Annotated in this window: 107 protein-coding genes, 3 tRNA genes and 3 pseudogenes; 51 read left to right on the forward strand and 62 right to left on the reverse strand. The window is 61.4% G+C overall.

The features are described 5' to 3' along the window. Positions 1–126 precede the first annotated feature (126 nt). The 4 genes from CIT31_RS13845 to CIT31_RS13860 all read right to left on the reverse strand — a co-directional run bounded on the left by CIT31_RS13845 (position 127) and on the right by CIT31_RS13860 (position 4,415). Positions 127–882, reverse strand: coding sequence for an ATP-binding cassette domain-containing protein (locus CIT31_RS13845; protein ID WP_095519375.1), 756 nt, complete (start codon positions 880–882; stop codon positions 127–129). Continuing rightward, entirely contained in the window at positions 875–1,927 is a 1,053-nt protein-coding gene (locus CIT31_RS13850) for an ABC transporter permease subunit (RefSeq protein ID WP_095519016.1), read from the reverse strand. Before CIT31_RS13850 ends, CIT31_RS13845 begins: the two co-directional genes overlap by 8 nt. A 96-nt stretch (positions 1,928–2,023) precedes the next feature. Further along, positions 2,024–3,004: an ABC transporter substrate-binding protein gene (locus tag CIT31_RS13855; protein WP_095519017.1), complete on the reverse strand. Its 981-nt coding sequence runs from the start codon at positions 3,002–3,004 to the stop codon at positions 2,024–2,026. A gap of 505 nt (positions 3,005–3,509) precedes the next feature. Then, complete coding sequence (locus tag CIT31_RS13860) at positions 3,510–4,415, reverse strand: sugar-binding transcriptional regulator (RefSeq protein WP_095519018.1); 906 nt, start codon at positions 4,413–4,415, stop codon at positions 3,510–3,512. Between the two features lie 281 nt (positions 4,416–4,696). Here CIT31_RS13860 and CIT31_RS13865 point away from each other — a divergent pair, with 281 nt between their 5' ends. The 3 genes from CIT31_RS13865 to CIT31_RS13875 all read left to right on the forward strand — a co-directional run bounded on the left by CIT31_RS13865 (position 4,697) and on the right by CIT31_RS13875 (position 7,959). Continuing rightward, positions 4,697–5,602, forward strand: coding sequence for a tagatose-bisphosphate aldolase (locus tag CIT31_RS13865; RefSeq protein WP_095519019.1), 906 nt, complete (start codon positions 4,697–4,699; stop codon positions 5,600–5,602). A gap of 129 nt (positions 5,603–5,731) precedes the next feature. After that, positions 5,732–7,192, forward strand: coding sequence for an ROK family protein (locus tag CIT31_RS13870; protein WP_095519020.1), 1,461 nt, complete (start codon positions 5,732–5,734; stop codon positions 7,190–7,192). A gap of 464 nt (positions 7,193–7,656) precedes the next feature. Further along, entirely contained in the window at positions 7,657–7,959 is a 303-nt protein-coding gene (locus tag CIT31_RS13875; protein ID WP_095519021.1) for a DUF1236 domain-containing protein, read from the forward strand. Positions 7,960–8,144: 185 nt separating this feature from the next. Here the strand turns inward: CIT31_RS13875 and CIT31_RS13880 are convergent, their stop codons facing one another. The 3 genes from CIT31_RS13880 to CIT31_RS13905 all read right to left on the reverse strand — a co-directional run bounded on the left by CIT31_RS13880 (position 8,145) and on the right by CIT31_RS13905 (position 10,505). Then, positions 8,145–8,567 carry a YidB family protein gene (locus tag CIT31_RS13880; RefSeq protein ID WP_095519022.1) on the reverse strand — a complete coding sequence of 141 codons (423 nt, stop codon included), beginning with the start codon at positions 8,565–8,567 and terminating at the stop codon, positions 8,145–8,147. Positions 8,568–9,522: 955 nt separating this feature from the next. After that, positions 9,523–9,599 (reverse strand) — tRNA-His (locus CIT31_RS13895). Between the two features lie 456 nt (positions 9,600–10,055). Continuing rightward, positions 10,056–10,505, reverse strand: a complete 450-nt coding sequence (locus CIT31_RS13905) for a phasin (protein WP_095519026.1) — start codon at positions 10,503–10,505, stop codon at positions 10,056–10,058. Between the two features lie 251 nt (positions 10,506–10,756). Here CIT31_RS13905 and CIT31_RS13910 point away from each other — a divergent pair, with 251 nt between their 5' ends. After that, positions 10,757–14,470, forward strand: a complete 3,714-nt coding sequence (locus CIT31_RS13910; RefSeq protein ID WP_095519027.1) for a PAS domain S-box protein — start codon at positions 10,757–10,759, stop codon at positions 14,468–14,470. Between the two features lie 365 nt (positions 14,471–14,835). Here CIT31_RS13910 and CIT31_RS13915 read toward each other — a convergent pair whose 3' ends face one another. Further along, a complete protein-coding gene (locus CIT31_RS13915) occupies positions 14,836–16,806 on the reverse strand; it encodes an acetoacetate--CoA ligase (protein WP_095519028.1) in 1,971 nt (656 codons plus the stop codon). 295 nt (positions 16,807–17,101) lie between these two features. On the opposite strand from CIT31_RS13915, the gene CIT31_RS13920 reads away from it, so the two are divergent. Further along, the gene (locus tag CIT31_RS13920) at positions 17,102–18,952 is read left to right on the forward strand and encodes an AsmA family protein (RefSeq protein WP_095519029.1); all 1,851 of its coding nucleotides are present in this window, start codon (positions 17,102–17,104) and stop codon (positions 18,950–18,952) included. A gap of 29 nt (positions 18,953–18,981) precedes the next feature. On the opposite strand, the gene CIT31_RS13925 is transcribed toward CIT31_RS13920, so the two are convergent. The 6 genes from CIT31_RS13925 to CIT31_RS13950 all read right to left on the reverse strand — a co-directional run bounded on the left by CIT31_RS13925 (position 18,982) and on the right by CIT31_RS13950 (position 25,997). Then, positions 18,982–19,800, reverse strand: a complete 819-nt coding sequence (locus tag CIT31_RS13925; RefSeq protein WP_095519030.1) for an ABC transporter permease — start codon at positions 19,798–19,800, stop codon at positions 18,982–18,984. Then, the gene (locus CIT31_RS13930; RefSeq protein ID WP_095519031.1) at positions 19,797–20,771 is read right to left on the reverse strand and encodes an ABC transporter permease subunit; all 975 of its coding nucleotides are present in this window, start codon (positions 20,769–20,771) and stop codon (positions 19,797–19,799) included. The genes CIT31_RS13925 and CIT31_RS13930 overlap by 4 nt, the downstream gene beginning before the upstream one ends. Before the next feature lie 8 nt (positions 20,772–20,779). Next, positions 20,780–21,919 (reverse strand): ABC transporter ATP-binding protein, encoded by a 1,140-nt coding sequence (locus CIT31_RS13935; RefSeq protein WP_095519032.1) that lies wholly within the window; start codon positions 21,917–21,919, stop codon positions 20,780–20,782. Positions 21,920–21,993: 74 nt separating this feature from the next. Then, positions 21,994–23,091, reverse strand: a complete 1,098-nt coding sequence (locus CIT31_RS13940; protein ID WP_029348419.1) for a polyamine ABC transporter substrate-binding protein — start codon at positions 23,089–23,091, stop codon at positions 21,994–21,996. Positions 23,092–23,447: 356 nt separating this feature from the next. After that, positions 23,448–24,401, reverse strand: a complete 954-nt coding sequence (locus CIT31_RS13945; protein ID WP_095519033.1) for a DMT family transporter — start codon at positions 24,399–24,401, stop codon at positions 23,448–23,450. Between the two features lie 141 nt (positions 24,402–24,542). Next, a complete protein-coding gene (locus CIT31_RS13950) occupies positions 24,543–25,997 on the reverse strand; it encodes a helix-turn-helix domain-containing protein (protein WP_095519376.1) in 1,455 nt (484 codons plus the stop codon). 249 nt (positions 25,998–26,246) lie between these two features. Here CIT31_RS13950 and aceA point away from each other — a divergent pair, with 249 nt between their 5' ends. The 4 genes from aceA to CIT31_RS13970 all read left to right on the forward strand — a co-directional run bounded on the left by aceA (position 26,247) and on the right by CIT31_RS13970 (position 29,189). After that, complete coding sequence (gene aceA, locus CIT31_RS13955; protein ID WP_095519034.1) at positions 26,247–27,536, forward strand: isocitrate lyase; 1,290 nt, start codon at positions 26,247–26,249, stop codon at positions 27,534–27,536. 53 nt (positions 27,537–27,589) lie between these two features. Beyond that, positions 27,590–27,832: an SMc00767 family acetate metabolism repressor gene (locus CIT31_RS13960; protein WP_029348426.1), complete on the forward strand. Its 243-nt coding sequence runs from the start codon at positions 27,590–27,592 to the stop codon at positions 27,830–27,832. Positions 27,833–28,144: 312 nt separating this feature from the next. Beyond that, entirely contained in the window at positions 28,145–28,534 is a 390-nt protein-coding gene (locus tag CIT31_RS13965) for a response regulator (RefSeq protein WP_287085972.1), read from the forward strand. A gap of 211 nt (positions 28,535–28,745) precedes the next feature. Further along, entirely contained in the window at positions 28,746–29,189 is a 444-nt protein-coding gene (locus CIT31_RS13970) for a Fur family transcriptional regulator (protein WP_095519036.1), read from the forward strand. Between the two features lie 10 nt (positions 29,190–29,199). Here the strand turns inward: CIT31_RS13970 and CIT31_RS13975 are convergent, their stop codons facing one another. The 5 genes from CIT31_RS13975 to CIT31_RS13995 all read right to left on the reverse strand — a co-directional run bounded on the left by CIT31_RS13975 (position 29,200) and on the right by CIT31_RS13995 (position 33,695). Beyond that, a complete protein-coding gene (locus tag CIT31_RS13975; protein WP_095519037.1) occupies positions 29,200–30,045 on the reverse strand; it encodes a metal ABC transporter permease in 846 nt (281 codons plus the stop codon). Further along, positions 30,042–30,899: an iron/manganese ABC transporter permease subunit SitC gene (gene sitC / locus CIT31_RS13980; RefSeq protein ID WP_095519038.1), complete on the reverse strand. Its 858-nt coding sequence runs from the start codon at positions 30,897–30,899 to the stop codon at positions 30,042–30,044. Before sitC ends, CIT31_RS13975 begins: the two co-directional genes overlap by 4 nt. Beyond that, complete coding sequence (locus CIT31_RS13985; protein ID WP_065010771.1) at positions 30,896–31,801, reverse strand: manganese/iron ABC transporter ATP-binding protein; 906 nt, start codon at positions 31,799–31,801, stop codon at positions 30,896–30,898. The genes sitC and CIT31_RS13985 overlap by 4 nt, the downstream gene beginning before the upstream one ends. After that, positions 31,798–32,679 (reverse strand): metal ABC transporter substrate-binding protein, encoded by an 882-nt coding sequence (locus CIT31_RS13990; RefSeq protein WP_245316293.1) that lies wholly within the window; start codon positions 32,677–32,679, stop codon positions 31,798–31,800. The genes CIT31_RS13985 and CIT31_RS13990 overlap by 4 nt, the downstream gene beginning before the upstream one ends. A 299-nt stretch (positions 32,680–32,978) precedes the next feature. Further along, positions 32,979–33,695, reverse strand: coding sequence for an HAD family hydrolase (locus CIT31_RS13995; RefSeq protein WP_095519039.1), 717 nt, complete (start codon positions 33,693–33,695; stop codon positions 32,979–32,981). A gap of 149 nt (positions 33,696–33,844) precedes the next feature. Between CIT31_RS13995 and CIT31_RS14000 the strand changes: the two genes are divergently transcribed. From CIT31_RS14000 to CIT31_RS14015, 4 genes and pseudogenes are all read left to right on the forward strand, one after another. Next, the gene (locus tag CIT31_RS14000; protein ID WP_165778434.1) at positions 33,845–35,281 is read left to right on the forward strand and encodes a glutamine synthetase family protein; all 1,437 of its coding nucleotides are present in this window, start codon (positions 33,845–33,847) and stop codon (positions 35,279–35,281) included. Positions 35,282–35,353: 72 nt separating this feature from the next. Then, positions 35,354–35,721 (forward strand): annotated as a pseudogene (locus CIT31_RS14005) (four helix bundle protein). Between the two features lie 37 nt (positions 35,722–35,758). Further along, the gene (locus CIT31_RS14010) at positions 35,759–37,045 is read left to right on the forward strand and encodes an NAD(P)/FAD-dependent oxidoreductase (protein ID WP_095519040.1); all 1,287 of its coding nucleotides are present in this window, start codon (positions 35,759–35,761) and stop codon (positions 37,043–37,045) included. 229 nt (positions 37,046–37,274) lie between these two features. Next, positions 37,275–38,093, forward strand: a complete 819-nt coding sequence (locus CIT31_RS14015) for an SH3 domain-containing protein (RefSeq protein ID WP_165778435.1) — start codon at positions 37,275–37,277, stop codon at positions 38,091–38,093. 226 nt (positions 38,094–38,319) lie between these two features. Here the strand turns inward: CIT31_RS14015 and CIT31_RS14020 are convergent, their stop codons facing one another. Further along, on the reverse strand, positions 38,320–39,066 hold the full coding sequence (locus CIT31_RS14020; protein ID WP_095519378.1) for an SDR family oxidoreductase: 747 nt from the start codon (positions 39,064–39,066) through the stop codon (positions 38,320–38,322). 306 nt (positions 39,067–39,372) lie between these two features. On the opposite strand from CIT31_RS14020, the gene zwf reads away from it, so the two are divergent. The 3 genes from zwf (at position 39,373) to edd (ending at position 43,458) form a co-directional block, all read left to right on the forward strand. Then, positions 39,373–40,842, forward strand: coding sequence for a glucose-6-phosphate dehydrogenase (zwf, locus tag CIT31_RS14025; protein WP_095519042.1), 1,470 nt, complete (start codon positions 39,373–39,375; stop codon positions 40,840–40,842). After that, a complete protein-coding gene (gene pgl, locus CIT31_RS14030) occupies positions 40,824–41,540 on the forward strand; it encodes a 6-phosphogluconolactonase (protein ID WP_095519043.1) in 717 nt (238 codons plus the stop codon). Before zwf ends, pgl begins: the two co-directional genes overlap by 19 nt. Before the next feature lie 73 nt (positions 41,541–41,613). Continuing rightward, positions 41,614–43,458, forward strand: coding sequence for a phosphogluconate dehydratase (gene edd / locus CIT31_RS14035; RefSeq protein WP_095519044.1), 1,845 nt, complete (start codon positions 41,614–41,616; stop codon positions 43,456–43,458). 609 nt (positions 43,459–44,067) lie between these two features. On the opposite strand, the gene CIT31_RS14040 is transcribed toward edd, so the two are convergent. Further along, positions 44,068–45,117, reverse strand: coding sequence for a hypothetical protein (locus tag CIT31_RS14040; RefSeq protein WP_095519045.1), 1,050 nt, complete (start codon positions 45,115–45,117; stop codon positions 44,068–44,070). A gap of 534 nt (positions 45,118–45,651) precedes the next feature. Further along, a complete protein-coding gene (locus CIT31_RS14045) occupies positions 45,652–46,446 on the reverse strand; it encodes an alpha/beta fold hydrolase (RefSeq protein WP_095519046.1) in 795 nt (264 codons plus the stop codon). Positions 46,447–46,588: 142 nt separating this feature from the next. Between CIT31_RS14045 and CIT31_RS14050 the strand changes: the two genes are divergently transcribed. Beyond that, a complete protein-coding gene (locus tag CIT31_RS14050; RefSeq protein WP_095519047.1) occupies positions 46,589–47,059 on the forward strand; it encodes a MarR family winged helix-turn-helix transcriptional regulator in 471 nt (156 codons plus the stop codon). Between the two features lie 23 nt (positions 47,060–47,082). On the opposite strand, the gene CIT31_RS14055 is transcribed toward CIT31_RS14050, so the two are convergent. Next, a complete protein-coding gene (locus tag CIT31_RS14055) occupies positions 47,083–47,862 on the reverse strand; it encodes an SDR family oxidoreductase (protein WP_095519048.1) in 780 nt (259 codons plus the stop codon). Beyond that, entirely contained in the window at positions 47,859–48,182 is a 324-nt protein-coding gene (locus CIT31_RS14060; RefSeq protein WP_095519049.1) for a nuclear transport factor 2 family protein, read from the reverse strand. The genes CIT31_RS14055 and CIT31_RS14060 overlap by 4 nt, the downstream gene beginning before the upstream one ends. Positions 48,183–48,282: 100 nt before the next feature. On the opposite strand from CIT31_RS14060, the gene CIT31_RS14065 reads away from it, so the two are divergent. Further along, positions 48,283–49,197, forward strand: coding sequence for a LysR family transcriptional regulator (locus tag CIT31_RS14065; RefSeq protein WP_095519050.1), 915 nt, complete (start codon positions 48,283–48,285; stop codon positions 49,195–49,197). Between the two features lie 196 nt (positions 49,198–49,393). Continuing rightward, entirely contained in the window at positions 49,394–50,032 is a 639-nt protein-coding gene (locus tag CIT31_RS14070) for a hypothetical protein (RefSeq protein ID WP_095519051.1), read from the forward strand. Between the two features lie 21 nt (positions 50,033–50,053). On the opposite strand, the gene CIT31_RS14075 is transcribed toward CIT31_RS14070, so the two are convergent. From CIT31_RS14075 to CIT31_RS14150, 17 genes and pseudogenes are all read right to left on the reverse strand, one after another. Next, entirely contained in the window at positions 50,054–51,715 is a 1,662-nt protein-coding gene (locus CIT31_RS14075) for a DNA polymerase/3'-5' exonuclease PolX (RefSeq protein ID WP_095519379.1), read from the reverse strand. A gap of 106 nt (positions 51,716–51,821) precedes the next feature. Then, on the reverse strand, positions 51,822–53,720 hold the full coding sequence (ligD, locus tag CIT31_RS14080) for a DNA ligase D (protein WP_280950332.1): 1,899 nt from the start codon (positions 53,718–53,720) through the stop codon (positions 51,822–51,824). Positions 53,721–53,777: 57 nt separating this feature from the next. Continuing rightward, a complete protein-coding gene (locus CIT31_RS14085; protein WP_133116149.1) occupies positions 53,778–53,990 on the reverse strand; it encodes a hypothetical protein in 213 nt (70 codons plus the stop codon). 231 nt (positions 53,991–54,221) lie between these two features. Beyond that, positions 54,222–55,451 (reverse strand): response regulator, encoded by a 1,230-nt coding sequence (locus CIT31_RS14090; RefSeq protein ID WP_425350609.1) that lies wholly within the window; start codon positions 55,449–55,451, stop codon positions 54,222–54,224. After that, positions 55,384–55,749: a response regulator gene (locus CIT31_RS14095; protein ID WP_095519054.1), complete on the reverse strand. Its 366-nt coding sequence runs from the start codon at positions 55,747–55,749 to the stop codon at positions 55,384–55,386. Before CIT31_RS14095 ends, CIT31_RS14090 begins: the two co-directional genes overlap by 68 nt. Beyond that, a complete protein-coding gene (locus CIT31_RS14100; protein ID WP_245316235.1) occupies positions 55,746–57,320 on the reverse strand; it encodes a sensor histidine kinase in 1,575 nt (524 codons plus the stop codon). The genes CIT31_RS14095 and CIT31_RS14100 overlap by 4 nt, the downstream gene beginning before the upstream one ends. A 45-nt stretch (positions 57,321–57,365) precedes the next feature. Then, positions 57,366–57,854: pseudogene (locus CIT31_RS36035) on the reverse strand (MCP four helix bundle domain-containing protein); the annotation flags it as partial. After that, the gene (locus CIT31_RS14105; RefSeq protein WP_133116150.1) at positions 57,820–58,314 is read right to left on the reverse strand and encodes an SCO family protein; all 495 of its coding nucleotides are present in this window, start codon (positions 58,312–58,314) and stop codon (positions 57,820–57,822) included. The gene CIT31_RS14105 and the pseudogene CIT31_RS36035, both read right to left, overlap by 35 nt. A gap of 89 nt (positions 58,315–58,403) precedes the next feature. Then, positions 58,404–59,414, reverse strand: a complete 1,011-nt coding sequence (locus CIT31_RS14110) for an ABC transporter substrate-binding protein (protein WP_095519057.1) — start codon at positions 59,412–59,414, stop codon at positions 58,404–58,406. A gap of 46 nt (positions 59,415–59,460) precedes the next feature. Further along, positions 59,461–60,477 carry an ABC transporter substrate-binding protein gene (locus tag CIT31_RS14115; RefSeq protein ID WP_095519058.1) on the reverse strand — a complete coding sequence of 339 codons (1,017 nt, stop codon included), beginning with the start codon at positions 60,475–60,477 and terminating at the stop codon, positions 59,461–59,463. A gap of 47 nt (positions 60,478–60,524) precedes the next feature. Next, positions 60,525–61,532, reverse strand: a complete 1,008-nt coding sequence (locus CIT31_RS14120) for an ABC transporter substrate-binding protein (protein WP_095519381.1) — start codon at positions 61,530–61,532, stop codon at positions 60,525–60,527. Positions 61,533–61,583: 51 nt separating this feature from the next. Further along, positions 61,584–61,985 carry a substrate-binding domain-containing protein gene (locus tag CIT31_RS14125; RefSeq protein WP_095519059.1) on the reverse strand — a complete coding sequence of 134 codons (402 nt, stop codon included), beginning with the start codon at positions 61,983–61,985 and terminating at the stop codon, positions 61,584–61,586. Positions 61,986–62,032: 47 nt separating this feature from the next. Further along, positions 62,033–63,097 (reverse strand): ABC transporter substrate-binding protein, encoded by a 1,065-nt coding sequence (locus CIT31_RS14130; RefSeq protein ID WP_133116151.1) that lies wholly within the window; start codon positions 63,095–63,097, stop codon positions 62,033–62,035. Between the two features lie 731 nt (positions 63,098–63,828). Next, a complete protein-coding gene (locus CIT31_RS14135; protein WP_095519061.1) occupies positions 63,829–65,490 on the reverse strand; it encodes a vWA domain-containing protein in 1,662 nt (553 codons plus the stop codon). Positions 65,491–65,607: 117 nt separating this feature from the next. Beyond that, positions 65,608–66,615, reverse strand: a complete 1,008-nt coding sequence (locus CIT31_RS14140; RefSeq protein WP_065009265.1) for a GlxA family transcriptional regulator — start codon at positions 66,613–66,615, stop codon at positions 65,608–65,610. Between the two features lie 110 nt (positions 66,616–66,725). After that, positions 66,726–67,625, reverse strand: a complete 900-nt coding sequence (folD, locus tag CIT31_RS14145) for a bifunctional methylenetetrahydrofolate dehydrogenase/methenyltetrahydrofolate cyclohydrolase FolD (RefSeq protein WP_095519382.1) — start codon at positions 67,623–67,625, stop codon at positions 66,726–66,728. A 122-nt stretch (positions 67,626–67,747) separates the two neighbouring features. Next, positions 67,748–69,640 carry a GumC family protein gene (locus tag CIT31_RS14150; protein ID WP_425350610.1) on the reverse strand — a complete coding sequence of 631 codons (1,893 nt, stop codon included), beginning with the start codon at positions 69,638–69,640 and terminating at the stop codon, positions 67,748–67,750. Between the two features lie 778 nt (positions 69,641–70,418). Between CIT31_RS14150 and CIT31_RS14155 the strand changes: the two genes are divergently transcribed. Next, a complete protein-coding gene (locus tag CIT31_RS14155; RefSeq protein WP_095519064.1) occupies positions 70,419–71,714 on the forward strand; it encodes a lipopolysaccharide biosynthesis protein in 1,296 nt (431 codons plus the stop codon). Positions 71,715–72,142: 428 nt separating this feature from the next. Beyond that, positions 72,143–73,210 carry a helix-turn-helix domain-containing protein gene (locus tag CIT31_RS14160; protein WP_095519065.1) on the forward strand — a complete coding sequence of 356 codons (1,068 nt, stop codon included), beginning with the start codon at positions 72,143–72,145 and terminating at the stop codon, positions 73,208–73,210. A gap of 50 nt (positions 73,211–73,260) precedes the next feature. Here CIT31_RS14160 and CIT31_RS14165 read toward each other — a convergent pair whose 3' ends face one another. From CIT31_RS14165 to CIT31_RS14175, 3 genes are all read right to left on the reverse strand, one after another. Continuing rightward, positions 73,261–73,650, reverse strand: a complete 390-nt coding sequence (locus CIT31_RS14165; RefSeq protein ID WP_095519066.1) for an META domain-containing protein — start codon at positions 73,648–73,650, stop codon at positions 73,261–73,263. Then, positions 73,560–73,967, reverse strand: a complete 408-nt coding sequence (locus tag CIT31_RS36040; protein ID WP_095519067.1) for a YbaY family lipoprotein — start codon at positions 73,965–73,967, stop codon at positions 73,560–73,562. Before CIT31_RS36040 ends, CIT31_RS14165 begins: the two co-directional genes overlap by 91 nt. A 68-nt stretch (positions 73,968–74,035) precedes the next feature. Then, positions 74,036–75,700, reverse strand: a complete 1,665-nt coding sequence (locus tag CIT31_RS14175) for an alpha/beta hydrolase (RefSeq protein ID WP_095519068.1) — start codon at positions 75,698–75,700, stop codon at positions 74,036–74,038. A gap of 146 nt (positions 75,701–75,846) precedes the next feature. Here CIT31_RS14175 and CIT31_RS34205 point away from each other — a divergent pair, with 146 nt between their 5' ends. Further along, the gene (locus tag CIT31_RS34205) at positions 75,847–76,164 is read left to right on the forward strand and encodes a hypothetical protein (RefSeq protein ID WP_165778437.1); all 318 of its coding nucleotides are present in this window, start codon (positions 75,847–75,849) and stop codon (positions 76,162–76,164) included. 194 nt (positions 76,165–76,358) lie between these two features. After that, positions 76,359–76,643, forward strand: coding sequence for a glycine zipper 2TM domain-containing protein (locus CIT31_RS14185; protein WP_095519070.1), 285 nt, complete (start codon positions 76,359–76,361; stop codon positions 76,641–76,643). Between the two features lie 63 nt (positions 76,644–76,706). Here CIT31_RS14185 and CIT31_RS14190 read toward each other — a convergent pair whose 3' ends face one another. Then, complete coding sequence (locus tag CIT31_RS14190; RefSeq protein WP_095519071.1) at positions 76,707–77,909, reverse strand: succinylglutamate desuccinylase/aspartoacylase family protein; 1,203 nt, start codon at positions 77,907–77,909, stop codon at positions 76,707–76,709. Between the two features lie 84 nt (positions 77,910–77,993). Then, positions 77,994–78,145: pseudogene (locus CIT31_RS35115) on the reverse strand (amidohydrolase family protein); the annotation flags it as partial. Positions 78,146–78,514: 369 nt separating this feature from the next. Here CIT31_RS35115 and CIT31_RS14200 point away from each other — a divergent pair. Continuing rightward, complete coding sequence (locus CIT31_RS14200) at positions 78,515–79,030, forward strand: DUF1269 domain-containing protein (RefSeq protein WP_095519072.1); 516 nt, start codon at positions 78,515–78,517, stop codon at positions 79,028–79,030. Between the two features lie 37 nt (positions 79,031–79,067). After that, positions 79,068–79,409, forward strand: coding sequence for a hypothetical protein (locus CIT31_RS14205; RefSeq protein ID WP_133116152.1), 342 nt, complete (start codon positions 79,068–79,070; stop codon positions 79,407–79,409). A 28-nt stretch (positions 79,410–79,437) separates the two neighbouring features. Here the strand turns inward: CIT31_RS14205 and CIT31_RS14210 are convergent, their stop codons facing one another. The 4 genes from CIT31_RS14210 to CIT31_RS14225 are packed head-to-tail and all read right to left on the reverse strand — an operon-like array spanning position 79,438 to position 85,174. Next, entirely contained in the window at positions 79,438–80,481 is a 1,044-nt protein-coding gene (locus CIT31_RS14210; RefSeq protein WP_095519074.1) for an AI-2E family transporter, read from the reverse strand. Positions 80,482–80,487: 6 nt separating this feature from the next. Beyond that, positions 80,488–82,323: an SLC13 family permease gene (locus tag CIT31_RS14215; RefSeq protein WP_095519075.1), complete on the reverse strand. Its 1,836-nt coding sequence runs from the start codon at positions 82,321–82,323 to the stop codon at positions 80,488–80,490. A gap of 46 nt (positions 82,324–82,369) precedes the next feature. After that, positions 82,370–83,572: a M20/M25/M40 family metallo-hydrolase gene (locus CIT31_RS14220; RefSeq protein WP_095519076.1), complete on the reverse strand. Its 1,203-nt coding sequence runs from the start codon at positions 83,570–83,572 to the stop codon at positions 82,370–82,372. A gap of 51 nt (positions 83,573–83,623) precedes the next feature. After that, positions 83,624–85,174, reverse strand: coding sequence for an AbgT family transporter (locus CIT31_RS14225; RefSeq protein WP_095519077.1), 1,551 nt, complete (start codon positions 85,172–85,174; stop codon positions 83,624–83,626). Between the two features lie 99 nt (positions 85,175–85,273). Between CIT31_RS14225 and CIT31_RS34210 the strand changes: the two genes are divergently transcribed. Beyond that, positions 85,274–85,426 carry a hypothetical protein gene (locus CIT31_RS34210; protein ID WP_165778438.1) on the forward strand — a complete coding sequence of 51 codons (153 nt, stop codon included), beginning with the start codon at positions 85,274–85,276 and terminating at the stop codon, positions 85,424–85,426. 117 nt (positions 85,427–85,543) lie between these two features. Here CIT31_RS34210 and CIT31_RS14230 read toward each other — a convergent pair whose 3' ends face one another. Genes CIT31_RS14230 through CIT31_RS14240 form a run of 3 tightly spaced genes read right to left on the reverse strand, consistent with a single transcriptional unit; the run spans position 85,544 to position 88,463 of the window. Next, positions 85,544–86,467 carry a DUF6492 family protein gene (locus CIT31_RS14230; protein ID WP_095519078.1) on the reverse strand — a complete coding sequence of 308 codons (924 nt, stop codon included), beginning with the start codon at positions 86,465–86,467 and terminating at the stop codon, positions 85,544–85,546. Beyond that, a complete protein-coding gene (locus CIT31_RS14235) occupies positions 86,464–87,294 on the reverse strand; it encodes a WecB/TagA/CpsF family glycosyltransferase (protein ID WP_095519079.1) in 831 nt (276 codons plus the stop codon). The genes CIT31_RS14230 and CIT31_RS14235 overlap by 4 nt, the downstream gene beginning before the upstream one ends. Beyond that, complete coding sequence (locus tag CIT31_RS14240; RefSeq protein WP_095519080.1) at positions 87,291–88,463, reverse strand: glycosyltransferase; 1,173 nt, start codon at positions 88,461–88,463, stop codon at positions 87,291–87,293. Before CIT31_RS14240 ends, CIT31_RS14235 begins: the two co-directional genes overlap by 4 nt. A gap of 172 nt (positions 88,464–88,635) precedes the next feature. Between CIT31_RS14240 and CIT31_RS14245 the strand changes: the two genes are divergently transcribed. The 3 genes from CIT31_RS14245 to proC all read left to right on the forward strand — a co-directional run bounded on the left by CIT31_RS14245 (position 88,636) and on the right by proC (position 91,867). Beyond that, on the forward strand, positions 88,636–89,634 hold the full coding sequence (locus CIT31_RS14245; RefSeq protein ID WP_095519081.1) for a glycosyltransferase family 2 protein: 999 nt from the start codon (positions 88,636–88,638) through the stop codon (positions 89,632–89,634). Further along, positions 89,603–90,922 (forward strand): O-antigen ligase family protein, encoded by a 1,320-nt coding sequence (locus CIT31_RS14250; RefSeq protein ID WP_095519082.1) that lies wholly within the window; start codon positions 89,603–89,605, stop codon positions 90,920–90,922. The genes CIT31_RS14245 and CIT31_RS14250 overlap by 32 nt, the downstream gene beginning before the upstream one ends. Positions 90,923–91,051: 129 nt before the next feature. After that, positions 91,052–91,867: a pyrroline-5-carboxylate reductase gene (gene proC / locus CIT31_RS14255; protein ID WP_095519083.1), complete on the forward strand. Its 816-nt coding sequence runs from the start codon at positions 91,052–91,054 to the stop codon at positions 91,865–91,867. A gap of 269 nt (positions 91,868–92,136) precedes the next feature. Here the strand turns inward: proC and CIT31_RS14265 are convergent, their stop codons facing one another. Then, positions 92,137–93,453 carry an NAD(P)H-dependent oxidoreductase gene (locus CIT31_RS14265; protein ID WP_095519084.1) on the reverse strand — a complete coding sequence of 439 codons (1,317 nt, stop codon included), beginning with the start codon at positions 93,451–93,453 and terminating at the stop codon, positions 92,137–92,139. A gap of 203 nt (positions 93,454–93,656) precedes the next feature. Here CIT31_RS14265 and CIT31_RS14270 point away from each other — a divergent pair, with 203 nt between their 5' ends. The 3 genes from CIT31_RS14270 (at position 93,657) to CIT31_RS14280 (ending at position 96,339) form a co-directional block, all read left to right on the forward strand. Next, positions 93,657–94,430: an SDR family NAD(P)-dependent oxidoreductase gene (locus CIT31_RS14270; protein WP_095519085.1), complete on the forward strand. Its 774-nt coding sequence runs from the start codon at positions 93,657–93,659 to the stop codon at positions 94,428–94,430. A gap of 158 nt (positions 94,431–94,588) precedes the next feature. After that, a complete protein-coding gene (locus CIT31_RS14275) occupies positions 94,589–95,323 on the forward strand; it encodes a hypothetical protein (RefSeq protein WP_095519086.1) in 735 nt (244 codons plus the stop codon). 95 nt (positions 95,324–95,418) lie between these two features. After that, the gene (locus CIT31_RS14280; protein WP_095519087.1) at positions 95,419–96,339 is read left to right on the forward strand and encodes a YihY/virulence factor BrkB family protein; all 921 of its coding nucleotides are present in this window, start codon (positions 95,419–95,421) and stop codon (positions 96,337–96,339) included. 37 nt (positions 96,340–96,376) lie between these two features. On the opposite strand, the gene CIT31_RS14285 is transcribed toward CIT31_RS14280, so the two are convergent. After that, positions 96,377–96,655, reverse strand: a complete 279-nt coding sequence (locus tag CIT31_RS14285; protein WP_095519088.1) for a DUF3606 domain-containing protein — start codon at positions 96,653–96,655, stop codon at positions 96,377–96,379. 218 nt (positions 96,656–96,873) lie between these two features. Here CIT31_RS14285 and CIT31_RS14290 point away from each other — a divergent pair, with 218 nt between their 5' ends. Beyond that, a complete protein-coding gene (locus CIT31_RS14290) occupies positions 96,874–97,137 on the forward strand; it encodes a hypothetical protein (RefSeq protein WP_029348484.1) in 264 nt (87 codons plus the stop codon). A 206-nt stretch (positions 97,138–97,343) separates the two neighbouring features. Next, on the forward strand, positions 97,344–97,544 hold the full coding sequence (locus tag CIT31_RS14295) for a CsbD family protein (RefSeq protein ID WP_095519089.1): 201 nt from the start codon (positions 97,344–97,346) through the stop codon (positions 97,542–97,544). Between the two features lie 245 nt (positions 97,545–97,789). On the opposite strand, the gene CIT31_RS14300 is transcribed toward CIT31_RS14295, so the two are convergent. Beyond that, positions 97,790–97,990, reverse strand: a complete 201-nt coding sequence (locus CIT31_RS14300) for a hypothetical protein (protein ID WP_095519090.1) — start codon at positions 97,988–97,990, stop codon at positions 97,790–97,792. 214 nt (positions 97,991–98,204) lie between these two features. Between CIT31_RS14300 and CIT31_RS14305 the strand changes: the two genes are divergently transcribed. Then, complete coding sequence (locus CIT31_RS14305; RefSeq protein WP_095519091.1) at positions 98,205–99,101, forward strand: transglutaminase family protein; 897 nt, start codon at positions 98,205–98,207, stop codon at positions 99,099–99,101. A 77-nt stretch (positions 99,102–99,178) separates the two neighbouring features. After that, positions 99,179–100,060, forward strand: a complete 882-nt coding sequence (locus tag CIT31_RS14310) for a transglutaminase-like domain-containing protein (protein WP_095519092.1) — start codon at positions 99,179–99,181, stop codon at positions 100,058–100,060. Here the strand turns inward: CIT31_RS14310 and CIT31_RS14315 are convergent. Both CIT31_RS14315 and CIT31_RS14325 read right to left on the reverse strand, forming a co-directional pair. Further along, positions 100,051–100,350, reverse strand: coding sequence for a DUF1236 domain-containing protein (locus tag CIT31_RS14315; RefSeq protein WP_065009244.1), 300 nt, complete (start codon positions 100,348–100,350; stop codon positions 100,051–100,053). The two genes, CIT31_RS14310 and CIT31_RS14315, sit on opposite strands and share 10 nt — an antisense overlap. 641 nt (positions 100,351–100,991) lie before the next feature. Further along, positions 100,992–101,066: transfer RNA gene (locus CIT31_RS14325), tRNA-Thr, on the reverse strand. 149 nt (positions 101,067–101,215) lie between these two features. On the opposite strand from CIT31_RS14325, the gene CIT31_RS14330 reads away from it, so the two are divergent. The 11 genes from CIT31_RS14330 to CIT31_RS14380 all read left to right on the forward strand — a co-directional run bounded on the left by CIT31_RS14330 (position 101,216) and on the right by CIT31_RS14380 (position 107,636). Continuing rightward, on the forward strand, positions 101,216–101,470 hold the full coding sequence (locus tag CIT31_RS14330) for a hypothetical protein (protein ID WP_095519094.1): 255 nt from the start codon (positions 101,216–101,218) through the stop codon (positions 101,468–101,470). Between the two features lie 131 nt (positions 101,471–101,601). Then, entirely contained in the window at positions 101,602–102,894 is a 1,293-nt protein-coding gene (gene murA, locus CIT31_RS14335; protein ID WP_065009242.1) for a UDP-N-acetylglucosamine 1-carboxyvinyltransferase, read from the forward strand. A 169-nt stretch (positions 102,895–103,063) separates the two neighbouring features. Continuing rightward, complete coding sequence (locus CIT31_RS14340) at positions 103,064–103,495, forward strand: DUF2948 family protein (protein WP_065009241.1); 432 nt, start codon at positions 103,064–103,066, stop codon at positions 103,493–103,495. A gap of 9 nt (positions 103,496–103,504) precedes the next feature. Then, the gene (gene hisD / locus CIT31_RS14345; protein ID WP_095519095.1) at positions 103,505–104,797 is read left to right on the forward strand and encodes a histidinol dehydrogenase; all 1,293 of its coding nucleotides are present in this window, start codon (positions 103,505–103,507) and stop codon (positions 104,795–104,797) included. 6 nt (positions 104,798–104,803) lie between these two features. Beyond that, on the forward strand, positions 104,804–105,289 hold the full coding sequence (locus CIT31_RS14350; protein ID WP_029348511.1) for a UPF0262 family protein: 486 nt from the start codon (positions 104,804–104,806) through the stop codon (positions 105,287–105,289). 1 nt (position 105,290) lies between these two features. Next, on the forward strand, positions 105,291–105,758 hold the full coding sequence (locus CIT31_RS14355; protein WP_277569143.1) for an arsenate-mycothiol transferase ArsC: 468 nt from the start codon (positions 105,291–105,293) through the stop codon (positions 105,756–105,758). A 90-nt stretch (positions 105,759–105,848) separates the two neighbouring features. Next, the gene (gene infA, locus CIT31_RS14360; protein WP_006200926.1) at positions 105,849–106,067 is read left to right on the forward strand and encodes a translation initiation factor IF-1; all 219 of its coding nucleotides are present in this window, start codon (positions 105,849–105,851) and stop codon (positions 106,065–106,067) included. Positions 106,068–106,094: 27 nt separating this feature from the next. Continuing rightward, positions 106,095–106,721 (forward strand): Maf-like protein, encoded by a 627-nt coding sequence (locus CIT31_RS14365; RefSeq protein WP_029348516.1) that lies wholly within the window; start codon positions 106,095–106,097, stop codon positions 106,719–106,721. Positions 106,722–106,734: 13 nt separating this feature from the next. Beyond that, positions 106,735–106,932: a DNA gyrase inhibitor YacG gene (yacG, locus tag CIT31_RS14370; protein ID WP_095519096.1), complete on the forward strand. Its 198-nt coding sequence runs from the start codon at positions 106,735–106,737 to the stop codon at positions 106,930–106,932. 197 nt (positions 106,933–107,129) lie between these two features. Further along, a tRNA-Phe gene (locus tag CIT31_RS14375) sits at positions 107,130–107,205 on the forward strand. Positions 107,206–107,354: 149 nt separating this feature from the next. Beyond that, positions 107,355–107,636 carry a hypothetical protein gene (locus tag CIT31_RS14380; RefSeq protein WP_133116153.1) on the forward strand — a complete coding sequence of 94 codons (282 nt, stop codon included), beginning with the start codon at positions 107,355–107,357 and terminating at the stop codon, positions 107,634–107,636. Between the two features lie 234 nt (positions 107,637–107,870). Here the strand turns inward: CIT31_RS14380 and CIT31_RS14385 are convergent, their stop codons facing one another. Together CIT31_RS14385 and CIT31_RS14390 are read right to left on the reverse strand one after the other, a co-directional pair. Next, entirely contained in the window at positions 107,871–108,164 is a 294-nt protein-coding gene (locus CIT31_RS14385; RefSeq protein WP_095519098.1) for a KH domain-containing protein, read from the reverse strand. Beyond that, entirely contained in the window at positions 108,161–108,445 is a 285-nt protein-coding gene (locus CIT31_RS14390) for a hypothetical protein (RefSeq protein WP_133116154.1), read from the reverse strand. Before CIT31_RS14390 ends, CIT31_RS14385 begins: the two co-directional genes overlap by 4 nt. 95 nt (positions 108,446–108,540) lie before the next feature. On the opposite strand from CIT31_RS14390, the gene CIT31_RS14395 reads away from it, so the two are divergent. Continuing rightward, positions 108,541–108,705: a type II toxin-antitoxin system antitoxin gene (locus CIT31_RS14395; RefSeq protein WP_095519383.1), complete on the forward strand. Its 165-nt coding sequence runs from the start codon at positions 108,541–108,543 to the stop codon at positions 108,703–108,705. A gap of 887 nt (positions 108,706–109,592) precedes the next feature. On the opposite strand, the gene CIT31_RS35120 is transcribed toward CIT31_RS14395, so the two are convergent. Beyond that, the gene (locus CIT31_RS35120) at positions 109,593–109,961 is read right to left on the reverse strand and encodes a hypothetical protein (RefSeq protein WP_245316240.1); all 369 of its coding nucleotides are present in this window, start codon (positions 109,959–109,961) and stop codon (positions 109,593–109,595) included. A gap of 443 nt (positions 109,962–110,404) precedes the next feature. Here CIT31_RS35120 and CIT31_RS14415 point away from each other — a divergent pair, with 443 nt between their 5' ends. After that, positions 110,405–110,635 carry a hypothetical protein gene (locus tag CIT31_RS14415; RefSeq protein WP_095519102.1) on the forward strand — a complete coding sequence of 77 codons (231 nt, stop codon included), beginning with the start codon at positions 110,405–110,407 and terminating at the stop codon, positions 110,633–110,635. Between the two features lie 171 nt (positions 110,636–110,806). Here the strand turns inward: CIT31_RS14415 and CIT31_RS14420 are convergent, their stop codons facing one another. Next, positions 110,807–111,028 carry a hypothetical protein gene (locus tag CIT31_RS14420; protein WP_095519103.1) on the reverse strand — a complete coding sequence of 74 codons (222 nt, stop codon included), beginning with the start codon at positions 111,026–111,028 and terminating at the stop codon, positions 110,807–110,809. A gap of 402 nt (positions 111,029–111,430) precedes the next feature. On the opposite strand from CIT31_RS14420, the gene CIT31_RS14425 reads away from it, so the two are divergent. Further along, entirely contained in the window at positions 111,431–111,817 is a 387-nt protein-coding gene (locus CIT31_RS14425; protein ID WP_133116155.1) for a hypothetical protein, read from the forward strand. Positions 111,818–111,891: 74 nt separating this feature from the next. Beyond that, a complete protein-coding gene (locus CIT31_RS14430; protein ID WP_095519105.1) occupies positions 111,892–113,121 on the forward strand; it encodes a tyrosine-type recombinase/integrase in 1,230 nt (409 codons plus the stop codon). Positions 113,122–113,405: the final 284 nt, after the last annotated feature.

Genomic DNA, 113,405 nt, shown 5'->3' on the forward strand with positions numbered 1-113,405 from the left:
TAGGCGCGATAGCCTATGCCGGCGATCTTGCCGCGGGTCGCTTCTCGCCAAAGAGTTGCCGGCTGGCGGCCCGGGAGGCTGATTTCCTCGGCAAGTGAGCTGTTTCAAATAATCGAAAAGTTCGGCTTATCCGCCAACCATGAGCTTGACGACTTCGTCATGGTTGGTTTCCGAGATCTTGCGCTCGCCAGCCTGAACGCCGCGGCGCAGCACGACGATGCGGTCGGAAACGGCGAAAATATCCTGCAGATTGTGCGAGATGAAGATCACGCCCCGCCCTTGTGCCTTGAGTTGGTGGATGAGCGAAATGACCTTGCGCTGCTCCGGTACGCCGAGGGCCGCGGTCGGTTCGTCCATGATCAGGATCTGCGCGTCCCAATAGACGGCCCGGCCGATGGCTACAGCCTGCCGTTGACCGCCGGAGAAATTGCTGACCGGGGCGTCGAGCCGGCTGACATGGAAGTCCAGCCGTCCCATGGTCTGCTTGGCGGCGACGGCCATGGCCTTGCGATCGAGCACCGGCAGGAAACCGAAGGCCTTGCGCATCGGTTCACGGCCGAGAAAAATATTGGCGCCAATGGACAAATTGTCGGCGAGAGCGAGATCCTGGTAAATGGTCTCGATGCCTTTTTCGCGCGCCTCCTGAGGCGTCGCGAACGTGACCGGCTGCCCTCTCAGCAGAATTTCACCGCCGGTCGGCTGAAAGACGCCCGATATCGCCTTGATCAGCGTCGTCTTGCCGGCGCCGTTGTCGCCCGCCAGCGCCACCACTTCACCCGGCCGCACGGCCATGGAGAAATCATTCAGCGCCTGCACCGCACCGAAATGCTTGGAAAGGTGTCGGACTTCGAGAAGAGGGGTGGTTTGTTCGGAACTATTCATCCTGGCGAGCTCCACTGAACCGGCGCTGCGCCTGGTCGATTAGGACGGAGATAATGATGACGAGGCCGACGGCGATGAACTGCCAGAACGGCTCGACATTGACGAAAACCAGCCCGTATTGAATGACCGCGATCACCAAGGCGCCGGCAACCGTCCCGAAGATGGTGCCGGAGCCACCGAACAGGCTGGCGCCGCCGATCACCACGGCTGCGACGCTGTCGAGCAGCAAGGGTTCGCCGGCCTGGGCGGCGCCAGCGGTGAAGCGCGCTGCATAGAGCGCGCCCCCGAGGCCGGCGCACATCGCCGAAAGCACGTACAGGCGCAGGATGTGGCCCCTGATGTCGATACCGGCGCGACGCGCCGCCTGCACATTGGCGCCGATAGCGTAGTTGTGCTGGCCGAACCGGGTCTGGCTCAGGATGTAGTGCATCACGACGACGAAAACGGCCGCGATGATGACGAGATAGGGCACACCGTAGAGCCTGCCGTTGCCAAGCAGCGCGAACCAGGAATTCTGGACCGGCACTGTCGTGCCGCCGGCCAGTAGGAACGCAGCGCCGCGCGCCACGCCGAACATGCCAAGCGTGCCGATGAAGGGTGGAATTCTGAGGCGCGAGATCAGCAAGCCGTTGATTAGGCCAGGCACGCCGGCGACAAGCACGGCCGCCAGAATGCCCAACATCATGGCCAGAGGCACCGGCATGGCGACGCCAGCCATATTCGTGGCGTGGGCCGCGACGACGGCCGCGAGACCCATGATGAAGCCCAGCGAGAGGTCGATGCCTCCCGAAATGATGACGAAGGTCTGCCCGGTCGCCAGCAGCAACGGCGCCACGGCAAATATCGCAATTGACTGCACGTTGAACGGGTTGAGCACGAAGGTCGCGCCGAAGGAGAGCCTCGACCAAACCTCGAAACAGATGATCAGGCCGGCGAGGAACAGCCAGGCGCGTCCCTCGGCGATGCGTGCGAGCCAGCTCCTGGCCGGGTCACCGTGATCCGCCTGAGGAGCGACATGCGTTTCGGTTGGTGATGTTGAAGTCATGAATGGTTCCGATCCGCAGCGCGGCCTCCGTCAAACAGGGCCAAAGAGACCCGGCGCAGGTCTCCTTCCGGCAGGCCGGAAGGAGACGGGCTGGACTTATTCGGAATAGAGGTACTTCGAGATGTTGGGGTCGGCGATATTGGCCTTGTCCATGATCGTAAAGCCGGTGCCGATCGCAACCGGGATCGACTGGCCGGTCAGATGGGCATAGGCCGACACGACGCCGAAATAGCCGATTTCCGCGGGATGCTGAGCAATCGCTACGTCGACAAGGCCAGTGTTGATGTTGTCGACAATGCTGGTCGGCGCGTCGAACGCCACGACCTTGACGGTGCCGGTCTGCCCGACCTGCTGGACGCCATTGGCCGCGCCGAGCGCCGAGAACAGATTTGCGCCGAACACGCCAACGAGATCGGGATTGCGCGCGAACACAGCCTGCAGTTGCGAGGCGGCCTTGTTGGCGTCGTTGTCGTTGAACTGGGTCTCGAGCACGGTGATGCCGGGATGGTTGGCCGCCATCTCCTTCTTGAAGCCCTCCTCACGCTGGACGGTGGTCGAAATGCCGGGCTTGACGTTCGAAACGTAAACCTTGCCCTTGTCGCCTATGGCCTTGGCCAATGCCCGCGCGGCGATCTCGCCGCCCAGAATGTTGTCCGAGGCAATATAGGACAGTGGGAAATCCGCCTCGCCGGCGCCGGTCTGGTAGACGCCGCTGCCGATGAAAGTGTCCACAGTGATCACCGGAATGCCGGCATCGTCGGCCTTGCGCAGCGGCTCGACCAATTGCACCTTGTCGGTCGGCGCGATCAGGATCGCGTCGGGCTTCTTGGCGATAACCGCGTCAAGCACGGGGACTTGCGTGACCGGATTGAAATCCGGGGCACCCTGGAAAACCAGGGTCACACCAAGAGCATCGGCTGCCGCCTGGGCTCCCTTGCGCATGGTAATGTAAAAGCCGTCGGTGGTGAGACCCGGAATGAGCGCAACGGTGAACTTCTTCTCCTGCGCCAAAGCGGGCGTGATCAGCGCCGTTGCGCAGATGGCGAGAGCCGCCAAGGCGGCAACAATCCTCTTCATAACATCCTCCTCATGGTGTGGGCAGATTTGCCGTTGCGATCGACATTGAAATGGCTGTCAATTCGTTCCGGCTATGTGAAGTGCTGGCGGCGAGAGACGGGTTTCGCCTGCTTGCTGTTATGGGCAGCTTTCCTCCCGAGCGCCCCCCCAGTCGTTAGATCAGCCAGTCGAAACCGACCGGCCTGATGCGCAGTCCCATTCCTGGCCTCCGCAAGATGCAGGGAACAGCGCCGCTCGACGCGCATGCGTGCCTAGCCGCAAGGTTGTAACACTTTGCTGAAAGAAATTGCAACAAGGTATTTCCGGGATCGAAACGCTTTCAAACCGGGCACCATCAGTCTGCTCCGCAGAGCCCCTCCCGCAGACTATTGCCCCAACGCTTTGACGACACAACTGATGATTTCGCGGCGATGATTCCGCGGAGGCGGGTTCGCTATCCGGGTTTGGTGTCGATCAGTCTGGGATCGATCCGCTGTGCCGATGTCACCCATCGGCGTGCCCACCATTATCGGGGCAAGAGAGCCTCGAGGATGGCCTGGGCCGTCTTCGTGTCCGTAACCAGCGCGTTGATAAGCCCGGCGCGGACGGCACCGATGATGGCCATCGCCTTCTCCGGCGAGGCGGCAACGCCGATCGACAGGGGGACGGCTCGAAGCTGGGCCGGCGACATTGCGATCATCCGGCCCTCCCCCTCCCACGGGATGAGCGTGCCTTCGGCGTCGAAGTAATGACGGATAACGTCTCCAGCCGCATGAAACAGGGCCTGTTCGCTCAGCGTGGCCGCACTCGCTTCGGGCGGATTGATGGCATGGGGCAGGCCGATGCCGACGATCGCAACGTCGGTCCGGTCCCAAAGCGCGACGCTGTCGCGGATGGCCGCATCGCCGAGGAAGACCTCACGCAATTCGGAGGACGGCAGATAGGGCGCATGAATGAAATGCGGCGTCCCGCCGAACTCTTCGGCGGCGAGCCGGACAAACTCGTTGATCTGAAAATGCGGCGCCTGCTGCTGCATGCCGCCGGTGGCAGCGACGGTAAGAACGCCGGGAATGCGCGGCAGGCCTGCCTGAATCACCTCGCGAATGGCTCGCCCCCAGCCAATGGCGACCACCGAGCCGGCCGTCAGTTCCGCTTGCTTGAGCAAGGCGCCGAGCGGCGCAGCGAGGGCCGTCAGCGTACCGGCCGCCGGCGTTTCGATGACCGCCGCGTCGCGAAGTTGGAGTGCCTCGACCAGTTGCGTGGTGATGCCCTCGGGCGTTGCATGATCGAGAACCTCGATCCGCACGATGCCCTCTGCTCTCGCCCGCTGCAGGAGACGCGATATGGTCGCGGTGGAGACACCAAGCCGCCGCGCGATATCGACCTGCGACATCTCAGCCTCATAGTGCAGTTTGGCGACCGTATGTAGCATCGTCCGCGATGCGGCTGCATCTTGTGCGGGAGGGACAGCCAACTTGCAATTCCTTTCAGCAATGTGTTACAGACCTCGACCGATGGCAGTTATCGCGCAAATTCGGCTGACTCGCAACGTGGGCTCGTCTCCAAGGCAAATTGCGGGCCAAGGTCAAATTTTCTCGGGTCGATAGTGCATCAAAGCGGCAAATTCTCCTGCCGACAGGCAGGTAAGAACCAAACCTTTCTTGTTCCACGGATTTGCGCCCTGGTGAATGGGCGCCAACATCGGAAAGACCCATGACAAAGATGACGACCGCAGAGTTGCGCGGGTACCAGCAGATATGCGGCCAAGACGGGGCCATCATGGCCATCGCCTGTGACCAGCGCGGCGGCATGCGAACCTTGCTTGCGGCGGACCCTGCAGAACAGGCCAAGATCACCAACGACATGCTCGGCGACACCAAGTCGGACATCACGCGATACCTCGCCAGCCAGGCGTCCTGCGTGCTGCTCGACCCGCTCTGCGCGGTGCCGCGGGTTGTCGATGAAGGGGTGCTGAACCGCGATACGGCTCTGCTCATCGGCCTCGATGCCTCGGGCTTCGACGTCTCGCCCGCCGGTTACCGCCTGTCGCGCCTCGCTCCCGGCATCGGCGCACGCCGCGTCCGCGAGCTCGGCGGCACCGGCGGCAAAATCATGGTCTATCTCAGGGCCGACAGGCCTGAGGCGAATGAGCACAATGTCGCTATTCTGCGCCAATGCATCGCCGACTTCGCGCAAGAGGACCTCCTGCTCGTCGTCGAGTTCCTGACCTATCAGCTCCAAGGGGAAAGCCTTGAAGACTATACGGCCAAAATCCCCTGGCTCGTCGAAGAGGGCACCCGGATTTCGCTGGAATGCGGGGCAAAGGTGCTCAAGCTTCCTTATTCCGGAACGCCGGAAGCCTGCGCCAGGATCAGCAGCATGGCTGGCGAGGTGCCATGGGCGGTCCTCTCCGCCGGCGTCAACCACGCAACATTCCTGGGCCAGGTCGAGATCGCGATGAGGAACGGCGCGTCAGGCGTGATCGCCGGCCGGTCGCTGTGGAAGGACTGCATCTCGCTTGACCGTGACATTCAGCGGGAAAGGCTTAAGACCATCGCAGTGTCGAGATTGCGCGAGCTTCAGGCGGTGATCGGAAACTACCGGCAGAAAGCCGCTTAGTCCATGACAGGACGTCATGCCTCTGACCATGATCCGAAAAGTGGGGACCGGTTTTCGGAGAAGATCATGGTCAAACAAAGAGATAGAGCCCCATTTCGAATTAGTCGAAATGGAACAGGCTCTAGTTCGATGGCTATAGGAATCGATATCGGCGGCACCAATCTGCGCGCCGCCCGTATTTCCGGCACGGGCGAAATCCTCGACCGCATTTCTGAGAAAAGCGCGCCGGACCCGGAGCTCGTGCTCTCGCGGATCGCCGAAATGGTGCGCCGGCTTGATTCCCCCGAAGTTGCCGCCATCGGCATCGGCGTCCCCGGACGCGTCGATGCGCGGCTTGGCGCGGTCTTGTCCGGAGGCTATGTCAACCTTGCCTCGATCTCCTTGGCGCAACGACTGGAAAGTCTGGCGGGCAAGCCGGTGGTGATCGACAATGATTGCAACATGGCACTGGTCGCGGAAATGGCTCTCGGCGCCGCCAGAGGCCATGAAAGCATCGCCATGTTCACGATCGGGACCGGCATTGGCGGCGCCGTGGTCCAGGACCGGCGGATCGTCCGCGGCAAGGGGACGGCGGGGCAGCTCGGCCATATCACGGTCGACATATCAGGCGAAGCGTGCGTCTGCGGCCGGCGCGGCTGCGTTGAAACCACCAGCTCAGGCACAGCGCTTGGCCGTCACATCGCGCGGGCAGGCCTCGGTCGGGATGTTTCGCTCGATCAGCTTTTTGCCCGGGATGCGGGCGGCGATCCCTTGGCGCGCGGCATACTGGAAGCCTGGGCCGGCCCGCTGCGTGCGGCAATCGATACGACGGTTGCCATGTTCGCCCCTGACCTTGTCCTGCTCGGCGGCGGACTTGGCCTGGCGGCCCATCGGGCGCTTGCCAGGGCTCCTGCCCTGGCTCCCTGGTACCAATGCCCGGTGGAACCGGCGCAACTGGGCGACGACGCCGGCGTCATCGGCGCCGGTCTGCAAGCGCTCGCGACGAAGGCGGCAGTCGCGACCGTGTCCTTGCCATCTGCCCGGCTCGACCCCGGCCGGCTTGTCGTGCCCGGCCAGCGCGCCGTGCTCGTCAACGGCATCCCCGCCAGCGGCAAAAGCACGGTCTCGCGCGGCATCGCCGAGCGCATGGGCTGGCCATTGCTCGCGCTCGATACCATCAAAAACCCGTTCCTCGAAGTGCTCGGCGGCGGCGATCGCGAATTCAACCGCACGCTCGGCCGCGCCAGTTACCAGGCCATCTGGTCGGTGGTCGGCGAGGCTCCGGCGAGCACCGTATTTGTTGTCGATGCATGGTTCGGCTTTCAGCCGCGCCAGGTGCTCGAGGATCACCTGCGAAGGGCTGGTGTCGAGCAGACCGCCGAGATCTGGTGTCATGCTCCCGGCGAGGTTCTTGCCGAGCGCTATCGCGCACGGCTCGACCAGCGTCCGGCCGGCCATCCCGGCGCAGCCTATATTCCCGAACTGATCGAACTGGCCAAGTGCGCCGAGCCGCTGCGGCGCGGACCGCTGTTTGACGTCGACACAACCAAACCGATCGCTTTCGATGCCATCACGCAATGGTTGCAGGCGACGATTGCGGCTGACATATAGGCAGCGCGGCCGCCTAACAAATTCAGTGCAAATAAACCGATGGCACCGTTGGCTGGGATCGAACCAGCGATCTCCGGACCCACAATCCGAGCCAATGATTATATTTGGCTTTTTTGCCATCATGTTGCGACGCGCGCCCTGCCCGTCCACAGTGTCCGATAGTGGTCGGCAAGCAGCTTCAACATGCCGATCGAGATTCGCATTTCGGCCTGTCTGGCGATCAGCACCGCGACGGTAGCCTCCCTGCGGGAAAATCGCCTATGGACTTCGATGCCTGCCCGCTCTGTCTCGACAATCGTTCCCGAAGTACCAGTCAGGATGGCTTGCCGCCTTGAGCGGGCGCGCGTTTGTGTAAACGGATTCGCTCACTGCCAGTGGAACAAGAATGGCTCCGCACCGTTCAAGCTAAGCGAACCCGTCGCGGCAGCAATGAAGCGCCGTAGCGGAGTTTGGTTGGAGGTAATATGAGAAAGCAATTTTCCTCGGCCGCGGCAGGAGTCCTTCTGCTCGTCGGTGTGAGCGCCGCCGCCGCCCAGGACGTCGTCGTCATTCAACCCGAGCAGGACACTGTGATCCGGGAATACGTGAAAAAGAAACCGATGGCATCCGTCAGCCTTCTCGGCGTGGAGCTCAACATCGGCACAGCTCTGCCCGATACAGTGGAGCTTTACGAGGTGCCGGACGTTCAGTACCGCTACGTAGTCGTCGATGGCCGAACCGTCCTGGTCGACCCGTCTACCCGCAAGATCGTGAAGGTCTACGACTGACACGAACTCTTCAGATTGACGCCCGCCGTGCCGAGAAGTGTGGCGGGCTTTTTTGTTTGGAACCAAGGCTTTACACGATGGTTTGGACTTTGCAGCATGCTCTCGCAGACCGATGCTGTGCGATCGGATCGCCCGATCAGGCCGCGCCCTCCGGGAGGTCGCGGGCTTTCATTTTCGGCCTGGCGCTAAGTGCGACCAGCTCCTGGTATCTCGTCGAGGAGATTTGGACTGTTGCTCACAGGCATCTGGCCGTCGGGAGTAAGCTTGTCCACCGCGTCGGGCAGTTCTCTTGTGAGCCGGTCGATAAGTTCGTCGCGGGACAATCCGGTTTGCTCCGCGAGATCGCTCAATGTTTGCGGGTCGATGGCTTTCTCAACTTGGTCACGCTGAACGGGACGATTTGATCCTGTACCGACCCAAGAATCAACCTGATCGCCCGCACCCGCATTCCTGAGACGGTCCAGGATATCGCCAAGACCGCCGGGGGAGCCAGTGCTTTTGGGATCTGTCGAGTTCCTACCAGCGATTAACTCGCCGATCTTGTCCCTATTCTTGTAGGCAAGCAGGCCAAGCAAGGCTATGGCGACTTTTCCTATGTCAAGGCTCATTTCGCGTCTCCTTCCATGAAGAAGGGACAAAGCCATGCGGCTTCGAAAGGTTCCACGGCAGTCGCTGCTGGTCTGTTGTCGAGAGCGTCTGGCGTCATCGGGGGCCGGACTCAAGTATCCAATGGTCTCATTCTGCCCTGGGGAAAGGGGCAGCGGTACAAAATAGCTGGCCGCGGCAAACGCCGCATAGCAACACAGGCGCGCTGTTCCATCAGCGGTCGTTTGCGGTCGAAGGCGTCCAGTCGGGATCAACAGCGGCCGACGCCGGACTCGCTTAACCGCGCGTTTTGGCTTTCGGGTCTGGCGCGCTTTCCGTCGGATTAGCGGCCAATTTGGCGGATCGCCGATCCGTTACCAACAGGGATTTCTTCTTTCTCGCCGGCAACTCATCGCGATCGCCTTCAGCGGTCGCTCGGCCATGCTTCGCTGCAATCGCATAGTCGGCTCTGTTCGTTCGATAGTCTTTTTTTGCACGGTTATCTCCCAATTTAGAAGATTAACGCGGCATAGCGCCAGGCAGTTCCGGAGGTTGCTAGTATGCGAGACAACGCGCTTTGCTCTGGTGGGGGGCGGCCCAGCGGCTTGGTTGCGTGGGGGGACTGGCAGCTAGAGGCCGCTGGGCCTGACCAGCGCGCGTTGGGGGGAGTGGTCGCCTGGCTAGCTAATACATGCGCTCAAGCTAATGAAATCGAAACATGCAAACGAAGTACGTGGCGGAGTACTTCGGCCGATGTCACAACGACGACGCGCTTTCCCCATCAAAGGCTTCAAGCAACAGCTCGAATCCCAGCGGTTCCCTCTTTGCCAGTCCCATGTTGCGTCCGTGTCGCATGGACCTGGCGGTAGTCGCCGGAAACCGTTGGAAACCAACGGCAGTTACAACATGACGCGACATGAAATCCTCAGACGCACACATTTGCGTTTGCATAAAGCTTTGAATTTACTTGGAAAATTCTGGTACCGTTGGCTGGGATCGAACCAGCGACCTCCGGATCCACAATCCGGCGCTCTAACCATCTGAGCTACAACGGCACGTTTGCCTGAGCGGGAGCGAGATGGAACGTTCATTCTCCCGACCCGCTCTGTCGTTCGGCGATGCGTCCATACGGGCTATCGGAGCTTAATTCAAGGCTTTTGGGCGCACATGACCCGAAAATCAGAATCGATTTTCGAAAGGAGGATGCGCAAAATCCAAGGTTCTACCAAGGTTCCTACAGCGTCCTTTGCGCGTCCGAGAGAACGGCGACGCTGTAGGCGAAGAGCGCTTTGGCATCGACCTCATATTTCGCCGGGCAAAGAAAAAGGCCGGCGGGAGGAGGTGCCGGCCTTTTCCTGTTACGAGCCAGCGGGAGGAGGTGCTGGCTGGTCACCCCGGAGAGCAGAGGGAGGAGGTTCCACCCGCCGGGTATTCGCTTGACCACTATATCTCACATAATCCTGTTCGAAGAAATGCGACCTTTTGTTGCATCTTCGAAATATGCGCAAATATTAGGCGGCCTTAATTTCGCTCATCGCCTTCTCGAAGGCGGACTTGATCGGCTTGGAGACGTCCTCGGCCGCCTTGGAGGCGACGGCCTGGAAATCCTTTGCGTGCTCGACGGTCATCTCGACGCGCTGGCGCAGGAATGCGGTCTGAAGCTCGACGACTTCCGACAGCGACTTGGCGCCGATCAGCGCTTCGAAATGCGAAAAGCCGGCTTCGGTATTGGCGCGCAGAGCGGCGATGGTCTTGAGCGACAGGTCGTTGGAAACGGTCTTGGCGGTCTCAAAGGTCGACTCCAGAGCCTTCTGGGTCTCTTCGGCGCCGGTCTTCAGCTTGGCATAGGCCTCTTTCGACTGCTCGACGCCCTTTTCGGCGAAAGCGCGGATCTGGTCGGTGGCCTTGGAAGCGTCGAAGCTCGGGAATTCGACGTTTTCAGCGGTCTTGGTCCTGGACATATTCCATCCTTTGCAGCGGCAGCGGCTTCGACAGAAAGCCGTCTCGTTCATGTATGATGGCAATATAAAGGCAAATTTTGTGCATTGCAATATCTTTGTTGCAGCGCACCATATAATTTCTCTCCCAGCGTTAACCACGAGCCCAGAGATTCCGGCGGTTGCACGCTATGGCTTGTGGACCTTCGCGCCGTCGGCTTTTATTAACAAAGCGTTAACCGCAAACTGCCGCTGTGTGAGGGCCCCCAAAGCGCATGCCGTCCGAAAACTACTCTTTCCTCGACGTCGCCGTGCTCGACGCGGTCCGCAATCGCTTTGCCGCCGGCGACGCGATCGCCCTTCTGTCGGCAGACCTCGAACAGGTGATCTGGGCAAACGGACCAGGGGCAGCGGTGTTCGGCTATCCCGACATCGAGGCCATCATCGGCGCCTCGACAGGCTTGCCGCTGATCGCCAGGCGCCAGATCATGGCAACAAGCGGTTTTCCACAGATCGGCCGCGACCGCGCCATCACGGTGCGGCTGGCAACCGGCCTGACCAGCCGCGCGGTTGGCTTTCTTGCCAGCGCGGTGACAATGCCTGACGGCGAGAACGCGATCATGCTGGCGGTGCCGGCGGCGCAGACCGGCTCGCGCAGCGCCGCCGAGATCGCCGCTCGGGCCATCAGCGGCTTTACCGAAGACGGTCATTACATCGCCTTCGTCGACGCCAGGGGCAACGTCGAGGCCGCTTCCGATGGTTTTTCGGAGCTCGGCATCTTGCCCGAAACGCTGGCAGCGCTTGTGGTCGATGTGGCGCACGAAAGCGACCGCATCGTCAAACGCCTCGTTCCAGGCGGCACCACTTCCTATCCGGCCGGCCTCGCCCGGCTGACGGACGAGCGGCACCTGCTGGTGGTGATCGACGAGGACCGGCTTGACTCCGAAGAAGCCTCTGCTGGCGAGCGCAGCGCGGGGATGGAAACCGCAACCGGTGCGGTGGCGGCCGATGCCGCAGTCCCGCCAAAAGCAGAGCAGGACAAAGCGCCCGCAACAGTCGCGAAGTTGGATGTGGCAGCGCAGACCGTCCCGGCAGCCGGCGGAGACGGTTCGGTGTCGGCGGAGCACGACGTTCCCGATTCGACCGGGCCAGATTCAACCGGACCTGATTCGACCAGACCTGATTCAACCGCGCCCGATTCGACCGAGCAGGGTCCGGAAGCGGCCGGCGGATCGCCTCCACAGCATGACCATTGGTATTTCAGCGCCAGCGAGGATGAGGCGCAAAAGCCGGGCCGACCGGATGCGTCCGGACATGTCGAGGCGGATGCTTCGGCCGAAAGTTCCGCACAGGATGCCATCGGGGCCGGCTACCCGACTGAGCGTGCCATCCCCTCGATCGACCGCGCGGCGCCGCCCCTGCGTTTCGTCTGGCGCACCGACGCCGAAGGCAGGTTCAGTGCGCTGTCGCCGGAATTCGCAGAACTCGTCGGCAAGCCTGCCGCCGATGTGATCGGCCGGCGTTTCAGGGACGTCGCGGCCACCTTCGACCTCGATGCGTCCGGCGAGATCGCCGGCCTGCTCGACCGTCGCGACACCTGGTCCGGCCGCTCGGTGCTGTGGCCGGTTGCCGGCACCGATTTCAAGATTCCCGTCGACCTGGCGGCGCTGCCCGTCTACGGCCGAAGCCGTGCCTTCGAAGGTTTTCGCGGCTTCGGCGTTGCCCGCACCGGCGATACAGTGGTTGATCCGGAAGCGATCGGTATGGCGCTTGTCCCTAATGCCGGGGCTCCCGCAGCCTTCCAGCCGGAAGTCGCCGAAACGCCTGACGAAACCGACCCGTTCCAGGGCGAGGTGCCGGCGCTGACCATCGTGCCGAAGCCGGAGCGGCGCTTTGCCGACAAGGTGATCCGGTTGGCGGAGCACAGGCAGCCGGCCAACGACAAAGGCCTGTCGACGCTGGAACGCAGTGCATTCCGTGAAATCGGCGAGCGGCTCAAGAAGGACAATCCCCCAACCGAACAGCCCGATGCTGCAATGTCGGCAGAACCGGCTGCGGCGGAACCGTCCGAAACCGATGTCGAAGACGAGAAGGATGTCGCGAGGCTCGACGCCGAGCAGCGGGAAGCAACCGTGTCCGGCATCTCAGGCTCGCTGCTCGACTACGCCGACCGGGACTATGTCGCCGACAATAGCGACGGCGCCCCGGTTTCGGAGCCGGACAAGGCGACGCAAGAGGTAGTCGAACCCACCGACACGGGCAGTCGATCGACCGCCGCCGAAGACGACGACAGCATGACGGACGCCGATTTCCGTGATGCAGAAGACAGCGAGGATTGGGCGCCGTCCGGTGACGACGAAACCCGTTCGTCAACCGATCACATCGGCGATGTCGGCGACGTGGAGGCGGCGCCGATTGAGCGGCCGCGCCTGCAGGTGCCGCCGCTCAAGCTCGAAGGGTTCGTGCCATCGGCTTTTTCGACCGCAGATGGCAGCAAGGCTCCGGACACTTCGATCCTCGGCAAACTGCCGGTGCCGCTGCTCATCCATTCCGGCGACGATCTCCACTATGCGAATGAGGAATTCCTCAGCCTGACCGGCTATGACACGCTCGACGATCTGGAGGATGCCGGTGGCCTCGGCGCGCTGTTTGCCGATCCTTACGACGACAGCGCCTCCGACGGAACCGATCACGCGCTCCGGTTGAAGACGCATGACGGTCAGGAGTTCCCGATCGAGGCCATTCTGCGTTCGGTTCCGTGGCGTGGCGGCAAGGCGCTGATGCTGGTCGTGCGCCGTTCCGGCGACGACGAGGCAGCAGCCATTCTGCATAGTACCGCCGACGACCAGACGCAGCCGGACACTTCCGAGCTCAAGGCACGCATCGCCGAGATGCGCACCATCATCGACACCGCGACCGACGGCGTCGTGCTGATCAGCCGAGACGGAACGATCCGCTCGATCAGCCGCCCGGCCGAAGCGCTTTTCGGTTTCGACAGCGACGAGGTGAGCGGCAAGCCCTTCGTCTCGCTGTTCGCGATCGAAAGCCAGCGCGCCGCGCGAGACTATCTCGACGGATTGTCCGAGCCCGGCGTGGCGAGCGTGCTCAACGACGGCCGCGAGGTGATTGGACGCGAGGCGCAGGGGCGCTTCATTCCGCTGTTCATGACCATCGGCAGCCTGCCCAACGATAGCGGCTTCTGCGCGGTGGTGCGCGACATCACCCAATGGAAGCGGGCCGAAGAGGATCTGACCCAGGCACGCGCCGTGGCCGAGCGCGCCTCCTCGCAAAAGACCGACTTCCTCGCCCGCATCAGCCACGAGATCCGCACGCCGCTCAATGCTATCATCGGGTTTTCCGAGCTGATGGTCGACGAGAAATTCGGGCCGGTCGCCAATGACCGTTACCGCGACTATCTACGCGACATTAACCGGTCGGGTAATCATGTGCTCGACCTGGTCAACGATCTGCTCGACATTTCGAAAATCGAGGCCGGCCAGCAGGAGATGGCATATGAGGCGGTGTCGCTTAACGACACGCTGTCCGAGACGGTGGCGATGATGCAGCCGCAAGCCAACCGCGAACGTGTCATCATCCGCTCCAGCTTCGCCTCTCGGCTGCCGGAAGTGGTGGCCGATCTGCGCAGCGTGCGCCAGATCGCACTGAACATCCTGTCGAATGCCATTCGCTACACGCAGGCCGGCGGCCAGGTCATCGTATCGACAGCTTACGAGATCTCCGGCGACGTGGTCATGCGCGTGCGCGACACCGGTATCGGCATGAGCCAGTCCGAGATCGAGCAGGCGCTCAAGCCGTTCAAGCAGATCAACGCGCTGAAGCGCGGGCGCGGCGACGGTACCGGTCTCGGGCTGCCGCTGACCAAGGCCATGGTCGAGGCGAACCGGGCCCGGTTCACCATCAACTCGACGCCCGGAGAGGGCACCCTGGTCGAAGTCGCTTTCCCGTCGACCCGCGTGCTCGCGGATTAGAGCGGCGGACTTTCAGTCGTCCGTGTCGCCGCTCTATCATTTTGTTTGAGCATCGGATTTTCCCAAAACCGGTCCCCACTTTTGGGTCCGATGCTCCAAAAGAAAAGGCGTCCACAGGACGCCTTGAATGATTGGATGCTGTTACACGGGGGCTTGAGCGAATTCAGATCCTCTGGAGAGGAACGGGATTTCTCCCTCAAGTTACGCACGACTATCGATGCCGGCCCTTAACAAAACCTTACCGGCGCCGCGAAAAATTTACCAATGTGTACCACTCATGAATTCTAGGTAAATTCAAGCGAGATATTTCGTTAACCATGCTCGGCCGGGCCTATTAAGTCGCATGGCACCGCCGGCCTGTTTGCTCAGTCGGCCAGTTCCGGCAGGTCGCGGAACAGCTCGAGCGCTTCGGGATTGGCCAGCGCCTCCTTGTTCTTGACGGCGCGGCCATGCACCACGTCGCGCACCGCAAGCTCGGTGATCTTGCCCGATTTGGTGCGTGGAATGTCGGCGACCGCGACGATTTTAGCCGGCACGTGGCGGGGGCTCGCGCCGCTGCGGATTTTCGCGCGGATGCGTTTCTCCAGCTCCGCGTCGAGTTGCATCCCCTCAGCCAGCCGCACGAACAGCACAACCCGCACGTCGTTGTCGAAATCCTGGCCGATGCACAGTGCTTCCAAGATTTCCGGCATCTGCTCGACCTGGTTGTAGATCTCCGCCGTGCCGATCCGCACCCCGCCCGGGTTGAGCGTCGCGTCGGAGCGGCCATGGATGATCAGGCCGCCATGAGCGGTCCATTCGGCGAAGTCCCCGTGGCACCAGACATTGTCGAAGCGCTCGAAATAGGCTGCGTGGTATTTCTTGCCTTCGGGATCGTTCCAGAAGCCGATCGGCATCGCCGGAAACGCCTTGGTGCAGACGAGCTCACCCTTTTCCTGCCTGAGCGTGTGGCCGTCGTCGTCCCAGACATCGACGGCGAGGCCGAGGCCAGGCCCCTGTATCTCTCCGGTCCATACCGGTTCGGTCGGTACGCCGAGCACGAAGCAGGAGACGATATCGGTGCCGCCGGAAATCGAGGCGAGATGCACGTCCTTCTTGATGCCGTCATAGACGAAGCGGAAGTCCTCGGGCGACAGTGGCGAGCCGGTGGAGGAGATCGTGCGCACGCTCGAAAGATCATGCGTTTTGATCGGTCTGAGGCCGGCCTTGCGCACGGAATCGATGAATTTGGCCGAGGTGCCGAAATAGGTCATCTTCTCGGCGTCGGCGAAGTCGAACAGCACGTTGCCGTCGGGAAAGAAGGGCGACCCGTCATAAAGCAGAAGGGTTGCGCCCGACGCCAGGCCGGACACCAGCCAGTTCCACATCATCCAGCCGCAAGTGGTGAAATAAAAGAAGCGGTCGCCGTCGAGCAGGCCGGCGTGGAGCCGTTCTTCCTTGACATGCTGGATCAGCGTTCCGCCGGCCGAATGGACGATGCATTTGGGAATGCCGGTCGTTCCGGAAGAAAACAGGATGTAGAGCGGATGCGCGAACGGTAACCGTGCGAAGGTGACGGGCTTGGTGGCAAAGGATGAGAGCGCCTCGTCCAGCGCAGTCGCCTTCTCGATGGTCGCCGCCACATCGGTCGACGTGCCGAGATAGTCGACGATCAGGATCTTGCGGACGGTGACGAGCTTTGCCGCAACGGCCGCGATCTTGTCGGCGACCTCGATCGCCTTGCCATTGTACCAGTAACCGTCGGGCACGATGAAGACGACAGGCTCGATCTGCCCGAACCGGTCCAGCACGCCCTGTTCGCCGAAATCGGGAGAGCAGGACGACCAGACGGCGCCGATCGAGGCTGTCGCCAGCATTGCCGCGACGGTCTCCGGCATGTTGGGCATCATGGCGGCGATACGGTCGCCCTTTTTCACCCCAAGCGACAGGAAAAGCTGCTGCAGCCGCGAGGTCAGCGCATGCAGCTCATTCCAGGAAAGCCGGCGCTCGACCTTGTCCTCGCCGCGAAAAACGATGGCGTCACCGAGTCCGGTTTTCTTCAACAGATTCTCGGCGAAGTTCAGCTTCGCGTCGGGAAAAAACGCGGCGCCGGGCATTTTCTCGCCATCGACAAGCACGCGTTCGCCGCCACCGGCGCCCTTGTCGCCCACGATCCCGCAAAAGTTCCAGACCAGGCTCCAGAATGCCTCGCGATCGTCGATCGACCAACGGTGTAGTTCGGCATAGGAGGAAAAAAACCTGCCGGTTGCGGCCGCGGCGGCCTGCATGAAGGCAGTCATCGGCGCCGCGTCGACCTGGTCTTTCGTCGGTGCCCAGAGCGGTGCGTCGCCAGCCATGATCGTTCCTCCTTAAAACACGTCACGTTTGAAGAGTTCACGCGACGCGCTTTAGACTTTTGTTTTATGTATGTCGTTATCCCAAAAGGTTGCGCATTTTGGCGACAGGCATTGGGATCGCTTATGCATATCGCGTCGCAGCAGAGCAAGATTTTGTTCGGCCGCGCGACGCGGATGTGCGCAAATGCCATCGCCGGGCCATAAAGACTTGAAATGCGTCAGCCCTAAGTCGTAGTGACGACTGGGATTACACCTGTCGGGCGATTTTTGGTCGGAACGGAAGCATACGGGCGACATGTCATCACCTTTGATCCGGCGCGGAATATGGGCGATCGGCGTTGCCGTGCTCGTCATCGCGCTGGCCGTTGCCGCCCTGCCGCTCGTCGCCTCGACCCGCATCGTGCGCGACCGCATCGCCTGGGAAATGAGTGCATGGAGCGGTTTCAGGGTCACCATCGACGGCGCCCCGCGGATCGAGGTCTGGCCGAATTTCCGGGCCATCCTGACCGACGTGACGCTTTCGCAATGGACAGAAACCGACGCCCCGCCGGTGATCGAGGCCGAACGGGTCGAGGTCAATCTCTCCGCCATGGCGGCGCTGCGCGGCGATGTGGTGTTCTCGACGGCGCGGCTGATCCGGCCGACGATCAGGGTTCAACGCGCAGCACATGGGCTTTTCCTGCCCGCCTTGCCTTCAGGCGGACGCATCACCCGTTCCATCGACATCGCCCGCGCCGTGGTCAGCGCCAATCCAGCCAAGCCGGACCTGAGCAAGCTGCCGGCTGATCCGTTCGGCACCGTAGAGTTCAGGAACGGCCGCGTGGTGACCTCCGTCGATGGTAAGGACGCTGAGATACTGAGCAGCCTGAGCGGACAGGCGAACTGGGCCGCCATGAACAGCAATGCGACGCTGTCGGCGACCGGGATCTGGCGTGGCGAAAGCGTCGCCGTGGATGCCGCATCGTCGAACCCGCTGGTGCTGTTTGGGGGCGGTGCGGCGCCGATGACGCTTTCCTTCAAGGCGGCCCCTGCCAGTTTTTCCTTCGACGGCGTGGCCAGCATGTCCGAGAATGCCTATTTCGATGGCCAGGCGAAATTTGCCGCACCCTCGCTCAGGCGCGTGCTCGAATGGTCGCGGGCCGGCATCGCGCCGGGCGCGGCAATCGGCTCGGTTTCCGTTTCCAGCAAGGTCACGGCGACCTCAGGCCGCATTAAATTCGAAAACACCGAGATCGCTCTGGACGACAATCCGGGAATGGGTGCGCTGGACTTCTCCTTTGGCGAGGCGCGGCCGGTGATCGCCGGTACGCTCGCCTTCGAGACGCTCGACTTGCGGTCGTTTCTCTCCGCCTTCACCCCCCTGGCGCCTGCGGACGGCGCTGGTCCAGGCGAAATCGACATAAGCGTCGCCGACCGGATCGATCTCGATCTCAGACTGTCGGCAGCGCAGGCCACTGCAGGCGCCATCCAGCTTGCCGACGTCGCCGCCGCCGCCCAGGTCAAGAACGGTCTTGCCGTCTTCGATATTTCCGATGCATCGGCCTTTGGCGGCAACATCCAGAGCAGTCTTCGTTTCGACCGCAAGCCGGGAGGCACGCAGGTAGAGATCAGGCTGCTCGCCTCCGACATCGATGGTGGGGCTTTTGGCACCGCAGCCGGAATGACGCGACTGGTGCCGATCGGCACGGGAACCGTTTCGGTCATCCTCAAGGGGCCGGGCAGAACCTGGGATTCCATTTTCGAGAACGCCGACGGCTCGGTTTCGGCGAAATTCGGCCAGGGCGCGTTGAGCCGGTTCAATTTGCCGGCGTTTCTCAAACACAACGAACAGGGCGGGTTCTTCGCGCTCGACGATGTCTCCGACGGAACGCTGCCGATCGACGGGGCCGAACTCAAGGCGACCATTTCGAACGGTGTGGCGAAGATCGACAAGGCCGAAGCGAATTCGGCGAAGTACAAGATCTGGCTTTCCGGCATCGCCTCCTATGCCGGGCGCGGGCTGGCGCTATCCGGCGGCATCATTCAGGCGGACCAGCCAGCCACGCAGACAGATAACCAGGGTCCCAACCAGTCTTCGTTCTTCGTCGGCGGAACGTGGAGCACGCCGTTCATTTCGCCGATAAGCCGCGGGGTTTCTGGAGAGTAGGCAACGAGCGTATTGCCGCCCCCCTTTCGTCACCCACGCTGTGCGGCCTGTTCATCGCGCTGGCGCTGCACCTCGCGACGCTTGTTGGCGAGCGAAGCGATGATGACGCCGACCGTCACGACCGCGATCAGGATGGTGCAGGCGGCGTTGATCTCCGGCGTCACACCGAGACGAACCTGGCTGTAGATCTTCATCGGCAGCGTGGTGGCGCCGGGCCCTGAGGTGAAGCTGGCGATGACCAGATCGTCGAGCGACAATGTGAACGCCAGCATCCAGCCAGACACGATCGCCGGCATGATGACCGGCAGCGTGATCTGGAAGAAGGTCTTCACCGGCGGCGCGCCGAGATCCATCGCGGCCTCTTCCAGCGAGCGGTCGAACGTGATCAGGCGCGACTGCACGACGACCGCGACGAAGCACATGGTCAGGGTGATGTGGGCAAGCGTGACGGTGAGAAAGCCGCGGTCGAGACCGACGGCGACGAAGAGCAGCAGCAGCGACAGGCCGGTGATGACTTCCGGCATGACCAACGGCGCAAAGACCATGCCGGAAAACAGCATCCGGCCCTTGAAGCGCGTGTAGCGCGTCAGGGTGAGAGCCGCCAGCGTGCCGAGCACGGTCGCCACGGTGGCCGAGATGACGGCGACGCGAGCCGTTACCCAGGTGGCGTCCATGAGGCCCTGGTTGTGGAACAGCGAGACGTACCATTTGGTCGAGAAGCCGCCCCAGACGGTGACCAATTTCGACTCGTTGAAGGAGAAGACGACGAGCAGGACAATCGGCAGGTAAAGAAAGGCAAAGCCCAGCACGATCGAAGTGATGTTGAAGCGGCTCCAGGTCGGGTTCATTTGTCCTGCTCCTGGGCGCGGGCCTGGGCCCGCTGGAAGAGCATGATCGGCACGATCAGCAGCAACAGCAGGATGACGGCGACGGCCGACGACACCGGCCAGTCGCGATTGGCGAAGAACTCGTTCCACAGCGTCTTGCCGATCATCAGGGTCTGCGATCCGCCGAGCAGGTCGGGAATGACGAACTCGCCAACGGCGGGAATAAACACCAGAAGGCAACCGGCGATGACGCCGGGCAGCGACAGCGGAAAGGTGATCTTCCAGAAGGCGCTGGTCGGCGGGCAACCGAGGTCCTTGGCCGCCTCGATCAGTGAATAGTCCATTTTCTCGAGGGCGGAATAAAGCGGCAGCACCATGAACGGCAGATAGGAATAGACGATGCCGATGAAGATTGCCGTGTAGGTGTTGAGGATGATCAGCGGCTGGCTGATGACGCCGGTGGCGAGCAGCAGCTGGTTGAGCAGCCCCTCGGGCTTGAGGATGCCGATCCAGGCGTAGACGCGGATCAGGAACGAGGTCCAGAACGGCAGGATCACCAGCATCAGCAAAGTCGGGCGCAGCATCGCCGGCGCACGGGCCATGCCATAGGCGATCGGGTAGCCGACAAGCAATGTCAGCACCGTTGAAATGGCGGCGACGACGACGCTCGTCACATAGGCGTTGATGTAGAGCGCGTCCTGCGTCAGCCATGTGTAGTTATCGATGCTGAGCTGTTTCAGCTGAGCGAAAAAACCGGAAAGCCCATCGCCGAAGCCAAGTACCGGCGCGTAGGGCGGTATGGCGATCGCCGTCTGCGACAGCGAAATCTTGAAGACGATGACGAACGGAATCAGGAAGAAGAAGACCAGCCACAGATAAGGGATGATGATGACAAGGCGGCCAACGACGGCCTCTCCCAGTCTGGCCAGGGCGGATTTGCCCGCATCGGCGGCCCGAGAGCTCGTTGCAGCGGTGACAGCGGCATTCGACATGACCGCCCCTATCGCGTCAGCACGACGCCGGCGTCCGGCCTGAACGACACCCAGGCACGGTCGTTCCAACTCAGCGGATCCTCGGCGAGGCGGGCCGCGTTCATCGTGCTCGCCCGTACCACGTGGCCGTCGTCAAGCCTGACGTGATAGACGGTCATGTCGCCGAGGTAGGCGATATCGTAAACCTCGCCCTCGATGGCGTTAACGGCACCGGCCGGTCTCGTCGACGATATCTTGATCTTCTCCGGCCTGATCGCGAAGGCGACGGCCGCGCCGGTGGCCGCATCGCCGGCATTCTCCGTCCGAATGGTGATGCCGTTGCCCGCATCGATGCTTGCGCTGCCTGCCTCGCCATGCGCAATCTTGCCTTCGAACATGTTGACGTTGCCAACAAAGCCGGCGACGAAGCGGGAACCCGGCGCCTCGTAGACTTCGGCCGGCGTCGCCACCTGCATCACCTCGCCCTTGTCGATGATGGCGATACGGTCGGCCATGGTCATCGCCTCTTCCTGGTCATGGGTGACGACGACGAAGGTGAGGCCGAGTGACTGCTGCAGATCCATCAGCTCGAATTGCGTTTCCTCGCGCAGCTTCTTGTCCAGCGCGCCCAACGGCTCGTCGAGCAGCAGGACCTTCGGCCGCTTGGCGACCGAGCGGGCAAGCGCCACCCGCTGGCGCTGGCCGCCGGACAGTTGGTGCGGCTTGCGCTTGGCGAACTGCTCGAGCTTGACCAGCTTCAGCATCTCTCCAACGCGCGCCGCGATCTCGGGCTTCGGCATGCCGTCCTGCTTAAGGCCGAAAGCGATGTTGTTCTCGACCGTCATATGCGGGAACAGCGCATAGGACTGGAACATCATGTTGACCGGCCGCCGGTATGGCGGGATGCCGCGCAAATCCTGGCCATCGAGCAGGATGCGGCCGGCGGTCGGCTCCTCGAAGCCGGCGAGCATCCGCAAAAGCGTCGATTTTCCACATCCCGACGCCCCGAGCAGGGCAAAAAACTCGCGCTCGAATATGGTCAGCGACAGATTGTTGACGGCGGTGAAGTCACCGAATTTCTTGGTGACCTTGTCGAACTGGATGTATGGCTTGGCGTTCGGATCGTTCCACGGCGCGAAATCCCTGCGGATGCTGCCAAGCGATTTCATATCCCACTCCGTCCTGCGTTCTGTCCCCAGAAGACTTGACCCCGGCAGCACCTGCCGGGGTCGTTGATTGTCGCCTACTGCCCGGTGACGATCTTGGTCCAGGTGCGGGTGACGACGCGCTGGGTCTTGGAATCGTAGGGGGCGATGGTGAACAGCTTCGCCAGCGTCGCCTCGTCCGGATAGATCGCCGGATCCTCGAGTATCTCCTTGTCGATGAACTGCTGCGATGCCTTGTTGCCGTTGGCGTAGAAGACGTAGTTGCTCGACTTGGCGATCACTTCCGGCTTCATCATGTAATTCAGGAATTCATGCGCCTCGGCGACATGCGGCGCGTCGGCCGGGATCGCCATCTGGTCGAACCACATTTCGGCACCTTCCTTCGGCACGGAATAGCTGATCTCGACGCCACGGTTGGCCTCCGTCGCACGGTCGCGCGCCTGGAACACGTCGCCCGACCAGCCGACGGCCAGGCAGATGTCGCCATTGGCCAGTGCGTTGATATATTCCGACGAGTGGAACTTGCGGATGTAAGGCCTGATCTTCAGCATCAGTTCTTCCGCCTTGGCGAAATCGTCCGGCGACGTGGTCTCGGGATCGATGCCCAGATATTTGAAGGCGTTCGGGAGGATGTCGCTCGGGGAATCGAGGACATAGACGCCGCAATCCTTCAGCTTGGCCAGCTTTTCCGGGTTGAAGAATACGTCCCAGCTATCGATCTTGTCGGTGCCGAGGGCTTCCTGCACTTTCTTGACGTTATAGCCGAGGCCGACCGTTCCCCACATGTAGTTGATCGAATATTCGTTGCCGGGATCGTACTTGGCTGTGCGCTCCGAAACGATGTCCCACATGTTGGAAATGTTGGGCAGCTTCGACTTGTCGAGCTTCTGGAACACACCTGCCTGGATCTGGCGTGCGAGGAAATTGGCGGTCGGCACGACGACATCGTAGCCGCTGCCGCCGGCAAGCAGTTTCGTCTCCAGGAGTTCGTTGGAATCGAAGGTGTCATAGGTGACCTTGATGCCCGTTTCCTTGGTGAAATCCTCGATGATCGAGCTGTCGATGTAATCCGACCAATTATAGACATTGACGACGCGGTCCTGGGCATGAGCGCCGAGGGTGAAAAGCGTCAGAAATGCCGAGGTCGCCGAAAGCCAGAATGCTTTGCGGGTCATGCGTCTCTCCTTTGATGAGTGTTCCATCGCCAACTCGTCGCGGGGCTGCGCGGCTGGGCGTTTGCTTCAGATTATTGGGCTTTCCGACAAGCGACAAGCGCGAACCGCCAACCCCCTCGTGGTTCGATGCGCAGCGGCCAAGCCCCCCTTCCTATGTCGTGATCCAGGTGGCATTCCGGCGCCGTCAAAGGCTCTCGCCACGGCGCGGGCAGGGATACGACGATGTTGTCCGGTCTCGGTCGGGCCGGAGGGGAGACTTGGCAAGATGAGCCTGTCTTGTTGTTGCCGTATTGGCAGCCTGCCCGCGCGGCTGCGCCATTGTCAATGGCTCATCTCGCTTTGGCGCGTGCGCTGCATCAATTAGGCGACGGCATGCCGGTGACACCCGGCCGCACGGGCCGCGCCTGACGCTTGAATTCGAGCCCGATATGGACGAGCAGCGCCGTGACCACGACCGTGCCGCCAAGGATGGTGCGTCCCGACGGCACCTCGGAATGGATGAGCCAGACCCAGATCGGGCCGAGGATCGGCTCGAAAGTGCCAAGCAGTGCTGCGACCGCCGCCGGAACAAGCCGGGCGCCGGTGGCGAAGAAGGCAAGGCCGAGACCTAGATTGACCACACCAAATGCAAAGAGGAAGCCCATGTCGCTGCTGGATACGCCGAATTGCGACGCCTGGGACGCCGCGAATGCGGCGGCAAGCATCGTGCCGAGGCAGGTCGCCGGCGTCATGCGCACATGGGCAAAGCGCCGCGTGATGACGGTGGCGATCGAAAACATCACAGCGATGAGCAGCGCCAAGCCGTCGCCGATGGGCGACACGGCGCCATCGAGCGATTCCGATACCATGATGGCAACGCCGGCAATCACGGCTGCAATCGCCACCCAGGTGGCCAAGGCCACCCGTTCGCGAAACAGCACCCAGGCAAACAGCGCCGCCAGGAGCGGCACCCCGGCCTGCATCAGAAGGATGTTAGCGACGGTGGTGTAGGCCAGCGCCACGACGAAAGAGGTCGATGCAGTGGCGAAGCAGAACGCCACGGCAAGGCCGGGCAGGCCCATGCCGCGGAACAACCTTATCGTGCCGTGCCAGCCGTCGCGCCAGACCATGAAGCAGATCAGGAAGGCGGCGGCCCAGACCGAGCGCCAGAACACCACCGTCCAGCTGTCGCCGGCGTCGATGAAGCGGGCGATGGCGCCGCCGAAACTCCACATCAGCGCCGACAGGAATATCAGCAGGAAGCCGACACGCTCCTCACGCAGCGAGACAGCAGGCGAAACGGCTGTCGGTGATGATGATGTATCGGTCATGGGTGCGACTGTCGGCGATTTCGGGGCAGCACGATACACTGCGGACGACAGAAACGTGCCTTATTCGCCTAGCGCAAAGACGATGGCCGGGCGTGATCCAAGAAACGGCGACAGTTGTGGCAAAGACGGCAGGTCACGGTCTCACTGAAAATCGAACGCGCTCAACCCGGTCACCATTTCGTCGAGGCCGAGCGGGCGCGTCACCGGCGGCTCGGCGCGGGCGAGGCAGCCGATGCGTTCGCACAGCCGGCAGGCCGGGCCTATCGGCGTGGCCGGATTGATGCCCTGTCCGGCTTTTCCGGTCGCTGCGGCAGCCAGCCCCGGCAGTGCCGCGCCGTAGACGATCTCGTCACGAAAGCCGATGTCGCAGCCCAGCAGAATTGCGGTACGGCGCGGGCGCTCCGAAAACGAGCCTTGCGGCCCTTCGAGCGTGCGGGCAACGCAGAGGAACTCGGCGCCGTCGGGCATTTCCACCGCCTCGACGAAGATCTGGCCGGGCTGGGTAAAGGCGGCATGCACGGGAAGCTTCGGACAGCCGCCGCCGAAGCGGCTTTGCGGAAAACCCTGGCTGCCCGCCTTGCGGAAGCGGTTGCCGGCATTGTCGACCTCAAGCATGAAGAACGGCACGCCCGGGATGCCCGGCCGCTGCAGCATGGTCAGGCGGTTCGCCGCCTGCTCGAAGGAGACGCCGAAACGCGAGCGCAGCACGTCGATGTCGTAACGGGCCCGTATCGCGGCCGCGTGAAAAGATTGATAGGGCATCATCAGCGCATGGGCGGCGTAGCGGCCAAGCTCGAAGCGGGCGAGCCGGCGGGCCTCATCCGTGGTCAGCTTCAGCGCCTGGATCTCGCCTGCCACCGCCACCGTCATGCGGATTAGGCAGGCCTCCATCGCCACCTCGCGCAACTGGTCGAACGGCGACAGGCGCTCGGACAGAAACAGACGTTGCGAGTGGCGGTCGTAGCGGCGGCGCCAGTTCGGCATGGTGGCGACCGGCAGCACCTTGACGACGATGCCGTATTCGCGCTTCAGCCAGGTCTTCAGCGCACCGAGCAGATCGTCGCCGGGATCGAGCACCGACGTGAATGCCTCGGCCTCCTCTTCGAGCGCGGCAAAGTGGTTCGGCCGGCGCTCGAAAATCTCGTGCACCTCGTCGATCGGCAAGCGGGCGCCGGAGAGTGCCGTCGCTTTGCCCTCACGCGCGAGAAGCTCGTTGAGGTCGGAAAGGCGCTCGGCCTGCTCGCGATAGGCGCGAAACAGTTTTATCACCGCGGCGGAAGCGTTGGGCGCCGCCTCGGCAAGCTCGATCAGCTCCTGGTCACCAGGCAATTCGCCGACCAGCAGCGGATCTGAAAACACTTCCTTCAAGGCGCCGACCGACCCCCTCGCCTCGCCCTGCAATTCATGCGGGTCGACCTTGTAGACAGATGCCAGCTTCAGGATCAGCTGGACCGTCAGCGGCCGCTGGTTTCGCTCGATGAGATTGAGGTAGGACGGCGAGATGCCGAGCCCTTCGGCCATCGCAGTCTGGGTCAGGCCCTTGGCGCTGCGGATGCGGCGAATGCGCGGCCCGGCGAAGATCTTCTGGTCGGCCACTCGACTGTCCTTGACAGAAAATTTACATGACTTCTGCATGGCGATGGCCATGTCGGCGTTTTACAATCGCGACAAAATTACAGCGCCTAGCTGTCAAACACAACACAGGTTTTCACTTATTTTCCCGGCAATCTTCTGGTTTTCCTCGCCTGTTTCGCGCCGAAATGTAAATGCTGTCACACCAAAACGGCGCGGAACTCTCCATGAGGCCGCGTTTCCATCTCACCAGCGATTTATCCGGAGTGACCAATGACCGATTTTTACAACCTCGTCCCCTCGGCGCCGGAAGGCCGCTTCGACGGCGTCGAGCGGCCCTATTCGCCGGACGACGTGAAGCGGCTGCGCGGTTCGGTCCAGATCCGGCAGAGCCTCGCCGAAATGGGCGCCAACCGGCTCTGGCAGCTCATCCACGAGGAGGACTTCGTCAACGCGCTCGGCGCCATGTCGGGCAACCAGGCGATGCAGCAGGTCCGGGCCGGGCTGAAGGCGATCTACCTGTCTGGATGGCAGGTCGCCGCCGACGCCAACACCGCATCCGCCATGTATCCGGACCAGTCGCTTTATCCCGCCAATGCGGCGCCCGAACTGGTCAAGCGCATCAACCGTACCCTGCAGCGCGCCGACCAGATCGAGACCTCCGAAGGCAAGGGGCTTTCGGTCGACACCTGGTTCGCGCCTGTAGTCGCCGATGCGGAAGCCGGCTTCGGCGGACCGCTCAATGCCTTCGAGATCATGAAGGCCTTCATCGAGGCGGGTGCCGCCGGCGTCCACTACGAGGACCAGCTGGCGTCGGAGAAGAAATGCGGCCATCTCGGCGGCAAGGTGCTGATCCCGACCGCCGCACACATCCGCAACCTCAACGCCGCGCGACTTGCTGCCGACGTCATGGGCACGCCGACGCTGGTCGTCGCGCGCACCGACGCGGAAGCGGCAAAGCTGCTCACCTCCGACATCGACGAGCGCGACCAGCCCTTCGTCGACTATGGCGCCGGCCGCACGGTGGAGGGCTTCTATCACGTCAGGAACGGCATCGAGCCGTGCATCGCGCGGGCCATCGCCTACGCGCCTTACGCCGACCTGATCTGGTGCGAAACCTCCAAACCCGATCTGGCGCAGGCCAAAAAATTCGCCGAGGGCGTGCACAGGCACCATCCCGGCAAGCTTCTCGCCTATAATTGCTCGCCGTCGTTTAACTGGAAGAAAAACCTCGACGACGCCACGATTGCCAGGTTTCAGCGGGAACTCGGCGCCATGGGCTACAAGTTCCAGTTCATCACGCTAGCCGGTTTTCACCAGCTCAATTTCGGCATGTTCGAACTCGCCCGCGGCTACAAGGCGCGGCAGATGGCGGCCTATTCCGAGTTGCAGGAAGCGGAGTTCGCGGCGGAAGCCCACGGCTACACCGCGACCAAGCACCAGCGCGAAGTCGGCACCGGCTATTTCGACGCCGTGTCGATGGCGATCACCGGTGGCCGGTCTTCGACTACGGCCATGCATGAATCGACCGAGCACGCCCAGTTCAAACCGGCCGCAGAATAGCAGGAACGCAACAGACAGAGGAAACGCCCCTAAAGGGCTAAGGGAGAAGACCAATGGCATCGATCAGTCGCGTCAAGGAACGGGCCGAAGAACAGGCCACCACCATGAGTGTCGACCAGCAGGCGACCATCCGCATGTTGGCCAACGACCTGCACAGGCTCAACCAATCGGTGATGAAGGCGGTCGAGGCCGGTGTGTCGGTGGAGCTCGTGCGCTCGGCACGGCACCATGGCGGCGACGGCAACTGGGGCGATCTGCTGATCCCGGTTATCGTCACGCAGCGGAGCCTCGACTGACCGAAATCCGACCAAAGCCTGTCGGTCGATCCGGCATCACCTGCGCAGTCTCTGCGCAGGTGATCTGCGTTTGCACGATCAGTTGCCATAATGAGCAAGAACAGAACTTGCTTTAAATTTTAATGTTTCTTGCGATATTCTGGATATCGGTCGTTTCAGCTTGACATAGGGAGAGATCTCACGGCAATTGTCTCTAAGTTTCAACCCTGCATTGAAACCCGACGAGTGCCCGCCACGCTCATGCGCCCCGTGAATCGCGATACCAAGACTGTAAACCACCTGACTTTCGTGAGCCGCAACGTGGACCCGGAGATGCTCACAGACTTCACCCGTGTGCTCGTCGTCGGAAAGTCGCCGGTCAACCGGGTGGTGGTTTCGAAAATTGTCGAACGATCCGGGCTCAAACCGATCTCGGAATCGCTTGAAACGGCAGCAACGACTTTGCGATCGCTCATTCCCGGAGCTGTCGTCCTCGATGGCGGAGCGGACAACAAGGACTGCGACGCGCTAATGTCCGGTATCGATGCGCTGCGACGCACCTCGGGCAGGTCGCTTCCCTCGGTGATCCTGCTTTCGACCAAGAACGGCACACCGGAGAGCCTCGGCCTGTCGAGCGTCGTCGATGCGGTTGTCGTCAAACCGATCACGACCGAACGGCTGCAGCCAGTGATCGACCATTTGATCGGGCTCGCACGCAGCTAGCCGACGTCCGATCCGGCTTCCACGCCTTTCCTCGCTTCCTGCGATCGAATCTGGATATTTATATTAGTATGCGAGCGCTCGGTACCGCCTGACAATGAGCCCCGCTACGTCTCCTTTTGCAATTGCGACGCATCTGGGGTAGCAGCTTCGAACAAATCCGCAGGCATGTTCCGACTTCGCGACATGGCTGTCGATATTGGCGGACCATGACATGTCCTCAGAACAGACCATCGCCGCGCTTTGCAGGAAACTCGGACTGCGCATCACCGGTCCGCGCCGCGTCATCATGCGTGTTATATCCGAATCCAGCGACCATCCGGATGTGGTGGAACTCCATCGCCGTGTTGTCGCCATCGAGCCGACGATCGCGCTCGCCACTGTCTATCGCACCGTCAGCCTTCTGCGCGAAAAGGGCATTCTGGAGCGGCACACCTTTGGCGATCGGCGCGCCAGATACGAAACCGTCCCCCGTGAGCATCACGATCATCTCATCAATATCGAGACGGGAGACGTCGTCGAATTCCAGTCGTCGGAGATCGAGCGGCTCCAAGAGGAAATCGCTCGACAGCACGGATTCACGATTATCAGCCACAGACTGGAGATCTACGTGAAGCCGATCCAGAAAACGCGACGCTCTCGTCAATCCGGAGAATGACCGCCCGTTTCTAGCGTTCCTCGCCAATCTCCATTCGGCCCACTCTAAGTGTGGTGACGGCGAAGGCCGCGATGAAGGCGGCGGACAGCATGAGAACGATGGTCGGCGCCGGTGCGCTGTCGATGAAGAAGGACAGATAGACGCCGAGAAACGACGCGGCGACCGCGATCGCGACCGACAGGATCAGCATGGCGCTAAACTTCCTTGTCAGCAGGAAGGCGATGGCGCCAGGCGCGATCAGCATGGCGATGGCCATGATGATGCCGACCGCCTTCAGCGCGCCGACGATAGTGAGCGAGATCAGGCAAAGCAGGCCGTAGTGGAGCAGATTGACCCGAAGACCAACCGCGCGAGCCTGAGCCGGGTCGAAGGCGTGCAGCAGGAAGTCGCGCCACTTGATCCCGATGATGCCGGCCGTGATCGCAGCAATGAGCCCCGTTTCGACGATGTCGCGCAAGCCGATGCCCAGCACATCGCCGAACAATATGTGGTCGAGATGCACGTCGGACTGGATCTTTACATAGAGCACCAGGCCGAGACCGAACATGCCGGAGAAGACGATGCCCATTATCGTGTCCTGTTTGATGCGGCTATTGTCCTTGAGGAAGCCGGTGGCGAGAGCGCAGACCATTCCGGCGGCGAAGGCGCCGATCGAATAGGGGAATCCGACAATGTAGGCGATGACCACGCCGGGAAAGACGGCGTGGCTGATGGCGTCGCCCATCAGCGACCAGCCCTTGAGAACGAGAAAGCAGGAGAGCAGCGCCGTCGGCATAGCGACCAGAACCGAAACAATCAGGGCATTGACCATGAAGTCGAACTGGAAGGGGCTAAGCAGCGTATCGGGGATGCTCATAGGCTGGCCTCCAAGGCTCGCGCCGAGCGGCGGCGGGCTGCCAGCATTCCATGCTTGGGAGCGAAGAAGAAGGCGGCGAGAAAGATCAGCGTCTGCAACACGACTATGATGCCACCAGTGGCGCCGTCGAGGAAATAACTGGCATAGGCGCCGCTGAAACTCGTGGCCGCGCCGATGACGACCGCGATGACGAGCAGGCGCGGAAAGCGGTCCGTCAGAAGATAGGCGGTCGCGCCGGGAGTCACCACCATGCAGATGACGAGGAAGGCGCCGACGGTCTGAAGCGCGGCGACCGTGGAGGCCGATAGCAGCATGAAGAACATGATCTTGAGCGCGCTCGGATTAAGGCCGATCGAGCGGGCATGGCTCTCGTCGAAGAAAACCACCATCAGATCCTTCCATTTCACCAGCAGGATGGCGAGCGAGACGAAGCCTATGATGGCGAGCTGAAGCGTGTCTTCCGGGGTAATGGCCAAGATGTTGCCGAGCACGATCGTCTGAATATTCACGGAGGTCGGTGACAGCGACACCATGAACAAGCCGAGGCCGAAGAAGGAGGAGAAGATCAGGCCGATGATAGCGTCTTCCTTCAGCTTGGTGCGCTGGTTGAGGAAGAGCATCGCGGCAGCGGCTAGCCCGCCGGAGAAGAAGGCGCCGATCGAGAAGGGAAGGCCCAGCATATAGGCGCCAGCGACGCCCGGCACGATCGAATGCGAGAGCGCGTCACCGATCAGCGACCAGCCTTTTAGCATCAGATAGCAGGACAGGAAGGCGCAGACACCGCCGACCAAAGCGGACACCCACATGGCATTGAGCATATATTCGTAGCCGAACGGCTCGAGCAGGACACTCATTCGTCCGGTTCCCGCATCTTGTGCTGCATGGCTCCGTTCTCTCCGTAGAAGACCAGTGGCCGTTCGTCGTCGGTGATGACGGCAAGGCGGCGCCTGTCGTCGTCCTCATGCAGCCCGGCGCCGCCCAGCACGAAATGACGCAAGACGCCGCCGAAAGCCTTTTCCAGGTTCGCCTGCGTGAAGGTCTGGCCTGTCGGCCCGTAGGCAAGGACCGTATTCCGGAGCAGCACGGCACGGTCGCAGAACTCCGGCACGCTACCCAGATTATGCGTCGAGACCAGCATCACTCGGCCTTCGTTCCGGAGCGCGCGCAGCAGTTCGATGATAGCGTCCTCGGTCCTGACGTCGACGCCGGTGAAGGGCTCGTCGAGCAGGATGACGCGCCCGTCCTGCGCCAGCGCCCGAGCGAGAAAGACGCGCTTTTTCTGCCCGCCCGAAAGCTCGCCGATCTGGCGTTTGCGGAAATCGCTCATGCCGACACGCGCAAGCGCGGCCGTAACCGCCTCGCGATCAGCCGCCTTCGGAAGGCGCATCATGCCCATATGGCCGTAGCGACCCATCATGACGACGTCCTCGACCAGTACTGGAAAGTTCCAGTCGACCTCCTCGGCCTGCGGCACATAGGCGACGACGTTCTTCCTCAGCGCGGCCGCGGCCGGCTGTCCGAGAACAATAATCTCTCCCTTTGCCACCCGCACGAAGCCCATGATGGCTTTGAACAGCGTCGACTTGCCCGAGCCGTTGACACCGACAAGTGCTGTGATCGTGCCTGTCGGAATTTCAAAGCTCGCATCCCGCAGCGCCGTGTGGCCGTTGCGGTAGGTGACGGTCGCGCCGCGGACGGCGAGACCGCCTCCCGCATCCTCGGACGCGGGGGCAAGAGGCGGAACGGCTTCGTTCATTGCGACAGCCCTGCGGCGAGGCCTTTCTGAACCGTATCCGATGTCACACGCAGCAGGTCGATATAGGTCGGCACCGGGCCGTCCGCCTCGCTGAGAGAATCGACGTAGAGCACGCCGCCATAATGCACTCCTGTCTCACGCGCGACCTGCCGGGCCGGCTTGTCCGACACGGTGCTTTCGCTGAAGACGGCGACGATCTTGTTTTCCCTGACGGCGTCGATCACCTTGCGAACCTGCTGGGGGGTGCCTTGCTGGTCAGCGTTGATAGGCCACAAATAAAGCTCCTTCAGCCCGAAATCGCGTGCGAGGTAGGAGAAAGCGCCTTCGCTCGACACCAGCCAGCGCCTGTCCTGCGGGATCGAGGCAAGCTTATCGCGGATCGGCGCGACGGCCGCCTCTATCTTTGCCTTGTAGGCTTCTGCATTGGCCTTGTAGGTCTCGGCATGCGCCGGATCGTGCGCGACGAAGGCGTCGCGGATGTTGTCGACGTAGATCAGCGCGTTTGCCGGCGACATCCAGGCATGCGGGTTCGGTTTGCCCGTATAGGGTCCCTCGGCGATGCTCATCGGCTGGACGCCCTCGGAGACAATAGCGCCGGGCACGTCGCTGAGGTTCTGGAAGAATTTTTCGAACCAGAGTTCGAGGTTGAGCCCGTTCCACAGAATGAGCTGTGCACCTTGCGCCCGCTGAATATCGCCCGGCGTCGGCGCGTAATTGTGGATCTCCGCTCCAGGCTTGGTGATCGATTCCACGATTGCTGCATCGCCCGCCACGTTCTTCGCCATGTCGGCGATGACGGTGAAGGTCGTCACCACCTTGAATTTTTCCTGGGCTTTCGCTGGGCTTGAAGCCACCGCCGCAACGAAAACCGCAGCCATCAAGCCAACGACAACCCGTCGTCCGTATCTCTCGAACATCAATTTCTCCTGTCGCGATTCTTAATGTCTCGCCGCTGGCCGCCATTGTGCGACTGCGGCGCGCGCTTTTCGCATATTCTGCAATTGCGACTGATTTGCAAGTAGAAAACGGCTTAACGTCGTGGATTGTATGCGGCTGCGCGATTTGGCGTCGGCTACAGCGCGGCCCTATGACGGAGCGGACAACAAGGACTGCGACACGCTGATGTCCGGCGTCGATGCGCTGCAGCGCACGTCCGGCTCGACAGCGAGACACGCGATCAGCCGGCTTTCTCGATGCTTTCGATCAGCCGGGGCAATTCCGAGAGATCGGCTATCTGGCGGAAACGAGGCGCGGTGATCGGCGGCTCGACATGTTCCAGCGCCCAGGTCAGCTCATGCGGCACGTGGACACCCCAACTGCCGGCCTCAATGGCCGGCACCACGTCCGACTTGAGCGAATTGCCGACCATCATGCTTCTTTCGGCGCCATCACCGTGGCGGCTGAAGATATTGATATAAGTGGTGGGGCTCTTGTCGCTGACGATCTCGACGGCATCGAAAAGGTCACCCAGGCCCGATTGCGCCAGCTTGCGTTCCTGATCGAAGAGGTCGCCCTTGGTGATCAACACCAGGCGATACGCATCTGCCAGCTTTTCCACGGTTTCGCGCGCATGAGGCAGCGCCTCGATCGGATGGCCAAGCATCTCGCGGCCCGCGGCAAGAATCTCGGCGACGACCGAGGCCGGCGCGCGGCCCTCGGTAATCTCGATTGCCGTTTCGATCATCGACAGGGTAAACCCCTTGATGCCGAAGCCGTAGACGGCGAGGTTGCGCTTCTCGGCCTCCAGCAATCTTGCCGAGATGTGCTCCTGCTCGGCATGATCGGCGAGCAGCGCGGCAAAGCGCTTTTCGGTCATGCGGAAGAACTGCTCGTTCTGCCAGAGCGTGTCATCGGCATCGAAGCCGATCGTGGTCAATTCATGATTGTTCTGCATTCGACGTCTTCAACCGAGGTCATTGAACTTGCGTCGAACCTAAGCCGCCCAGAGCAGTTTTCAACTGCGCAGGCGAACGCAACCGCGCTCCCCTTCCCTTCCCTCGCCGGCCCCGGCTATAATCCCAAATCCGCAACCCAATCTGGTGAATGATGCCGCCTGCAAAAAAGGAAGTCCGTCCGTCGAGCCGCGGAGGACGTATCCGCACGCCTGCCTTCGTGAAAAATCAACGTGGTGTGAAGAACTGGAAGGAAGTCGGCGCCTGGCTGGAGTGGCGCGGCATCGAGGATATCGAATGCATCACGCCCGACCAGGCGGGTGTTGCGCGCGGCAAGATGATGCCGTCGAAGAAGTTTACCTCCAACACCTCGCTGGCGCTGCCTTCGGCGGTGTTCATGACGACGATCTCCGGCGGCTACCCGGAAGACGGCAACGGCTTTCACTATCCGGAGGACGACGGCGACCTCAAGCTGATGCCGGACCTGTCGACACTGACCGTGGTGCCGTGGGAAGAGGACCCGACGGCGGCGGTCATCTGCGACCTCGTCCACCAGGACGGTCGCTCGGTCGAGTTCACGCCGCGCAACGTGCTGAAGCGCGTGCTTGACGCTTACGGCAAGCGCGGGCTGAAGCCGGTGGTGGCGCCCGAGATCGAGTTCTACCTCGTGCGCAAGAATCCCGATCCGGACTACCCGCTGACGCCGCCGGTCGGGCGTTCGGGACGGGCGATCGGCGGTGGCGCCGGCTATTCGATCGCCGGCGTCAACGAGTTCGACGAGCTGATCGACGACATCTACCATTTCTCCGAAAGCCAGGGCCTGGAGATCGATACGCTGATCCACGAGGAAGGCGCCGGCCAGCTCGAGATCAATTTGCGCCATGGCGATCCGATCGAACTCGCCGACCAAGTGTTCATGTTCAAGCGCACCATCCGCGAGGCGGCGCTGAAGCATGAGATCTACGCCACCTTCATGGCCAAGCCGATCCAGGGGCAGCCCGGGTCGGCCATGCATATCCATCAGTCGATCATCGACAAGAAGACCGGCAGGAACGTCTTTTCGGCAGAGGACGGCTCGGAAACCGAAGCCTTCTTCCATTTCATCGGCGGCATGCAGAAACATGTGCCGAACGCGCTGGTGATGTTCGCGCCCTACGTCAATTCCTACCGCCGGCTGACGCAGTCGGCTTCGGCACCGGTCAACAACAAATGGGGTTACGACAACCGCACCACCGCCTTCCGCGTCCCGCGATCCGACCCCGCAGCCAGGCGCGTCGAGAACCGCATCCCTTCCTCCGACGCCAACCCCTATCTGGCGCTGGCCGCATCGCTCGCCTGCGGGCTGATCGGCATGACCAACAAGATCAAGTCCGAACCGCCGGTTCTCACCACCGCCAACGAGGCGGAGATCGACCTGCCGCGGAGCCTGCTCGAGGCTGTCGACCTGTTCGAAGCCGACGAGGAACTCTGCGCGCTGCTCGGCAAGTCGTTTGCCGCGACCTATGCAGCGATCAAGCGGGCGGAATTCGAGACCTTCATGGAAGTGATCAGTCCGTGGGAGCGGGAGTATCTGCTGTTGAACGTGTAGTAGGGGAGTAGGGGAGTAGGGGAGTAGGGGAGTAGGGGAGTAGGGGCGTAGGGGCGTAGGGGCGTAGGGCGAATGGCTGAGAAAACGGGTTCTTACAAGGACTTAATAGTCTGGCAGCAGGCAATGGACCTTGCGGTGGCTGTGTACGACGCGACGAAATCCTGGCCGAAGGAGGAGCTTTATGGACTGACCAGCCAAGTCGGCGCGCCGCAAGCTCGGTGCCGGCGAACATAGCGGAAGGCTATGGCAGAGAGGTCAGGGGTTCCTATCAGCAATTCCTCCGTATCGCTCAAGGGTCACTGAAGGAACTGGAAACTCAGCTTCTGATCGCTGAGCGTACCGGCATCGCGCCGAATGCCACGGCGGCGCCATTGTTGGCGAGCACCGAAAGTGTAGGAAAGCTTCTTCGACTTCTAATCCGCAAACTTTCAGCCGACTAGCATCTCCCCTACTCCCCTACTCCCCTACTCGGTCATCATGCCCTACCAATCCCCAATTTCCCCCGGCCGCTCCTGGTATGAGGACACGGCCGGCCCACGGCCCGAGTACCCGGCGCTCGACGGCGACCGGACCTGCGACGTCGTCATCGTCGGCGGCGGCTTCACCGGCCTGTCGGCGGCGGCGCACCTCGCCAAGGCCGGCAGCAATGTCGTGCTGATCGAAGCGCATCGTTTCGGCGACGGCGCATCGGGCCGCAATGGCGGCCAGCTCGGCACCGGTCAGCGCGCCTGGGCCGAGGAGCTCGAAGCGGAATACGGCTTTTCCCGCGCCAAGGCGCTGTTCGACCTCGCCGAAGAGGCCAAGTCGCATCTCCTCGAATTCGCCGCCGTCAACAAGATCGAGATCGACTACATGCCCGGCCAGATGTCGGTGGCGCATAAGAAGCGCTATGTCGACGATTACAAGGCGCATGCCGACATCATGGCGAACCGCTTCGGCTATCCGCACATCGCCTTCATGGACGCGAAGGAGACGGCGGAGCGGTTGGGCTCGACGCGCTATTTCGGCGGCACCCGCGACACCGGCACCGGGCACATCCATCCGCTGAAGCTGGTGATCGGCGCGGCAAAGGTGGCGGCGCAGGCGGGCGCGCAGCTGTTCGAGCAGACGCCGGCGACCCGCATAGCGTCGCTTGGCGGCAAGGTCAGGGTCACGACGCCGGAAGGCACGATATCCGCCGAGAAATGTCTGATCGGCGTCAACGCCCATGGCGGCGCGCTCGAGCCGATCAGTGCCGCGCACATCATGCCGATCGGCTCCTTCATCGGCGCGACGGTGGCGCTGGGGGCTGACACAAACGTGCTGCCGGGCGGTGAGGCGGTCGATGATTCCCGCTTCGTCGTGCGCTACTTCCGCAAATCGACGGATGGGCGGCTGCTGTTCGGCGGGCGCGAGATTTATGCCGTCAACGATCCGAAAGACATCCATGTCCACATCCGCCGGCAGATCGCCGAGCTTTACCCAGCGCTGAAGACCGTCGAGATCACTCACGGCTGGGGCGGCTATGTCGGCATCACGATGCCGAGAAAACCCTTCGTGCGCGAGGTGATGCCCAATGTGATTTCTGTCGGCGGCTATTCCGGTCACGGCGTCATGCTGTCGAACTTTTTCGGCAAGCTCTATGCCGAAACCGTTACCGGCAACCGGGACCGGCTGAGGCTGATCGAGGACCTGAAAATCCCGGCCTTTCCCGGTGGTCGACGCTTCCGCGCGCCTCTGCTCTTTCTTGCGCTCAACTGGTATGCCTTGAGGGACAGGATATAACCATAGATTGCAAAATCCCTTCCAAGTTGCAGAATCTAGCGCAAAGGTGCAGAATCCGCCCGGCAAGGGCGCAGTGATGCCACAATCGCCGGCAAAGGATGCCTGCTCAGGGCAGTTGAACGGGGATTTTGCGGGCCTGCCCGCGTTGGTTTGGGACCGATGCCGACCGAATGCCGGTTTTCCCGGCACAGGTCGTAAGAACGTCGGCCCGCAAATGGAGGTTGCAAGAGTGAGAGAGCCCTTCAGTTTCGGCGCGCCGGAACGACGGCGCTTTGCGATGCAGTTTGGCTACGACGTGCGGCCCAGGTTCTGGCAGCAAATCCGGTCGAACTTGCATCTGGTCATCGCGGCGTTTGGCACAGCAGCGCTGCTTGGCGTGGCCGCGGTAGCGCTATGGCTGGCATTGCCGGCCAACGAGAGACAAGCGGTCGCGAGTCCCGAGCAGATCGTTTCAAGCATTCCGGTAAAAACAACAAGGATCGTGCCGGCCGCGGCCTCGAAGGTCGCCGCGGTGCAGCAGGCTGCGAGCAAAACCGATGCGGTTTCGCCGGTGGTGGTTGCGGCGAAGGCCGAGATACCGGCGCTGGCGCCCAATGATCCTCGCTGGACAGGATCGGGATCCGCATCCCGCCAGATGGCAGGCCAGGCTGAAAAAACGGCAGACAAGCCGTCCGCTGCGGCGGCACTCGCCGATCCGGCAGCGAAAACCAAAGTGGCAGCATTGCTTGCCAAAGTCGCTGCTCCCAGCAACACGGCGACGGACGGTGCGCCAACCGCCGCCATCCCCACCCCGAAGCCGCTGCCCGCCGCGACACAGAAGGATGGCACCCAGGCCAAAGTCGAGGCCAAGCAAGCAAGCCCGGCAGATATCGGACGCATCCTCAGGGGCGTCACCATGCGCACCGGTCCGAAGAACAGTGCGGCGGCAATCGTCACCATTCCCGCCAAAACCTCGGTTCAGGTGATGGGCTGCAAGAAATGGTGTGAGATCGTCTACAACGGCAAACGCGGCTGGATCTACAAGAGCTTCGTCAAGACCGGCGCCTAAAGCGCGTCGCGTTTGAATGGATTCAGGCGACGCGCTTTAAGTTCTCGTTTTTATGCATGTCGTTATCGCAAAACCGCTGCGCACTTTGGCGCGACATGCATTAGGGCTGTCAGGCGATCCTTGACGTTGCACCACGGCTCGGATGGCTTCTGTAATACAGTCGGCCGCCGCGTCCAGCGAGTGCGATAAACGATCGAGTCAAACTTGACCGACAGCGACGGACGGCTCAGATGCAACGTCCACCGTCGACTTCCAGCGCCACGCCAGTGATGAAAGCCGCCTCGTCCGAAGCCAGCCAGAGCGCCGCGTTGGCTATGTCGAGCGGCGTCGAAAGTCGGCCAAGCGGGATCGACGCGCGGAATTTCTCACGGATTTCGGGCGTGTCGGCGCCCATGAATTTCTCCAGCATGCCGGTCTCGCCGGCGACCGGGCAGAGGCAGTTGACGCGGATGTTCTTCGGCGCGAGTTCCACCGCCATGGATTTGGTCGCGGTGATCGCCCAGCCCTTCGATGCATTGTACCAGGTGAGGCCGGGCCGCGGCCTGATGCCGGCGGTCGAAGCCGTGGTCAGGATAACGCCGCCGCCTTGCCTATCCATGACCGGCACAACCGCCAGCGCGGCGTGGTAGATCGCCTTCATGTTGACGGCCGTGATCAGGTCGAAGGTCGTCTCGTCGACCTCGAGCATATCGCCGTTGCGATGGGTGTAGCCGGCATTGTTGACCATGATGTCGATGCGGCCGAAGGCGCTCTTTGCGGCATCGACCATCTCGTCGAACTCGGAACGCAACGAGACGTCCGTCTGGGTCCAGATCGCCGCCCGGCCGATCTCGTTTGCGACGCGTTCGGCGCCCTTGGCGTTGAGGTCGGCGACGACGACCTTAGCGCCCTCCTTGGCAAAGCGCTTGGCGATACCCTCGCCGAAACCTGACGCGGCACCGGTAATGATGGCAACTTTGTTTTCCAGGCGCATGACTTTCTCACTCATGATTGAAGACGATCGCTCGGGCAGCCGCCGGCGATGCCCGCCGAAAGATCAGTATACACGCTCGATTTCTCCTTTGGCTTTCGCTTCGATCCCGCTCTATGCTGCATCTGCGAAGGCCACCCGGAACACCTCGCCGACAAGCCGCCGGGTGGCGCCAGTGTCAAGGGCAGACCTCAAGGCCAATCGGCAAAACCCATTGACCTTGGGATGTGACGTCGTGGCACTGGAAAATCTAAATCGATTAGATTATATCGACCGCGTCACAGCGACCGGCGTTAAAGCGGACAGACCATGACCAGCCAGATCATTCCCGTCGAGCCTTTCGACTTCATCATTTTCGGCGGCACCGGCGATCTGTCGGAACGCAAGCTTTTGCCGTCGCTCTATCATCGCCAGCGCGGCCATCAGTTTTCCGAACCGACGCGCATCATCGGCACGTCGCGCTCGAAAATGACCGACGAGGAATTCCAGGCGTTCGCCAGGCAGGCGATTTCCGACCATGTGAAACCGGCCGATATCGATGCCACGGAGCTGAAGACGTTTCTTGCCCGGCTTTCCTATGTCTCGGCCGACGCTACCAATGGCGCGGGCTTCGACAAATTGAAGACGGCGATCGGCGACAGCGAATGCATCCGCGCTTTCTATCTGGCGGTGGCGCCGGCGCTGTTCGGCGACATCTCGCACAAGCTGAAAGAGAACGGTTTGATCACGCCGAACTCGCGCATCGTGCTGGAGAAGCCGATCGGGCGCGATCTCGCCTCGGCGCGCGAGCTCAACGATCTGGTCGGGGATGATTTCCATGAAAGCCAGATTTTCCGCATCGACCACTATCTCGGCAAGGAGACGGTGCAGAACCTGATGGCGTTGCGGTTTGCCAACGCGCTCTACGAGCCGCTGTGGAATTCCGCCAATGTCGATCATGTGCAGATCACCGTGGCCGAGACCGTCGGCCTCGAAGATCGCGTCACCTACTACGACAAGGCCGGCGCGCTGCGCGACATGGTGCAGAACCACATGCTGCAGCTCCTCTGCCTCGTCGCCATGGAGGCGCCGTCGTCGATGGATGCCGATGCCGTGCGCGACGAGAAGCTGAAGGTGCTGCGGGCGCTGAAACGCATCAACGGCAACGAAGCCCCCAAGCACACTGTGCGCGGCCAATATCGTGCCGGGGCCTCGGCGGGCGGGCCGGTGAAAGGCTATGTCGAGGAGCTCGGCAGGAACAGCAACACCGAGACATTCGTTGCGCTCAAGGCCGAAATCGGCAACTGGCGCTGGGCGGGCGTGCCGTTCTACCTCAGGACGGGCAAGCGGCTGGCGACCCGCGTCTCGGAGATCGTCATCGAATTCAGGCCAATTCCGCATTCGATCTTCGGCGAAAGCGCCGGGCCGATCTCCGCCAACCAGCTGGTCATCCGGCTGCAGCCCGACGAAGGCGTCAAGCAGTTCATCATGATCAAGGACCCGGGGCCTGGCGGCATGCGGCTGCGCCAGATTCCGCTCGACATGAGTTTTGCGCAGTCCTTCGACGGCCGCGCCCCTGATGCCTATGAACGGCTGGTCATGGACGTCATCCGTGGCAACCAGACGCTGTTCATGCGCCGCGACGAGGTCGAGGCGGCGTGGAAGTGGATCGACCCGATCCAGGACGCATGGGAAAGCGCAAGGCAAGAGGCGCAGGGCTATACGGCCGGCACATGGGGTCCCTCGGCCTCGATTGCGCTGATCGAACGCGACGGGCGGACATGGCACGAGAGCAATTGAACGGCGCCGCCTACAGCTGGCACGCGTTTGCCGAACGCCAGGACCTGGCGGCAGCACTTGCCGGCCACGTCGCAGGACGCCTGGCCAATGCAATCGCAGAGCGCGGCACGGCACTGCTCGCCGTTTCCGGCGGCACGACGCCGGCGAAATTTTTCGCATCGCTTTCGAATATCCCGATCGCCTGGAACAAGATCACTGTGACGCTGGTCGACGAGCGCTGTGTGCCGGCCTCGTCTCCGCGCTCCAACGCCGGGCTGGTCGCCGCCAATCTTTTGCAAAACGCGGCCGCAGCCGCACGTTTCGTGCCGCTCTACCACGAAGCAGCAAGCATCGAGGATACGTGGGAGGCCGATAGCAGGATGTTGCGGTCGCTGCCCTGGCCGCTCGATGTGGTCGTGCTTGGCATGGGAACCGATGGCCATACCGCATCGTTCTTTCCGGACGCCGACAATCTGGAAAAATTGCTCGACCCGTCCTCGGAAAGGGTCGTGTTCCCGGTCCACGCGGCAAGCGCCGGCGAACCGCGCCTGACGCTGTCGCTGGCGCGGATCGTCAGGGCCGGCTTCGTCGCACTGCACATCGAAGGCGAAGACAAGCGCAACGCATTCGAGAGCGCGATGGGATCGGAAACGCGAAAACCCATTCGTGCCGTGCTCGACACCGCCGAGAGGCCCGTAGAGGTTTTCTGGGCACCCTGATTTCCACTTGCCGAGGGGTCCCGGCAGACAGCCGGACGGTGTCTGCGGGACCTCGCCTGAAAGGACCGACGCCATGACCGCGAGACGCGACATCGAAACCATCACCGAGTGCATCCGCCAACGTTCCAGACCAGGGCGCGAGGCCTATCTCGGCCGTATCGCCGAAGCATCGCACCGCACCGCCAACCGGGCCGCGCTGTCCTGCGGCAACCTCGCCCATGGCTTTGCCGTCTGCAGCCCTTCGGAAAAGGCGGCACTTGGCGGCGACCGGGTGCCGAACCTCGGCATCATCACCTCCTATAACGACATGCTGTCGGCGCATCAGCCTTTCGAGACATATCCGGCGCTGATCAAGGACGCGGCACGTGAGGCCGGAGGCATTGCCCAGGTCGCCGGCGGCGTGCCGGCGATGTGTGACGGCGTCACGCAGGGTCAGCCCGGCATGGAGCTGTCGCTGTTCTCGCGCGACGTGATCGCCATGGCCGCGGCGATCGGCCTCTCGCACAACATGTTCGATGCCGCCGTCTATCTCGGCGTTTGCGACAAGATCGTGCCGGGGCTGGTGATCGCGGCGCTGACCTTTGGCCATCTGCCGGCGGTGTTCATCCCGGCCGGGCCGATGACGACGGGCCTGCCCAACGACGAGAAGGCCAAGGTCCGCCAGCTCTATGCCGAAGGCAAGGCAGGAAGGGCCGAATTGCTCGAGGCCGAGTCCAAATCCTATCACGGGCCGGGAACCTGCACCTTCTACGGCACGGCGAACTCCAACCAGATGCTGATGGAGATCATGGGCCTGCACACGCCGGGCGCCTCCTTCGTCAACCCCGGCACGCCGTTGCGCGACGCGCTGACCCGCGAGGCGACGAAGCGGGCGCTGGCGATCACCGCGCTCGGCAACGCCTACACGCCGGTCGGCCGGATGATCGACGAGCGCTCGATCGTCAACGGCATCGTCGGCCTGCACGCCACCGGCGGATCGACCAATCACACCATCCATCTGATCGCCATGGCGGCCGCGGCCGGCATCGCCATTACCTGGCAGGATATTTCGGACCTTTCGGAAGCCGTACCGCTGCTGGCGCGGGTCTATCCGAACGGCCTTGCCGACGTGAACCATTTCCATGCGGCCGGCGGGCTCGGCTTCCTGATCCGCGAACTGCTCGACGAGGGCATCCTGCACGAGGACGTCCAGACGGTCTGGGGCGAAGGGCTGCGGCCTTATGCAGTCGAGGCCAAGCTGGGCGCCGACGGCGGCGTGGTGCGCGAGGCCTCGCCCCGCGAAAGCGGTGACGAGAAGGTGCTGGCGCCGTTCAAGAAGGCGTTCCAGCCGACGGGCGGATTGAAAATGCTCTCAGGCAATCTCGGCCACGCCGTCATCAAGACATCGGCAGTGAAACCGGAGCGGCGCATCATCGAGGCGCCGGCCAAGGTGTTCGACAGCCAGCAAGGGCTCAACGAAGCGTTCAAGGCCGGCTCACTGACCGGCGATTTCATTGCCGTCATCCGCTTCCAGGGGCCGAAGGCCAACGGCATGCCGGAGCTGCACAAACTGACCACCGTGCTCGGCGTCCTGCAGGATCGTGGCCAGCATGTGGCGCTGGTCACCGACGGACGCATGTCGGGCGCGTCCGGCAAGGTGCCGGCGGCGATCCATGTGACGCCGGAGGCGGTCGAGGACGGGCCTATCGCCAGGATCCATGACGGCGACATCATCAGGCTCGACGCCGACACTGGGACGCTGGAAGTGCTGGTGCCGGCCGGCGATTTCGCGCTGCGGCGGGCGGCTGACAGCGATCTTGTCGGCAATGAATTCGGCTTCGGCCGCGAGCTTTTCGCTGGGTTCCGGCAAATGGTCGGCCGCGCCGATCATGGCGCCAGCGCCTTCGGGAACGACGTGGCGGAATTCGCGCTGCAGTGAAAGAGGCGGCTCGCGGCCGTCTGACACCGGCTGTCGATTGCCCGCAATTTTTGCCTCTTTGGCCACTATGTTCCCTTTGAGTCACTGTCGACCAATCTCTCGTGACCGGTCATTCGTAGCCGATGCAGCGGGATCGAGCGCTTCTGCGTCTTCCAGAAACGGCAAAGTCCGACCCCAAGCGGAAGCTCGTTCGCCCCCGGGGCCGAATTCACGCCCGTGATCCACCGCGAATGGCCGCTTAGCGCCTAATGTCAGCCGTAGAGGGTGCCCTTGCCGCTGCCCAAATGCAGACTTCGCCGACTGCGAAGCTGTAGGTCGCGGCGCGGACTAAGCCGACTTTGCTGGCGTGTTCCCTAACCGGTCGTTCGCGCCTAGCCGGAGTCTACCCATTCGCAAAGTTCAAGCCGTTTGCATGGGGAGCCTGAAAGCTCCCCTGCTGCCCTTAGCGTCGTTAGGAACAATCGCCAGTACAGAAATTGCAGGGCGAGCGATAGCCCTTGTCCGCCGGCCGGCCGCTAGTCGTCAGGGATGCGGGCTTGAAGGCGGCCATGAAACGGCCGCGGTCAGGATTCGTGAAGTCATTCGCCTCCCTGATATGCCCGGCGCTTCCTAGAGATTGCGGCCAGCGATGATCGCGACCACCGCGACAGCAGACGACGTCGCTTCGAGACACAGGGCAGCCAACCGCCGCGTCGCCGTCCTGCGGTGCTGGAGATGCACCGCGAGGTCTACCGCCGCCCGTGCATGCGCCCTGACTTCCTTGTAGCCTTCGCCGGGAAGCTCGTGGCGCACGTAAGCCTCCAGCATGCGCTTCGCGTCCGTCGCGCTCGGCTTCACGCCGTCGGCGCTCTCGTGCAAGCCCTCGATGTAGACGGCCTGCCCGAGAGAGATCAGCACCTCGCGGCAGACCAGTCCGATAGCCTGCCAGTCCTCTTCGGCCGCCGCCATCGAGAACTGCTGGCGGACCTTCGCGAGGGAGCGGTCTACGCGTTCCCAGCCAGTCGGCTCGCGTTCGGTGACGGGGCTGGGGCTGTTCACCCGTGCGACGGCTGCCGTCACAGGCCCGGCGAACAGCTTCCTGACATACTCCCGCCGCTCCCCATAGGTGCCCCAGCCCTCGGTTTTCCAGTGGTTGTACCAGTCCCAGAGGCTATCGTGCGGGTTCTCGTATTTGATGCCCGCGGCCGCGCAGCCTTCCACCAGCCGAGCCTGGCGTGCCGAATAGTAGTCATCGACGTCCTGGATCGACTGCCCTCCGGTGGCCACGGCGATCATCATCTCGCGGTGGATGATGAGGTCCGGCAGCAGCGTGGCCGGGCCGTCCAGCGGGTCGCCCCATTTCTTGAGTACGATGACCTCCGGAACACGCAGGTCCCTGCGGCTCAGGACGGCCTCGGCGATGCGCTTGCGGTCTCTCTCAGGCAGGGCAGACAAGGCCTCGACGAACGGCTGCGGAGCCTTCACGACGACGGCGCCCTCGTTGGAGACCCCTAGCGTCCCGTACTCGAAGCGGACGTGCAGGAGCAGCGCCGACAGGTCGCCGCGCCTCAGGCTGTCGAGGTAGGCCCTCGCGGTCTCTCTGTCCGATGCCGAATCAGCGCGAAGGCAAGCGTGCAGGCTGCCGTAACCACAGGAGATGCATTCGCATTTTTGTGCCACTTTCCGCCGGCAGCAAATGATTGAGTGGCGAGCGACGGGCCTGCGGGCCGGGGGAGAGCAATGGAAAAATGGAATACGAAACGCTGTTCACGCTGTCAGCGGACGCGGTGAACCGCTCGGCGAGTTTGTCACGCCGTGTCCCGATGACGATGACGAGCCCGAATCCTTGCCGGAACGCGCTGTCTTCGGGGGCTCACAAGCCGCCCGGGACGCCGAATAGGATGCCCGATGAGAGGCGCCTTGATGCTTTTGGATGGGGCCGGCCTGATCTGTCGTACTGAATGGCTATTTCGCGCCCAATGTCGGTCGTTTCGGCGATATCCGAATTAGCCTGAAACCGGACATTCCTCGACCGCCTTGGTCGTAGCGAAGAAGTGCCGGCGCAGCCCTCTGCCGGTGCCGCCTCAAGGAGTGGTCTGCGGACGTTGGAGAGAAGCACTCTCGAAACAAAACCGCCGGACGATCCATCCGGCGGCCGTATTTTCGTTTTTACACCTGAAAGCTCGAAATGTCCGCACACGGCGGGTGGCCGAACTATCGCGTTTCGACAGATCCCTTGCGGGCAGCTTCGTCGATCACGTCAGCGACGACCTTTGGCTGGGTCATAAAGACCGCATGGCTTGCCGCGACCTCCGTGATAGTCGCCCCGATGCGCTTCGCCATCACTTGCAACATTCGCTGATCGAAGGCCTTGTCGTCGGTTGCAATCACTGCCCAGCTCGGCTTGCTCCGCCAGGCGGCATGCTCGAGCTTGGTTGCGAAGGCGGACATGTTTATCGGCACCTGAGAGTCCCGCATGAAAGCGGCATCCGCGTCCGTCGTGTCATTGGCGAAGCCAATCTTGAACCTGTCGGGAGAAACGAAGCCGAAGCCGTCCGCGGTTGTTTCGATGACAAATTCAGGCGGGGTCTGGTAACCCTCGTACTGCTGCGCAGTCGTCTCTCCGGCATCTGGCGACAACGCCGATACGTAAACCAGGCCTGTCACGTTTGAATGGGTACCTGCTTCCGTTATCACCGTGCCGCCCCAGGAATGTCCCACAAGGACCGCAGGTCCATCCTGACGGTCAAGAATGCGTTTGGTTGCGGCAACGTCGTCCGCAAGCGAGGTGAGCGGGTTCTGGACGATCGACACACGATAGCCGCGGGCGGTCAGTTCGGTGTAGACGCCGCGCCAACCCGATCCATCAGCGAACGCGCCGTGCACCAGAACCACGTTCCGGACGGTCTGGTTGTCGGAAATTCTCTCGGCAGAGTGAGTGGCCGTGGCTGCGGCAATGCCTGCGACGGCGGCAGTTGCGGCCAGAAGGTTGGTCGTCCTGGAAGTCATGCTGATCTCCTCTTGATTGTCCGATAACAATTATCGCGATATCTTTCTGTACTGTTCCGACCGCGATATGTCCACATAATTTTTATCGCGATATTCTTTTTTGGGATCGGGTGGGCTATATCGGGTCCAAGGAGAGCCACCCATGCCCGCGAAAGGACTCAACAACCCATTGCCGCTCGACGATCAGCTCTGTTACGCGATCTACTCTGCCGGCATGGCCATCCAGAGAGTGTATAAGCCACTCCTGGACGAGCTGGGGCTGACCTATCCTCAATACCTCGTGCTCAACATTCTCTGGCGCGAGGACAATCTGACCGTTGGCAGCATCGCCGAAAGGCTTGCGCTGGAGTCGAGCACTCTGACGCCCTTGCTCAAACGGATGGAAGCGGCAGGACTTCTGCGCCGGACACGTAATCCCGCGAATGAGCGTCAGGTCGTGGTTGGGCTGACGGATAAGGGACGCGAACTCAGATCTCGCGCGGGCTGCCTTGCTGACGCTCTACTTTCCTCCTCCGGACAAAGCCCTACGCATCTCAACCAGATCAACCGTGACCTCAGTGAGCTGCGTGACGCGATCTATGAACATACGGGCGTCTGGAAGAGCACGGCCTAAGCCGGCACGCATGGGAGGCTTTTTTACACTGTAGGCACGGTTCCTCCGTCGATCACATATTCCGCACCCGTGATCGAAGAGGCACGATCGGAAGACAGAAAGGCAACGAGATTGGCGATCTCGGCCGGGCTTGAGGGGCGACCGAGGGGGATTCCGCCGAGGGAGTCCATGATGATCTTCTTGCCACCCTCAACGTCGGTGCCTGCCTCATCCGCGAGACGTCGGGCGAGCTTGACGGAAGCCTCGGTTTCTATCCAGCCCGGAGACACGCGAACGACACGCACGCCTTTCGGCGACACCTCCTTCGAGAGGCTCTTGCTGTAGGTCGACAGCGCCGCCTTCGCCGCGGCGTAGGCGGTGGTGGCTTCCGGCAGGGGCAGCAGCCTCTGGATGGAAGAGACGTGGATCACAACGCCGCTGCCCTGCGCGATCATTCCTGGTACCAGCTCGCGGTCCAGCCTCACAGCGGGGAACAGGTTGAGGTCGAGTTCCTTGTGCCAATCGCTGTCGCCCAGCGCCGAGAAGCCGCCTGCCGGCGAGGAAGAGCCACCGAGCATGTGAACGACAATATCGACGCCGCCCAGCTGACCCCTGACGGCTTCCGCCACCGTGAAGCAGCCTTCGCTGGTGGAAAGATCGGCAGCCACGAAAAGGTCCGCCGAAGGGTTCGCGGGAAACGAGCGGGCCGTCGTCAGCACACGCGCGCCGAGTTCGCGGAACAGGTCGACGGCTGCTGCCCCGGCTCCCCTTGTGCCGGACGTGATCAGGGCGCGCTTGCCTGAAAGATTCAGGAAGTCGCTCATGCGCCGATCTCCAAGGCTGCGATCTTGTCGCCCATCAGACGGAAGACGTAGGTGAGATTTGCAGGGCTGCCGGGAAATTCACCGGTGACCTTGGCGATCACCCTCGTTCCATGCTCGTCGGTAAGGGCCTCGAGTGGCTCGGCGACGTGCCGATACCTGGCCTTCGAGTATTCCCACCAGCTGCCGATGGCATAGTGCCCGGAATGGGAGCGGCCCTCGTCATGTACAGCGGCGCTCGGCGCGAAGCAGGCCAGCAGAGCCTCGCAGTTGTTGTTCCGATCCGCTTCGAAATATGCCTGGATCGCCTGAGGCAGTTGCATCTCTCATCTCCTCTTGGGATTGTTCACTCCACAAGTAGGCGTATTCCGATGTTCGGATAATTGGGATAAATATGGATGTCGAATTGCGGAAAGTGGGATAATGGCGAGGCCTGGCCTTCACGATCTGGAAGCTGTCGTAGCCGTTGCTCGCAGATCCTCTTTCCGCGGCGCGGCGCTTGAACTGGGAATGTCGACGACTGCCCTTAGCAATGCGGTCGGCAAGCTGGAGGCCCACCTTGGCGTTCGCTTGTTCAACCGAACCACCCGCAGCGTATCTCTGTCGGATGCCGGTCGCCTGTTCGTCGAGAGCGTCGGTCCTGCGTTGCAGGACATCCACGGTGCCATGGATGCAGCGCGCTCAAAGCAGGCAAACCCCACGGGAACGCTGCGCATCAATTCCTATGCTACTGCCGCGCGAGAAATCCTTTCGCCCCTGCTTCTGGAGTTCATCAGGCGTTACCCGCAGGTCCATGTCGATCTGGTCACCGAGGGACGGCTCTTGGACATCGTCGCGGAAGGCTTCGACCTGGGCGTGCGTCGCGCCACCCTCGTGCCGAGTGACATGATTGCGATCTCGCTGGGTCGGCCGCAGCGAAATGTGGTCATAGGCTCGCCCGACTATTTCAAAAGCTATGGTACGCCTTCCACACCGACTGACCTCCTTCAACATCGGTGTATCCGTATCCGGCTGCCGAATGGCGCGCTCTTTCGCTGGCGCTTCGAGCAGGATGGGGAACCGCTATTGATCGATGTGAACGGACCGATGACTTTGGATGAGGCAAGCCTGTCCCGCGGCACGGTGCTCGAAGGCGTGGCGCTGGGCTACGTAATGGAGCGTGACGTGCGCGAGGATATTGAGGCAGGGCGGTTGATCAGCGTTCTGAAGGAATGGATGCCACCTTCCGACGAACTCTGCATCTATTACCCGGGACGACGCAATCCATCCGCGGCGCACAGAGCATTGGTTGAGCTAGCACGGGAACTCGGCTCAAAAGGCCGAAACACGACTGCATAAGCGCCGTTCCGCTTTGCGCCTGATATCGCACTTTGAGAACTGCCGCTTCCTGTTAGCCGAAGTTGCAAGCGGCCCCGCTGATAATCGTGGTTGCGCCTTTAGGGCATCGTGGTTCAGACCGCTGACGGATTCGAACTCATATTGGTTTTGCGATCGGCTCATCGCTGCCGACAATCGGTGACCTATATAAAGGGGCATGTCCACGCGCCGAAAAATCAATGCAACAGCGAAGCTGATTGGAGAGTGGCCTTTAACCCCGGCTGCAACGCTTGGATCGTCCGTCAGAGCGAGGGGTATTTTTCTCGAATTACGCGCCCGCCTTCCAATGGAGTTCAGGAAACTGCTCCATATCGAGTCCCGCGTGCTGACCCTGCGCCTGTCTGAGGGCGCCGAGAATGATGTGCAGGTGGTATTCGGGATCGTATCCAAAGCACTGCAGAATATCGAAGACCTGCCCGTAATCCCCCGTGAAATCGAGGACATTCTGACGATCTCGACGGCCGAACGGCACCGCTGGCTGAAAGATGGTCGCTTGCAGAGCGCTGGGACGAAAACGGTGAAACTCCGCGGGCGGGCAAGGAACATCACCTTTCACGTGTTCGACCCGCAGCACGTGGAGGATGTGCTTGACCGCGACCTGGTTACGGTCTGGCGCGAACAGGACGCAGCGACAGCTGCAGAGAATAGGCGGCGAGCCGCGGGGAAGGCCGCTATGAAACGTGCTCAAAGAAGCGGTCGCGGAACTGCAGCTTCAGCGGGCCGTGGCCCCGATGAGAACTCGCACTCCAGTTTGCGCGGCTGGGAAGATTTTGAGAATGACGGCCTCCTGCGCTGATAGGCCGGGCGCACAAGCAGGTTAGGACGTTTGCCTGCGCCGTGCGAGATGCGCAAGGAGGGCCGTCAAACGCATCGCGTTCAGGACCCGCTTCGCAGGGACACCGCCCTTGCGCGCCATCTCGACACCCCAATGCATGTGGTCGAGCTCGCGGATCGAATGAGCGTCCGGATTGATGCTGAAGATGCAGCCCTGATCGAGTGCCTTTTGATGCCAGCGCCAGTCGAGGTCGAGTCGCCAAGGATGTGCGTTGATTTCGACAGCGACGCCGTGTTTCGCACACGCTTTGAGGACCTTGTCGACGTCGAGATCATAACCGGGCCGGCGCAACAGCTGGCGACCGGTCATGTGCCCGATGATTGTCGTCCGAGGATTTCCGATCGCCTCAATGATACGCTCCGTCTGTTCCTTCTTGGGCAACTTGAAGCGGCTGTGCACGCTCGCGACGACGAAATCGAACTGCTCCAAGATATGATTCGGGTAATCGAGCGAGCCATCCGCCAGGATGTCCGCTTCGATGCCCTTCAGTATGCGAAATTTTCCATTGTATGCCTTGTTCAGCCGGTCAGCTTCGCGGTGCTGTTCAGCAATCTCCTGCAACGAAAGGCCGCCTGCGTAGTGAGCGGACTGCGAATGATCGGCGACACCATAGTATTCGAAACCGCGCTTGCGCGTGGCTTCAGCCATTGCCTCAAGCGTTTCGGTGCCATCGGATGCGGTCGTGTGAGAATGCAGGATGCCATGCAGATCTTCATCCCGAATGAGGGCGGGTAGCTTCTGCTTTGCCGCCCGCTCAATCTCGTCCCTGCCTTCGCGCAATTCAGGCTCGATAAACTGCAAGTCTAGAGCTTGGTAGATTTCTTCTTCTGTCGCTGACGCGATCAGCTTTCTCCCGCGATGAAGCCCGTCGGCGTTTAGGGTGAATCCCTTGTCGGCCGCGAACGTCTTCAGTTGGTCAAGGTGGTCTGCCGAACCGGTTGCTTCGAGCAGGTTCGCGCCAAAGTGCTTCCTGTCCGTGACAACAAGCCTGAGGGTCGTATCCTCGATTCCAGTCGACTTTCTGCCCTGCGCTACCAGGGCGAAGTCGGAAACGAGCTCGCAACCGCGCCGGAAGTCACCTGCAATTTCGACGCGCGAAAACTCTGGATGCTCTTGCTTCACCGATATGACCGCATGTTCGAGAAGAGCGGCGGCCTTGTGCAGGTGAAGTTGCGTTTTGCCGCTTCGCACGATGGCCAGGTTCTGCAGGAGCTTTGTCTGAAGCGCGGCGCCGAGGCCTTTGACTGGGCGTATGCGGTCTTCTCTTGCTGCGGCCTCGAGCTCCGCCAGCGAGTTTACGCCGAGCGCCTGATGAAGCTTCAGTATCTTATCGGGACGAAGCCCGGGTATGGCAAACAGCTCCATCACGCCCGCTGGAACATCCTCGCGCAGCTTCTCAAGGCTTGGGTGCGTGCCGGTTTGGTAAAGCTTGGTCACGATGTCTGCGATCGCGTCGCCGATCCCCGGGATCTTGGTGATAGCGCCGGTGGCGATGATCCGATCAAGCGGCTGCGACAGCGCCGTCAGACTGTCTGCCGCGCGCAAGTATGCCTTTGTGCGATAGGGATTGTCGCCGCGCATAGACGCCCGTTGCGCGTATTCCCTCAAAAGACTGGCGACGGTCCTCGGATCGATTTTTGCCATGGCTTCAGCCAAACGAGGCCGATCTCCGCAAGGTTCCAATCAGGCAAGGCCAAGCGCCGCGTTGCCCTTTAAATCCCGGCTTTACTGCCTCTTCCCGCGTCGGACGCTACAGATTGGGCAAGGATTGGTCAGCGCGACCCCATCCCGCCAGAGCTTTGGAGGCTGCGCGTTTCTTTAATTCAGGAGCATCGCCCACGTGGAAATGAGAGGGCGCATCTATTGTCTTCATCTCTGCCCACGTAATCGGTGCCGCGACAGGGGCGCCCGGACGTGATCTTGCGCTGTAGGGCATGATCGCGGTCGCCCCGCGCTGATTGCGTAGATAGTCCACAAAGATGCGACCCTTGCGGCGCGCCTTTGACAACACGGCCGTGAAATGGGCCGGATCGCTCTGGGCGACCGCCTGCGCCAGGCGAGACGCGAAGTCCTTCACCTCTGGCCACTCGGCGCCAGGGGTGAGGGGCGCGATGACGTGCACTCCTTTGCCTCCCGTCAGCATCGGGAAAGTCGTAAGCCCCAGCGATTTAAGGATAGCGCGGAACTGAAAGGCAGCGGCGCGGACGGCCTCAAAATCGAGGCCTTCATCGGGGTCGAGGTCGAACACGAGGCGGTCGGCCTTTTCGACATCCTCGATCCGAGCCCCCCATCCATGCAGCTCAATCGTTCCCATCTGGACGCAAGTCATCAGTCCGTCGGCATCGTCGACATAGAGATATGGTTCCTCGTGCCCGTCCTTCTCCGTGATGCCGACGTGGTGGACTTTGTCGCCAAAGCTGCCGGCGTCGTGTTTTTGGAAGAAGCACTTCTTCGCGCGGCCCTGTGGGCATCGAACCAGACTGATCGGCCGACTGCCAACCCACGGAAGCATGATCGCCGCGACCGCTGCGTAATGGTCGGCGAGCTGTCCCTTGGTGATGTTGGACTCCGGATAGATGACGCGGTCACGGTTACTTATCGCGATGGCGGTTGTCGCAGACGCGGCGAGATCGGCTGCATGACGTTCCGTCTCGAGCACGATCGCCTCCGGCTTCTTGTCTTCGCGGAGACCAAGATAGCTCGGATGTCGTAACGTCCCTTCATTTGTCATTTCGGTGAAGGCAATCTCAGCGACCAGTTTCGGACGGAGCCAGTGTGCGCCGCGCACTTCGGCGCGTGGTGCGTCAACGGTCGCGGCCTTCTGCTCAAGCGGCGCCATGATCTTCAAGAGACGAAGAAGTTCAGCGGTATCGAAGCCGGTGCCGACTTTCCCGGCGTAACGCAGCTTGCCGCCGTCATGAACGCCAAGGATCAAGGACCGAAACGCGCGGACCTTGTCGGACGGCGTCCAGCCGACAATCACAAATTCCTGCCGCCTGATGCATTTGATCTTCAGCCAGCTTGCGCCGCGGGCCGCCACATAACTCGAATCCGCGAGCTTTGAGATGACGCCCTCAAGGCCGGCTGCGCAGAAGCGATCGAGCAGCTCTTCTCCGCGGCCGAGGATATGGTCGGAGTAACGAAGGACCGGATTTTTCGCAGGCAAGATCGCCTCCAGCTTCGCCTTGCGCTCAAGAAGAGGAAGGCTTGTCAGATCTTCGCCGTCGAGCTGCAGCAGATCGAACGCATAAAAGTCGATAGTCGCCGGGGCACCCTTCAATGCATTCTGAAGCGCCTGGAAGTTAGATCTTCCTTCCGCATCGACAACCACGGCCTCGCCGTCAATCAGGGCGGAGCGCACCTTGAGCTTGCGAGCCTCGGAGAGGATCGAGGGAAAACGGCTAGACCAGTCCAGACCAGATCGTGTGTAGGCTCGCGCCTCGCCACCGCCGACGGCAACGAGAATACGATAGCCGTCGTATTTCATCTCATGGATCCAACGATCGCCGGCAGGGACCGTGTCCACGAGCGTTGCGAGCTGGACCGGCCGGAAAGCGGGCGGCGCTAAAGTGACCTCGTCACGAGCGGGCGACTTCGCTTGACTAGCGCTCGACCCATTGATTGCCTTATGCGACGTTGGCTTGATCACTTCTGATCTAAACCCTACTCCAGAGACGAAATAGCGTTATCCGCGTCCAACGCGCGACTACTTCTTTAGTTTCGCTGCAGGCCTATTGAGCTTTTCGCGATCATTGCCGACCCGCTTGATTAGCGCCTCGGCCTGAGGGCGCGCTCCTGCCTCCGGCCCTTCCATTTTCCCGATTTGCGCGCACAGCTCACTGGCAATAATCAAGAGCAGGAACGTGCCCTCAAATGCCGCCACAGCGTATCCGCTTTCTGCCATCGGCTTGCCCGACATTCCGGTTCCGGTCCCCTAAACGGCCTGTCAGCTTCGCGCCCAATCTCTGCCGTTGAGGTGCCTTTGCCACTGACCAAATGCAGACATCGCCGATGGCGAAGCTGTAGGTCGAGGTTGCGCCAATTGTTGTCGTTCGCTTGCTGCCCACGGAACGACCGCTTTCCACCGTTGCGGTCATTCATGGCGACGGCTTGGTCCGCCCGCGGGTCACTCATTGGGCTGCGTTCATCACTAACTTGACCGGCCAAGCCACCGGACAATTTCGTAAGCCAGCATAGGGCGGCGAAACCCCTTCAGTGTCAGTTCGCCAACTGGAACGGATTCGACCAATGATTCGACGGCGCCAAGAACCCGTTGGCTGACAAGAATCTGGCGAGACCTGGCCTCCTCGCACAATCGGGCCGCGTGGTTCGACACAGTGCCGATCACCGCATAGTCCGCGCGCTGATCGAAACCGATCCGCCCGATGGTGGCGTGGCCTCGGGCGATACCGATTCCGAAGCCAAGCAAGTAGTCCCGTTTGCGCCATCGCTCTGAATGTTCGTCAATTGCGTCACGCATCGCCGCAGCCATTGAGACAGCCCTCTCAGTGTGATCGGCACAGGGCAGCGGATCGTTGAAAACCACCACGATACCGTCGCCCACGAACCGCTCCAAAGTCCCCTCGTGACGGACGATTTGTTCGCCGAGACAGGAATGGTACTCGCCAAGAACCGTCATTACCTCCTCGGGCTCGGCAGTCTCGGCGAAGGCTGTAAAGCCGCGCAGATCGCAGAAAACTACGGTCACCTCGCGACGATGGCTTTGAAGAAGCGCGTCGCCATTGCCTGCCGCAACGACAAGGTCGGCGACCTGCGCGGGAAGAAACCGTCGGAGCCGGCCCATTCGCTCGATCTCCGTAACCTGCTCCGCCACTGTTTGTTCAAGGGAGCGATTCCATGCAGCCAATTGCGCTGCCTGATCTTCGAGGAGCCGCGTCTGGCTCTCCACGGTATCGTATAGCGCCTTCTGGCGCAGCATCGAGCGCACGCGCGCCAGTAGCGCCTTGTGCTCGAACGGCTTGGTCAGATAGTCGTCGCCGCCGGCATCCAATCCCTCGACCACATCTCGCGTATCGGCTTTTGCGGTGACAAGGATAACCGGGATCGATCGCAGCGAAACGTCTGCCTTGAGCATCCGCGCGACGCTTATCCCGTCGAGCTTCGGCATCATGATGTCGAGGAGGATCAGGTCCGGCTTGAGGCTGCGCACCTTCGAAAGCCCCTCTTCGCCGTCGGCTGCTGTCACCACTTCGTAGCCATTCGCCTCGAGGCGCATACGCAGGATTTCGAGGTTTTCCGGGGTATCGTCGACGGCGAGAATGCGAGGCGGATCGTGCAAGGCCCTGTCTCCCTTAGGAAAGCAACTCGCGGATCTTGGCAAGCAGCTGGCGCGGACTGAATGGCTTGGCAATGTAGCCATCGCACCCGGCAGCAAGGGCTTTCGCCTCATCGCCCGACAATGCGTAGGAGGTGACGGCGACTATCGGAATGTGCCGGAGCGCCGGGTCAGCCTTTATGCGGCGGGCAGCTTCATATCCGTCGATCACCGGAAGCTGAATGTCCATCAGGATCAGGTCTGGCTTCTCAGCTGCAGCGGCAGCGACACCGGCAGCACCGTCCGCGGCCTCGATCAGTTCGTATTCGGTGGTGGCGATGAGATCGCGTATGATCTGCCGGTTGTCCTCGGTGTCTTCCACCATCAGGATTCGCTTGCTCATGCTGCCTTCACATCCTCTCCCACTCGGATCGGTATTTTCATGCGGAATGTCGAGCCTGAACCGGGCACGGACTCGACGCCTATGGTTCCACCATGCATTTCCACGATACGCTTCGAGATCGCCAGGCCGAGACCCGTGCCACCTTTTTGCCTGGTGCTGCTGTTGTCGACCTGTTGGAATTCATCGAAGATGAGCGCCTGGTCTGTGGGCGCAATGCCGGGACCCGTGTCGCGTACAATTATTTCGAAATGTCCGTCGACCGCGTCGGCAAGAATGTCGATCGCGCCCCTCTCGGTGAACTTGACGGCATTGCCGGCGAGATTGAGCAGGACCTGGGTCAGGCGGCGTTCGTCCCCGCGGCCCAGCGGAAGGTTTTCGGCGACCGTGGCAGCGAGCGAAAGCCCTTTTGAACGCGCCAGCGGCTCCACAGCTGTAACGGTCGATCGAACAATTTGCCCAACGGAATAATCCTCGAGCGCCAGCGTAAGCTGGCCCGCTTCGATCTTTGAAAGATCGAGCACGTCGTTGATAAGCCCCAGCAGATGACGGCCGTTTGCCTGCACGCGCGCAACCGTCGTTTTTGCCTTGTCCGGGAGCTCGCCGTAAATCCCGTCGACCAACAGTTCGGTGAACCCCAGGACCGAATTGAGTGGCGTCCTGAGCTCGTGGCTCATATTCGCGAGGAACTGAGACTTGTGGCGGCTGGCCGCCTCCAGCTCCTGGCTTTTTTCCTCTATCTCGCGGAACAGCTTCGCGTTTTGGATGGCCAGTACCGATTGGTCTGCAAAGGTTTCCATCAGATGGACGATTTGCTGGTCGAATTCACCGGGCTTGCGGCGCCTGACGACGAGCGCGCCGACGATCTTGTTCGGCCTTAGGAGGGGAACCACCAGAACGCCGCGATATCCGGCATCGAGGACGACTTTCTGAACGGGAGACGGCGTTCGCACACTGAGATCCGGCACCTGGACAGGCGCGCGGCGCAATGCGGCGTCGCCAATCCCCGGATCGTTCAGCCCGATGGCCTGGTTGGAAATCGCGGCAATGAGCTCATCGCCCATCCCATAAGTCGCGCGCGGGCGGAATTGTTGCCTGGTGCTGCTGAACACATAGATGGTGCCCGCATCCGTTTCCGAGAGTTGAACCGCCTTCGCCACGATCGTCTGTAGCACTGTGTCGAGATCGAGCGTCGAATTGACCGCCTTGCTGACTTCCCCGAGCGCCTCCAGTTCGCCGACCGAGCGCGCAAGCTCGGCCGTGCGCGCCTGCACCTCCTGGTAAAGCCGCCCCAGCTGCTCGGAGGTTTGGTTGACATTGCCGGCGAGCACTCCAAGCTCGTCCCGATTAACGACGGTGACCTGTTGGGCAAACTCCCCTGCTGCAATCTGGCGCAGACGCGTTTCGATCTTCTTGACGGGCTCGATCAACGACCATGAGATGATGTAGCCCAGCGCCAGCGCCAGCAGGATGCTGCCCACCGCAAAGGAGACCACAATCAGCCGGGAGGTGCCGTACGCCCCCTCGGTCGTTTCGATGGCGGTCACCATGTCGGCTTCGGCGATGTTGACCAACTGGTTCGTCAGCCGCTCGAGGCGGTCGGCCGAAGGCATGATCTCAGCCTGCTGAACCTTGCGCGCCTCCTCCGTGCGGCCGGCGCGGACGAGCTCCACGACATGCGTCACCCCCGCCGTAAACCGGTCGTACTCTTGCCGGACCTGGCCGAGCACTTCCGCCTCAACTTCGGCGACGAACTCCATGCGGTCGAGGTCGTAGCCAAACTGATTGAGCTGGCGCAGCGCTGCATCCAGCATCCGGTCGTCCTGAAGCACGAGCGCGGTCGAGATGCTGTAGAGTTGGTTTGTCGTGTCGTGCTGGACCTGGCGGTAGGCTGCGATCCTGCGCTGCAGCTTGATCAACTCGTTTGTTTGATCGTTGACCCCGCTCAACACCTGCAACCCGACCGCCCCGAGCACTATTAACAGGCCGACGATCGACAGAAACGCGATCAGCAGCTTGGTCTGGACACGCGCCGGCAGCCGCGCAACCCAGCCGACCAGCCGGTTTGTGATATCATTTGGATTCGCCCAAGAGGCTGAGAAGGTCACCCCGGAACTCCTCCAAGTCGAACCGGACGCCGAGATACTGTACGCGCAAGGTGCCAGTCGGGTCTATGAGCGACGTCAGGAATGTGTGATCGACGTCTCCTTTCGCCACCTTCCTCGCGAAGATGCCGTACTTCCGTCCGACCTCACGGATGCTCGTCGGATCGCCGGTGAGAAACGCCCAACCGTCCAGATCAGCGCCGAAGTCCTGTGCATATTGCTTCAGCACTTCGGGCGTATCGTGCTCCGGATCGACGGTGATCGAAACGAAGGCAACCTTGGGCCCGAACGCAGAACCTAGCTTGTCCTGCACGTGCGCCATGTTGGCGGTCAGCATCGGGCAGATGTCAGTGCAGGAAGCATAAATGAAAGTGACGGCGACCACCCTGCCGCGAAAGTCGCGAAGCGACACGCGCGCGCCGTCCTGCGATATCAGGTTAAAATCCGGCGCCGGCCCGATCATCGGAAGGCGCTGATCGTGCGGCGCGTCATGCGCATATGCCGGCCAAGGAACAAGCAGCGCCAATAGCAGAATGCGTGCCGGCCACCCGCTCACGTCTTCAACTCGCGCTTCAGCTCGTCGACGAACCGCCAGTCAGTGCCCTCGGTGAGGATCGCCTGCGGAGTTGACTTGATCATGCCTGTCTCATGCATCCGCAGCGCGTAGAACCGCAGCGATGCTTCGCCATCATAATCCCGCCACCGGTCGTACCGGATGTCGTTCAGCGTTTGCAGTGCGTATTCATAGCTGGGGACGAAACCTCGATCGACCATCTGCTGCGCAACCAACGGCGGATCTGACGCGCAGAGGTCGGCGCCCTTGAAGATGGCCCGCAGGATATGCTTGGTCGCCACTGGGTATTTGTTCACATAGTCCGCAGTGGCGGAAATCATGCAGCAGAAATGCTGCGACCACGGCGGGTCGGTGGTCGAGTTGAGGATCGTATGGCCGATTTTCCGGGCGCGCAGCTCCTGTGTACGGGGCGGCTGGCCGAGGAATGCATCGAACTTTCCTTCGACAAAGCCTTCCGCGAAATTGTGTTCTTCTATGACCCATTCGATGTCGTTGACGGGATCGAGCCCGACATAGGCGGCCATCAGAGAAACCAACACGTATTGCGGCGAATCGAGGGTAAACACGCCAACCCGCTTTCCCCGCAGATCCGTGATGCCTGCGACGCTGTCGTTGGCGATCAGTTCGAGGCAACCGGAGTGCAGTCCGCCAAGCACCCTGATCGGCACGCCGGCATCAATCGACGCCACATGAATCGGCACGTAGTTCACACTGAAATCCATCTCGTTATTTGCAATCCACACCGAATGATCAACGCTGGTGTCACCTTGCACATAGCGGACATCGATGAAGCCCTCGGCGCGCAGCATCTCTCCCGCGATGTACACGCCCGCCCAGCAATAGGCGCCGCCGACGTACCGTGGCAGACGGACGGATGTGGTCTCCGGCGGCGGCTCGGCCTTAGCCTGCGTCGCGGTGCCGATAAAGCCTGCGGCCCCGGCTGCGGCTGCGCCGGCCAGGAAGCGACGGCGATTCTGGATGATCTGCATGGGGTTCTCCTTTCCGTGGAAACAGCACCGCGGGCCGATTGCCTGATCAGGTCTTCAATTCGCGCTTCAGCTCGTCAAGAAATCTCCAGTCCGTTCCGTCGGCGATGATCTGCTGTGGGCTCGACTTGATCATGCCCGTCTCCTGCATGCGCAGCGCGTAGAAGCGCATCGAGGCTTCGGCATCGTAGTCCCGCCAGACGTCGTATCGCGTGTCGCTCAGCGTTTGCAGCGCGTATTCGTAGCTGTCGACGAAACCTCGCTCGACCATCTGCCCTGCACTCCATGCGGGATTCGACGCGCAGAGGTCGGCGCCCTTGACGATGGCCCTGAGCACGCGCTTGGTCGCGACCGGGTACTTGTTCACGTAGTCCGCAGCGGCCGAGGTCATGCAGCAGAAGTGCTGCGACCACGGGCGGTCGACCGTAGTGTTGAGGAGCGTGTGGCCGATTTTCTTGGCGCGCAGTTGCTGCGTCTCCGGCGGCGTGAAGAGATATGCATCGAACTTTCCTTTGGCGAAGGCTTCCACCGGCTTGCTTTCCTGGACCCATTCGATGTCGTTGTTGGGATCCAGTCCGATATAGGCCGCCATAAGGGCAACCAGTACGCGCGACGGCGCATCGATGTCGTGCATGCCCACCCGCTTACCCTTGAGGTCCGGGATGCCTTCTACGCTGTCGTTGGCGATCAGTTCGAGGCACCCGGAGTGCAGACCGCCAAGCACCTTGATTGGCACGCCCGCGTCGATTGACGCGACATGGACTGGCGCGTAATTCATGCTGAAATCCGTGTCGCCGCGTGCAATCCACACCGCCTGATCGACTTTCTCGTCACCCTGCACATAGCGGACGTCGGTGAAGCCCTCCGCTTTGAGGAGCTCTCCCGCCAGGTACATCCCCGCCCAGCAGTAGGCACCATCGATCCACCTCGGCAGACGGACGGAGGTCGTTTCAGGAGGTGCCTCGGCCCAGGCCGATGTCGAGGTGCCGATAATGCCCGCTCCGCCGGCCGCCGTGAGGCCAGCCAAGAAGCGACGGCGGTTCTGGAAGTTCTGGATGATCTGCATCGGAGTTTCCTTTCAAAAGAAAACAGCACTGCGTGCCCATCACCCGCTCACGTTTTCAACTCACGCTTCAGCTCGTTGAGGAAGCGCCAGTCCGTTCCGTTGGCGATAATCTGGTGGGGGCTCGTCTTGATCATGCCGGCCTCATGCAGGCGCAAGGCGTAAAACCGTACGGTGTCCTCGGGCTCGTATTCGCGCCACTTGCCATAAGGCACTTCCTTCATCGTCTGCAGGGCATAGTCATAGTTGGCGGTGAACCCGTTATCGACGATCTGTTGCGCGACGCGCTGCGGCTCTGCGACGCAAAGGTCTGCCGCCTTGAGAATGGCGCGCAAGACGCGCTTGGTGGCGACAGGGTTGTTCCGAACGAACTCCGCATTGCCCGCCAGCATGCAGCAGAAGTACTGCGACCATGGGCGGTCCACAGCGCTATTGACGATGACGTGACCGATTTTGCGGTCGCGCAACTCCTGCGGATCGGGTGGAAGGCCAAGGAATGCATCGATTTTGCCCTCAACAAAGAGCTCCTTTGGCTTGATGGATGGACTGGCAACCCAGTTGATGTCCCTCACAGGGTCAAGCCCGACATAAGTGGCCATACTTGCCAAGAACAGGTGGGGCCCTGATCCTATACTTGGCACGCCTACGGTCCTGCCCTTCAGGTCTGTGATGCGGTGGATCCCTTCGCTCCCGAAGAGCTCGAAGCATCCCGTGTGCACGCCGGAAACCACCGTGATCGGTATTCCAAGATCCATCGGCACGATGAGATTTCCCGCGTAGTTCAGGCTAAAATCCACCTCGCCTGCTGCAATACTCTTCGTCGTTGCGTCACCTAGCTCAACTGCAACATAGCGAACTTCGGTAAAGCCCTCTGCGTGCAGCAACTCCTTGGCGGCGTACTGTGGTGCCATGCAGATGGCAGGGAGTTTTGCGAGCCGGACCGTGGTCGTTTCGAGACCGCCCTCTTCGGCACGTGAATTTCGGGTGCCGACAACTCCGGCGACTCCTGCCGCCGCCATATTGGCCAAGAAGCGACGTCTGCTTTGGACCTTCTGCATGGATATCTCCATCGTTAGCTTCGGCCAACGGGCAGTCGAGGCATCCGCGGGTCAAATCTGATGTCGGACTGAATCACTGAACGCGCATCCACTCGGCCGCCCCTTCAACTGGACGCTGTTGTTGGAGCGAGTTGCTGTGCCGGCATCGATTGCGATGACGAACGCACTGGCGAACTCAAACCCGAAATCCGCTTCGCCGTTTGTCATTTTCATCGGCGTATTGACGCCCGCATCCACGTCCACATAGGTGAGGCCGGTAAAGCCGTCGGCGCGCAACAGTTCCTCGGCGAGGTAGAGAGGTGCGTTGCAGGTGGCGGGGGTATGGGTGAAGCGGACGGTGGTCGTATCGAGCAGGGCATTCTCGGCGGATGAATTGCGACCGCCGGCAAGTCCAACGGCACCGATTGCACTCATACCGGCTAAGAAGCGGCGGCGGTTCTGGATGACCAGCATTTGGACGCTCCCTTCCGTGGATACGGCACTGAGTGCCGGCCACACGCTCACAGTTTCAGCTCGTGCTTCAAGTCGTCGAGGAAGCGCCAGTCTGTTCCCTGGGCGATAATCTGTTGCGGGCTCGACTTGATCATGCCCGTCTCCTGCATTCGCAGCGCATAGAAGCGGACCGAATCCTCGGAATCGTAACCTCGCCACCTGTCGTGCTGGGCCTCTTTCAGCGTTATCAGAGCGAGGTCATAGCTGGGCAGGAAGCCTCGATCGACGAGTTCGCGCGCAGCCGATGCCGGATCCGACGCGCAGAAATCGATGGACTTCAGGATGGCGCGCAATATGCGCTTGGTCGCAGCAGGGTACTTGTCCACGTAATCAGTCCTGCCGGCGACCATGCAGCAGTAATATTGTGACCAGGGCCGGTCGACGGCGTTGCTGATGATCGTGTGGCCGATCTTCTTCGCGCGGAGGCCGGGCAACTCGGTGATGCCGGCGAGGAAGGCGTCGACCTTGCCTTCGATGAAATCCTGCATCGGAGAGATGCCTAACACCCATTCGATCTCGTGAACGGGATCAAGCCCAACATAGTTGATCATCAAGCTGAGAAAGACATGCGGGTGGTCGTTGAACGCCCAAATCCCGACCCGTTTGCCCTTTAGGTCGGCAATGCCGTTGACGCTGTCATTGCCCCGCAGTTCCCAGCAGCCTGTGTGCACGCCGGTCAGGATTTTGATACTTGCCCCTGATTCGATGCTCCGGATGTGCATCGACGGCATGTTAAAATCGAAATCCGTGACGCCGGCGGTAAGCCACTCGGTGTTGTCGACGTTGGTGTCGCCTTGCACGTAGCGGACATCGGTCAATCCGTCGGCGCGCATCAACTCGCCCGCGAGATAGAGCGACGCCCAGCAGTAGGAGCCATCGATCCACCGCCCCAGACGGACGGAAGTCGTTTCCGGCGGCGGCTCCCGCGCAGCTTTGGATGGACGAATGTTGAAGAGTTGGGCTCCGCCGGCCGCCGTCAAGCCGGCCAGGAACGTGCGGCGATTTTGAATGATCTGCATGGGATCGCTTCCTCTCCCGAACTGCAAACGACAATTCCGGTCGGAACCGAGCAAAAAGAGGTTCCGGCAGAGGCAGATAGTCTCGTGGGCGCGCCGAACAGCTGCAGGTTGGAGCGCGCCCAGTCTGATGCGGGAGTCTTGCGCTCTCAGTCGCCGGCCCCGTGAGGTCCCAGCCAGCGATACGCAACTATACTCCCGATTGGCGCGCGTAGCGAGGGTAAAGCTCACTCAGCCTCAAACGACTATCCTTTACGCTGCCGCAGTTCCGCCAGACTAGCCCATCTGTCAGCCTACCGGTCGCGACCTCGCGCTGGCACAGTCTCTTCTTGCGAAGAGACCTTCGACAATAGGGCGTTGAACGTCCGCCCTGATAATCGATTCAGACCTTGGGCGGACGGTTCGGGAATGACCGCCTTGGGTCAAATCACGTCGATGCCCGCGCCGGTCCGCTTCTGACGATCCGAGCATCAAAGCTGCCAGTCCGCTCTCGGCCCCACGCCGGTCATTCGACAGACATAACGGGGTCCCTGGCGTTACCTGCTCGTTCCGATCGACGAGACGAATGGCCACCCATTTCGGACGTTTAGCCGACCAGTTCGCGTCGACGTTGCCTGCGAGGTAGAAATGCGAATGCCAGTCCGATCTGTACGACCACAGCGCCGGCCGCATAAGGCCAAGCTCGGCAATTGTCGGGCCTATGCTTATTTAACGATCAGTCGATCGCCTCGATACCTTGCGCCTTCAAGGCCGTCGCGAGCAATCGACATCGGCGCCGAACTGCATCCCTACTGCACCGTCAGCTCGGCTCGCTCGCCGGCCTTGACGGTCACCGTGCTTTCCTTCGAGCTGTTGTCCAACCTCTCCGAGACGATCGCGTAGTCGCCGGCCGGCAGCGCCGCCTGATATTTCTCGTCGTAGGCGTAACCGAGCGATTTGCGGTTGCCGTTGATGTCCTTCCTCGGATCGAAAATCTCGATCTTCGAGGCCCCTGGCGCGGTGATCGCCAGCACGCCGGCATTAATGGCGACCTTCAGATCCTGATGCTCACCGGCCTTGACGCTGAACGGCTGCTCGACGACGGCAAGGTCGACCGTCGCCGTCAGTATATAGTCATCGGGCGGCAGATCGAACTTGCTGTCGGGACCATAGGCATGAGCCACCTCTTGCCTCGTCCCGTCGATCTTCCTTCTTGCCTTGAACACCTTGAAGCCGATGCCCGAACCGTCGGCCTTGTCGCCGCCAGCAATGTAGTAGGCGTTGGCAACGACATGGCCGACGCCGACGATGATATCCTTGTCGACGATCCTGCCGGCAGTGAGCGGGATGGTTTCGGTGATTTCGCCCTGCCCGATCCTGACCGTCACTTTCTGGTCGCCGGCCGGCAACACGACCTTCGTGTCGCCATAATAGGTCGCGGGCGTAGCGACGCCCGGATAGGCGATCACGACAGCCGCACCATCGGCGACGTCCGCCCCCTCACTTGGCCGTGGATGAATGATGAGCGTGCCGGCATTCAGCGTGACAAGGGGCTTGTAGACCTGGCCCGCCTCGACCGTGATCTTCTGTTCGGTCCTGGCTTCGCCATAGCTTGCGACGACTATGTAGCCGCCCGGCTCCAGATTGCCTTTGTAGGCTCCGTATTCGGTGGTGACGTAATCGCCGCGGGTGCCGTCGGAGCTCGCCTTGTAGATCTCCCAGGAATTGCCCTCGGTGACAGGATCGCCGCCCTCGGCGAGCACCACGGCCGGCATGAAGTTGAACTCCGGCTTTTCCGGCTCGGGGGCTGGCTGCGGCGCAGGCGCTGATTCGAGCGCCGGTGCAGGTGCGGCGGCGATGGTTTCGACCAGCGCGTCCTGTAGGGCTTGCTCGTCGGACGCCTGGATGTATTTGCCGCCGGTGTTGTCGGCGAGGCAAGCGACTTGCTTGCCCTCGTCCGCGGTCAGGCCGAAGCCGACGACGTTTACGGTGAAATCGACACCGGCAGCACTCAGTTCCTTGCCGAGCGCGCAAGGGTCACCTTTGCAGGTCTCGAGCCCATCGGTGATGAGGATGACGGTGGCCTTATCCTCGGTGTATTTCAGCGCCTCGGCGGCCTGCTTGACGGCTGATGTCAGCGGCGTCTTGCCGATGAATTTCAGGCTGTCGGCGGCAGCGGAAACAGCAGCTGCCGAGCCAGCCTGCGGCGGCACGATGAGCTCGATGTCCTCGCAACTGCCCTTCTCGCGATGGCCATAGGCCATGAAGCCGATTTCCCTATCGGCGGGGACAGATTGCAGCACCGTTCGCAGCGATTCCCGGGCGATTTCGAGCTTGGGCTTGCCGTCGATCTGCGCCCACATCGAGCCGGAAGCGTCGAGAACGATGACGACACGGTCGGCGGCAAGGCCGAGCGTCGTCATCCCCAACAGGAGGGCGGCCGCAGCGACGCCCCGCGCAAGTCCCGCCATGAAAATTCTCCCCCAGTCAGTGGCCGCCAGTCCGGGGAAGCTATTTGACGCCGCGTCGGGACACAAGCCCGAACGCCGGGCATGGAAGGGTCGGCCACAAGCCTTGAGCCAAACCACTCAATACGTCGTGCGACGCTCTTCGGAAGGCGGCCGGCCGAACTGCAGCCGATAGCTCTGGGCAAAATAGGAGTGTGAGGTGAAGCCGGTGGCGATCGCCACGTCGAGGATCGGCATGTTGGTCTGGCGCAGCAATTCGCGCGCCCGCTCAAGCCTGAGCCGCATATAATAGCGGCCGGGCGTCACCGTGAGGTGACGCAGGAACAGCCGCTCGACCTGGCGCACCGACAAGCCGGCCGACTTGGCGAGCTGCACCGCCGACAGCGGCTCGTCGAGATGATCGGCCATCAGCTCGACGATGCGGCGCAGCTTTTCCGATTTGCCGGTCAGGTCGCGCTCAGGACCGACGCGCTGACGGTCTCCGGCAGAACGGATGCGCTCGTGCTGGAACTGGTTGGCGACGCCGTTGGCGAGGCCCGAGCCGAAATCGCCGCGCACGATCTCCAGCATCAGGTCGATCGAGGTGGTGCCGCCGGCGCAGGTGTAGCGTTTGCGGTCGATCTCGAAGACATTGCCGGTGCAGTTGATGTCGGGAAACCGCTCGACGAAGCCGGCGCGGTTTTCCCAGTGGATGGTGCAGCGATAGCCTTCGAGCTGGCCTGCCTCGGCGAGCAGATAGGAGCCGACCGACAGTGCGCCGAGCGCGTTGCCGCGCCGGCCCCAGCTGCGCAGGGCCGCCAACACCTTGCTCTTGCCGGGAAACTCGGTCGTCAGCCCGACCGAGACGAAAAGGATATCGACCGGCGGCAGATCGGCGACGGCATAGTCGATCTTGAGCGGCAGGCCGTTGGAAGCCATGACGGCATCGCCGTCGGCCGACACCGTCGTCCAGCCATAGAAGTCGTGGCCGAGCAGCCGGTTCGCCGACCGGAACGTGTCGATTGCGGCGGCCAGCGAGAACATGGAAAACTTGTCGACCAGCAGGAACCCGAACTGCCGGCCGCCTTGAACAAGATCGTTCGCGACCGGCCGCTCTAGAGCGGGATGCATTTGGGTCGAGTGGGGCATCCCGCTCTATCTCTTTATTTCAGCCGCATTTATGCAACGCCAAGTGATCCCACTTGGCTGCAAAATGCTCGGGGAACAGTGTGGTTCGGCAAAGCTGCGGCTTTCCAGATTCAGAAAGACGGCCGTTTCAATCCGGCCGCGAGATAGGCAGAAGCTAGCGTGTTGGCCATCAGCATGGCAATGGTCATCGGTCCGACGCCGCCAGGCACCGGCGTGATGGCGCCGGCCATCGTCGCCGCTTCCGCATAGGCGACGTCCCCGACGAGGCGGGTCTTGCCTTCGCCCTTTTCGGGCGCCGCGATGCGGTTGATGCCGACGTCGATGACGGTGGCGCCTGATTTGACCCAGTCACCCCTGACCATTTCAGGTCTTCCGACAGCTGCAACGAGAATGTCGGCGGTGCGCGCCAGTGCAGCCAAGTCCTTCGTGCGGCTGTGCGCGATGGTCACGGTGCAGTTGGCGGCAAGCAGAAGATTGGCCATCGGTTTGCCGACAATGTTGGAGCGGCCGACGACCACCGCATTAAGGCCGGAAAGATCCTTGCCGCGCACGCGCTCGATCAGCAGCATCGAGCCGGCCGGCGTACAAGGCACGAACGCCGTCTCCAATTCGCCGGTGCCAAGCTTGCCGACATTGATGAAGTGGAAGCCGTCGACATCCTTTTGCGGCGCGATGGTCTGGATGATCTTGCCCGCGTCGATATGGCTAGGCAGCGGAAGCTGCACCAGGATGCCGTTGATGGCCGGATCGGCGTTGAGTTCGCCGATGATATCAAGCAGTTCCTGTTCGGAGGTCTCGGCCGGCAGCGTGTGCTGGACCGAATGAAAGCCGCATTCCTTGGCGGTGCGGGATTTGGAGGCGACGTAGACCTGGCTCGCCGGATCCTCGCCGACGATGACCACTGCGAGACCGGGCTTCAGCGCGCCCTTTCCCAACAGTTCGGCCGTCAAGGCCTTGACGCGCCGCACCACGTCTTCGGCGACGTTCTTTCCGTCAATCAACTCGGCCATGAACACCCTCAGCATCGTTCTACTTCGGGCGGCATTTTCACGAAAATCCGACCCGGCAATCCCGTCAAAGCGCCGTCTTATGCCGCTAACTCGAAACCGATGGCTTTTATTCTATCCGGCGCTCAGAAATAGCGCCGCGATCGGCTTTCGGTGAGTTCGCGAACCGCTTCGCGGAATTCGCGCAGGCTGGCTCGGATTTCTTCGATGGAGGCTTGCTGTTCGGCGGCTTTCGAAGCCTGATTTGCGTCGTCCGACGAGGCTCGGGGATAGGCGGACTGCTGCTGCGGATAAGGCCCGGCATGGGGCGTCATGGCCGGCGGATAGGGATAGCCGGCCGGCGGCGGCTGCATCTGCCAGGGATAGCCCATCGGCGGTTGCGCATACGCCTGCATAGGCGGGGCCGGGTACATCGCTTGCTGCTTGACCGGATCCCGCTTTGCGCCTCCGGCGACTGCGGATGCGCCATTGGCCGGTGAGTCACTGGAACGCGAGGCTTCGCTGCGCGCCTTGCGCGGCACGATCCTGCTCACCGCCGACAGCAGCGCATTAATAAAACCTGAATGCCTGGTGGCCTCGACTGGGGGAACGGGCGGCGGCGACGCCTGGTATGCCTTGTCTTCAAAACGGCGCTCGTCCGTCCGGCGGCGCGGCCGCGAATTGGCGGTATCGCGCAGGCTCGCATAGGCGCCGCGCATGGCGCCAAGGCCGACACCAGAGGCGAGGCCCGCCAGCAGGCCGGCAAGCACCGTCACGGCGCGCGACGGTCCGTTCGGCTCGAGCGGGGCGAAGGCCCTGGAGATCACGTTGATGTTGGCGGTGTTGATGTCTTTCTGCTCGCCGGTTTCCTTGGCGCGCAGAAGGTATTGTTCATAGACGGAGCGCTTGGCGGCGGCCTCGCGCTCCAGTTCGCGCAACGTGACCAGATCGCTGTTGACGTCGCCGCTGCGGACCTTCAACTGCGCCAGCCGGGAGGCCAGATCCTGTTCGAGCTGCACGGCGCGCCTGAGGTCGACCTGCAGCGACGAGGCGATGCGGCGCAGTTCCCCGGCAATACGCTCGCGCGAGCCGGCAAGCTGGGCATTGAGCGCCTGGAGCTCGGGATGGCGCGGCCCGAACCGGATCGCGGCGCGGTCGGCCTCCTGCTTGAGCGTCGCATATTGCGAGCGCAACTCGCTCATCGTGTTGGAGTTGATCTCCTCCGGCAAGGTGCCGCTCAGAACCGAATTCACGTCGATCGAGCGCGCCGACGCCGCGCGGGCGTTAAGTTCCAGCGTGCGTGCGCGGGCGATGGCAAGCTGCTGGTTGAGCTTGAGCATCTCGTCGTCGCTGATCAGATGGCCTTGCGCGTCGACGAGGTCGTGCGCGGCCCTGAAATCCTCGACGTTGCGCTCGGCCGCCTCAACCCCCTTGCGCAACTCATCGAGCCTGCCCGTCAGTTCGTTGGTCGCGCGGCCAGCGGTGTCGGACTGGATCTGACCGAAGGTCTGCAGGAAAACGTCCGTCATCGTATTGGCGATGAGAGCCGACTTCTCGCCATTTTGCGTGGTGGCGCTGACGGAGATGACGAAAGTCTTGCCGCCGCGCTCGACCGAAAGGCTCTCCGCCAGATTGCCGACGGCCAACGCATGGCGGCGGCCCTCAATGGCACCCGGTCCGTCATTGCGCGACAGGATCGATCGGATGAGCGTCATCACGCCCAGGCCGTCGGAACCTTGCCCGTTGAACTCCGGATCGTTGACGAGATTGAGCTTGTCCACGACCTTGTTGAGAACGGTGCCGGAGGTGAGCACGCGAACCTGGTTTTCGACGATGGCCAGCGTGGCGTCGGACGCAACCACCGATTGGGTGAGGTCGCGGTCGGTGAGCTTCAGGTCGCGCGGGTCGACGATCAGCTCTGCGGTGGCTTCGTATTTCTTCGGCGTCGACAGCGCGATCGCGACGCCAAGCGTGGCGCCCAGTATCGTCATGGCGACGATCAGCAGCTTCGACCTGGCGATGCCGCGGACGACCTGCATCGGATCGATCAACGGCTTCCATCCGTCGTCATCCTCGCGGGAAGACCGCTGCTCGTCGGCGGCGTATCGAGCTTCGAACGTCGCATATCGTGGATCGAACGCGGCGTATCGAGGATCGAACGCGGCATATCGAGGATCGAACGCGGCATATCGAGTATCGGCATCGGAACGGCGGTCCTCGGAAATACCGGGAGAAACCGGCTCCTCCCGCGGCCTGGCTTCCGCACGGTCCGCTTCAACGGCCTCGTCCGCCTCTGGCGATATCCGGGCGGCCGAAGCGGATGCATCCTCGGCTTGAAACTGGCTTGTTTCATCGTTTGCCGAGAATTCCGGAGTTACCGGGCGTTCCGGAATCGCCGAGGGCTCCGGGGTTGCCGAGAGTTCCGGTTGCGCTCGCCCCTCGCGGCGCAGGCGCGCGAGACGATGGCGCGTCGCGGCATCTTCGCGCCATGACGGGTCTGCCCGATCCCCGATCGAAACCAGCGATGGTTCAGCTTCTTCTTCGCCGCGCATCGCCCGGCCGAGCGCCAGCAAGGACCGCTCGCGCCTCCAATCTTCACGGTTTTGCCTGTCGACCATTATCGTGGAGCTTGCCCTTGGCGGCTTGGACGCGCGCGGTCAGCCATTCGTTAAGCCACGCTAAACAAGCATAGGAAACAAAAGGTTAATTTCCCTGCCTTGAAGACGAGGTTTCCCTCTTCGGTTGTGTCTTTCTTGAACGCAACGAAAGCGTTCCGAACCGCGCGTTAAACTTTCCAGCCTATGCTGTCTCCGACACATGACTCAGGCTGGTGACATCCCGCAAAGGCGGCCCCTCGCCCGGATCGGCGCTTTCGTTGCCGAGCGACGGGGGCTGGTTCGCGACTATCTTTCGGCGATCAGCGGCGCGGGCGGGCGGCTGGTGTTTTCGCTGGCCTATTTCATCGCGCTGGCCAACACGCTGTCCATCGCCGAGTTCGGCATGTTCGCCACCGCTTCGGCGGCCGGCGTGATGCTGTCACGCATCCTGGCCTTCGGTTTCATCTCGGCGCTTTACCGAACTGCTACCATCCGCCCCAATCTGATCGGCACCTTCACGGCCGGCTTCCTGCTGCTTGGCGCGATATCGCTGCCGCTGCTGGCTGCCGCCTCCTACGGCGTCTACCTGGTCTTCTTTGCCAGCACCGTGCCGCTATCGGTCTTTGCGGCGATCGTGTTTGCCGAGGCGCTGCTGTGGCGGCCGGTCGAGGTCGCGCTGATCGTCAACAACGGGCTCGGCAAGTTCGGCCGCGCCGCCCTGCTGACGATCCTGGCGACGGCCTTGCGGGCGCTCGGCGCCGTGCTGTTCATGTTCGCGGCGCAGCCGACCATAGGTGTCTGGTCCTGGTATTATATCGGCGCCAACACCGCCTCGCTGCTGCTCGCCTTCGCATTTTTCTATCCGCGCCAGAGGCTGCGGCTGCGGCTGGCGCTCTATATCAGGCGGCTCGCCGATTCCATCTACGTCGCCGGCGCAGAGGTGCTGTTCTACCTGCAGATGGAATTCGACAAGCTGCTGGTGCTGGCGATCGGCGGGCCGCACCTCGCCGGCATCTACGCCATCATCATGCGGCTAGTCGACCTGACCGCGATCCCGATCCGCACCTTCTCGATGATGCTGGTACAGCGCATGATGCGGGCGCCGGAACTCCTGTCGCGCCTGGCGGTCAAGAGCGGCATAGAAGGCGGCGTGTTCCTGGTCTCGACGCTGGCGCTGGCGGCGCTTGCCATCGTGCTGCATTTCTTCCCCAACGCGCTGGGCAAGAATGTCGCGGAGGCCGCCCCTCTGGTGGCGCTGGCGATCTGTGTGCCTGGGTTGCGCAATCTGGTCGAATACCAGGCCGAGCTCCTGTTCGCGCGCGGCCAGACACTGGTGCGGGCGATCAACCTGGCCCTGCTTGCCGGGCTGAAGGCGGTCCTGCTGACCTATGTGCTGACCACGATCCTGGACACGCCGGATCTGGTGCTGTCGCTCAATGTCGTCTTCCTGCTGCTCTATCTCGCCTCGACGCTGCTCACCTATTCGGCGATGCGCAAGCCGGCCAAGCCGGTCTAAGGGCAAACATCGGGACTGGCTGTCAAGGATCGAGATACGGGCGGGCCAACCCCGACCCGCCGCATTCCATAACTTTATCATTCACGGGTGAGCCGTCGAACAAGAACGGCCTTTGATCCGCCACTGCACAGTGCGCCCGGAAGCTCCGTTGGTAAGGACGGAGTTAGCTCCGCGCTCCGTGCAGATCACGCATGAAAAGCTTTCGTATGAATCCCTGCAGCATTTCCCGACGCCGAAACTACTAGTTTCGTTTTTTTTCAAAAGATTGGCCGTTTCGCAAGCATCGAGCCACCAGGCCCAATTCAAGGACAATTGCTCACACGCTCAGTCAATTTTGTCTTTGAGGCTTGTGCGTGGTACGATATGGTACAAAAAAGTTGATGATTGTTTGGAAATTGCGCGGAGCAACGGTAATTTAGAGTCATCTAATGTATCAAGACTCCGCGCTCCAATCGCTCGAAGAGCACAAAAGTAAGAATGCGAAATTTACGCATTCTCTTGATTTTTCAACCTTTAGCTTTCAGCCTGACGAGCAATTTCCGGCTTTCCGTTTCGCCAATCGAGGCGTGATGGACTTATCAGTCGTGCGGGATTGTCCTCAATCCTTTCCGGCCCGCCAAACGGTGTGGAACCTGGATAGACTCGCATTTATGCGAACTAAGCTTCCGGGCGAAAATCATGCTCATCGCCAGAAGCATCTGAAAAATGCCGTACTTGACCATTGGTATGTCACCCTGCCGTTTTGCTTGCCGGGTGAGTGGCATAAAGGCGAGAAAGCTGTGCCTGAGCTGCACTGCCTGGCTAGTCCGTTCGATAGAGAAATCAATCACGACGGGGTCCTTACGCTCTTCATCCCACACGACCTGTTTACCTCGACTGCCGGGCTCCATCGAATGTTGGATGCCAAGTTCGAAGGAGGGCTCGGTAAGCTGTTGGCAGACTACCTGTTTCTTCTCAACCGGTCGCTGGCGGATTTGCAGTCGCCGGAGATACCATACGTCGTCGAGGCAACACGAAACCTTGTGGCCGTATGCCTCGCGCCCTCCCAAGATCGCTTGATAGAAGCCCAAACCCCGGTCGATGCGACATTTTTAGGCCGAGCGCGACGGATGATTGACGGCAGACTTGTGGATCGCAAACTGACGTCCCAAACACTGTGCGCGGAACTTGGCGTGTCCCGCTCCCGGCTATACAGAATTTTCGAGCCGCTCGGGGGAGTAGCTTCTTACATTCGGAAGCAGCGGCTACTGCGAACGCGGGACGCGCTCTCCGACATTGGCGATACGCGGTCTATATCCCGGATCGCTGAGCAATGGGGCTTCGTCGATGCCTCCAGTTACAGTCGAACGTTCAGGCACGAATTCGGCATTTCACCGAAGGAAGCACGGGATATAGGTTGGGCGAGTGATGGCTTCGTCGTGGCGCAGCAATGCCAGGCACGACACGAAGGGCCGCAAACGCTTTACCAGCTACTCCGCACTGTAGATGGAACCTGACCGGACTAACCACGGCGGGACAAGTCCGCGCTAACGTCAACTTAACCGCCTCACACCGCTCCCAGGCGAGCGACGGTCTTACCTGCAGCATCGACGAGCATCAGATTTCCATCCTGTACCGAATACGCTGCAGTTTGCGAAAGCGCTGCGTGGAAGACCGCCTCTTGAACGGACTTGGCATCTTCGCAGGCCATCATTGTCGATGCCAGCCGGCCAAATTTCATTGTCGTACCTTCTATGTCGACGTCGCCGCGAAAAGCGTTGCAGCCACCATTGCCGCTCACGGCGCCATCAGCATCAAAAACAAGCGTCGACGTCACGTTCGTATCGGCGCTCTTGCCGTCCAGCTCTAAAACCCTCCATTCGGTACCTGCCAGAGAGACGCCGGAAGCCTCCTCTGCGTTCTTACTGCCCGCCTGAACGAGGAGGATTGAAAACATTCTCCCGCTCTCGCCAGATCGACCGGTGTCGGCTCGGCACTGGCGAACCAGGCGGAGCCGCCGACCTCAATGCGGGCCTGTATCGCATAGGCCACTCCGTTCGAGAGTTTGCTTGAATCGACAACCAGGCCAAAGGCAATGGGAACTTGTCCCGCCGGCGCCACCGTGGTTGTGGCTAGGGCGGTTTTTGGCTTGGCCAAATCTATGAATCCACAAGAAGAATGGAATCTGAGGGTAGCGCAATCCGCTCCCGGTAGAAGGCGCTGCCGGACAGTTTCACATCCGTAGCATACGCGCCATGCGACGCTAGGCAGCACATGGCTGCGGCAACAAGGGCTGACAGCAGCTTCACGGCTTTTCTCCTATTTTGTAACAAAACTGAGATTTATCCGCTGACAGGCGTCGCCCCGCGCGTGATGAAAAGGACCTTCAGCCGAGCAACGTCTTCAGGTGTAATGCTCGGCGGATCGGTTACGGCCAGCCACGCATCGATATAGTGCTGCGGTGCAAAGACGTGGCCGTAGCCCATTGGAGACGTCGTCGCTATTGCCATATCGACCGTCAGTTGCAGCATCGTGATAAGCGGATACCAGCGAACCTGCTCCGATACGTCGGGTCCGCGCGGCTCTTTCATCCAATCGGGCTCTCGATAAAGCGTGGCGACGTCGAAGAAGGTTATCGGATCGCTGGCGTATTGAAGGTAGACTATCCGGATCGGTCCCCACTCTGCGTTTGGAATGTCCAAGGCATCGTTCTGATTGGTGAACCGGAAGATCGAGCTGTTGCGAAAGCGGGGGAGCCATTCGGGCGATCCGGAATTGCGGCCGTCGGTAACGGATCGCCAGGTGCGGCTTGCGAAGGGTGGCCCGCTCCACAACGCGCCTTGAAACGGATCTGCGACGACATCGTAAAGGTTCGCCGACTGTTCAGAGTTCATCGCCCCGAGGCTTAGGCCGTGCAAGTAGAGTTTCGGGCGGACGTCGCGCGGAAGCGAAGACCAGTAGGTGTAGACCTCTTGGAACAGCGCGTCGCCGGCCTCCGCGCCGTAGTCCGGCTCGACCAGGAGGGATAGCCAACTGGCGAGGTAAGAGTATTGCATTGCGACGCTCGCGACATTGCCCCTGTGAAGATATTCAACCGGGTCCAGCGCAGCCGGATCAATCATGCCAGTACCAGTCGGCACGATGATGATCAGTATGGTTCTTTCGAACGCGCCGGTACGCTTCAATTCCTGCAAGGCCAGCTTCGCGCGTTCATCCGCAGTGTCGGCCGAACTCATTCCGACATACACCCGAATAGGGTCCATGGCCCCTTCCCCGAAGAAAGTGGCTATCTCTGCCGCTGTCGGACCGGAACTGACAAACCTGCGGCCCTGCCTGCCGAGTTCTTCCCATGACAGCAAAGAAGCCGCGCTTCCCGTCTTGATCGATTGCGCGGGCCTGCTGAGGTCATCTTCGATGAGAGCATCCATCTGCTTGAACGAAGAATCCAGGATTCTAAGCGTCAGTCTGAAGACCAGTCCCTCGACGACCGACCAGAACAGCGCGACCGCCAGCAGGCCGCCGACAAGATGAGAGACCCGCCTCGGGACGAAGCGCCCAAGCCAGCCGGAGAACACCAGGAAGGTGTGCCTGAAGAGGTGTGCCAACAGCATGAATGTCGCAAATACGACGGCAGCGACAATCCCTGTCTTGAGCGGACTCGCGGTGTCCAGCGGAGCGAGATCCATCAAAACGCGAATCGAATTCTGCCATTCCAGAGTTCTCCAAAGGAAGACGACGGCAATCACAACGCATGTGCCGGCGACTGCAATTCTCGTCGCCTTCAGGGTTCGGTCCCCTAGCTGCGGCAATTCGAGATAGGTCCACAGCGAATAAGCGACGAAGCCGATGCCGTATCCGAGAGCAGCCGAAAGTCCCGAAAGCACACCCTGGACCAGGTAGGATCGTGGTATAAGGCTGGGCGTCAGGGAGGCCGCGAACGACAGAGTCGCCGCGAGTATTCCCAGGGTGAGGAATGAGTGTTCGAACCTGCTTTGTGTCGCGCGCACTCAATCAGCCCTCATCGGTACGAACAGCCAGCGTGAACGCCTGTGCCAAAAAGCTTGTCCGTGAGCTCGGTGCAGCGGCTGTTGCCCTCCAGAAGAGAGCTCGAAGGTCACCTTCTAAGCCGACGTAGATCAACGACGCGGCCATTGTGTGCGCTGACAGCAATTTCGAATCGGCCGAGGCCGCGCCTGGCGCGATACACGAAGAACCGCCCGCGGCAATCGACGCGTCGAATGTCTCTGAAACCGCGATTGCGCAAGATTCGCTCGCCATCACGACAAGTGATGGCACGGCCATTATTGAGGCTCGTGCCGATTTCGATGTTTATCGTGACGGCATGAGCGGGGATTGGCGAAGCTACAGGTACGAAGAAGCTGGAAGCCAGGCCAAAGCATGCGAACAAAAGACGACGCATCAATATTCTCCGTGTCAACGTGCTTGCCTGACATCAATCGTGATTGGTTGAATTGTCAAGAAAAGGCATGGTCAGCCTTTAAATTAGGGACGAACGGACAATGTTTTGGATTCCATGCTCATGACACTTCGCAGAGACATTTACATTCATAACAATGTGGCAGGGGTTTATCGCAGTCGCCTGGACTCACCGCGAGCCTTGCAACGAATAGGCTCAACTGACAGTCACGTTCGAGGAGTAGTGAGATGAACGCGATAAAGAGCAAAATTGCTTTTTGTCTGCTTGTTGCGGTCCTTGCTGGTTGCGCCGCCACCGAACAAGAACAGCTAGCAGGAACCGGCGCGCTTGTAGGAGCTGGAGTAGGAGCTTTGGCCGGGCAAGCAATTGGACGCAACACTCGAAGCACGGTGGCTGGGGCTGGCGCTGGAGCCCTTCTAGGCGCTGTGGTTGGGACGGCATCTGCTCCACAGGGTGCGCGCTATTGTCGTTTCCAGCGTAGTGACGGAACAATCTGTGCTGCTCGCTGCTAGGTTCGGCCTATAAGAGAATGATCGTCCGATTTTTGGCGTATGCCGTGCTCGTGGCCACTCAGATCACTCTGGATAAGTCTCAACGCCGTTCGGCGCCGCCTTGTGAAAAAGGATAAATACCAGGGGATTGCCGGGCTCGGACATTACATCGCTGCGCTGGCCCGTTATTTCTCCGGCCACGCCGCTTGTATATTCCGCAACCACTTCGCCGAAACTGTTGCGCTGGATGGCCACCTTCTGTCCGGGTTCGACCTTGTCGTTGAGCTTGACCAGATGCTCGACGATCCCGCCCGCGGTGGCAATGATCGGGAACGCACTGTTGCCGACGAAGACGGTCACGTCCTTGCCCGTGCGTCCAATTGGACCGGCCACGATGCCGTGATGCTTGAGGACGTTCATCGTGCCTTCCACGAATAGCGCGATCATCTCGAGGTCCAGGTGGCGGGCAGCGCCGATCTCCGGGCAAAAGGACGGGATGCCCGCGGCGTTAAACGCGTTATGGAGGACATTGGGATATGTAGGGTTGTCGAAGATCTGACCGATGGGATAGAGCTCCGCCATCGCCTTGATCTCGGGGACGTCCATCTCGGCAATATTGAATGCGCTGACCTCGAATCCGGTCGTTCCGGTATGGAAGTCGATAGCGAAGTCGGCGTTCGGCCGCAGCAGCCGGTTGAACACCAGCCCGGCGTGCCGGCTGGGCGCGGTTATGTCGTTCTCGTTCCCGGGCCACACCCGGTTCGTATCGATCAGATCCGGGCCCCTGCCAAAATTGGGCCATCTGCGCTGCATGCTTTCAACGGCCGGGCGTGCCACGTCTGTGACCGCCATGACCGTGCCCGACATCTCAGCCGGATCGAGCTGGTTCATCACGGTCTGGACCGTATGCATGGAACTCATTTCGTCGCCATGCACACCGCTGGTAAGGACGGCGCGCTTGCCCGGCTTTGCCCCCTTGGCGACCGTCACAGATACATACCAGTGCTGTCCTGTGGGCATCTGAACCCCCCGAAAATACAAGAGGTGCTTCTGCCCGGGCTCCAAATCGGCGACGTCGAGCGCGCTGACGACCTTCTTCCCCTGGATCACATCGCCGGTGTAGGCAGTGCCCTGAGCACCGGGCGCCGCGCCGGCAGAGGGAGCCGTCGCGTCCTGGGCAGAGGCAGAACCGGCATTGGCCGCGAGCGCGGCCGCCGCGCCAACCGTCGCGATGGATGCTATTATCAGATCGCGACGGTCGAGGCCTTTTTTGGAAATCTCCGACATGATCAAGTCCTTTGAATCTAGGTTAGGATGACGGACACTTAATTTCCTGTCATTTCATGACTTGGCTTGATCGACATCTGAGCAGTGCCCCGACGTTTGCCAGATGAAGGCACCTGAAGCATAAATTCGCGGTCCTGCAACGATGCCTTCGTCGATTGCTTGCTTCAGCTCGAAAATCCCGGACCGCCAAGGTCGTGGATCGTCGTGAATCCGCGTGTCAAGGTCGCTTCGGCTTGAGCGGTCAGCTTAGGATGCTTCCGCTTCCGTTGTTGACGATAGCGTGTTCTGGCCGCCTTGCCATTGGCCCAGAATTCCAAAACTGTGCCTCTCGTCCTACATCGGACGATATTCTCCAAAGCGCTCTCTGTTCCCGGCCTATCGCCGATTTCGCCAGCGACGCCCGGCATAACCGAAGCGTGCGGCTAAGACAGTTGCCAAGGCTGGGGTAAGATTGAAAACGGATTTGATACGAGTCAATCGAATCCCGGCACGCCAGTCAAAACAGAGACATGGAGCACAACAGCAGGATTCCCGGCTGATTTATTCGAGCGCTTGATGCCCTACAATATGCAGCACTTTTTACGCAGCCCTCGGCAGGAGCCTACATGTCAACCCTCATCGTAATTGTTTATCCCACCGAAGCGAAGGCGGAAGAGGTCCGTCAGACCCTGCTCGGATTGCAGAAGGAATATGTGATCAGGCTTGGCGACGCGGTTATCGCCACCAGGACAGAGGCGGGAAAAGTCAAGCTGAACCAGCTTATAAACACGACCGCCACCGGCGCGGTGTCCGGCAGCTTTTGGGGGTTGCTCATCGGGGTTCTGTTTCTCAATCCGCTTATAGGCGTGGCGGTCGGCGCGACTTCGGGTGCGCTTGGAGGCGCATTGACCGATGTTGGTATCAACGATGCCTTCATGAAAGATCTGTCGGCAAGCATCGCGCCGGGCAATGCCGCTCTCTTCCTGCTTATCCAGGAGATGACCGAAGACAAGGTTCTGAAGCAGATCCAGGGCTTCGGTGGAATCGTCCTCAAGACCTCGCTCGACGAAACCAAGGAGCAGGTTCTGCGCGACGCCCTCAAGCGCCATTCCGCAGAAGCCGGTTCGGCGCCGTCGGCGTAGGCGGCATCGCCGCTCCCGTTCGTGCTGGAGAAAGTGAGTGTTGTCCCCGACCGAAACTGTCATAGCCATCGCCATCGAGATACTCTGTGGCGCCGCGGGGGCACTCGCTGTGCGGTGGTGGTGGCCCAGCCTTGAACTTACCAAGATTGCAGCCGTTCTGGCCGGCATGGCCGGAGGTTTTGCGTTGACCTTCGTAGCTGCGCAGATTCCCGGCATTGGCCACTTGGTTGGGCACGCTGAAAACGCCGCCGATTCCGTCATGCGCGGGCTGGGCGGGCTTACCCCTGCCGTCCTGATCGGGGTCGGCGTATCGGGCCTGCTTGGCGGTGTCGTTCTGATGACTGTTCTCGGTCTAATCCGAGCCCGCGTGAAAGGTTAATTTCCGGGGCTGGCTGCTCTTACTGTCCCTATCCACCCTGGGCGCTTTCCACCTCATCGTCGGGGGCGCCCAACAACTGGGCGAGCCATCGGGCCGAGGGAGACTGGGCGCAGAAGGTCAGCACGGCGATTGCTATCGGAACTCCGATGAAGGCGCCGAACAGACCCCAGAGGAACATCCAAAGGAAGACAGAAAACAGCACGAGAAAGGGCGACAGCGCCAACGCCTTGCCGGCCAAACGCGGCTCTACATAACTGCCGATCGCGAACTGGATGAGATTGAGGCAGGCAAAGACGAACAGTGCGGAATACAGGGATTCGAACTGGGCCAGCGCGTAGAAGGTCGGCAGCAGCGTTGCGACGAACGGGCCGACGAAGGGGATGAAATTCAAAGTGAAGGCGATGACGCCCCACTCCGTGGCAAGCTGCAGGCCAAGCGCCAGGGTAAAAACGTAGATCATGCCACCCGTTGCAACGCTCATGATCGTTCGGATCACCAGGTACCGGCGCAGCTTGGCGGCTGTGCGTTCGCCGCCGACGATCAGGATGCGCGCAGCCTCGCCGCTGACGATGCTGGGGATTTTGCGCGCCAGCGGGCCGACCTCGAGCAGGCCGAGCAGCACGTAGATCAGTACCACGATCCAGAATGAGATTGTCGTATTCAGCCGTGCCGACAGGCTCTGCATCGCCGCCACAACCCAGCGCACATTGAAATGCTCCGCCCACAGGCCGGCAACGGCGATCCCATGCGTCTCCAGCCAGGCTGTCGCCTGTTCGTAGAGCACTTGAAGCCGCGGCGTCTCGGCGATGATGGATCTGCCGATCCGACCGAAACCCCAGGCCACGACGGACGCGAACACGATGAAGACAAGCACGATCAGCGTTACAACAATGGCGAGCGCCAGAAGCTGCGGCAGGCGTGCCTGCAGCCGTTTCTGAACCGGCCAGACGATCGCGATGATAAAGAGGGCGCAGGCGACCGGCGCAATGATCGCGTCGGCGAAATAGAGCGCGGCCAGCAGGAGAATTGCGCAGATGATGCCCAGCAGTACCGGTACCCAGCGGGCATTCATGGCAATTCAGAATCTCCAGATCATCGGCACTATGAGCACGGCCACGACAAAGAACCAGAGCATGAGCGGTAGACCAAGCTTCCAGTAGTCGCCGAAAGCGTAACCGCCCGGACCCATGACCATCAGGTTCGTGGGGGTTGCGATCGGCGTCAGGAATGCTGCGGCCGCCGCCACGGCGGTGCTCATGAGCACGGGACGGGGCGAAACACCCATGGTTAGCGCGGCTGCGACCCCGATCGGGATAACGATGAGAGCAGTCGCGGTGTTGCTGATGAGCTGCCCCATTATGGCAGTCAGCACGAACAGGCCGGCGAGCAGGGCAATGGGACCGGCGTCGCCGACCAGCGACACCAGATGCTCTGCCATCAGTTTCGCGGCGCCTGTCTCAACCATGGCGGTGGACAGCGGCATCATCGCGCCGACAAGGATCACCGTCGTCCAATCGATTGCTCGGTAGGACTGCTCGACACTCATGATCCCCGACAGGACGATCGCTCCGGCGGCGAGCAGGCCGGCTACCGCTGGCGGGGTGATGCCCGTGGCGAGGAGCACGACCATCGCGATCAGAATGGCAATGGCCTGGCGGGCACCCGGCCCCATCGGCACCGCCTGACGACGCACCAGTTCGGGCGAATTGACGACCAGGACATCCGGATCCTTCAGGCGGTGGTCGAGAGCTTTCCACGTTCCCTGCAAGAGCATCGTGTCCCCGGCCTGCAACACGATACCTCCTGCATCTCGTGTTGCGTTGGTGGCGACCACCTCTGCGCCGGCGCGCTGCACGGCAAGGACGATCAGGTCGCCGCTCTCGGTGACCATGCCCGGGAAAACGTTCTGGCCAATAAGGCCGGAGCGTGGCGGGATCACCACCTCGGCGAGGCCCGAGCTGCGGTTGAACAGCGTCTCCTCTCCCTGCCCTGGCGCCGCCGACTCGCTAAATGCGAGGTGTTTGTCGGCAGCGAACGCAGCGGCCGACTCGGCGTCGCCCCGCAGCAGCAGGTGATCCCCCTCAGCGATGACAGGTCTGCGAAGCGGGCTGGCCGTTTCACCCTCCTGAACAGCGACGACTTGCAGGTCGGGATAGGTGGCCAACTCGATCGCAGACGCGGGTATGCCGATAAACGGCGAACTTGCGCGCACGCGCATTTGGTAGACGCCGCTGGCAAGGCCGTATTGCTCGACGAGCGTCTTCGCATGGCGGCTGAAGTCGGCAGGCATGGTCGCGCCATTGCGTTCGGGCAGGAGCCGTTTTCCGAACACTATGATGATGGCCATTGTTCCTGCCAGCAGCGGCAAGCCTACAAGCGCGAATTCGAAGAAACCGAAGCTGCCCACGCCGGCGTCGCTGCCCGCGTTCGACACCAAGACGTTCACTGGCGATCCCGTCAGAGCCAGCTTCGAGCCGGCATGCGCGGAAAAAACGAGAGGCAGGAGCAACTGGGCCGAATTTCGCTTCAGGCGGACGGCGATGACGACCACCACTGGCAGGAGTGCAGCCACGGCGCCATTGACACTGATCAGCGCCGTAAGGAGCGCGACCATACTCATCGTCAGCAGCAGCAGGCGGGCGCGGCTCTCTTCGCCTGCGCCACGGATCAGAAGTTGCCCGGCCCAGGCGGTGACGCCTGTCACGTCGAGGCCGGCGCTGACGATGAAGAGGGAGGCTATGAAGATCACCGCGGGATCACCGAAGCCGCCGAGCGCCTGATCAATCGTCAGGACGCCGGTTGCCCACAACGCGGTGGCCGTCGCCATCGCGACAACGACGACTGGCAGCCGGTTCCAGACGAACAGGACGACGACGGCTGCGATGATGGTGGCAGTGTACGCTATGGGGCTCAATCGCTTGGTTCCTCACCGGCCCTACGGCCGACCCGCGGCATGACTGCTACTCTTCCAGTGTCGCCATAAGTACGCCCAGGCGGCAGCCCTTCTCGTATTCGGCAAGGTTCACGTATTCCTTGATGGTATGGATCTCGGCCTGGCCCGCACCGATGGTGATGGTAGGGATGCCATGTTTGTCGAGCCAATTTGCATCCAGCCCGCCATTGGAGAAGAGACAGCTGGCCTCGATGCCCAGCATCTTCAACGCCTTGATGGCGCGCGTCACGACCGGGCTGTCCTCTGCGAGTTTGAAAGGAGGGTAGGAGGTCTGGTGGCTGAACGTTACTTCTGCCGTCTGGCCCTCATGATCTCTGACCTGCCCCTTCGCCTTGCCGAAGGCATCTGCGTAACCCTTGGCGATCTTCGTTGCGAAAGCTGCCTCGGGGCTGCGAGCCTCTCCCTTGATGGATGCGTAGTCGGTGACGACATTGGTTGCATCGCCCGCAGGCTTTCCATCCCTTCCGCCGAAAATGCCGACATTGCTGGTTCCCCGGCCGTCGGGTTTCACAACCTTGCCGAACCAGCCTGCCTGCCACGCCTCGGTCAAGGCGATCGCTCCTACCAGCGTCGCCGATATGCCCTTTTCGGGCGCCACGCCAGCGTGGGACGCGCGGCCTTTGATCTCGACTTCCCAGTTTTCCTGTCCGACCGCGCCGATGATCAGATCGGAGGCGAGCTGCCCATCGACATTGATGCACATGACCGGGCCACCGAGATCGGCGGGGTTCAACTCGCGCGCTCCGTGAAGCCCGCTCTCTTCCCGTACCGTGAAAAGCAGCGTGATCGGCGGATGGGGTAGCTTGTGCCTGATGAGCGTTTCGGCAAGCACAACCAGAAGCGCCACACCGGTACGAGCGTCGCCTCCGAGTGCTGTTGTGCCGTCGGAGACGATGCGATCGCCTTCCCTTCGGGGCTTCGCCCCGGCGCACAGCGGCACTGTGTCAAGATGGGTGGAGAAAAGCAGCCTTGGTGCGCTGCGCGTCCCAGGCAGATCTACGATCAGATTGCCAGTTTCGGTTGGCAACGCAATGCGGGTATTGGCGTCATCGAAGCGGATTGCCGAAGCTGGCACGCCAACGGCCTTCAGTGCGTCACTGACAGCCGCCGCGATATTGGCCTCGTATCCGGTAACACCTTCGATCGAAAGGAACCGCATCAGGTGCTCTTCGGCGGCAGCGACATCGAGGGGAATCGGAACTTCGCTCATGTTACCTCCTCCAGGGTTTGGGTGCTGTTTCGCATCGTGCTGGATCAGCCATTACAGGCCCCATGGCAGGCCAAACGCCTGCCAACCCGCGAAGAGTGCCGTCCACAGGACGTACATCCACAGGACGTAGGGAAGCATCAGCGATACGATCGTGCCAACGCCTGCGGATTTGTCGTATTTTTGGGCAAATCCAACTACGAGAGCAAAGTAGGCATTGAGCGGGGTAATCGCGTTCATCGGTGAGTCACCGACACGATAAGCAGCCAAAACAGCTTCCGGCTCGACGCCTAGTTTCATCAGCAAAGGTACGAAGACCGGAGCGAAAATCGCCCATTTCGCGATTGCTCCAGTCAACAGCAGATCGATGATCGCGACCACGAGGATGAAGCCGAGCAGAAGGGGCAATGCGCCTATGTTTGCAGCTTGCAGCGCACCCGACAGGCTCAACGCCATAACCGTTCCCATGTTGGTGTAGGTAAAGTAAGCGACGAACTGGCTGAGCACGAAGAACAGAAAGATCGTCCCGCCTAGGTTCTTGATCGACTTTTCAATCGCGCCGATGACCTCGGTCAGGGTGCGCAGCGTGCCGGCTCCGATGCCGTACGACCAGCCGGTCACCAGGAAGATCAGCATGATCAGCGCGATCAGGCCGTTCATGAAGGGCGAGTTGCCGATCAGCTCGCCGGTTTCGGGGTTTCGCAGCGGCGCCCAAGACGGCAGTGTCAGGAAACAAAAGACGAGGATCAGGCCGATCAGCCCGTATAAGGCATAGCGCAATCCGCGGGATTCTCTTTCGGACAGTCCCGCACTCTGATCGGGAACCGTTCCATCCACGGACTTCTCGGGCTTGTAAACCCCGAGCCGCGGTTCGATCATGCGGTCGGAGATGAACGCGATGATCACTGTCAGAAACAGCACGGATGCTATGGAGAACCAGACATTCGAGGCCAAGCCGATCGATCTGTTGGGGTCGACGAGATGCGCCGCATCGTTCGTGAATTCGACCAGCACTGCGTCAAGCGGCTTGATAAGCATATTGACTGTAAAGGCACCTGCCACCGCGGCGAAACCCAGGGCGAGACCGGCAAGCGGGTGACGCCCGACTGCGAGATAAGCGATACCGGCCAGCGGAATCAGGACCAGATAACCCGCGTCGGCGGCAACGCTGGCGATGATGCCGACGAAGGCGAGGATATAGGTCAGGGCCCAGGCCGGTGACACGACTACGAGCTTTCGGATCAGCGCAGTGACCAGCCCGGATTCCTCCGCCACGCCGGCGCCGACCATTGCTGCAATCATCAGCCCGACCGCAGTAAAGCTCATGAAGTTGGGAATGAGCGACGCATACAGAAAGCGTATGCCTTCAATGTCCAGCAGACTGCGGATCTCGGTGGTTGCCGTTTCAATCTCATGCGTGTCCGCATTGATGCGTTCGAACGTCACCGCGGCGCCGAAAGTGCTCAGGAGCGCCGACAAGACGATGACGATTGCAATCAGGATCAGGAAAATGACGACCGGATGAGGAACCATGTTCCCCACTCTTTCGACTGCGTCGAGAAATCTTTGCATTGCGGTTTTTGGAGCCGCATTCGCGGTGGGCATCTCGGCCTTCCTCTCTGCTGGACCCGCTGCAGCGAGTCCCCCCCCGGGCAATACTCAGATCAAATGGGCTTTGAGCTTAGTCCTCTACTGTGAGGAGTCATGAGCGCAGAATCCAAAGCCTTGGCCGCCTGTCCCGAAATCGCCCGTAAGTCTTTCACGCCGATCGCCCTGACAAATGAAACACAAGGATTGGAACGATCAGCGCAGACTCTGGACTTTGAGCAAATGTGCAAGGGCGGCGGCAATTGCTAGTCTCGGTCAAGGTTCTCGAAGACCATGAGCAGCCGGGATGCATGAATACTTTTGGGGGTTCGGTCCGGCATTGTCATGCAGAAGCGGGTCGAGGTGATCGCGCTTTGACCCCAAGGACTAATCGAGCCCGATCAGGCGGCGAATGCGGCCGACATCGGTGCCGATGAACGACTGCATGCCGATGGCCACCTGTTGCGGCGCCATGGCGGCGACGAAACGGCGGAACTCGTCATCCGACAGCGCTTCGCCCGTCCAGTGGACGCGGCAGAACTCCTCCGAGCCATGGAAATGGCCGGCGCCGTCGAGCACGTCGTCGACATAGCGGCCGTAGATCATGCATTCGGAGAATTTGCGCGCCGCACCAACGATTTCGACCCAGTCGCGGCCATGGATCTTCCCGATCCGCGCGCACAGCGCCGTCACGGTTTCGCGACGCCAGGCAATCAGCGTCGAAATGTAGTCGTGGGTCGAAACCTCCGATGGCTCGATGCCGAGCGCCGAGCCGGCATTGCGCGACCAGATGCGATGCTCCTCATGACCGTCACCGGACAGCACGCCGTCGCGGCGGAACAGCCGCACCTTGCCGTCGCGCCAGAAGGCGCTGCAGTCGAAAGGTTTTAAGAACGCCACGTCGGAATCGCAGAAGATCAGCACGTCTTCGCCGGCGTGCGCTGATATCGCGATGCGGCGAAGCTGCTGCACATGCCAGCCGCGCAACGGCATGGTCTTCAGGCTGAGCCAGATGCGCCGGCGGAACAGGCTGAGCGGATCGTCGAAGGCATGCAGCCAGCGCGGCAACAGGTCCCGCTCGTCGACGATGGTGCGGCAATTGTTCTCCAGCTGACGAAACAGCGCCACGTCGCGATGCTCGACAAGAATATAGTGGTGCGCCACGCCGGAAACATAGCGGTCGATTGTGTCGCACAGCAGGCGGCAGCGCTCCAAATCCGGCGCATAGCTTGCCGTCACGACCGCCGCCGTCGGCGTCCGGGGAAGGAAATCGGCCTCGGCATTAGGGCTCGGCACGAACCGGTTGTTCAATGATCTGCTCCGGTGCCTGCTCTGGGGCCTGCTCTGGGGCGAGTTTTGGCAGGAGCGGGCCTGCGCAAGAATTTCTGGCCAATGACGCGCCACAGGAACAGCGGATTGCCGACCACATAGCGGCGCCAGAGGCGGCCCGGCTCGATCCACAACCGAAACAGCCATTCGAGCCTGAGCCGGCGCATCCACAGCGGCGCCCGCGGCACCATGCCGCTCAGGAAATCGAGTAGCGCGCCGACGGCGATCGGCAACGTGCAGTGGCGCGCGTCGATGTGGCGCGCGATCCATAATTCCTGGCGCGGCACCCCCATGGCGACAAGCAGCACGTCCGGCCGCAATCCGGCGATCCGATCGACGATTGCCGGCTCCTCGGCGGCAGAGAAATAACCGTCATGGATGACCACGAACCGGTGCTGCAACGCGAGCGCTGCCAGCTTCCTCGACGCCGCCTCGGCGTTGACCTGGGTCGCTCCGAGCAGCCCCACGGTCATCGGCCTGGCGGACGCCTGCAGGAAGGCAGGGATGAAATCGGTGCCGTTGAGATTGTCCGGAAACGACGCTCCGTAAAGCAGTTTCGCCGCCAGATCGACGCCGACGCCGTCCGGCAGGATGAGAAAATCGTCGAGCGCCTCGGCAACGACCGGGTCCGTATAGGCGACATTGGCATTGTGCGCGTTGAGAAAGGTGACCTTGGTGAAGCGCCGCTCTGCAATCGACCGGGCCAGCAGCGCGACCGCATCGTCCCAGCGAATGGCGAGGACCGAGATGCCCAGGATCGATTTCAAAGTGTCGACCCCGAAAGCGGCGCGGGCGGTGTGCATATTCATGCAAACACCTCCTGGCTGACGGGCCCGAGCTTTTCCAGGCCGAGCCTGATTGCGGCATCGAGCGCCATCACCTGCCGGCGGTGGAAAGCGCTGCCGTCGACGTCCCTGACATCGGCCACTGCTGATTCCAGGGCGCCGGCGAAGGCGACCGGATCATCGGTCACCACGCAATTGACCGGGCGATGGTCGATGCCGCGCAACGAATGGCTGGTGGCGACGGAAGGCAGGCCGAGTTCGAAGGTTTCGACGGTCTTGAGCTGCACGCCGCTGCCGGAGGTGCTGATCAGCGGGATGACGGCGGCACCCCGCACGAAAGCCTGCGCGTCCGGCACGCGCCCGACGAACTCGACGCCGGGATGCGCGGACGTGAGGCCCGATGGCGCGCCGCCGGCAATCCTGACCCGGAAATCGGGCCTGAGATGCGGCACCACTTTTTTCAGGAACCAGTCGAGGCCGATGCGGTTCGGCTGCCAGGTCCAGGTACCGATCAGCGCCGCGTCGCAATCGATACGGCGCGGTTCGTTTTGCACGGGCGCTCCGGCGCAAGTCACCAGCGGCAGCGCCGCCGAACGGTCGTCGAAGGCGACGCCGAGTGCTGAGCGATCTTCCTCGGCCAGCGTGAGGACGAAGCGTGCCCGGCAGCAGAGTCGTTCTTCCAAGGCCTTAAGCAGCCTGGCCTCACGGCGAAACAACAGGCGCTGCAAAAGGCCGCCCGCGGCAGCGGCGTTCTCCTGCGCCGAACGATGCTCGACATTGTGGGCGACGAAGATCGACGGCCGGTCGGCGAACAGCCTTTCGAAGGCGCCGGCGAACTGCACGGAATTCAAGACATAGCCGTCGAAAGGGCCGGCGCGTTCGACGGCGGCGCGGACCTCGCTGTCGGTGACCACGCGCAGCTTGACCGACGCGAAAGTGAGGCCGGAGAGCATCGCCTTTGCGACCCAAGCCAGCTTTTGCAACGATGACGCGCTTTCGGTGCGCACATCGACGGCACCGAGCACGATGGTGTTTTGCGGATCGCTCGCAGGCTTGCCCGGCCAGGTGAAGCCGATCACTGTGACGCGCACACCGGCCCGCCGCAACGCGGCGATGATCGCGGCATTGGCGATCTCATAACCCGAGGCAAGAGCCCCGTCGGGCACGATCGATGTGGCGAACAGCAGATGCATCTCACCTATCCAGTGCTGACCCAGCTAGCAAAGCGCGGTGAAACGTTGATTAAGTGAAGGTATTTGGTGGCCCGGCGTTGCGGATTTGCCGGCTCGTCCGCGAAAGGTGATTAACGAAACGTTATCGTCGCGATGCTATCGAGAACCAAACTCACCATCCCGGGCTGAACCCATGATCCCATTGCCATCGGACGATTCGGTATCGATCGCAGGGCGCTCTCCGGGACTTGTCACGACGGCCGTCGAGGCGGTCGTGACGCTGCCGACCTTCAAAAGGCCCGAGCAGCTGCTGGCGACGCTGGCGTCGCTCAAGGCCCAGCACACCGGCAGACGGTTCGCAATCATCGTCATTGAGAACGAGGCCGAGGCGCGCGCCGGCGCCAAAGCGGCGCTGCCGCTGTTCGAGCGCGGCGAGATATCAGGCATGGTCATCATTGCACATGAGCGCGGAAATTGCAGCGCCTATAATGCCGGCTGGCAGATGGCGATCCTGCATTTTCCAAATTTCAGGCGCTTGCTGGTCATCGACGATGACGAGATCGCGGATCCGCAATGGCTCGAGCGCATGTGCAAGGCGGCCGAGACGCTCGGTGCCGACATCGTCGGCGGCCCGCAAAGGCCTGTGTTTGCCGACGCGGCCCATGCCAGATGGGCCGAGCATCCGGTCTTTGCGCCACCCTACCGGGAGACCGGGCGTGTGCCCGCGCTCTATTCCTCCGGCAATCTGCTGGTTGGGCGTTACGTGCTCACCGCCATGGGGCCGCCCTTCCTCGACCTGAAATTCAACTTCATGGGCGGCGGCGATTCCGATTTCCTGAGCCGGGCCGCACAGAGAGGCTTTGTGCTTGGCTGGTGCGCCGAGGCGCAAGTGCGCGAAAGCGTCCCGGCCCGGCGCGTCGAAGCCGACTGGATCCGTGCCCGCAGCCTGCGCAACGGTGTCATCTCGACACTGGTCGAGAAGAAGAAACGGGCCGGCACGCCGTTCGCCGGCACCAAGGTTTTCTTGAAGAGCCTGGCGCTGCTTGCCGCCTCGCCATTTCGCGGCGCGGCCAGGCTGGCGCGGACGGGGTCATTGGCGACGGCCTTATACCCCATCCATGTAGCTGTCGGCCGCCTGCTTGCCGAATTCGGATACGCCAATGAGCAATACCGGCAGCCTGAGAAGAACTGAACGCGCGCCGCTCAGCGCGGCGTTCACACGCGACGGCGTCGCGACCGCGATCGCGGCGCTGCTGTTCACCGTCATCCTGGTGTCGTTCCGTCCCTTCCAGCCGGCCGGCGCCGAAATGACCGGCGACGGCGGCGACATCGTCAACCAGCTCGGCTTCGGCTCGCTCGGCGCGATCTCGATCTTCTCGCTGCTGGCTTTCGCCGACCCGCGCGTGGTGCGCTCGCTGCTCAGCCCGTCCTGGCTGCTGATGCTGGGCTTCTTCGTGCTGTCGGTGGTGATGGCAACCGACCCGCCGTCGGCCATGCGCGCCGCTTCCTTCACGCTGATCGGCGTCTTGACGATGGCGACAATCCTGGCGCTTCCGCGCGACGCCGAGGCTTTCTCGAAAGTCATCATCTTCACCATAGTCGTCGTCATCGGCCTGTCCTATATCGGGCTCATCGTCTTTCCGCACGAGGCGCTGCACACCACCGATTCGCTGGAGCCGGAACATGCCGGCCTGTGGCGCGGCGTGTTCACCCACAAGAACATCGCCGGTCCTGTCATGGCCTGCTTCAGCTTCGCCGGGCTGTACCTCTACCGGCGCGGACAGCGGCTCTGGGGCGCGTCAATCTTTTGCGCGGCGATGATCTTCATGCTGCACACCGGTTCCAAGACGACGGCCGGATTGGTGCCGTTTTCGATCCTGATCGTCGTGCTGCCGAGCCTTATCGGCATGCGGCTCGGGACGCCGATCCTGTTCGCGCTGGCCATCATCGCCGCGGCGATCGGCACGCTGGGCATCGTCTTCCTGCCGCCGGTGAAGCATCTGGCGGCACTCTATTTCCCCGACCTGACCTACACCGGACGCACGACGCTGTGGGAGTTCGCCGGCGAGATGCTGGCGAAGCGGCCGTGGACCGGCTACGGCTTCGAGAGCTTCTGGGGCACGCCGCTGCTCTTGAACCAGGAGCAGCCCTTCGACCGGGCCTGGGACATCAGAACCATCGTGCACGGCCATAACGGCTATCTCGACATCGTCGTGCTGATGGGCATCCCGGCGCTCTGCGTGGCAGTCTACACATTCCTGATCGCGCCGCTACGCGATTACTTGCGCATCCCCTTGCGCAAGGAAAACATCTATCTCGGCGACTTCTTCATGATGGTGGTGCTGTTCGCCGCGCTGAACGCCTTCCTCGAAAGCTTCTTCTTCCATCGCGCCGACCCGGTCTGGCTGTTCTTCGTGTTCGGCATGTTCGGCCTCAGGCAGGTGTCGCTGCGGCCGATGGCGGTTCGTGGTCCGTCCTGATCCTCCGTCCCAACAGGGCTTCCCCGCCCCGCCACGAACGTCTATGGGAAGCCATCTTTTTGTTTGAGCATCGGATTTTCCCAAGACCGGTACCCACTTTTGCGTCCGATGCTCTAGCGGAGGTTTTCTATGACGATCAGGCTTGTTCTCGCCGGTTGCGGCAATATGGGCTACGCCATGCTCTCGGGCTGGCTGAAATCGGGCAAGCTCCCCCCGGCGGCGGTCTTCGTGGTCGAGCCGAATGCCGATCTGCGCAAGCGTGCCGAAGCGCTCGGCTGCAGTGCTGCCGCGGAGGCCGGCGGCATTCCGGCGGACGCGGTGCCGGCCCTCGTGGTCATTGCGGTGAAGCCGCAAGTGATCCGCGACGTGACCGCCGCGTACAAGCGCTTCAATGATGGCCGCACCACCTTCGTCAGTATCGCCGCCGGAACGCCGGTCGCCACATTCGAGGCCATTTTGGGCAATCGCGCGCCGATCGTGCGCTGCATGCCCAACACGCCGGCGGCGATCGGCAAGGGCATGCTGGTGGTGTTTTCCAACCGGCTGGTCTCCATCGATACGAAGCGTTTCGTTGCCGATCTGCTTTCGGCGAGTGGCGAAGTGACTGATATCGACGACGAAGGCCTGATGGATGCGGTGACGGCAGTGTCCGGGTCTGGACCCGCCTATATCTTCCATTTCATCGAAGCGCTGACCGTGGCCGCCGAGAAGGCCGGATTGCCGGCCAAAACCGCCAGGCTACTTGCGATGCAGACGGTCTACGGCGCCGCCTCGCTCGCCGCCGAAAGCGGCGAGGAGCCGGGCGTTCTGCGCCAGCAGGTGACCAGCCCCAACGGCACAACGGCCGCCGCCCTTGCCGTGCTGATGGGCGGGGACCGGCTGATCCATCTGCTCACCGAAGCGGTGGAAGCAGCGCGGCTGCGGTCGATCGAGTTGGGGAAGTAGTTGCTTGAGGCGTTGCAAGCCGGTCGGCGGCGAAGGTCGACGATCAGTTGCAATAGCAAACGTTCCGAAGCGATCCTTCGCGCCCCCCTCTGTCCTGCCGGACATCTCCCCCACAAGTGGGGAGATTGGCAGCTTCGGCGGTCCACTCACCACTGCGATGTTGGAGATTGGCGAAGGCCGGCGTGACGTCCGATCTCCCCCAGGTGGGGGAGATGTCCGGCGGGACAAAGGGGGGCACTGTCCCGCCGGCATCAAATTTCTGCACCGCACTACCCCGCTCCGTACAGCGTCTCGTCCTGCAGCCGGCGCAAGGCGAAAAGCCTGGTCGTCGGGTCGGGTGCGGCATTGTCTGATGTCAGCAGCTCGCCCTTCCTGACCGGTCTCAGCACCTTGCCGCTTTCGAGCAGGCCGACTGGCACGGCGCGGTTGGCGCGAGCCTCTTCGACAGTCATGGTCCAGGAGCGGTAGCAGGTCTCGCCGATCGCATCGAAAATCTCGCCGGCGGCGAGATCGCGCTTGGCCACGGCGCAGACCTCGGCGACGGGCCTCGGCAGCGGCACCATGTCCGGCTTGCCATAGAGCGCGATGCGCGCGGCGGTCAACGGCACTTCCAGCGAGGTCAGATGATACGGCCGGAAGAAGCTGTAATAGGGGCCGTGGCCGATATGCAGGTCGTCCATGCGCTCGATGATGCGCGGATGCGTCGCCTCGACGATGACGAAGACGCCGGGCGCCACGCCCTTGCCGATGGTGTAGTCGACGACGCCCTTCCGCGACAGGATGCCGCCATCGGCGCGCGGGATGAGCACCTTGGCCAATTCATCGCGATTGGCCTTGGGGCCGTGCATGCCGGCAATGTCGGGCACCAGCCCGGTGGCGTTGGCGATGGCGCACATCTCGACCATGGTTTTCGAGCCGTCGACGAACTCGACCAGCATGCGCGGGTTCATGTTGCGGCGCAACGCTTCCGCGCGATAGTCGTCGGGCACGGCGTCATGGTTGAGCGGGTTGTTCTTGCCCTTGCCGGCCGAGACGATGGTGTAGCCGAGCGCGGAGGCGAACTCGATCAGCTCCATGCAGCTCGACGGCTCGTCGCCGGCGCCGACCGAATAGACGACGCCGAGCCGGTCGGCCTGCTGCTTCAGATAGCAGCCGATGGTGACGTCGGCTTCGACATTCATCATCACCAGATGCTTGCCGTGCTCCATCGCCATCAGGTCGAAATCGGCGGCGACGCCGGGCTTGCCGGTGGCGTCGATAACGACGTCAATGAGCGGATTGGTGACCAGCATCTCGTTCGAGGTGATGGCTATTTTTCCGCTCTCGATCGCCTCGCTGACCTTCGACGGCGTATCGGCCTCCCGTGCCATCGCCTCGTCGCCATAGGCGATGCGGACGGCATCACGCGCCGTGTGGGGGCGGCGCGTCGAGACGGCGCACACCGAAATGCCCGGCATCAGCATGCCTTGCGTCACCAGGTCGGTGCCCATCTCGCCGGAGCCGATGACGCCGATGCGCACCGGACGGCCTTCCGCGGCGCGCTTGGCGAGATCGCTGGCAAGCCCGGTCAGGGCGACATTGGTCATGCGCAAGTCCACTGCTTTTGATTTGAAGGGGGAATAGCAGGGAATGGTAACCTTTTGCCAACGAAACCGGCCGCCGTCGGCAATTTCTTGTGACTGGCTTTCGCAATGCGAGCGGATAATCTTCCGCCCAGATAGTGTCTAGCGATGAAGAGACCGTCCTGTCGGGGCGGCGCGTGCCGACGGGATTTTCAGGGGAGGTTGAGGTGACAAACGAGTTTACGCCGAAATTCGATCTGGCTGACAAGGTAGTGCTGGTCACCGGCGCGTCGCGCGGCATCGGGCGCGCTTGCGCGCTCGCCTGCGCCGGCTCCGGCGCCGACATGATCGTTGGGGTGCGCAGCGCTGCCGACGGCGCGGATATCACTGCCGAGATCGAGCGCATCGGCCGGCGCGCGCTGGCGGTACAGATGGACCTCACCGATCTGACGACGGTGCGAATAGCTGTCGCCGACGCCCACGCCGCCTTCGGTCGCATCGACGTGCTGGTCAACAATGTCGGGCTTGGGCCGGAAAACCTCGCGGAGAACGTGACCGAAGCGGATTTTGACCTCACCGTGAACGTCAACCTCAAGGGGACCTTCTTCACCACCCAGGCGGTCGGACGGCTGATGATCGCGGCAAAATCCGGGCGCATCATCAACATCAGCTCGCAAGCCGGCACGGTGACGCTGAAGGGCGAAGCGATCTACTGCATGTCCAAGGCGGCGATAAACCACCTCACCCGTTGCCTCGCGGCCGAATGGGCGCAGCACAAGATCACCGTCAACAGCGTCGCGCCGACCTTCATCTGGACCGACGGAACACGGCCCTCGCTCGCCGATCCGGACTTTCATGCCCATGTGCTCGGGCACATCCCCCTCGGCCGCATCGGCGACCCAATCGATGTCGCGGGAACCGTGGTGTTCCTCGCCTCGCCGGCAGCGTCGATGATCACCGGCGCGAATATACTGGTGGATGGCGGCTGGTCGGTGGCGTGAGAGAATGGGTCGTCTCCGCACTGGCCCCGACTAGCTCGCCACAGTCATGCCGTCAGAGCGCCGGCAAGCGGCCAGGCATTACGGAACGGCAACTTGACAATGGCCCAATCTTTCAAATTGAGTGAAATCACGATCAATAGAGAGTCGGCACAAGACACATGGGCAAGACAGATATGGCGTGGAGCGAAAGAAAGACCGGTTACGGCAAAGGCCACTATTTCAACCAAATGGGCCTTGCCCTGCTGGTGCTCGTCTTTCTCATCGCCCTGCCGCTCGCTTTCTTTCCCGAAGACATACGGAAGTTTTACCTCAGCGAAGGCGGTCCAATTGAAGTCTTCTCGGCCGCAGGCTACCTGATCGTCGTGGCAACGCTTGTCCGGGAAATGTCCTATCGAGACCTGCTCAAGCGGTGGTACCTTGTCGCCATCCTGATCGCGATGTGCCTGCGCGAGCTGGACTTTCATGCGCATTTCACCACCCACAACATCACCAAGACCACCCTCTATATCTCGCCTGACGTCCCGCTGTTGGAAAAGCTAATCGGCGCGACGGTCGTTATTGCCCTCGGCATTGCCTTCTATTTGCTCCTGAAGAACGGCTTCCGTAGGTTTGTGCACGGGCTTCGCCACGGCGAGGCGACTGCCGTGGCCATTGCCGCAGCTGTCGGCTGCGCCGTCCTTTCCAAGGTCATCGACGGGGCGCCATCAAATCTCACATTTCTCGGCATCCACCTCACCCGGATCTATACCTCCACAGTGTTCGAAGAAATCCTCGAATTGGGGATTCCGATCTTCCTAGCCATCGCGGCGTTCTCGGCCTTCCCGACGCAGGATGGTCTCACAAAGAGGGCCTCGGGACAGATCACGCCAAACCACCCAAGATCCGTCACCTAAACGCCGGATCCAAACGGACCAGAACTTCTCGAATGTGATGCTCTGGTCCGCCGCGGTGTTGCCTCTATTTGCTTGGGAAGCAGGTGAGGCAAAACATGTGGAATGTGGCGAAAGACGGCTGGACGCTCCTTAAGGAAAGCATCCTCGGCTTCATCAATGACAATGCCCTCAGTCACGGGGCAGCGATGGCGTTTTATGCCACGACCTCGCTTGCTCCGATCCTGCTCATCGTTGTCGCCATCGCTGGCATGGCCTTCGGAAACGATGCGGCACAACTGGCGCTTTCGGCCCAGTTGTCGGGGCTGATGGGTCCGCAGAGCGCCGAGCTTCTGCAAGCGACAATCGAGAACGCGTCACACAAAGAGGCGGGAACTCTTGCCAGCATTTTGGGGCTCGTCACGCTGTTGGTTACCGCATCCGGCGTATTCGGCGAAATGCAGGTTGCCCTGAACGAGATCTGGAAAGTCAAACCGGCTGGCACGTCGATTTCACGGCTCGTGCGGGCACGCGCTGCCAGCCTCGGTCTCGTCGCGGCGCTTGGCTTTCTGCTGCTGGTGGCCCTGGTCGTAAGCGCTGCAATTTCGGCGCTTGGAGATATCATCAACGCATATCTGCCCTTTGGCACCCTTATCCTGAGCGCAATCAACGAGATCGTCTCGTTTGCCCTGATCGCGCTGTTGTTCGCGGCAATCTACAAGGTCCTGCCCGACCGCGCGCTGCAATGGCGCGACGTTGGCGTCGGCGCCATAGTAACGGCGTTCCTCTTCACGATCGGCAAATCGCTGATCGGCTGGTATATCGGAACCAGCGCCGTCGCATCGTCATACGGCGCAGCCGGTGCGCTGCTCGTCGTGCTGCTGTGGGTCTTTTACTCGTCCGAGATCTTTCTGTTGGGCGCCGAATTTACACGAGCCTACTCGGTTCGATACGGCAGCCGATCCGATCTGGAGGCAACCATTGAAGCAAGTAAATCGCGAACAGATGCGGGCGACGCCGGCCAGGATCGAAAAGTCTGAAAACGAGTCCTCGGCGGGATTGTTTTCGGCAGTCTCCTTACCACGGTTTTAAGCCATTTCTGGCATTAACACCGGGACGTCCGGCGCGGCGGCCCGAGGCGAGCATGGTCTTGGGGACGTCCGGCCGAAGCGACGTGCGAAGTTCCTTCGCCGCAGCCACCAGCTTGGCGCGGTTGCTTCCATATCTCTTGATCAACTGATGGACTTGCGCTGGGGTGATGCCGTTTTGCCGGGCAAAATACCTTACTACATAATCCTCGCTGCCGGAGATCCGATCCCGGTGGCGGGGATAGAGCTTCGCGGCGTCGGCTGTCATGCTTACTCTCCTTTGGTCACGTTTGCGCACAATGTATGATTTTCCAACGCAAAACCGGCGAATTCGTTGCCGCATGCGACACCAGCGCGCTTCGCTTTTTCGCCGCAGGCCCGAACGCCCGGCCAAAGCAACCCGACCGGCGCGCTTTTAAGCCATATGCAGATTTTTCGAGACTCAGCCCTCTGGCACGCGCATGATATGGGCAGGGAGGAAAAGCCATGCGCGAATTGCCAAAGAGCATTGACGCAGACGTTGTAATCGAAATCAGCAGGTTGCTCGACGACCGTGCGAAGTCGGCACCCGTGCCAGTCCACAAGCTTGCCTCGATGATCTCGAATAGTGTCGAGACCGATCTGCCGACAGCTTCCATCGAAGAGTTGATCGTTGAAATGGCCATGACCCGCCAACTTCCGATGCTGTTCGATCTACCGGGGGCGGATGCAGACAACGTCATATCGATCGCCTTGGCGCGCGCCAGCTGATCCGGCTGAGGGACTTTCCGTCGAGTGTGATTTCAAGACGCGGATCGTTCTTATCCTGCTCCAATTCGCGCCACTGACTCCGGCCGGCGGCTTTTTGCTGCGTCGCCAAGGATAATCGTCATGGGCAATAATCGTCACGGACGATCCGCTGTTTGGGAACATGTGGTGTCCAGTTGCATTTCCTCTAGACAACAAAGGAGGAATTCATGAACTGGGATCAAATCAAGGGAAAATGGATGCAGTTCAAAGGCCAGGCCAAGGAGCAATGGGGTGACCTTACCGACGATGACCTTGATCGCATCGAGGGGAATCGTGACCAACTCGCAGGACGCATTCAGGAGCGGTATGGAATCGCCAAGGAAGAGGCAGAGCGCCAGATAGACGACTGGTCCAGAAGCCTCACCTGAGCGTCCAGTATCGAGGCTGCACCGTCGATCGGCGCAGCTTCGACAGTCCTAGAGCGGGATGGGTTCGAATTGAACTGGGCATTTCGCCCTATCTATTTGTTTAGCCGCATCTCTGCGACGCCATCGATTCCACTTGGCTGCAAATGCTCTAAGCCTGCCGCTCCGAAACGAGCGGCGGGCGACTATATGCGACGGTGGCGGGTTGATCTGCGCCAGCCGTCGCTCCAGGATCTTCGGAACGAGAGCTAGCGCGCCGATTGTCTCTTGGCCTGTGCAGCGACGGCCGTGAGGAAAGCGGTTGCGGCAGTGTCGCACGCCGCTCGGGACGGGCTATAAGCGAAAAGGATCAGCTCGGCAGCCCTTATCGTAAGGCCATGTTTTTTAGCGAAGGCAGCTATTTCGTAAGGCTTGTCGTGGTCTATGGCCGGACCGTAGTCTTCGTTCATTGCTTCCTCCCGTTTGCGACGTTCCTCGCCTGGGCCTCTTGGCGCAAGGATTAACTTACGGGGCGTTGAGAGAGTCTACCAATTGGAGATTGCAAAAGGCCTACGGTGGACGACCGCCTGATACGGCGCGTCAGGCGAAAGACTCCATTTTGTCCGTTGCAAATCGAAAAAGATATATGATTGCGCTGATATCGCAGGTGGTCGACGCAAGCCAATGCCGATCTTTTCAGTCAAGCACACGACCGTCTATCGCTACACGCAACCGGTGACGTTTGGCGAGCATCGGCTGATGTTCAGGCCGCGCGATAGTTTCGATCAGCGACTTCTGGATCATGCCCTGTTGGTGGACCCCGAGCCGAAAGAGGTTGGCTGGATCCATGACGTTTTTGGAAACTGCGTTGCGGTAATCGACTTCCAGGGTTCCGGCGACGAACTGCGTTTCGTGACAGACATTCGGCTCGATCACACGCCGCAGCATGCGCCTGATTTCCGTATCGATGAAACAGCACTCAGCTATCCATTTTCCTATGATCCCGACGAGGCAACCGACCTCACCCAAACCATCGAGCGCCATCATCTCGATGACGGCGACGAGGTCGGCAAATGGGCACGACAGTTCGTGAGCGCCAGAGGCCACACCGAGACGGGCAAATTGCTGATGACACTTTGCTACGCCATCCACGAGAGCTTTGTGTATTCCCGTCGAACTGAATCAGGGACGCAACCGCCTCTCATGACCTTGCACCTGCGTCGAGGCACATGCCGAGACTTTGCGCTGTTCATGATGGAAGCGGTTCGTTCGCTCGGTTTTGCTGCCCGTTTTGTGACTGGTTATGTCTATGTGCCGAACCGCGACAGCGCTTCTGTCCTCGGCGGCGGTTCGACGCATGCCTGGTGCCAGGTCTATCTGCCTGGCGCGGGTTGGGTCGAGTTCGACCCCACCAATGGCATTGTCGGCAACCGGGACCTTATCAGGGTGGCTGTGGCCAGGCATCCTGGGCAAGCCATCCCTCTTTCCGGAAGCTACTGCGGCAGCGCGTCGAGCTTTCTCGGCATGACGGTGGAGGTCAAGGTGGTGAAGGAAGCTGGTATCAATAACCAGCTTCAATAAAAATTAGCATCCTCTAAATGTGTTCGGAACTGTCGCGGCAATCCGGAGTTTGCTTTAATCAACGCATTGGAGCTTCGATGCGTATCCGCGCAGGTTTCAAGCTCGCCTACGAATGTCCGCAGCCGACACCGATGCTGCTCGTCCTTGATATCCATCCGTCACGTCGCGTCGATCTTTTGACGGAACAGATCATCGGCTTCGATCGCCCGGTCGAAGCCCGCGGCTATATCGACGTTTTCGGCAATTTGTGCACGAGAATAGAGGCGCCCGCGGGGCTTACGACGATATCAACGAACTTCGAAATTCATGACACCGGCAAGCCAGAAATTGTGGCCGCGGGCGCCGTCCAGCACGATATCAAAGAGCTGCCCGACCACGTGCTCAGGTTTCTTCTCGGCAGCCGCTACTGCGATACCGATCGGCTTGGCGACTTCGCTTGGGCCAATTTTGGCAATATCGCACCCGGATGGGCGCGCGCCCAGGCGATCTGCGATTTCGTTCACGAACACATCACCTTCAACTACCAGGCTGCGGACACGATGCGGACCGCCTACGGCGCGCTAACCGATCGGGCCGGCGTGTGTCGCGATTTTGCGCATCTGGCAATCACGCTGTGCCGTTGCATGAATATTCCGGCGCGATATTGCACCGGCTATCTCGGCGACATCGGCATACCGCCGATGCCGTACCCCATGGATTTCAACGCATGGTTCCAAGCCTATCTCAGCGGCCATTGGTTCACCTTCGATGCACGGCACAACCAGCCTCGCATAGGCAGAATCCTGATGGCGACGGGATGCGATGCCAATGACGTCGCTATCTCAACGAGCTTCGGTCTTTCCCGGCTCACCCGCTTCGAAGTCATCACAGAAGAAATCCACGCCGAGCCTGAGAAGGCGTCAGCCCGCCGCACCTTTCGGCATGACGGGCTTCAGCGTGAGGGGTCAAGTCAGTCGTAGACCTTCACAATCTTGCGGGTACCTGGATCGACCAGGACGGTTCGGCCATCGACGACTACGTAGCGGTACTGAACGTCCGGCACCTCGTAAAGCTCGACTGTTTCGGGCAGAGGTGTGCCGATGTTGAGCTCCACGCCGGGAAGGCTGAGTGATGCCACTGGTTTCTTTTTCACGTATTCGCGGATCACAGTGTCCTGCTCGGGTTGAATGATGACGTCCTGAGCGGCGGCGGCGCTGACGCCAACGAACAGAAGGATGCCTGCCGCAGCCGATGTAAGTTGCTTACCCATAATAGCCTCCAAGCAACCTTCAGCTGCGGTGCTTGATTGCTGCCGCGACGGGTTGCATAGTTATCTGAACGATGCGGCGCAATTCTTGTTCCATTTTGTACGGCGCGAACCCGCTGCCACGGCATATCAACGCTGACGTTCGCGGCCGCCCGCGAACGCGTTCCCGCTCAAGGCTTAGGTTCTTCCGGAGGAGGCGCGTTTGGGACTGGACAATCAGGATGTGGCCATTTTTCGCACGGAGAGGGCTTGTCGCCAGCGTCGCCATAACGTTCCACGAGTTTTGCGAATCCGTAGGCGAACGCGGCAAGCAGCGCCAGGATAACCACTATGCGAGCGGCCATACGGGATTATAGCAGGATCCCGCTTAGGATTGACCCCAGCATCAGTTAGCGCTCGACAGGTTTGCGGCGAGGTCGCAAGAACTGAACGCATCTCGTCAGCTTCCTTGCCACACCTGGGCGACGTGAATGCGTCGGTCCGCTGGCATGGATTTGCGCGGGCTCGCCGGCACGGGCCGGTGGAAGGGCGAAAAGTCAGTAGCTCGCTACGCGCATGTCATCGTTTCGGAAGGCTGATTGCTCCCGACACGTAAACGCAAAGTGACCAGGCGAAGCGCACTATTGAAAATCTTCGGGATAAACTGGTGCTGCGAGAGAGGATTGAACTCTCGACCTCTCCCTTACCAAGGGAGTGCTCTACCACTGAGCTACCGCAGCCGCTGATGGCGGGGCTTCTGCCATATCGAACCGGCAAGCGCAAGGCCAAGCGCAAGCCATCTGTGAAAGCCCGCTCCGACGGCTTTTCCGGACATGGCAGCGCCACAATGTTGGGTATCCCTTCATAACAGGCTCGCCGGGACTGAACCATGATCGACAAGACAATCCCACCTGACAAGGGCGGTCCGTCGAAAAAGGACAGCCAACCGAAAAAGGCCGACCGCAAGAGCCGGCTCGCCGAGCAACTGCGCGCCAATCTGCAGAAGCGCAAGGCGCAGTCGCGCTCGCGGCGCACCGGCGACGCCGACAAGCGGCGCACCGGCGACGCCGACAAGCGGCGCACCGGCGAGGCGGACCAGCGGCCGGAAGGGCTCGGCACCTTAAGGAAAACGCAAACGGATTGACCTATATCAACAGGCCGGGTCCAGGGTGCGGGAATCCTGTTTCTTGAACCAAGCCGGCCAATGGTCTAGACCGGCCACAACAGACTCAACCGATTGAAAACCGGCCTTTCGGCCGAGGGGAACGCTCTTCCATGGATCGCATCAGAATTGTCGGCGGCAACAAGCTTGCCGGAAGCATCCCGATCTCGGGCGCGAAGAACGCCGCGCTGCCGCTGATGATCGCCTCGCTTTTAACCGACGACACGCTGACCCTGGAAAACGTGCCGCATCTGGCCGATGTCGAGCAGCTTATCCGCATCCTCGGCAATCATGGCGTCGACTATTCGGTCAATGGCCGCCGCGAAAAACAGCAGGAGGGCTATTCGCGCACCATCAATCTCTCTGCCCGCAACATCGTCGACACCACCGCACCTTACGAGCTGGTGTCGAAGATGCGCGCCTCCTTCTGGGTGATCGGCCCGCTGCTTGCCCGCATGGGCGAGGCCAAGGTGTCGCTGCCCGGCGGCTGCGCCATCGGCACGCGCCCGGTGGATCTTTTCCTGGAAGGCCTTCAGGTGCTCGGCGCCGATATCGACGTCGATACCGGTTATGTCATCGCCAAGACCAGGAACGGCCGTCTTGTCGGGAACCGCTACGTCTTCCCAAAAGTGTCGGTCGGCGCCACCCATGTGCTTGTCATGGCGGCGTCGCTGGCCAATGGCGAGACGGTGCTCGAAAACGCCGCCCGCGAGCCCGAGATCGTCAACCTCGCCGAATGCCTCAATGCCATGGGCGCCAAGATTTATGGCGCCGGCACCGAGACCATCACCATCGACGGCGTCGAAGCGCTGTCGGGCGCGCGCGTCCGGGTGATACCCGACCGCATCGAGACCGGCACCTATGCGATGGCCGTCGCCATGACCGGCGGCGACGTCATGCTCGAAGGCGCGCGGGCTGACCTGTTGCAGACCGCGCTCGACGTGATTTCCCAGACCGGCGCCGAGATCACGCAGACCAATTCCGGCATCCGCGTCAGGCGTAACGGCGCCGGCATTGCGCCGGTCGACGTGACGACAGCGCCCTTCCCGGCGTTCCCGACCGACCTGCAGGCGCAGTTCATGGGCCTGATGACGATGGCCAAGGGCAAGTCGCGCATCACTGAGACGATCTTCGAAAACCGCTTCATGCACGTGCAGGAGCTTGCCCGGCTCGGCGCCCACATAACACTGTCCGGCCAGACGGCGATCGTCGACGGCGTTTCGAAGCTGAAGGGCGCGCCGGTCATGGCGACCGATCTTCGCGCTTCGGTGTCGCTGGTCATCGCCGGCCTGGCGGCCGAAGGCGAGACCACGGTCAATCGGGTCTACCATCTCGACCGCGGCTTCGAGCGGCTGGAAGAAAAGCTGTCCGGCTGCGGCGCGGTGATCGAGCGGATTTCGGCTTAGGCAATCGGGATTCCAGGGCTTCAGTATTTGATCTTGGCGCGGTTGCACGGATCGCCAAAACCGGCTGGATTCCTGCCTGGAGCACGACGTTTTCCAAAAACCGGTTTCCACTTTTTGGGTTCATGCTCTAACAGAGGGCTGAAAACCAACCTTCAGGTGTGAAATCCGCATGGCTCTCAAGCTTGTCGCGCTCGACGATCAGGATCTGAGCATCGTTTCGGCCCATGTCCAGGACGCCGTGCTGAAGGTCGGCGACCTCGAATACATGCCGGCGGCCAAGCGCTTCGTGATGACGATGAACCGCTTCGTCTGGGAGGCGAAAACGGGCCTGTTCCGCCAGCACAATGAGCGGCGGCAAAGCGTGCTGCATTTCGACCGTGTGCTGGGCGCCAAAACCAGCGGCATTGCCCGCGACAAGCCGGACGAGGTGCTGTCGCTGCTGGCGATCAGCTTCGTCGCCCTCGACAAGCCGGCCGGCATTGTCGAGCTGATCTTTTCAGGCGGCGGCGCGATCATGCTCGATGTCGAGTGCATCGAGGCGCGGCTCGCTGACATCGGCGGCGCCTGGGAAGCGACGTCGCGCCCCTTCCACAGAGCCTGAGTACACAAGATGGCCATCACCCTTCGTCTGTCCGATGCCGATTTCGAGCAGCGTTTTGCCGCGTTCCTTTTGACCAAGCGGGAGGTCTCGGCGGACGTCGACGCCGTGGTGCGCGCGATCATCGCGCGGGTGCGCGCCGAGGGCGACGCGGCGCTCATCGAGTATACGCAGAAATTCGAACAGGCCGATCTGAAAGGCCTCGGCATGGCCGTGTCGCAAGACGACATCGCCAAGGCCTATGATGCGGCCGACCCGCAGACGATCGAGGCGCTTAAATTCGCCCGTGACCGGATCCGTTCCCATCACGAGCGGCAGCGGCCGAAGGACGACCGCTACACGGACGCTGCCGGCGTCGAGCTCGGCTCGCGCTGGACGGCGATCGAGGCGGTCGGGCTCTATGTGCCGGGCGGCACGGCGAGCTATCCAAGCTCGGTGCTGATGAGCGCCGTGCCGGCCAAGGTCGCCGGCGTCGAGCGTATCGTCATGGCGGTGCCGGCGCCCTACGGCATCATCAATCCGCTGGTGCTGGTGGCGGCGGATCTGACCGGCATATCCGAAATCTACCGCGTCGGCGGCGCCCAGGCGGTCGCGGCGCTGGCCTATGGCACCGAGACGATAAAGCCGGTCGCCAAGATCGTCGGCCCCGGCAATGCCTATGTCGCCGCGGCCAAGCGCCAGGTGTTCGGCACGGTCGGCATCGACATGATCGCCGGGCCTTCGGAAGTGCTTGTCGTGGCAGACGGCAGCAACGATCCGGACTGGATCGCCGCCGACCTGCTTGCCCAGGCCGAGCATGACGTGTCGGCGCAGTCGATCCTGATCACCGACGATCCCGTCTTCGGCGCGGCGGTCGGACAGGCGGTCGAACGCCAGTTGCAGAGCCTGCCGCGCGGGGAGACGGCGGCGGCGAGCTGGCGCGACTTCGGCGCCGTCATCCTTGTTCCCCAAATCGGGGCAGCACTGCCGCTGGTCGACCGCATCGCGGCCGAACATGTCGAGCTTGCCATCGACGAGCCGGAAGCCTTCCTGGCGCGGATGCGCAATGCCGGTGCCGTCTTTCTCGGCCGTCACACGCCGGAAGCCATCGGCGACTATGTCGGCGGCTCCAACCACGTGCTGCCGACGGCGCGCTCGGCGCGCTTCTCGTCCGGTCTTTCGGTGCTCGATTTCATCAAGCGCACCTCGATCCTGAAGCTCGGGCCGGAGCAGTTGCGGGCGCTGGCGCCGGCGGCCATCGCGCTGGCCAAGGCGGAAGGCCTCGACGCGCATGGACGCTCCGTCGCCATCCGGCTGAACATGTAGACTGACATGTCGGACTACGATCGAACCTATGCCAAGCTGATCGATGTCGAACTCGATGAATCGATCGGCCGTTCGACGCCCGATGTCGAGCATGAGCGGGCGGTGGCGATCTTCGACCTGATCGAGGAAAACAGCTTCCAGCCGGTCAATGACGACGGCGCCGGGCCTTATCGGCTAAAACTGTCGCTGGCCGAATCCCGCCTGGTCTTCGCAGTGACGCGCGAGGACGGCGCTGCCGTGGTCACCCACATCCTGTCGCTGACGCCGCTCAGGCGCATCGTCAAGGACTATTACATGATCTGCGAAAGCTATTACGACGCCATCCGCACCTCGACCCCCAGCCAGATCGAGGCGATCGACATGGGCCGGCGCGGGCTGCACAATGAGGGCTCACAGACCTTGATGGACCGGCTGGCCGGCAAGATCGAAATCGATTTCGACACGGCGCGCCGGCTGTTCACGCTGGTCTGCGTGCTGCACTGGCGAGGCTGAACTGCCAGCCCCTCTGCCCCGCTCGATCCTGCCCCGCTCGATCCTGTTTGTCTGCGGCATGAACGCGGTGCGCTCGCCGATGGCCGAACTGCTGGCGCGCCAGGTGCTTCCGGCCACCACCTTCGTGGCGTCGGCCGGGGTGCGCGGCGGCGAACGCGACCCGTTCGTCGACGCCGTGCTGGCCGAGGACGGGCTTTCGCTGGGTGAACGGCACCCGAGGACACTGGACGATCTCGAGGACGACTATTTCGATCTGATCGTCACACTGTCGCCGGAAGCGCATCACACCGCGCTCGAGCTTACCCGCTCGCTTGCCGTCGATGTCGAATATTGGCCGATGCCGGACCCGACTGGCGTCAGCGGCACGCGTGAGCAGATCATGGCCGCCTATCGCGAGGTGCGCGAACGGCTAAGGGCGCGAATCGGCCACCGTTTCCTAGAGCCGGAAGCAAAAAACGGCGCTGATTAAGCGGCGTGTTCACAAGCGCACGATTATCATATAGGTTCCGCGCAAATTCCGGCCGGGGCGCTGGGAATCCCATCCAAGCAAAGGTATCGAATGCCGAAGGAAGAAGTCCTCGAGTTTCCGGGTGTCGTCACGGAATTGTTGCCCAACGCGATGTTCAGGGTGAAGCTCGAAAACGAACACGAAATCATCGCCCACACGGCCGGCCGCATGCGCAAGAACCGCATCCGCGTGCTCACCGGCGACAAGGTCCTGGTCGAGATGACACCCTACGACCTGACCAAGGGCCGCATCACCTACCGTTTCAAGTAAAATCGTCAGAGTTCGGCCGGGATCGCGATGAGCATTTTGCAGAAGCTCGTGCTTGCCTCGGGTTCGCCGCGCCGGATCGAACTGTTGCAGCAGGCCGGCATTGAGCCGGACCGCGTGCTGCCGGCCGGTGTCGACGAGACGCCGCTGCGCGCCGAGCATCCGCGTTCGCTGGCCAAGCGCCTGTCGAAGGAAAAGGCCGAGAAGGCATTGGCCTCGCTGCAGGCGGAAGAGGACTATGTGCCCAGCTTCGTGCTGGCCGCCGACACAGTGGTCGCAGTCGGCCGGCGCATCCTGCCCAAGGCCGAAACGTTCGACGACGTCGCCAATTGCCTCGGCCTGCTGTCCGGCCGTTCGCACCGGGTCTATTCCGGCATCTGCCTGATCACGCCGGGCGGCAAGCTGCGCCAGCGGCTGGTCGAGACCAGGGTGCGTTTCAAGCGGCTGCCGCGCGCCGAGATCGACGCCTATGTCGCCTCGGGAGAATGGCGCGGCAAGGCCGGCGGCTATGCCGTCCAGGGGCTGGCCGGCGCTTTCGTGGTCAAGCTTGTCGGCTCCTACACCAACGTCGTCGGCCTGCCGCTCTATGAGACGGTGGCGCTGCTGACCGGCGAGGGTTTCAAGGTGCATGCCAAATGGCAGTCAGCTCGGCCATGAGTTCGGGGCGGTCATGAGCTCGGACGACAAGGTCACGCCGCTGCGCCCCAAGCGGCCCTGCCCCGAATGCGGAAAGCCGTCGGCGCGTGAGACCTACCCGTTCTGCTCGGTGCGCTGCAAAGAGATCGACCTCAACCGCTGGCTCAAGGGCGCCTACGTCATTCCGGCCCGCGACGACGAGGACGAACCGGACAACGACGCTGCCAAATGAGGCTGTTCAGAGCAGCCTGCGGGCCTCGACCGCGTCCCATGAATCCGCCTATCGGGCAACTGCTCGTTTCCCGCTTGAAATCAACGCTTAAGCGCTGGACAGGCCGGATTCCCGTGCTATAACCCACGCGCTTTCAAGGGGCGCCTGCGGCGCTTTCGAGAAATCCGGCGTGCAGAACTGCCCGCGTGCCGGAACAGGCCCAGATAGCTCAGTTGGTAGAGCAGCGGACTGAAAATCCGCGTGTCGGTGGTTCGAATCCGCCTCTGGGCACCATTACTTTCCTAAAGATACTTGGTTGCAGCAAAACTCGGTGTTCATGTCGCGCCATGTTGCAAACTGCTACCGTTGATTTCCAAGGGTTTCCTGCGACTATCGGCAGGTCCACGCGACATGAACGCGACATGGTGAGGGGGAATTTATCTATGGAATTCAAGGAATGCAGTGTACCGTTTGCTGGGAAGGATGACATCCAGGACCGGTTCGAGCGGCTGTTTATCGCTAACGGCAGCCCCGAGGAGATGGCACTCTTTTGCCGCACTTCCGAAGATCGCATGTCGGTGGTGTATCTTTTGACGCCGGCCGCATCAGAACTGTACGGACAGATTCCTGCGAATTGGAAACAGTCACATAACCTTTTCGATCACAAGTGGACGTTCCTTGTTGGCCACGAAAAGACGAGGATTAGGTACGCCGGACTCCAGTAGAACAAAAGCCCGCCGCCGTGAGGGCAGCGGCACGCGAGGAACATTCCGGCTTAACATATGTTATACGGGCTATGGCAAAGCTCCCTCCGCTCCCTCCGCTCCCACCGCCCTCATCTCGCATCGTGCTTCTCGCGCTCTGCCTTGATCTTGCCTTGCGCAAGCAGCAACAGGCCACCAAGCAAACGAGCCCGCCACCGTGAGGCAGCGGGCCATGTGGCAGAGTTTGCCACTTGATCAGTGGCGCTCTGCCGGTGCTTCGAGAATTTCGAGGAATATGCGTTCGCCGATTCGCTCGGCCTTTCCTGGAATGGTGTAGCAGCCTCGCACGATGACCTCGGCGATCTTCAGCATGTCCGATCGGCTTCCGACAAGCTTGGTCACCACGGCGTTTTCAGGGCTGCCGTCATAGGAGCGCTGTGAGACGAACAAGGTCAGCCTGAGATTGTCGCCCATGAACGTGAGCGGCGCGGCCCCGGTCACGAAGACATCAGAGCAGACGCATGGTTCTACGATCGGTGCGGCGCTCATATTCCCCGTTCCCTCTTCCAGTCCATGTGATTTTTGCTGACACCGGGTTCTGACAAAATCCCTAATCGATTGAAAATCGTCGCCTCGGGCGCTTCTTCCGGCGGCAGCTCCAGCAGCATTGCATCGAGACTGGTTTTCGTCCGCGTAGCTGGGATCGCGTCAGCGACAGACGGCGCGGCGGTCGCGTCGATGATCGTTGAAGCGGCAGCCAAGGCCGCCGCAGCGGCAGCGGCGGTGAAGTAGATGCCTTCGGCGGCTGCCCGAACAGTGACGTTCGGCATTGTGGATTTCTCCCATGGTTTAGTTTGCTTACCCTCCAACAATCGCATACAATGTTAGTACGCGTCAACAACATTGTATGAGGAATACCAACACCATGGTCAAAACCCACCCGCTAGGTTTTCGTGTCGAGCCGGAGCTTAAGGAAGCGCTGGAGCGCGCGGCGAAGGATGACATGCGGTCTGTGTCATCGATGGTCGAGAAGATCCTGACCATGTATCTGCGGGACAAGGGCTACCTTCCGAAGAGCGCCGCAGAATAGCACGCCACTGCGGGGGCGAAGCTTTGCGTGCGTCAGGTAGCGGCGACGCATGATAAGATATGTGACCTCGGGGCGTCGAATCACGGAGTTAATCCTGTCTGTAGATGATCGCTTCCGTCGCACTCGGATGGCTGAGCGGGTTTCATGAGCCAGTTTGATTGGTGGCAGATAAAGCTCCGAAGAGGCGCAATCCGCATTGCGCTTCGGCGGCCTATGCCCGAGAGCCTTACATATGGGGATAGGCGTAATAACAACTATCAGATCCGGCTTGGTGATCAGAATGATGCTTTCCGCTTCATCCCAAAGGTCATTGTAGATCAAGGTGTGGAGGGTTGGTATTTTACCGGCATGAGAAAAGTACCGACGCATGCTTACCCAATGGGCAGCTAAATAAGCTGCCATTCAAGGTCATTCATCACTACAAAGAATTCCAAATAGACACGAGCCGCCAAATGGCAGGTAGGTCTGCCCTACGAAGCCGGCGCCGATACGCTGGAGCTTGATGTCGGTGGCAGGGATGGATCGATTGTCGGGCGACGAAAGAAGATCTCGGCCGTGATCCTATCCCTGCTCGAAACCGACACGACGGGCTTGCAAATCCAATCGCTCCAGCGTGGGCGGTGGGAGCAGGTCCGCATTCCCTCAATCGTTGCTCCCGATGGCATGGCAACGTTGTTCACCGGCAACGTAACGGTGCCCGTCGAGGACTCATGGGAGGGGCAAGGCCGGTTTAGGTTGCGCCATACCAACCCGACGCCGTGCACGGTCAGAGGGCCCACGCCGATAATGGATATGGAACCTTGATCAGTTCCTTGTTTCGCCGACATGCGATCCGCGGCTTGTGACGGAATGAGCGGCTCTTCCAAGAAGCGGAATGACTAGCCTAACTACATGGCTCTGAGATCGGTCTGGAACCCCTTTGAGATGCTATCCAGAGCCATCTTGATATCGTCAGGGCTGTCTATGCCGCCGCTGAAAAGAGCGATCAGACGACGGGCCAAATGCTCCCTCGCCGGGTGGCTGCCCTCAATGCCAGCTTGTTCGCAATAGTCGTCTAGAATTCTGGTAAGCGTCGCCAACTGCTCGGCGTCTGCTATTCCGCGAAAGGGCATCGCTCGTCTCCCTGTTTGGGCGAAAGCGTGATCTACTCTTTCAAGCGCCCGCTTGCCGTAAAGGTGCGGGCGACCTGTGAAGTGTACGCCTATTCCCGACAGATAGCGAATCGCTCTCGCGGTCGGCGTATTCGTCGCCGCCATTCCCAATCATTGCGCCGAGAGCGCATGGCAGCCTAGCACTCAACGCATCCGTAGGGACGAGAGTGCGGTAGGCACGTCTCTCAATCAGCGAAGCCCTTTACATGATCGCTGACGCCCGAACTGTACGCTTTCGCACAAAAACTACGAGCCATTCCCATTTCACGGAACAAGCACGATCGGGTGACGTTACGATCACCAAAAGGTTGCTACAATGGCGGACGGACCTGACAAGCTGCCCTCGGCACCGGATCGTCTCTCTCTTGTCCAGCGCGTTGGTCAAAGAGGCCAATATCACCGAAGAACAGGCTCGCGAGCTTATCGCTCTTCTGGGGTCCGACTGGCCGTCACTTATGCGGGAAGCCCGATTTCTAACTCGAAAACGCTAGACACCAGCCCGAGCGCCTATCGCGAGGCAAAGGACGAGCGCTGGAAGGGAGGGCCCTATGAAACGCAAGCCCAGTAAATCCGGGTTCAACAAACTTCTCGACGTCGACACCACACTCCTATCGGCCGAGCCATTGATCGGACTCCTCGAACTGGAGACCGACACCGGCACGATCGAGCTGGCCATGAATAGGATCTTGGCCGAGCAACTTCTATTTGCCATCGTTGAATTTCTCCAGGCCGGCAAGGGAGACGACGCGCCAACATTCGCGATCGAGCGTTCGCAGTAGGCGCCTATCCAAATTTGCAAGAATGGCCGGCGCCGCTTGGGGGGGGCGGGGTAGATTGCCTGAATAGGGCGCCGGCCGGGCGGGTTGGGGTCCGCCGCCTTTGGACAGTACCGATCTTGGCGAATCAAGTAATTCCGTGATCGCGGAATGTCGGGAGGCGGTCGACGACGCTCAGTCCTTTGCATCGTCATCGCCTTGCACGGAGCCATCGTTTTTTGCCGGGCTTTCTAACCCGGCCAGTTGCCGGTCAGCCATTTCTTTGGCGAGGCCCACCAGGGCATCGACCTCTTGCATCTGGTCCACGTGACCGCCATCGGCAACGCCTTTCTGGATCCTCTTCAGTTGGTCAGAGGTTCGTCGCAACGTTTCGGCGATTGACGGCTTCTCGGCCACGCCTGCACCTCCTGCACCCCAACCCTCGAGACGAGCAAGCGTTCCGGCCCGAAGCTTTTTATGGCAAACGTCGACATTCAATCGACCCGCTTCTAATCCGGGTCATGAAGTCCGCGCCATCCGTTGCCCAAGTTCGAGCGGCCCAGCGGCTTGCGGTTTGGGGGGAGACCGCCGGGCCTAACCAGCGAGCCTTAGGGGAGCTCGCATGGCTGGATATATATGAGTTAGTTCTAATGTAACCGAAACATGCAAATGAAGTACGTCGGCGGTAATTCCGCTGTGTACAAGCCAAACCATAAGTGCCTCGCAATGGGTCAGGACGTTTGGCACCGCAATTGCACTTATCTTCGGGTATTCTTCACCGCGCATGGCTTGCGGTCTCACGACGTGTTGGACGCCTCGATGATGACGACGACCGTCGCCGAGGAAAATCGGACACGCCAGTTGTTTGATCAGCAAGCTTGGAACGCACTGAACGGTCTGCCGAAGCAAGTTTCGGACGGCCTGCACGCCCTGCTCGATAACATCAGTCTCAAGCCTTCGCCGAAAATCGCCTGGACTGGCGAAGCTACTTATCAGTCGAGGCTAAGCCTGAAAGCGAAGAGCCTTCACGCCTTCATGTGCATGGAGGTGGCAGCAGCCGCGGCGGCCGAGGCCGCTTTAGGGCGGTGCGAGAATTGCGAGAATCGCATTTTGACAGGGCCAGCAACCGGGCGCCGCTCGTCATCAAAGTATTGTTCCGATCGGTGCCGAGTGGCAGCGATGCGTAAGCGCCAAGCCGCTTCTTGACAAGCGGATTTATTGCGACATAATGCAACATGCTTCCGGTTATTACGGTCGGCTACATAGAAGGGGCATGTGTTATGTCGGTGCGCAAGCGCAAATGGACTACCGCAAAGGGTGTCGAACGCGAGGCCTGGATTGTTGATTATGTGGATGGCAAAGGCGCGCGCCGGCTGAAGACATTCGACCGGAAGAAAGAGGCCGACGCCTTCAAAGCTACCGCCACGGTAGAAATCCGGGAAGGCACCCATGTTGCCGACAGCGACAGCACCACGGTTAAGAAGGCCGGCGATCTATGGATAAAGGCTTGCGACGGCCTGGAGCGCTCGACAAGGGATCAATACCAGCAACACCTCGATCTTCACATTGTCCCGTTCATCGGCGCCGAGAAGCTTTCGAAGCTGAGCATTCCAATCGTCCGAAGCTTCGAGGATCAATTGAGGACGGGGAATGCCGACCTGCAGGCGGACGACCCGAGACGGGAACCGCGCTCCCCTGCCATGATCCGCAAGATCCTCGTCAGCCTGGGTTCGCTGCTCGCCGATGCGCAGGAGCGCGGCCTGACTGCCCGTAACGTCGTTCGCGACATGCGAGGCAAGCGCCGGAAGGGCAAGGAGCGCAAGGCAGAGAGGCGCCAGAAAGGCAAGATCAAGGTCGGCGTCGATCTTCCTACCCGCGAGGAGATCAAGGCCATTGTCGGGGCTGTGGAAGGCCGCTGGAGGCCTTTGCTGCTGACAGCCATATTCACAGGTCTGAGAGCTTCTGAGCTTCGTGGCCTGCGCTGGAGCGACGTGGATTTCGACAAGCGGGCGATCCGGGTCCACCAGCGCGCCGATCGCTTCAACGAGATCGGCCAGCCGAAGACAGAAGCGGGAGAAAGGACCGTCCCCGCCCCGCCGATCGTCATCAACACTTTGAAGGAATGGAAGCTGGCCTGCCCCACGGGCGAGCTCGGGCTGGTGTTCCCGAATGGTGTCGGCAATGTCGAGTCGCTGGCCAACATCATCAACCGTGGGCTTATGCCTGCCCAGGTCGCGGCCGGCGTGGTCGTCGACACTGGCGAGAAGGACGCGGACGGCAAGCCGATCATGAAGGCGCGCTACACCGGGATGCATTGCCTTCGGCATTTCTTCGCAAGCTGGTGCATCAACCGTGTTGCCAACGGTGGCCTTGGCCTACCGCCCAAGGTCGTGCAGGAGCGGCTCGGACATTCCTCGATCATGATGACGATGGACGTCTATGGCCACCTCTTCCCGCGAGGCGATGATGCAGAAGAATTGGCCGCGGCGGAAAGAGCGCTGTTGGCGTGACGAATGGTGCGACCATTTGAGCGGTAGCGCCTCACGGTTTTGACTGTTTAGATCGGGTACGCCACATGAACGCAACATGGAGCGAAAAAGCTCAAAGATTTCAACTGCGGACAGCGGACTGAAAATCCCCGTGTCGGTGGTTCGAATCCGCCTCTGGGCACCATCCCCTCTTCTCCCGACACTTCCTTTCGCCGAAGCTTCTACGCTTCTGTTTCCACAAACGACTGAAATCGTTCATCTTTTTGGGAAGGATGGCGCGATTGAGCGCGTTTCATGGAATTCCG

This window comes from Mesorhizobium wenxiniae (assembly GCF_002284535.1).
Classification (GTDB): Bacteria; Pseudomonadota; Alphaproteobacteria; order Rhizobiales; family Rhizobiaceae; genus Mesorhizobium; species Mesorhizobium wenxiniae.

Bases quoted from the DNA above. Each gene is read 5' to 3' on its own strand.
- CIT31_RS13845 (WP_095519375.1), bottom strand. From the start codon at position 882: ATGAATAGTTCCGAACAAACCACCCCTCTTCTCGAAGTCCGACACCTT.
- CIT31_RS13850 (WP_095519016.1), bottom strand. From the start codon at position 1,927: ATGACTTCAACATCACCAACCGAAACGCATGTCGCTCCTCAGGCGGAT.
- CIT31_RS13855 (WP_095519017.1), bottom strand. From the start codon at position 3,004: ATGAAGAGGATTGTTGCCGCCTTGGCGGCTCTCGCCATCTGCGCAACG.
- CIT31_RS13860 (WP_095519018.1), bottom strand. From the start codon at position 4,415: ATGCTACATACGGTCGCCAAACTGCACTATGAGGCTGAGATGTCGCAG.
- CIT31_RS13865 (WP_095519019.1), top strand. From the start codon at position 4,697: ATGACAAAGATGACGACCGCAGAGTTGCGCGGGTACCAGCAGATATGC.
- CIT31_RS13870 (WP_095519020.1), top strand. From the start codon at position 5,732: ATGGCTATAGGAATCGATATCGGCGGCACCAATCTGCGCGCCGCCCGT.
- CIT31_RS13875 (WP_095519021.1), top strand. From the start codon at position 7,657: ATGAGAAAGCAATTTTCCTCGGCCGCGGCAGGAGTCCTTCTGCTCGTC.
- CIT31_RS13880 (WP_095519022.1), bottom strand. From the start codon at position 8,567: ATGAGCCTTGACATAGGAAAAGTCGCCATAGCCTTGCTTGGCCTGCTT.
- CIT31_RS13905 (WP_095519026.1), bottom strand. From the start codon at position 10,505: ATGTCCAGGACCAAGACCGCTGAAAACGTCGAATTCCCGAGCTTCGAC.
- CIT31_RS13910 (WP_095519027.1), top strand. From the start codon at position 10,757: ATGCCGTCCGAAAACTACTCTTTCCTCGACGTCGCCGTGCTCGACGCG.
- CIT31_RS13915 (WP_095519028.1), bottom strand. From the start codon at position 16,806: ATGGCTGGCGACGCACCGCTCTGGGCACCGACGAAAGACCAGGTCGAC.
- CIT31_RS13920 (WP_095519029.1), top strand. From the start codon at position 17,102: ATGTCATCACCTTTGATCCGGCGCGGAATATGGGCGATCGGCGTTGCC.
- CIT31_RS13925 (WP_095519030.1), bottom strand. From the start codon at position 19,800: ATGAACCCGACCTGGAGCCGCTTCAACATCACTTCGATCGTGCTGGGC.
- CIT31_RS13930 (WP_095519031.1), bottom strand. From the start codon at position 20,771: ATGTCGAATGCCGCTGTCACCGCTGCAACGAGCTCTCGGGCCGCCGAT.
- CIT31_RS13935 (WP_095519032.1), bottom strand. From the start codon at position 21,919: ATGAAATCGCTTGGCAGCATCCGCAGGGATTTCGCGCCGTGGAACGAT.
- CIT31_RS13940 (WP_029348419.1), bottom strand. From the start codon at position 23,091: ATGACCCGCAAAGCATTCTGGCTTTCGGCGACCTCGGCATTTCTGACG.
- CIT31_RS13945 (WP_095519033.1), bottom strand. From the start codon at position 24,401: ATGACCGATACATCATCATCACCGACAGCCGTTTCGCCTGCTGTCTCG.
- aceA (WP_095519034.1), top strand. From the start codon at position 26,247: ATGACCGATTTTTACAACCTCGTCCCCTCGGCGCCGGAAGGCCGCTTC.
- CIT31_RS13960 (WP_029348426.1), top strand. From the start codon at position 27,590: ATGGCATCGATCAGTCGCGTCAAGGAACGGGCCGAAGAACAGGCCACC.
- CIT31_RS13965 (WP_287085972.1), top strand. From the start codon at position 28,145: ATGCTCACAGACTTCACCCGTGTGCTCGTCGTCGGAAAGTCGCCGGTC.
- CIT31_RS13970 (WP_095519036.1), top strand. From the start codon at position 28,746: ATGTCCTCAGAACAGACCATCGCCGCGCTTTGCAGGAAACTCGGACTG.
- CIT31_RS13975 (WP_095519037.1), bottom strand. From the start codon at position 30,045: ATGAGCATCCCCGATACGCTGCTTAGCCCCTTCCAGTTCGACTTCATG.
- sitC (WP_095519038.1), bottom strand. From the start codon at position 30,899: ATGAGTGTCCTGCTCGAGCCGTTCGGCTACGAATATATGCTCAATGCC.
- CIT31_RS13985 (WP_065010771.1), bottom strand. From the start codon at position 31,801: ATGAACGAAGCCGTTCCGCCTCTTGCCCCCGCGTCCGAGGATGCGGGA.
- CIT31_RS13990 (WP_245316293.1), bottom strand. From the start codon at position 32,679: ATGGCTGCGGTTTTCGTTGCGGCGGTGGCTTCAAGCCCAGCGAAAGCC.
- CIT31_RS13995 (WP_095519039.1), bottom strand. From the start codon at position 33,695: ATGCAGAACAATCATGAATTGACCACGATCGGCTTCGATGCCGATGAC.
- CIT31_RS14000 (WP_165778434.1), top strand. From the start codon at position 33,845: ATGATGCCGCCTGCAAAAAAGGAAGTCCGTCCGTCGAGCCGCGGAGGA.
- CIT31_RS14010 (WP_095519040.1), top strand. From the start codon at position 35,759: ATGCCCTACCAATCCCCAATTTCCCCCGGCCGCTCCTGGTATGAGGAC.
- CIT31_RS14020 (WP_095519378.1), bottom strand. From the start codon at position 39,066: ATGCGCCTGGAAAACAAAGTTGCCATCATTACCGGTGCCGCGTCAGGT.
- zwf (WP_095519042.1), top strand. From the start codon at position 39,373: ATGACCAGCCAGATCATTCCCGTCGAGCCTTTCGACTTCATCATTTTC.
- pgl (WP_095519043.1), top strand. From the start codon at position 40,824: ATGGCACGAGAGCAATTGAACGGCGCCGCCTACAGCTGGCACGCGTTT.
- edd (WP_095519044.1), top strand. From the start codon at position 41,614: ATGACCGCGAGACGCGACATCGAAACCATCACCGAGTGCATCCGCCAA.
- CIT31_RS14045 (WP_095519046.1), bottom strand. From the start codon at position 46,446: ATGACTTCCAGGACGACCAACCTTCTGGCCGCAACTGCCGCCGTCGCA.
- CIT31_RS14050 (WP_095519047.1), top strand. From the start codon at position 46,589: ATGCCCGCGAAAGGACTCAACAACCCATTGCCGCTCGACGATCAGCTC.
- CIT31_RS14055 (WP_095519048.1), bottom strand. From the start codon at position 47,862: ATGAGCGACTTCCTGAATCTTTCAGGCAAGCGCGCCCTGATCACGTCC.
- CIT31_RS14060 (WP_095519049.1), bottom strand. From the start codon at position 48,182: ATGCAACTGCCTCAGGCGATCCAGGCATATTTCGAAGCGGATCGGAAC.
- CIT31_RS14065 (WP_095519050.1), top strand. From the start codon at position 48,283: ATGGCGAGGCCTGGCCTTCACGATCTGGAAGCTGTCGTAGCCGTTGCT.
- CIT31_RS14070 (WP_095519051.1), top strand. From the start codon at position 49,394: ATGTCCACGCGCCGAAAAATCAATGCAACAGCGAAGCTGATTGGAGAG.
- CIT31_RS14075 (WP_095519379.1), bottom strand. From the start codon at position 51,715: ATGGCAAAAATCGATCCGAGGACCGTCGCCAGTCTTTTGAGGGAATAC.
- CIT31_RS14085 (WP_133116149.1), bottom strand. From the start codon at position 53,990: ATGTCGGGCAAGCCGATGGCAGAAAGCGGATACGCTGTGGCGGCATTT.
- CIT31_RS14090 (WP_425350609.1), bottom strand. From the start codon at position 55,451: ATGGCTACATTGCCAAGCCATTCAGTCCGCGCCAGCTGCTTGCCAAGA.
- CIT31_RS14095 (WP_095519054.1), bottom strand. From the start codon at position 55,749: ATGAGCAAGCGAATCCTGATGGTGGAAGACACCGAGGACAACCGGCAG.
- CIT31_RS14105 (WP_133116150.1), bottom strand. From the start codon at position 58,314: ATGATCGGGCCGGCGCCGGATTTTAACCTGATATCGCAGGACGGCGCG.
- CIT31_RS14110 (WP_095519057.1), bottom strand. From the start codon at position 59,414: ATGCAGATCATCCAGAATCGCCGTCGCTTCCTGGCCGGCGCAGCCGCA.
- CIT31_RS14115 (WP_095519058.1), bottom strand. From the start codon at position 60,477: ATGCAGATCATCCAGAACTTCCAGAACCGCCGTCGCTTCTTGGCTGGC.
- CIT31_RS14120 (WP_095519381.1), bottom strand. From the start codon at position 61,532: ATGCAGAAGGTCCAAAGCAGACGTCGCTTCTTGGCCAATATGGCGGCG.
- CIT31_RS14125 (WP_095519059.1), bottom strand. From the start codon at position 61,985: ATGCTGGTCATCCAGAACCGCCGCCGCTTCTTAGCCGGTATGAGTGCA.
- CIT31_RS14135 (WP_095519061.1), bottom strand. From the start codon at position 65,490: ATGGCGGGACTTGCGCGGGGCGTCGCTGCGGCCGCCCTCCTGTTGGGG.
- CIT31_RS14140 (WP_065009265.1), bottom strand. From the start codon at position 66,615: ATGCCCCACTCGACCCAAATGCATCCCGCTCTAGAGCGGCCGGTCGCG.
- folD (WP_095519382.1), bottom strand. From the start codon at position 67,625: ATGGCCGAGTTGATTGACGGAAAGAACGTCGCCGAAGACGTGGTGCGG.
- CIT31_RS14150 (WP_425350610.1), bottom strand. From the start codon at position 69,640: ATGCAGGTCGTCCGCGGCATCGCCAGGTCGAAGCTGCTGATCGTCGCC.
- CIT31_RS14155 (WP_095519064.1), top strand. From the start codon at position 70,419: ATGACTCAGGCTGGTGACATCCCGCAAAGGCGGCCCCTCGCCCGGATC.
- CIT31_RS14160 (WP_095519065.1), top strand. From the start codon at position 72,143: ATGTATCAAGACTCCGCGCTCCAATCGCTCGAAGAGCACAAAAGTAAG.
- CIT31_RS14165 (WP_095519066.1), bottom strand. From the start codon at position 73,650: ATGTTTTCAATCCTCCTCGTTCAGGCGGGCAGTAAGAACGCAGAGGAG.
- CIT31_RS14185 (WP_095519070.1), top strand. From the start codon at position 76,359: ATGAACGCGATAAAGAGCAAAATTGCTTTTTGTCTGCTTGTTGCGGTC.
- CIT31_RS14190 (WP_095519071.1), bottom strand. From the start codon at position 77,909: ATGTCGGAGATTTCCAAAAAAGGCCTCGACCGTCGCGATCTGATAATA.
- CIT31_RS14200 (WP_095519072.1), top strand. From the start codon at position 78,515: ATGTCAACCCTCATCGTAATTGTTTATCCCACCGAAGCGAAGGCGGAA.
- CIT31_RS14210 (WP_095519074.1), bottom strand. From the start codon at position 80,481: ATGAATGCCCGCTGGGTACCGGTACTGCTGGGCATCATCTGCGCAATT.
- CIT31_RS14220 (WP_095519076.1), bottom strand. From the start codon at position 83,572: ATGAGCGAAGTTCCGATTCCCCTCGATGTCGCTGCCGCCGAAGAGCAC.
- CIT31_RS14225 (WP_095519077.1), bottom strand. From the start codon at position 85,174: ATGCCCACCGCGAATGCGGCTCCAAAAACCGCAATGCAAAGATTTCTC.
- CIT31_RS34210 (WP_165778438.1), top strand. From the start codon at position 85,274: ATGAGCGCAGAATCCAAAGCCTTGGCCGCCTGTCCCGAAATCGCCCGT.
- CIT31_RS14235 (WP_095519079.1), bottom strand. From the start codon at position 87,294: ATGAATATGCACACCGCCCGCGCCGCTTTCGGGGTCGACACTTTGAAA.
- CIT31_RS14240 (WP_095519080.1), bottom strand. From the start codon at position 88,463: ATGCATCTGCTGTTCGCCACATCGATCGTGCCCGACGGGGCTCTTGCC.
- CIT31_RS14245 (WP_095519081.1), top strand. From the start codon at position 88,636: ATGATCCCATTGCCATCGGACGATTCGGTATCGATCGCAGGGCGCTCT.
- CIT31_RS14250 (WP_095519082.1), top strand. From the start codon at position 89,603: ATGAGCAATACCGGCAGCCTGAGAAGAACTGAACGCGCGCCGCTCAGC.
- proC (WP_095519083.1), top strand. From the start codon at position 91,052: ATGACGATCAGGCTTGTTCTCGCCGGTTGCGGCAATATGGGCTACGCC.
- CIT31_RS14265 (WP_095519084.1), bottom strand. From the start codon at position 93,453: ATGACCAATGTCGCCCTGACCGGGCTTGCCAGCGATCTCGCCAAGCGC.
- CIT31_RS14275 (WP_095519086.1), top strand. From the start codon at position 94,589: ATGGGCAAGACAGATATGGCGTGGAGCGAAAGAAAGACCGGTTACGGC.
- CIT31_RS14280 (WP_095519087.1), top strand. From the start codon at position 95,419: ATGTGGAATGTGGCGAAAGACGGCTGGACGCTCCTTAAGGAAAGCATC.
- CIT31_RS14285 (WP_095519088.1), bottom strand. From the start codon at position 96,655: ATGACAGCCGACGCCGCGAAGCTCTATCCCCGCCACCGGGATCGGATC.
- CIT31_RS14290 (WP_029348484.1), top strand. From the start codon at position 96,874: ATGCGCGAATTGCCAAAGAGCATTGACGCAGACGTTGTAATCGAAATC.
- CIT31_RS14295 (WP_095519089.1), top strand. From the start codon at position 97,344: ATGAACTGGGATCAAATCAAGGGAAAATGGATGCAGTTCAAAGGCCAG.
- CIT31_RS14300 (WP_095519090.1), bottom strand. From the start codon at position 97,990: ATGAACGAAGACTACGGTCCGGCCATAGACCACGACAAGCCTTACGAA.
- CIT31_RS14305 (WP_095519091.1), top strand. From the start codon at position 98,205: ATGCCGATCTTTTCAGTCAAGCACACGACCGTCTATCGCTACACGCAA.
- CIT31_RS14310 (WP_095519092.1), top strand. From the start codon at position 99,179: ATGCGTATCCGCGCAGGTTTCAAGCTCGCCTACGAATGTCCGCAGCCG.
- CIT31_RS14315 (WP_065009244.1), bottom strand. From the start codon at position 100,350: ATGGGTAAGCAACTTACATCGGCTGCGGCAGGCATCCTTCTGTTCGTT.
- CIT31_RS14330 (WP_095519094.1), top strand. From the start codon at position 101,216: ATGATCGACAAGACAATCCCACCTGACAAGGGCGGTCCGTCGAAAAAG.
- murA (WP_065009242.1), top strand. From the start codon at position 101,602: ATGGATCGCATCAGAATTGTCGGCGGCAACAAGCTTGCCGGAAGCATC.
- CIT31_RS14340 (WP_065009241.1), top strand. From the start codon at position 103,064: ATGGCTCTCAAGCTTGTCGCGCTCGACGATCAGGATCTGAGCATCGTT.
- hisD (WP_095519095.1), top strand. From the start codon at position 103,505: ATGGCCATCACCCTTCGTCTGTCCGATGCCGATTTCGAGCAGCGTTTT.
- CIT31_RS14350 (WP_029348511.1), top strand. From the start codon at position 104,804: ATGTCGGACTACGATCGAACCTATGCCAAGCTGATCGATGTCGAACTC.
- infA (WP_006200926.1), top strand. From the start codon at position 105,849: ATGCCGAAGGAAGAAGTCCTCGAGTTTCCGGGTGTCGTCACGGAATTG.
- CIT31_RS14365 (WP_029348516.1), top strand. From the start codon at position 106,095: ATGAGCATTTTGCAGAAGCTCGTGCTTGCCTCGGGTTCGCCGCGCCGG.
- yacG (WP_095519096.1), top strand. From the start codon at position 106,735: ATGAGCTCGGACGACAAGGTCACGCCGCTGCGCCCCAAGCGGCCCTGC.
- CIT31_RS14380 (WP_133116153.1), top strand. From the start codon at position 107,355: ATGGAATTCAAGGAATGCAGTGTACCGTTTGCTGGGAAGGATGACATC.
- CIT31_RS14385 (WP_095519098.1), bottom strand. From the start codon at position 108,164: ATGAGCGCCGCACCGATCGTAGAACCATGCGTCTGCTCTGATGTCTTC.
- CIT31_RS14390 (WP_133116154.1), bottom strand. From the start codon at position 108,445: ATGCCGAACGTCACTGTTCGGGCAGCCGCCGAAGGCATCTACTTCACC.
- CIT31_RS14395 (WP_095519383.1), top strand. From the start codon at position 108,541: ATGGTCAAAACCCACCCGCTAGGTTTTCGTGTCGAGCCGGAGCTTAAG.
- CIT31_RS35120 (WP_245316240.1), bottom strand. From the start codon at position 109,961: ATGGCGGCGACGAATACGCCGACCGCGAGAGCGATTCGCTATCTGTCG.
- CIT31_RS14415 (WP_095519102.1), top strand. From the start codon at position 110,405: ATGAAACGCAAGCCCAGTAAATCCGGGTTCAACAAACTTCTCGACGTC.
- CIT31_RS14425 (WP_133116155.1), top strand. From the start codon at position 111,431: ATGATGACGACGACCGTCGCCGAGGAAAATCGGACACGCCAGTTGTTT.
- CIT31_RS14430 (WP_095519105.1), top strand. From the start codon at position 111,892: ATGTCGGTGCGCAAGCGCAAATGGACTACCGCAAAGGGTGTCGAACGC.